Origin of the sequence: Sodalis sp. RH24 (genome assembly GCF_047324145.1) — a bacterium.
GTDB lineage: Bacteria > Pseudomonadota > Gammaproteobacteria > Enterobacterales > Enterobacteriaceae > Acerihabitans.
This window is the reverse complement of the sequence record NZ_CP178729.1, coordinates 4,595,963-4,711,305: the sequence shown is the minus strand read 5'-3', so window position 1 is coordinate 4,711,305 and position 115,343 is coordinate 4,595,963. Positions and strand designations below refer to the sequence as shown.

The window sequence follows — 115,343 nt, the reverse complement described above, 5'->3', positions numbered from 1 at the left end:
GTCCCTGCGGGGCGCGTCGCCGCGACGGGCATCACCGCGGGGCGCGTCACCACGACGGGCGTCACCCCGGGGCGCGTCGCCACGGCGGGCGTCACCGCGGCGGGCATCACCGCGGGGCGCGTCGCCGCGGCGGGCATCGCCCCGGGGCGCATCGCGGCCCGGCTGGGGTGGACGAGAAGGACGACGAGGCTGCTCTTCTTCTTCTTTGCGCACGTACATAACACGGACCTTGCCGTTTTTACCCTTTAATGAATCGCTCATTTGTCTCTCCACCCATATGCTGGGCGCGAAGATTACCTGATCTTGTCTTTTTTAGCTACCGGGTAGAGGTAAAAGCCAGCAACTATCGAAGCCATCGGATAAATCATTTTGTACCTTCACATTTCTTTCACCATACTTCAGAACATCATTTCGATAAAGCGTGGATCTCATCGCCCGGCCGCCCTGTTGCCGGTTTAACCTCCACCCATAAGAGGCAATTGTATGAATACAGTATGTGCATCCTGTCTGGCCACCAACCGGCTGCCGGAACAGAAGGTCAACGACGGCGCGAAATGCGGCCGTTGCGGCGAGGCGCTGCTGGACGGCAAAGTGGTGCATGCCACCACCGACTCCCTCGATAAGCTGCTGCAAGACGATCTGCCGGTGGTGGTCGACTTCTGGGCGCCCTGGTGCGGCCCCTGCGTCGGCTTCGCGCCGATTTTCGAGGCGGTTGCCGCGGAGCGCCGCGGCTCGGTACGTTTCCTGAAGGTGAATACCGAAGCGGAGCCCCAGTTAAGCACCCGTTTCGGCATCCGCAGCATTCCCACCATCATGGTGTTCAGGCACGGTAAAATGGTGGATTCGCTGCACGGCGCTATGCCCAAAGGGCCGTTTGAAGAGTGGCTGGACGAAGGCCTGTCCATTCCGAGCCCGTCTTAAGCGGCCGCCGCCGGGCCACCCGCACATGCTGTGGCGGCGGGTGGCCCGGCGCGCCGCGACACTGCGTTTCCCGACAGCTCCGTCGGTAAATAGTTGTCCGCTTTCCCCGCCCGCTCCGGTAAACTCTCTCTTTTCTTGCGGGCTTCCCATGACAAACAACGCCGTGCTGGCGCTACGCCAATATCGTCTCGATCGCGCCACCCGGCCGTACCGCGCGCGCGGTTGCCGGGTCGTGCGCTGCGAACACTGCCTGCTGCCGCAGCCCGTTTGCCTGTGCGATCGCATTATCCCCATGACGTCGGTCAGCCGTTTCTGCCTGATCATGTTTGACTCCGAGCCCCTGAAACCCAGCAATACCGGACGCCTGATCGCCGATATCTTGCCGGATACCCAGGCTTTTCTCTGGTCGCGCACCGAGCCGGATACGGCACTGCTATCGGCTATTGCCGACCCCGCCCGCCAGCCTTATGTGGTATTCCCGGCGCACAACGTCGCCCCGGACCGGCGCGTGGTGCCGCAAATCGATGCCTGCGGCAAGCCGCCGTTGTTTATTCTGCTTGACGGCACCTGGTCCGAGGCCGGCAAGATGTTTCGCAAAAGCCCCTATTTGGCGGATTTTCCGATATTATCCCTTAACCTGGCTACCGTCTCCGCCTATCGTCTGCGGGAAGCGCACGGCGAAGGCCACCACTGCACCGCCGAGGTGGCCGCCACCCTGCTGCGCCAGACGGGGGACGCGGCGGCGGCGGATCGCCTGGGCGCGCATTTTGCGCTGTTTCGCAGCCGCTACCTATTGGGTAAATCGCACCATAACACCGCGCAAATATCTTCCGCCATCACAACACCCCGGCCTTAATGCGCTTACACTTGTCGGATGCGGCTGGATAGGAGACCACCGATGAGTCAACGAGGTTTGGAAGCGCTGCTAAGACCAAAATCCATCGCCGTGCTGGGGGCGTCCGACAAACCGGGCCGGGCCGGGAACCTGATGATGCGTAATCTGCTGAACGGCGGGTTCGGCGGCCCGATATTGCCGGTAACGCCGCGCTATCCCGCGGTTTGCGGCGTTTTAAGCTATCCGGACGTGGCGAGCCTGCCCCTGGCGCCGGACCTGGCGATCCTGTGCACCCGCGCCAGCCGCAATCCCGGTTTGCTCGACGACCTCGGCAGGCTGGGTTGCAAAACGGCGATTATCCTCTCCGCGCCACCGGCCCAGTTTACCGAGCTGAAAGCCTGCGCCGCCCGTCACGGCATGCGTCTGCTCGGGCCGAACAGCCTGGGGGTACTGGCGCCGTGGCAAGGATTGAACGCCAGTTTTTCCCCGGTGCCCATCCATAAAGGCAAGCTGGCGTTTATCTCCCAGTCCGCCGCGGTATCCAATACCGTGCTGGACTGGGCGCAGCAGCGCGAAATCGGGTTTTCCTATTTTATCGCGCTCGGCGACAGTATCGATATCGATGTGGACGATGTGCTTGATTTCCTGGCGCGCGACGGCAAAACCAGCGCCATTTTACTGCACCTGGAGCACCTCAGCGACGCCAGGCGTTTTCTGTCGGCCGCCCGGGGCGCCGCGCGCAACAAGCCTATACTGGTCATCAAAAGCGGGCGCAGCCCGCAGGCGCAGCGCCTGTTGAACTATCCCCAGGGAAGGGATGCCGCCTACGACGCCGCAATCCAGCGTGCCGGGCTGCTGCGGGTGCGCGATACCCACGAATTATTTTCAGCGGTGGAAACCCTAAGCCATATGCGCCCGTTGCGCGGTGAACGGCTGATGATCGTCAGCAACGGCATTGCCCCGGCCGCCCTGGCGCTGGATGAGCTGCTCAGCCGTCATGGCAAGCTGGCGACATTGAGCACCGCGACCCGTCAGGCCCTGCAGGCGGTATTGCCGGAGGGCCTGCCCGCCGCCAACCCGCTTGATTTGGCGGACGACGCCACTCCGGCCCGCTATCGCGCCGCCCTGACGGCGCTGCTTGACAGCACCGACTACGACGCGCTGCTGATTATCCACGCGCCCAGCGCCGCCGCCCCCAGCAGCGAGACGGCGCAGCAGGTTATCGAGCTGGCCAAGCTTCACCCCCGCGGCCGGCAGGTCACCCTGCTGACCAACTGGAGCGGCGAATTTTCCTCCCGGGAGGCCAGACGCCTGTTCACGGAGGCGGGGCTACCCACCTATCGCACCCCTGAAGGCGTGGTCACCGCTTTTATGCATATGGCGGAATACCGGCGCAATCAAAAGCAATTGATGGAAACACCGGCCCTGCCGGTCGGCCTGACGGTGGATACCGCCCAGGCGCACGCCCTGATCCGCCAGGCGCTGGAACAGGGCATTACCCGGCTGGCGACCCACGAGGTGCGCCCCATTATCGAGGCTTATGGCTTAACCACCCTGCCCACCTGGATCGCCGGCGACACCGCCGAGGCCGTCGCCGTTGCCGACCGTATTGGTTACCCTGTGGCGCTGAAGCTGCGCTCGCCGGACATCCCCCATAAATCCGAGGTCCAGGGCGTGATGCTGTCGCTGCGCAATGCGCAGGAAGTGGCCCAGGCGGCCAACGCCATGGCGGAACGCGTGGCGCAAACCTTTCCCCAGGCGCGCATCGAGGGCATGTTGGTACAAAGCATGGCCAGCCGGGCCGGCACCCAGGAACTGCGCATCCTGGTCGAACAGGATCCGGTGTTCGGCCCGCTAATCCTGCTGGGTGAAAGCGGGCATGAATGGCGACAGGCCGACCAAACGGCGGTAGCCCTGCCGCCGCTTAATATGACGCTGGCGCAGAATATGGTGCGCCAGGGCCTGAAAAAAGGCGCTATCCGCACCCATAGTCCGCTCTATTCGCTGGATATTGTCGCGTTAAGCCGCCTGTTGGTGCAGGTCTCCAACCTGCTGCTCGACTGCCCGGAAATCGTCCATCTGGATATCCATCCGCTGCTGGCCTGCGGCGGCGATATGACGGTGCTGGACGTCAGCCTTGAACTGGCCGAACGCCCGGGCGACCCCGAGGCGCGCCTGGCGATCCGTCCTTATCCGCAGGCGCTGGAATCGGTGGTCACGCTGAAAAACGGCGAGCAATGCCTGTTCAGGCCCATCCTGCCCGAAGACGAACCGCTGCTAAAGCAGTTTATCGGCGCGGTCACGCCGGAAGATCTTTATTATCGTTACTTCAGTGAGATCACAGAATTTACCCATGAAGATTTGGCTTATATGACCCAAATCGACTACGATCGAGAAATGGCGTTTGTCGCGATCAGACAAAACGACGCGGGAAACACCATTATCGGCGTCACGCGCGTTTTTTCCGACCCGGACAATACCGAGGCCGAATTTTCGGTACTGGTCAGGTCCGATCTCAAAAAAATGGGCTTAGGCCGCCTGCTGCTGCAAAAAATGATTGCCTACGCCCGCGATCACGGGCTCAGACGCTTGAACGCCATCACCATGCCCAGCAACCACGGCATGATTTCACTGGCAAAAAAACTGGGATTTACCGTCGATCTGCAGTTGGAAGACGGCATTGTCGCGCTATCGCTGTCGCTTGCGGGCGAAACCCGGCAACCACCCCCGGTCTAACATCAAGCGCGCATCAACCTGCGGCGAAACATAGCCACAATGGAGAAAAGTAATGTTATTATGGCCGATTCCACACATTTGTGTTTTTGCATATGGTCATTCCACCATACGATGACAAGAGAAGAAGCGCACTGTGATGTTGTCAAACTTTAGACGTACCAAACACCAACAACACCTTGCACAACTGCCCAAAATTCCCCAGACGGTTGCTGACGTACAAACGCTGTACAGTCCTGAAGATTTCCGTATCGCCTTGCTTAACGCCATTGCGGGTGCCAAGAAGCGTATTTATCTGGTGGCGCTGTATCTTGAGCAGGATGAAGGTGGCGAGGCTGTGCTCTCGGCCCTCTACCAGGCCCGCGAGCTGCGGCCGGAGCTTGAGATCTGTGTGCTGGTCGACTGGCATCGCGCGCAGCGTGGGCGCATAGGCGCGGCGGCGGTAAACACCAACGCCGACTGGTATTGCCGCATGGCGCAGGATCATCCCGGCACGTCGGTACCGGTGTACGGCGTACCGGTCAATACCCGCGAAGCCCTGGGCGTATTGCATCTCAAAGGCTTCATTATCGACGATACCGTTATTTACAGCGGCGCCAGCCTGAACGATGTCTACCTGCATCAGTTGGATAAATACCGCTACGATCGTTATCAACTGATCCACAACCCTCAGCTTGCCGAGTGCATGCTGGGTTATATTAAGCGGCACCTGCTGACGGCGCCCGCGGTCAACCGGCTGGATAATCCAAATCGTCCCAAAAGTATTGAAATCAAAAACGATACGCGCATGTTCCGCCAGTCTTTGCGCGATGCCGATTATGCCTGCAACGGCTCGGCCGGCGATGACGAACTGACCATCACGCCCCTGGTGGGATTAGGCAAGCAAAGTCCGCTGAATAAAACCATTCATCACCTGATGTCGTGCGCCGACAGTAAACTGACCCTGTGCACCCCCTATTTTAATATGCCGGCGCTGCTGGTGCGCAATATCATTTCTCTGCTGCGCCAGAACAGGCAGGTGGAAATCATCGTCGGCGATAAAACGGCCAATGATTTTTATATTCCCGAAGATCAGCCGTTTAAGATTATCGGCGCCTTGCCCTATTTATATGAAATCAACCTGCGCCGTTTTCTCGGAAGGTTGCAGCGTTATGTGGACAATGGGCAACTGGTGGTCAGGTTATGGAAAGACGGCGATAATACCTATCACCTCAAAGGCATGTGGGTTGACGACGAATGGCAGTTATTGACCGGCAATAACCTTAATCCCCGCGCCTGGCGCCTGGATCTGGAAAACGCGCTGTTAATCCACGACCCGAAGGGCGAACTGCGTGCGCAGCGCGAGCATGAACTCGAACTTATCCGTACCCATACCATAGTGGTCACGCACTATACCGAGTTGCAAGGTATCGGCGACTATCCGGTCAAAGTACGCAAGCTGATCCGCCGGCTGCGGCGTATCCGTATCGATCGCCTTATCAGCCGTATTTTATAGATTCGCCCTTGGGCACACAGGAATGTCATTCCGGCATCATCGCGGTTTTCCACCGGCGGCCTCCTTGAAAGGACCCGCCGGAGACAACCCGGCGCCGTTGGTTCAGGGATGCCGTAGTGTCCGCCAGGCCGACGGTTTGAACCAGCGGAACGCAACCATGTCAAAAAGCCTCAGGCAGCCATTTCATCACGTCAGTCATCTCGCTTGTCGCACGGTTATTATTCTTCCGCTGATTTTTTGCAGCGCCTGCGCCCATATGGCGCAGGACAACTGGACAGGGCGCGATAAAACAGCGCATTTTATCTCTTCCGCCACACTGGCCTATGCGGGTAGCGCGGTGGCGGAACACCAAAATGCCTCCCCGGCCCGCAGCCGCAATATCGGGTTTGCCTTCGCCCTTTCGCTGGGCGCGCTGAAGGAAACGTTCGACAGCCGCGCCGCCGGCAGCGGCTGGAGCTGGAAGGACTTCGCCTGGGATGTGGCGGGGGCTTCGGCGGGTTATAGTCTGTATTATCTCAATAAATGATTAACTAAAATAACTGTATACTCAATAACCGAGGATATTGCCGTATGCTAACAGGCCAAGACGTTGCATCTGGACCTGTTCCCAGCAATTTTCGTCTGCGCGGACCGCAAATTAAGACTTCTATTATGATAAGTTCATATTTGGATTAATCCGCAGGGAGGCATTGATGTCGCGACATGAAACGCCAGACAATTTACCTGGCGAAAATCATGATAAAATACGTGTCCGGTTGGCCAAGATCACGGATATCGATACTATTTTTGCTATTCGCTTAAGCGTAAGAGAGAACCAGATCTCACGCGCTCGGCTTACGGAAATGGGAATTACTGCTGTTGCCATCAGGGACGCGATTCTTGCCTCCCCCTGCGTCTGGATTGCCGAGATAGGGCAAATTCCTGCTGGTTTTTCTATGGCCTGCACCGCTGAAGCAAGCGTATTTGCCCTGTTCATACGCCCTGAATTTGAAGGGCTTGGACTAGGCCGCGTTCTGCTGGCCAACGCCGAATCCTATCTTTTCAAGCACCATCAAAAAATATGGCTGGTAACAGACGGCAACAGCCGCGCCAGCGGTTTTTATCGCCAGCTCGGGTGGCACCCTAAGGAATACTTAGCGGATGGTGATATTCGATTTGAGAAGTCAGTTTAATGTCTATTATACATTCAAATTACCTCGCCACGGTAAACTAAGCGCTTTCCAGATCACCGTGGGCCGTCGCCTGCGGCTCCGCTCCACCGGCGTTGCCGGTGGTCCGACTCTCGCGCCCGGGTAGCGAACCGCCAGGGTTACGCACATGAAAAAGCCCTCTGTTTTCACAGAGGGCTTCGTCAATGGGATGCCTGGCAGTTGATGCCTGACTGCGTCAGGCACCCTGCGGGCCGCCGCAAGCGGCGTTCAACAGGCTCCGCCTGTTGTCCTACTCTCTTACTCGAGTAGCGAACTGCCAGGGTTACGCACATGAAAAAGCCCTCTGTTTTCACAGAGGGCTTCGTCAATTGGATGCCTGGCAGTTCCCTACTCTCGCATGGGGAGACCCCACACTACCATCGGCGCTACGGCGTTTCACTGCTGAGTTCGGCATGGGGTCAGGTGGGACCACCGCGCTAGTGCCGCCAGGCAAATTCGTTTACCAACCGTCATCCTGCTTCTGATGACCATCGGCCTTTATCCGGAACTTCGCTGAAAATTCTCTCGCCACCCCTGGGGGCGACGCTCTCTTTGCGTCAAACACTTTAGGTGTTGTAAGGTTAAGCCTCACGGGTCATTAGTATCGGTTAGCTCAACGCATCGCTGCGCTTACACACCCGACCTATCAACGTCATCGTCTTTAACGTCCCTTCAGGTGGCTTAAAGCCACAGGGAAGACTCATCTCGAGGCAAGTTTCCCGCTTAGATGCTTTCAGCGGTTATCTCTTCCGCACGTAGCTACCGGGCAATGCCATTGGCATGACAACCCGAACACCAGTGGTGCGTCCACTCCGGTCCTCTCGTACTAGGAGCAGCCCCTCTCAATCTTCCAACGCCCACGGCAGATAGGGACCGAACTGTCTCACGACGTTCTAAACCCAGCTCGCGTACCACTTTAAATGGCGAACAGCCATACCCTTGGGACCTACTTCAGCCCCAGGATGTGATGAGCCGACATCGAGGTGCCAAACACCGCCGTCGATATGAACTCTTGGGCGGTATCAGCCTGTTATCCCCGGAGTACCTTTTATCCGTTGAGCGATGGCCCTTCCATTCAGAACCACCGGATCACTAAGACCTGCTTTCGCACCTGCTCGAGCCGTCACTCTCGCAGTCAAGCTAGCTTATGCCTTTGCACTAACCTCACGATGTCCGACCGTGATTAGCTAACCTTCGTGCTCCTCCGTTACTCTTTAGGAGGAGACCGCCCCAGTCAAACTACCCACCAGACACTGTCCTCGACCCAGATTATGGGCCGGAGTTAGAACATCAAACATTAAAGGGTGGTATTTCAAGGTTGGCTCCATGCAGACTGGCGTCCACACTTCAAAGCCTCCCACCTATCCTACACATCAAGGCTCAATGTTCAGTGTCAAGCTATAGTAAAGGTTCACGGGGTCTTTCCGTCTTGCCGCGGGTACACTGCATCTTCACAGCGAGTTCAATTTCACTGAGTCTCGGGTGGAGACAGCCTGGCCATCATTACGCCATTCGTGCAGGTCGGAACTTACCCGACAAGGAATTTCGCTACCTTAGGACCGTTATAGTTACGGCCGCCGTTTACCGGGGCTTCGATCAAGAGCTTCTCCTTACGGATAACCCCATCAATTAACCTTCCGGCACCGGGCAGGCGTCACACCGTATACGTCCACTTTCGTGTTTGCACAGTGCTGTGTTTTTAATAAACAGTTGCAGCCAGCTGGTATCTGCGACTGGCTTCAGCTCGGGGAGCAAGTCCCTCCACCTAATGCCAGCGTGCCTTCTCCCGAAGTTACGGCACCATTTTGCCTAGTTCCTTCACCCGAGTTCTCTCAAGCGCCTTGGTATTCTCTACCTGACCACCTGTGTCGGTTTGGGGTACGATTCGATGTGACCTGGAGCTTAGAGGCTTTTCCTGGAAGCGTAGCATCAATTCCTTCACCACCGTAGTGGCTCGTTATCACGCCTCAGTGTTGAATAAAAGAGCGGATTTACCTGCTCTTTCCACCTTCACGCTTAAACCGGGACAACCGTCGCCCGGCGAACCTAGCTTTCTCCGTCCCCCCTTCGCAGTCACACCCAGTACAGGAATATTAACCTGTTTCCCATCGACTACGCCTTTCGGCCTCGCCTTAGGGGTCGACTCACCCTGCCCCGATTAACGTTGGACAGGAACCCTTGGTCTTCCGGCGAGCGGGCTTTTCACCCGCTTTATCGTTACTTATGTCAGCATTCGCACTTCTGATACCTCCAGCAGCCCTCACAGGCCACCTTCGCAGGCTTACAGAACGCTCCCCTACCCAACAATACCCGAAGGTATCGCTGCCGCAGCTTCGGTGCATGGTTTAGCCCCGTTACATCTTCCGCGCAGGCCGACTCGACCAGTGAGCTATTACGCTTTCTTTAAATGATGGCTGCTTCTAAGCCAACATCCTGGCTGTCTATGCCTTCCCACATCGTTTCCCACTTAACCATGACTTTGGGACCTTAGCTGGCGGTCTGGGTTGTTTCCCTCTTCACGACGGACGTTAGCACCCGCCGTGTGTCTCCCGTGGTAACATTCTTCGGTATTCGCAGTTTGCATCGGGTTGGTAATCCGGGGTGGACCCCTAGCCGAAACAGTGCTCTACCCCCGAAGATGAATTCACGAGGCGCTACCTAAATAGCTTTCGGGGAGAACCAGCTATCTCCCGGTTTGATTGGCCTTTCACCCCCAGCCACAAGTCATCCGCTAATTTTTCAACATTAGTCGGTTCGGTCCTCCAGTTAGTGTTACCCAACCTTCAACCTGCCCATGGCTAGATCACCGGGTTTCGGGTCTATACCCTGCAACTTAACGCCCAGTTAAGACTCGGTTTCCCTACGGCTCCCCTATTCGGTTAACCTTGCTACAGAATATAAGTCGCTGACCCATTATACAAAAGGTACGCAGTCACCCTGATAAATCAAGGCTCCCACTGCTTGTACGTACACGGTTTCAGGTTCTATTTCACTCCCCTCGCCGGGGTTCTTTTCGCCTTTCCCTCACGGTACTGGTTCACTATCGGTCAGTCAGGAGTATTTAGCCTTGGAGGATGGTCCCCCCATCTTCAGACAGGATATCACGTGTCCCGCCCTACTCATCGAGCTCACAGCACTTGCACCTTCGGATACGGGGCTATCACCCTGTGTTGCCGGACTTTCCAGACCGTTCTCCTGATGCAAATGCTGATGGTGACTCTGGGCTGTTCCCCGTTCGCTCGCCGCTACTAGGGGAATCTCGGTTGATTTCTTTTCCTCGGGGTACTGAGATGTTTCAGTTCCCCCGGTTCGCCTCAATACGCTATGGATTCACGTAATGATAGTGCAACGAATTGCACTGGGTTTCCCCATTCGGACATCGCCGGCTGATAGCGCTTCATATCAGCTCACCGGCGCATTTCGCGGATTAGCACGTCCTTCATCGCCTCTGACTGCCTAGGCATCCACCGTGTACGCTTATTCACTTAACCTCACAACCCTAAAGTGTCTGTGTTGCGACTGGCTGCACACTGCCAGGGCATCGTTGCGCGGTGCTCGCCATGCTCATGGACATTGAGTCCACTCCGCTGGCTGCGCGCCGTGCGCCTTGCCCTGACACTGTTCGCACAGTCTCACCCTGGTGAGAGTAAACCCTCGCCTGGGCTACAGAGATTGCCATCGACACGGCAATCATTAGGTTTGCTTGCTTTGAGAGAATCGCATACTGATTTTGCTCAGCATGTTTTTTTTCAAATTTTCAGCTTGTTCCGGATTGTTAAAGAGCATGTATTTCGCAGCATACTGATACGCGGTTGCGTAACAATGTGCTCTGAAATCATCAGACAATAAAGGCGGGTCTGGTTTGGTTAACAGGTCGTATGAAAAAGAGTTTGGCGTCCCCTAGGGGGTTCGAACCCCTGTTACCGCCGTGAAAGGGCAGTGTCCTAGGCCACTAGACGAAGGGGACAGGAGTGCGTTTGTGAGATAAGTTGTCGTCAATAGGCAACGAATTCTTATGCCACCGTTTTTTATCAACCCTGCCTTAACATTCAGGAAGAGGGCATGACAAAAAACCATACGAGCTGTTTGCTCATTACAGTTATCAGACAATCTGTGTGGACACTACACAATCTAGTATCTATTTCGGTAAGGAGGTGATCCAACCGCAGGTTCCCCTACGGTTACCTTGTTACGACTTCACCCCAGTCATGAATCACAAAGTGGTAAGCGCCCTCCCGAAGGTTAAGCTACCTACTTCTTTTGCAACCCACTCCCATGGTGTGACGGGCGGTGTGTACAAGGCCCGGGAACGTATTCACCGTGGCATTCTGATCCACGATTACTAGCGATTCCGACTTCATGGAGTCGAGTTGCAGACTCCAATCCGGACTACGACGCACTTTGTGAGGTCCGCTTACTCTCGCGAGTTCGCTTCTCTTTGTATGCGCCATTGTAGCACGTGTGTAGCCCTACTCGTAAGGGCCATGATGACTTGACGTCATCCCCACCTTCCTCCGGTTTGTCACCGGCAGTCTCCTTTGAGTTCCCACCATTACGTGCTGGCAACAAAGGATAAGGGTTGCGCTCGTTGCGGGACTTAACCCAACATTTCACAACACGAGCTGACGACAGCCATGCAGCACCTGTCTCAGAGTTCCCGAAGGCACATTCGCATCTCTGCAAACTTCTCTGGATGTCAAGAGTAGGTAAGGTTCTTCGCGTTGCATCGAATTAAACCACATGCTCCACCGCTTGTGCGGGCCCCCGTCAATTCATTTGAGTTTTAACCTTGCGGCCGTACTCCCCAGGCGGTCGATTTAACGCGTTAGCTCCGAAAGCCACGGCTCAAGGCCACAACCTTCAAATCGACATCGTTTACAGCGTGGACTACCAGGGTATCTAATCCTGTTTGCTCCCCACGCTTTCGTACCTGAGCGTCAGTCTTCGTCCAGGGGGCCGCCTTCGCCACCGGTATTCCTCCAGATCTCTACGCATTTCACCGCTACACCTGGAATTCTACCCCCCTCTACGAGACTCTAGCCTGCCAGTTTCAAATGCAGTTCCCGGGTTAAGCCCGGGGATTTCACATCTGACTTAACAGACCGCCTGCGTACGCTTTACGCCCAGTAATTCCGATTAACGCTCGCACCCTCCGTATTACCGCGGCTGCTGGCACGGAGTTAGCCGGTGCTTCTTCTGCGGGTAACGTCAATCAACAAGGTTATTAACCTTGTCGCCTTCCTCCCCGCTGAAAGTGCTTTACAACCCGAAGGCCTTCTTCACACACGCGGCATGGCTGCATCAGGCTTGCGCCCATTGTGCAATATTCCCCACTGCTGCCTCCCGTAGGAGTCTGGACCGTGTCTCAGTTCCAGTGTGGCTGGTCATCCTCTCAGACCAGCTAGGGATCGTCGCCTAGGTGAGCCATTACCTCACCTACTAGCTAATCCCATCTGGGTTCATCCGATGGCGTGAGGCCCGAAGGTCCCCCACTTTGGTCTTGCGACGTTATGCGGTATTAGCTACCGTTTCCAGTAGTTATCCCCCACCATCAGGCAGATCCCCAGACATTACTCACCCGTCCGCCGCTCGCCGGCAAAGTAGCAAGCTACTTCCCGCTGCCGCTCGACTTGCATGTGTTAGGCCTGCCGCCAGCGTTCAATCTGAGCCATGATCAAACTCTTCAATTAAAAGCTTGATGCTCAAAGATTGTCATACTGTTAATCTTATGAATTAACTGTTTGTTCACTCTTCAAGACTTGGTATTTTTGTGTTTCGATACGGTCTTGTGAGTGCCCACACAGATTGTCTGATAAATTGTTAAAGAGCAGTGCGCCGCTGTAATCAGTCTGGCGCGAGGTGGCGTATATTACGCTTTCCTCTTTCAGTGTCAAGCCCGTTCGGCCTGTCTTCTGACTCGTTTCCGGTAGAGTGTGATACTGCTCACGTTACCGGTCGATGGAGGCGCATTATAGGGGGGTACGGAAAAATGGCAAGTAAAAAAAACGTCATTTTAACCGACCGGTTAAAATCTAACCGTTATGCACCTTTTGCATGCTGTTTAATGGCAGCCGGTAGTTGCGCAAGACTGTCTATCACCCAATCCGCCAGGGCCTGGGCCTTTTCGTCCAGCGGCTTGCCGCTGCGCACCAGCACTTTGGCGCCGACGCCCGCGGCTTGCCCCGCCAGCATGTCTTCGGCCTTATCACCTACTATATAGGAGGCCGCCATATCGATATTCAGGAACTGCTGCGCATCGAGCAGCATGCCGGGTTTGGGTTTGCGGCAGTCGCAATCCTGGCGGTATTCCCCTTCCACGCCGTCGGGATGATGCGGGCAGAAATAGATGCCGTCCAATTCCACGTCGCGATCGGCCAGCGACCAATCCATCCACTCGGTTAGGCGCATAAACTGATCTTCGGTAAATTTACCCCGTGCAATACCGGACTGGTTCGTCACCACCACCAGGGCGAATCCCATGGTTTTCAATTCCCGCATGGCATCGATAACACCGTCGATAAATTGAAATTCATCGATCTCATGTACATAACCGTGATCGACATTAATGGTACCATCGCGGTCTAAAAATATAGCTGGGACAGGCTGTGTCACTGATTGGCTCCTGACAACATAAACGGCGCCCAGTATCGCATGTTTTATCGGGCGAAGAGAAACGGAGAAAATGAAACCCAGTTGACTTAGCCGTCTAGACGCCCTAACATCCACGCACGCTGATATCTGCGGATATCGTAAAGGTGCCATTTATTCTCGCAACAGGTAACCAGTAACCCTAAAAAAGCATGATCACACTCTCTCATATTACCAAGCAATATTCGCAGGGCGCCCTGACTATTAATGCCCTGTCGGATGTTTCCCTGCACGTTGCGCCAGGTCAGATTTATGGCGTTATCGGCGCTTCCGGCGCCGGTAAAAGCACGCTTATCCGTTGCGTAAATTTATTGGAACGTCCCACCAGGGGTACGGTGCTGGTCGATGGTAAAGATCTTACCAACCTGCCTGAGCGTCAGCTTATTGCCGCCCGCCGGCAAATCGGCATGATATTTCAGCATTTTAATTTGCTGTCCTCGCGCACCGTGTCCGGCAATATCGCCCTGCCGCTGGAATTGGATAAATTATCCAGGCGCGATATCACCGCGCGGGTCAATGAGCTGCTGACCCTGGTCGGGCTTGAGGATAAGGCCGACGCCTATCCGGCCAACCTGTCCGGCGGCCAGAAACAGCGGGTCGCCATTGCCCGGGCGCTGGCCAGCAACCCCAAGGTGCTGCTGTGCGATGAAGCCACCAGCGCCCTGGATCCGGCCACCACCCGTTCTATTTTGGCTTTGCTGAAGGATATCAATCGCCGCCTCGGCCTGACCATTTTGTTAATTACGCATGAAATGGACGTGGTGAAGCGCATCTGCGATCAGGTGGCGGTAATAAGCCAGGGTGAATTGATCGAACAGGACACCGTGAGCGAAATGTTTTCGCATCCCAAAACGCCGCTGGCCCAGCAATTCATCAAGTCCACCCTGCATCTGGATATACCGGACGACTATCGCGAGCGCATGACCGACGCGCCGTCGGCGGGTAAAATCCCCATTCTGCAGCTGGAGTTTACCGGGCAGTCGGTGGATGCGCCGTTATTATCCGAGGCCGCCCGGCGTTTTAACGTCAACAATAATATAATCAGCGCGCAGATGGATTATGCCGGTGGGGTTAAGTTCGGCATTATGCTGACGGAAATGGCCGGGGATGAACAAAATTCCCGTGACGCCATCGCCTTTTTGCAGCAGCAGCACGTTAAAGTAGAGGTACTGGGTTATGTCTGAAGCCATGGTGGCGTTATTCGCCAAGGGAATCTGGGAAACACTGATGATGACATTTGTCTCCGGTTTCCTGGGGTTCGTCGTGGGACTGCCCATCGGCGTATTGCTGTATATCAGCCGGCCCGGGCAGATTATCGAAAACGGCAAGGTCTATCGCACAACCTCGGCGCTGGTGAATATCTTTCGCTCCATTCCTTTTATTATCCTGCTGGTGTGGATGATCCCCTTTACCCGCATGATTGTCGGCACGTCAATCGGCCTGCAGGCGGCGATTGTCCCATTGACCGTCGGCGCCGCTCCGTTTATCGCCCGCATGGTGGAGAACGCCCTGCTGGAGATCCCGGCCGGCCTGATTGAAGCCTCGCGCGCCATGGGCGCCACGCCGCTGCAGATTATCCGCAAGGTTCTGTTGCCGGAAGCGCTGCCTGGCCTGGTGAACGCCGCCACCATCACGCTTATCACCCTGGTGGGCTATTCCGCCATGGGGGGGGCGGTGGGCGCCGGCGGCCTGGGTCAAATCGGTATCCAGTACGGGTATATCGGTTATAACGCGACCATCATGAATATTGTCTTGGCGTTATTAGTTATCCTGGTGTTTTTAATACAAATCGGCGGCGATAGAATCGTCAAAGCCGTTACCCATAAATAGTCAATAATGAAACTGCCATTCCGGCGTTTCATTGCGGCAACTTTATCCACAAGAGGAAAGGGATATGTTTTCTAAAATAAAAACTCTGGCTACCGTCAGCGCGTTGATCGGTTCCCTGGCATTGGCAGGCTGCGGGCAGGAAGAAAAAGATCCAAACCATATCAAGGTCGGCGTGATTGTCGGCGCGGAACAGCAGGTTGCCGAAGTGGCGCAAAAAGTGGCGAAGGAAAAATATGGTCTGGATGTCGAGCTGGTCACCTTCAACGATTACGTGCTGCCTAACGAAGCGTTGAGCAAAGGCGATATCGACGCCAATGCCTTCCAGCACAAACCTTATCTTGATCAGCAAATCAAGGATCGCGGTTATAAGCTAACGCCCGTGGGCAATACCTTTGTGTATCCGATTGCCGGTTATTCAAAACAAATCAAATCCCTGGATGAACTGAAGCCAGGCTCACAGGTAGCCCTGCCCAATGACCCGACCAATCTGGGCCGTTCCTTGCTGCTGCTGCAGAAAGTGGGCCTGATCACCCTTAAGGACGGCGTCGGCCTGCAGCCAACCGCGCTGGATGTGGTCGGCAACCCGAAAAACCTGAAACTGGTTGAACTGGAAGCGCCGCAATTGCCGCGCTCCCTGGACGATCAGCAAATTGCCCTGGCGATTATCAACACCACCTATGCCAGCCAGATTGGCTTGACCCCGGCGAAAGACGGCCTGTTCGTGGAAGATAAGGAATCTCCCTACGTCAATCTGATCGTGGCCCGCGAAGATAATAAAAATGCCGAAAATGTAAAAAAATTCGTGCAGGCATATGAATCCGATGAAGTTAACGATGCCGCCAATAAAGTCTTCAATGGCGGCGCCGTTAAAGGCTGGTAATCTTTATACATTGATAACGTGCGTTTTTGACCAGACGGGCTACGGCCCGTCTTGTTATTTATGCCGTAGATTGATTCAATAGCGCCGTTGAAATAAAAATAATCAGAGGAAAATGTATGCGTGCTTTACCTGGATGTATTTTGGTGCTCTCGTTGACGGGGTGTGCATGGGTCCATACGCCCCCTTCGTCCACGACGACCCAGGCCGCACCCGTCTCTCCGTTCAAGAGCGCGCCGCCCGCCCACAAGGCCCCCGCGCGCCCGCAGCCGGCCAAACTGTATAAATCCGCCGAAGAGCTGGTCGGTAAACCGTTCCGCGATCTGGGCGAAGTGTATGGCTCCACCTGCCAGGTGAGCTTGCAGGATCCACCGCCAAGCCTGCCCGCGGCGCGCAAGGAAATGCAGATGCGCGCGGCGTATATGAAGGGCAACGCGGTATTGCTGCACCAGTGTGAAACGGTGCGGGCGGTGGCGGGATGCTATCAGCAGGCCGTTTGCCAGGGCACGGCGTTGAAAGTTTCGCAATGAGCGCCTACCCCCTGCGGCAAATCGGCGTAATCCATTCGCCCTATAAAGAAAAATTTGCCGTTCCCCGCCAGCCGGGACTGGTGCCGGACGGTACCGGCGAACTGCGGCTGCTGGCGCCCTATAACCAGCCGGACGCCGTGCGCGGGCTGGAGGCGTTCAGCCATATCTGGCTGCTGTTTATCTTTCACCAAACGATGGAACAGGGCTGGCATCCTACGGTGCGCCCCCCGCGCTTGGGCGGCAATAGCCGTATCGGCGTGTTTGCCACTCGTTCAACGTTTCGCCCCAACCCCATAGGTATGTCCCTGGTGGCGCTGCGCGGTATCCGCCTTCAGGGCGCGGAAGTGATACTGGAACTGGGCAGCCTGGATTTGGTGGACGGCACGCCGGTGGTGGACATCAAACCCTATCTGCCCTATGCCGAAAGCATCCCCGCGGCGCGGGCCGGTTTCGCCCTGCATCCTCCCGCGGCTTCGATGGCGGTAACCTTTACCACAGCGGCGGAGCATCGTCTGGCCGCGCTGGCGGGCCGTTATCCCCACTTGCGCCGGTTCCTCACCGATGTGCTGGCGCAGGATCCGCGCCCAGCCTATCGCCGGGATCGCGACGGCGAGCGCACCTACGCGGCGCTATTGCTGACCTTTAATGTCAGCTGGCGTGTCTTGGGCGAGGTGACCGAAGTGCTGTCGATCGAGGATTATCCCGGCGCCGCGGCAGGCGAGAGCCGGTAATCAGCGGCCGTCGCCGGCGAACGCATACCGGCCGCGGACAGGTTTTTGCGATTTTTCCATTTGCTCTCTTTTGGCCGCCCGCCTGCACTGGTAAACTGATTCACTTTTGATACTTTGCTGCCGATAAGCAGCCTGTGGCATTAAGCCGTTCTTGTGGAACCCAACTATCATGCGTACTACTCAATATCTGCTCTCCACCCTTAAGGAGACCCCCGCCGACGCCGAGGTTATCAGCCATCAGCTGATGCTACGCGCCGGGATGATCCGCAAGCTGGCATCCGGCCTGTATACCTGGCTGCCCACCGGCCTGCGGGTACTGCGAAAAGTCGAAGCCATCGTGCGTGAAGAGATGAACAACGCCGGCGCCATTGAGGTTTCCATGCCGGTGGTGCAACCGGCGGATCTATGGCAGGAGAGCGGACGCTGGGAACAGTACGGGCCGGAATTGCTGCGTTTTGTCGATCGCGGGGATCGTCCGTTCGTGCTCGGCCCCACCCATGAGGAAGTGATTACCGATCTGGTGCGCAATGAAATCAGTTCGTACAAACAGCTGCCGCTGAATTTTTTCCAGATCCAGACCAAATTCCGCGACGAAGTACGCCCGCGTTTTGGCGTGATGCGCGCGCGCGAATTTTTGATGAAGGACGCCTACTCGTTCCATACCAGCCAGGAATCCCTGCAGGCGACTTACGACGCCATGTACCAAGCCTACAGCGCCATTTTCAATCGTATCGGCCTGAACTTCCGCGCCGTACAGGCGGATACCGGTTCCATCGGCGGCAACGCCTCCCATGAGTTCCAGGTGCTGGCCGACAGCGGCGAGGACGATATTGTTTTCGCCAGCGGTTCGGACTACGCCGCCAATATCGAACTGGCCGAAGCGGTTGCCCCGTCCCATCCGCGCGCGCAGCCGGCTGAAGAGCTGCGCCTGGTGGACACGCCCAACGCCAAGACCATTAATGAACTGGTGGAACAATTCAACCTGCCGGTGAGCAAAACCGTCAAGACGCTGATCGTTCACGGCGATAACGAGGCGGGCCACGCGCTGGTCGCACTGCTGATACGCGGCGATCATCAGCTTAATGAAATCAAGGCGGAGAAACTGCCGCAGGTGGCAAGCCCTCTTGAGTTCGCCAGCGAAGAAGAAATTCGCGCGGCCGTCGGCGCCGGCCCCGGTTCCCTCGGGCCGGTCAACCTGCCGATTCCGCTGGTGATTGACCGCAGCGTGGCGGCGATGAGCGATTTCAGCGCCGGCGCCAATACCGACGGCAAGCATTATTTCGGCATTAACTGGGAACGGGATCTGCCGCTGGCGGAAACCGCCGATCTGCGCAAAGTCGTGGAAGGCGATGTCAGCCCGGACGGCAAGGGCACGCTGCAGATTAAGCGCGGCATTGAAGTCGGCCATATTTTTCAACTGGGCGCCAAATATTCCCAGGCGATGAATGCCACCGTTCAGGGCGAGGACGGCCGTAACCAAACCTTGACCATGGGCTGCTACGGTATCGGCATTTCCCGGGTGGTCGCGGCGGCGATTGAGCAAAACCACGATGAGCGCGGCATCCTCTGGCCAGAAGCCATTGCTCCGTTCCAGGTCGCCATCCTGCCGATGAACATGCATAAATCCTTCCGGGTCAAGGATGCGGCGGAAGGCATCTATAACGCGTTGCGCGCCAAAGGCATCGACGTATTGCTCGACGATCGCAAGGAGCGCCCGGGCGTCATGTTCGCCGATATGGAGCTGATTGGCATACCGCACACCATTGTTATTGGCGACCGCAATCTCGACAGCGAAGAGATTGAATATAAACACCGCCGGATTGGCGAAAAGCAGATGATGAAAATCAGCGCTATCGTCGACTATCTGGTGGCTGAAATCAGCAACGCCGGCCGTTAAGCCGGTAATCCGCCCACTATCCGGCCGGCAATATGCCGGCCGTTTTTTCCGATCGCCGGATTAAACCCGCCATCTGTTAATCATTGTGAATGAGATTGATCAATATCCAGCTTTTTTGCAGGATGCCCGGGTCACCATAGATAAAGTTGCGGCTGTTCGATTTTACCGGTCTAATATCCAGATGATCCTTGGCGCCAAGCTTAATGGTTTCGGTATATTTATTAACTTCGGTGGCAATAAAAAAAGCGATCTCTCCCTGGTCGGAAAATATTTCGCTTGGAATATTCCTTTGCAACATCACCAGCCTTTCCCTGTTTTCCAGCAGTGTGATGACCACCCTTGGCGTTGACGGCAAAGGGGACATTGTCGAACCGTTATTTTCACCATCATCGGGCCCGCCGGGGCGGTCAACGATTAACGTCTCATTCATTTGCAAAGCGAGCCGCCCTACTTGTTCCACCAACAGGGAATGCCCTAATCCGATATCATCGCGCGTATCGGTACGCCTTCCGCCTGTTTCGCTAAAATGAACATAGTGCGCGGGCTGAATGGGATCAAGCCTGGGTTCGTCGGTGGTCATATCGATTTGCAGGCTGAAATCAGACCTTAACCAGGAATTTAGATAAAAATGAAAATGCGAGAAATCAAATCCCATGCTTAAAATATCCTGATCTCTGACGCCCGCCATAATGGGAAAGAAAGCAGATTTTTCCTTGAAAAAATTAGCCAGTAAAAGTGGCCATAATGTCTTGCGATGGCATTCACTACCCAGGCGGATGAGATATTCTCTCAAATGATCTTTATCGTCCGTTAAAGAGATATAAATATTGCTCTTGCTCAGCAGATTCCTGGAAACAACGATCGAGGGGAGCTGCCGGAAGGTGTCCAGCGACGGCAGGACATCCCGCCAATGCAGCGGATGGCGTAAATCTTGTCCGTCCACGACGAGAGTCCCCGCCGGCATCTCCTTATATTCCCGCGACAAAATATAGGCATCCAGGGCGTTGCTCATAGTCCGGCTGCCATAAAAAATGGTCAGCATGGCGGCGATAAGCGTTTCCTCATCCCCGGTGGGGTTTGCCAGCAAGCTGGCCTGATAAAGGGATTCCGCCGTCATCAGGCCGGGATAATAAGCCATCAGCGTTTGCGCGCCGATTTCTTTCCTGAGAAAATGCAGCACATCAATCACCACCATGCCGAAGGGAATGTTTTCACTAACCGCCCTGCTGTGGCGCTGGAATGGCAAATTTCCAATGAGGCTAAGAGCGTCCTCGATGAAATCATGGATACGCCGGTGCCAGCGCTCGTTATCCCGCCGCCGTTCAATACCGCAGCCACGCTGCGGCTTAAACATAACTCCCGTCCCCCGATTACGCGATTTACTGTCGGTAATCACCCCGCGATAACTTTCTACCGTGGCACCCAGCCTGTCGGCCATAATCTGCGCGGAAGAGCGCCGTCCCCCTAACGCGCCAAAGCACGAGATCAGCTCGATATGGCTAATAGGCTGATCCGGGTGCAGCGAGCGATGTAACCCAAGAATAATATTTGATAGTTCAACGGCGTCGTAATGATTGATGGAAGCCAGGGCGCCATGGGCCTTTATTTCCATTTGCAGGCTATTTAGCCCGTTGCGAACGTAGTCAATACGACCATCAGGCCCTAATAATGCTGAAATCCGGTTTTTTTCTAAATTACCCTCTCCGACCACAACCTTAAAGGATTTTTGATCATTGATCCTTCTGCCGTTAGTGATATCCCCTATCTCTTGCGAAGAAACTATCCTCTGATCACTCCTCAGCATATTATTGATATAATCATTGTTAAGTCCCGCAAAACGATCGTCCCCCAAGCTGACCATCATATGAAAATCTTTATCATCGGTATAAAAAACCAACAACTTTCCGGCAGCCACATTGGCAAGCTGAGCGTTATTGTCAATATACTTATCTATAACCATAAATTTATTGAGCTTTATTATTGATATCCTATTACCATCCATTTTTCCGATCATTAGCCTTGCCAAACGTTCCAGCGCATCAGCTTGCTGAGGTACAAGATGTTTAGCGGCAATTAAAATTTCCAGTGCAAAACGGATACTGGTTTTTTCGTTGGAACTTTTAGCGCTAAGTTCTTTGGCAATATCCATGATACTTTTGCTTGTCGGGCTTGAGTGCGGAAAATCCCCTTTTTCAACCATAAAGCTTTTACATTGGTTATAAGTAACTAACGCATCGTCCTTGAAATGTCCCAATTGCTCAGTAATCAAAATGCATTTTTCATCACTGAGTTCCGCATCCAGCAGGCTATTATTCATCCCGGTAAACCTGCCGTTGCCCACGCTGAGCATCAGATGTGAGATTGAACTGTCTTGAAGATTAGTAAAACGAACCAGTTTTCCCGGTTCAATACGCAGCATGTCGCTATAAGTCCTGATCTGAAAGGGATGTGGTATAATCTCAAGCATCGCTTCTGGGGAGTTTTTTTTATATGCTGCCAATAAATTATCCTTCTGATTAAGCGTGAGCTGTCCGGCTTTTTGCATAACCGATATAATAAATTCATAACTGTTTTTAGACGTTTGATCTTTGATAATGGATTTACGTATTTTTTTTTGCAGCAATAACTGTTGTTCCACGCCATCATAATGCGATAAAAAAGTTGAAAACGTTATCGGCGTAGCCGGCTGCAGCAATTCACTGAAACCCGGCGGCGACAATAATAATTGTTCATTGTCGCGGCTAATCATAAAACTTTCCTGATAATCTTGAGCCAGTTGTTCCGTAGCGAAGTCTTTATAAGTGATCAAAGCGGCGGAACCGGAATTTTTAAAGCTCAGGGTCCATTTATCCTCAGTTAAAATCGCTACATCTTCGATGTCAGGCAGTTTTATAAACCGTAAATTTTCAGCATTAGGCTCAAGTAGATAATCTATATTTTTATATTTAGCGGCCAACAAGTAATGGCGAATAACATCACTATTTATAATTGGGTCGAAAATAAATAGTGCGCGATAACGGACATTATAAAATCCATGATTAATGGCAAAGCGTTCCACTCCTTTTAATGCTTGTTTTAAATTCCCTTCAAATTTGAATCGATTGCAATAACGACGAAACTTTAAGGCTAAATTATCATCATAACTGAAAATTTCCTTGTCTAACGTCGATGTTGATACCACATTATAATCCTCAACATACAAGGTGGCGGACCTGCCATTCTTTAATATCAGTTGCTGGTTATTCATTATGAAGGCGTCGCCGCCAACTTCTTGCCACTGCGAGGCGGAAAGAGAGTGATCCAATTTTTGCAGTCCAAAGCCGGCAAATCTGTCGTTACCTAGACTAAGCAATAATAGCGTCAATTTATTGGTTAAATTATCCACTACCGCAACTTTATAGCCAGGGGGAATGAAACGCAATGACTCCCTTTCGCGTAAAATTATTTTTGGACTAGAACTTTCATCCCAAAAATAAAGTTCATTGGCAAATTGATAGGTTTCATCATCTATCCGGCGACATAGCTGAAACACTTGCAGCATCGCCTTAATGTTGTTATTTCCCAGGATATTTAAACGACCTTTTTCCTCATTTACCAGCGCTTTAACCAACATGACCATACGATCGCGTGTTCCCCCTTTGGTAAAAGTCTCGGCCACCTGTGTGGCGGTGGTGGCGGACTTTAACAATTCACCGATCCTGCCCGCCTGCTCGTGCAGTAATGCGTATCCCTGGCTACCATAGGATTTTATCACGCCATAGATATCCGCCGCGCCGGTTATGCCGGTAATCACTATGCTTAACAAGGCTGATTCCCAGCCCTTCTGGCGCCTTTGCGCGTCCTGTTCGCGGGCGGCGCTTTGCAGTTGCAGAACACTACCGGCACCCGCCAGCATATCGCCCAGTATCATGGCGGCGCAGCCCGCAGGTGAACCGCCGCTGAAAAACAGCGCCAGCAGAGAAATGGCATTGCTTGCAGCCAGTAAACGCTGTTGTGTCACGTCATCAGGGCCGGCGTCGTTTGGATTGGTTGAAACCAGAGCATTATAACTAATATGCTCGTCCAGTTTTTCCATATCCAGATGTCTTAAACGTTCCCAAATATTGACCTGATTGATCAACACGATAGTGGATTCTAAAATACAGGCAGGCTTATTCAACCTTGGTGTCAGACTGGTTGATTCTAGCCATGCTTTATGTTGAATCGAGAGGTGCCCGGCGATAAAGTGCTTTAATGCGGTGGATGCGTCGTCAGGAGTCCAAAGATAAATTCTGCCCGTTGCCAGGGAGATAAATAACCCGCCTGTTGGCTCGGCGATAGCGACAATGCCCGGAACAGTGAACCGGCCTTCAGGGGTAGCCACACTGATCAGCCGCTCGCCTATCAGTCCATCCATCCAGCGATCAATCATATTTCGTAAATCACGATCCGCGTCGCTGGCCATAAATGGGAACAACGCCGCGACCATCCGGTTTTTAGCCATAGTAATATAAGCGGCGCTGATATCCGTACTAGCACCAAAGTATTCAAGCAACCGTTCTAGCTCAGCCGTCAGGGTGATGGCGTCACCATTAATAATAAATTCCAGATAGGAGAGAAAATTTTCCTTATCAGATCCCAAAATGGTAGTTTTAATAATGATATAATCATTATCTTCTTTTGCATTATTACCTATATTTAATATGGCGTTAGAGAATTCCTTTAGCAACAGCTGCCGGACGCTATAGATCCCTTCTTTTATATGCGTTGTCGGCTGCATGCCTTTGCGGTCGTGTTTCATAAAAAGAATAAGCAGGGAGGTTTTTCTGGAAAGTTGATGCGCCGTCAGGGACAGGCCGTATTTTCTCTGTACCAGGTCACTTAACATCATATCAACAAAATTCAGGGTCACGTTATCACGTGCCGCCGGAAACTCTTGGGAAACACCGAATGTATGCAGCCATTGATTACGTTCCAGCATCATGTGGTGTCGGGACATGTTATTTCGGTTGGGATTCGGGTTAACAGGCGCCAAATCGGGTGGAGAAGGATAATGTCCATCTGCTGTCGGTTTATCCATGGCCGCGTTCATCTGAGAATATGTATTTATTTTTTCACGCAACGTCCGCCAATACGCCATGTGCTCTTCCTGGCTTGCACAAGCGGGTGATTGAGCTTCATCAGTTATTTGCCTTCTGCCACGTAAGATTTTATCGCTTATCTGCTCTGCTTTTTTTTTATTTTGCCTTGCGATATTCTTTCCGCGGGAACCACGGAGCGGGTAATAATGGCGGGGTATGGCGATCCATCCCGGGCTGGCTGCGCCTTTAGCGGGACGATAGCCGCGCTATCGTCCCATCCTGGATATATTTTTGATGGCATAAGAGAGAAACCGGGCAGTCTGATCGAGGCGAACGCCTCAAGCAGCGCCGCGGTAAATCGAATCTTTTGCCGGGATAGCGGATGAACGCGTTCAGCGGCATCTCTGACTGCGCAAAGTACTCCTCTCGCCTCCCGTTGTTCCTCAGGCGGTAATTCCTGCAGCCATTTATTGCCGGAGATAGCCTCACTGCCATAGCGCAAATAGTACAGCAACGTGTCATTGATTACTGGGTGCGAAGCCTTTAATATATCTTTATTGCCATGAAATTTATTTTCATCATTCTTAAACTGACGTATTGTGACGCCCTCCCCATGTTGTTCTCTATTTGAAACGTTGGTTAGCCTATGCGCTCCCCAGGTGACTGGCGGCGAATTATTTATTTTCGTTTTATTATTAAAGAAAGAAATAATAGAAAAAGGTTGAGTTGCATTCGCTATTAGCATAGATATTATATCCTTTTTTATTCACGGTGATCAGGTTGATGATTGGGAGAGGCTATAATCAATGGCGAACAGTATCTTTTGCGGCGGCTAAGCGTCAACCGCGGATCAGGTTAATCAATATTTAATCATTACGCTGCGCCGGTGCCGGGGGGATATTAAATAGCGTTTATTACGCGGGCCATTCGCCATGAACCGCGCAACTTCTTCTGGGGATGCATCGTCGACGCCGCTGCGCGGCCCGGGCTTATCGGCGCAGCCAAAGTCCTTAGCCAGCCGCGTTTTTCCAGGTCGCCAGGGTAATTTCCAGCTGAGTTTGCTGATCCGACAGCCACATCAATCCGTCCTGCAGTGTTGCCTGCAAAGACATATTACGCGCCGCCAGCGCGGCCAGCTGCGCCATTTGCGCATCGTCGACAAAATAAACGCTCAGATTGTCGTGCTGGGATAATATTGGCTCGACCTGTCGCCACCAAATCCGCGCCGCGCGCTCGTTATAGGCATAGAGCACCACATTGCGCGCCAGGTGGCAGGCTTTACGCAGCCGTTTTTCCTCCGGCAGCCCCAGCTCAATCCACCACTCCGGTTCACCGTGATCGTTGCGCAGCCATAATGCAGGCTCATCTTCGGCGCTGAGGCCGCGGGTAAACTCCAGGCGATCGTCGGCATGATAAATCCATGCCAGCAGCCGCAGCATCATGCGCTGCGGTGTTTCCGAGGGATGCTGGGCCAGTACCAGATTAACATCGGAAAAATAATTCCGGTCCATATCGGCGATGTTGACCGCCGCTTTATGTACAGTCGCTTTTAACGCCATGGTGATTCCGTAAGATATGCTTTGCCCGGCAGTGTACCTGACATCGCCCGTCGGCCGCCAGAAAAGCGGTAAATGCATAGTGCTGGCTCTATTAATTCCTAAACCATTTATTCCAGGGATAGGGGCGCTCTGTGCTATAGTCTGATAAGGAAATACTGTTGAAAGATGTAGGCGGGATGAGCGGCGGATGAAAATCGCACTTCATCCTCCCTCAGGGAACAGGCGGTATTTACCGCCGTAACAAGTAGGTGAGCTATTATGTCAACGAATGAAGAATATCAACCCATTAATTGTGATGATTACGATAATCTTGAGCTCGCCTGTCAGCGCCACTGGGTCCTCACTCTGACGCTTAAGAATGGAGATACCGTTGCCGGCACGGCGCGCGATATGATCTCAAGAAAACATGTCGAGTATCTGGTTATCGATGACGCTGGCGGCAGCCATGAAATACGGCTGGACCATATTGCCAGTTTCACCCATCCTGAACTCGGTACAGTGGTGGTTAGCGAATAACCCCCTCGCCCCTTCCTTCCTGACGGGCAGTAGGATTGCTACCCGTTAGCGTAACTCTATCGTATCCATTCCACATTCAGGCCTGTTTCCTCCTCCCCGGCCTGTCCTTCGCGAGTAATAAAGATGCCGGGTGCGGTTATCAGCTGCTCATTGTAATACACCAGAGGTGTGCGCTCGCGCTGCCAGGGCGCGATACCCAGCTCCTGCCATAATTTTTTTACCGATCGTCCATGGCGCCGGCCCAGGATATGCTGGGTACCGGTCGCCGAAAACCGCACGCTTACCCGCTCGTCCATCCGCGGCCGGCGCACCGCCCCGCCGCCGGAACCCAGGCGCAGCAGACCGAGATCCTCCGGCAGCGGCAGCGGTTGTCCGGTGTCCTCCCATAATAGCACCCGCCCCCTGAGCGGGGGCCACAGCGGCAGGATAAACAAGCGTTGGCGAAAGCGCCTGATCTGCCGGTCACCCAGCCGCATCATGGGCTCGGCGTCCTGGCGGCTTAACGCAACCTCCTGCCAGATCCTGGCCAGTTGTTCCTGCGCGGGCATGGCCATGCCAAACGACGCCAGCCAGCGGCGCAATACGGCCGCGCGCCGGATAGCGCTCATGCCCATCATCGGCGCCAGTTCGAGTGAGCCGTCATCGCGGGTTAATTGTTGCAGCGTCTCGGCGAGCAGCTCGTCGAGCAGGGTTTCCTGTTCGGCGCAAAGCGTAGCGCTGCGCGCCGCCGCCCGGCTGAAATGGGGCCAGCGCTCCTTAAGCAGAGGGAGAATGCGCAGGCGCAGAAAATTACGATCGAAGCGTTGATCCTGGTTACTCTCATCCTCAATCCAGCGTAAGCGCCGGCTTTCGGCATAGTCGCGCAGCTGCGCCCGGCTGATATCGAGTAAAGGACGCAGCAGCTCGTGCCCGTGGAAAGGCGACGCGGCGGCCATGGCCGACAATCCGGCCGGTCCGCTGCCGCGTTTTAGCGCCAGCAGCAGCGTTTCGCTTTGGTCGTCCTGATGCTGGGCGGTCAGCAATGTCTCTCCGGGCAGCAGCGCCAGGGCCAGCGCCTGGTAACGCGCGGAGCGCGCCGCCGCTTCAATACCGCCGTCGGCGGGATCCACGCTCACCCTGACCTGCTGGAACGGAATCGCCAGATGGCGGCACAGCGCCTGGCAATGCTGCGCCCAATCATCGGCATGGGCGCTCAAGCCATGATGAACATAGACCGCGCGCGGGGCGAGATCGGGCAGTTGCCGCCCGCGCAGGCATGCCAGCGCATCCAACAGCACCGTGGAGTCCAGTCCGCCGCTCAGGGCCACCAGCACCGTTCTGCGCCGCTCAAGCCTGGCGGCGATATGGCGGCAGAGCGCCTCACCGTCATCAGGCTTCATAGAGCTCCAGGGGCAGATCGTCGGGATCGGTGAAAAAGGTAAAGCGCCTGCCGGTAAGGGGATCGATGCGGATCGGCTCGCAGTCGACGCCGTCGATATGAAGCGCGCTGACGGCCGCGGCAATGTCCGCCACGCTGAACGCCATGTGGCGCAAACCGCGGGCCTCCGGGCGGCTGACCCTGGCCGGCGCGTTGGGAAAACTGAACAGCTCGATAATATAGTCGCCATTGAGCGCCAAATCGCCTTTCCAGGAATCGCGTTCGGCGCGATATACCTCGCTTAACAACGTGAACCCCAGGATGTCGCAATAAAATTGCTTACTGCGCGGGTAATCCGACGCGATGATGGCGATATGGTGCACCTGCTGTAGTTTTAGCATCGGCATAGTCCTTTTTATTCCGTTAATGCGCGTTGCCCGGGTTTGCCGCCCGGCGTTCAAAGGCAATTTACCACACTCTCTCCGCCCTCGCCCGCCTGTCATGCGCGCGGCAAGATGCATAAAACGCTCACGCCCGGAGTAATGCCTGGAATTATCCATTTCATTGATTTAGCATCTGATTAAATTATATACACCTTCCATTAAATTGATGCATAGCAACAGGTAACGCCATGAGCAGTTCCTCCCACATCCTTATTAATCGTCCAGCCGACCCCAGCCGGTTCGCTACCGGTCAAGTGGCGGGTATTAGCCCTTGCGAGGCGGTTACCGGAACATTTGCGCATTTGAAAGCGCCGCGTATCAGTCATCCGGTCAATATCATGGGCAGGCCTTCAGCCGCCGGTTTCCCACGCTCCCCGATTGCGGCGCGGCGCAGGCTGGCGCTGGCGGCAGGGCTCGGCGCCGCGGAGAAATTGGGCGACGACGAAGGCGTAAATTATTTTGCCGTCATGCTGGATAATGAAAAAGACGATGATGATACGCCCAGGGAAAATAAGGATTACAAGGCCGTACTGGCGCTGGAAAAAGGGATTATAAAATTGTTAGCCAATTTTATAAAGAAACACAGCGGATGCAGTTCCCGCAAAGCCAGCAGCGAGGCCAAAGCGCTTTTTAATACGTCCAGTAAAGATGTATTGAACAATCTGGATTGGAATACCGTTGAAGACAGTTTTCGTTTTCGCGGTACTCACTTTAACAGTACATTAATACCCGCGGGGCAAATAAAACTGGGTGATCAGGATATTTTTGCCGCGGGCTATGCTAACAAGGGGATCAGCAGTAAATCCAATGAGGAAACCACCCATGCGATGAATATGTGGATCTCGACGTTTTACGCCGGAGACGATAACCGGGATCCGCTGTTTTCCGGCATCCGCCACGGCGTACTGAGTCCCTTCGGCCTGAAAGCGGGCAGCGAGGAACGTCAACAAGGCGCGTTGAATCGGGCCAGGGAAGTGGCCGCCGCCGCGTTGTTCCTGCATCCGGAAAAACTGGCCGCGGCGTTGGCGGGCCAGACGGTAGTATTGCCGCTTACGTCGACGAGCCTGCTGACACCGGTGGATATCGGGCCGTCAACGGAGGAATCACAATTCAGGGATCAGATGGAAGCCTGGGAGAAACTGAGCGCCGGCCCGGTAGAAATACCTATCAGGAACGAGAAAGGCGAAATGGTGCGGGTCACCCTGCGCCTTGACATCGCTGCCTTTAATTTCGGGGTCAATGAGCTGGCGTTAAAACGACTGCATCTGGGACATCACACCGCCGACGCCTATAATCGCTCCGCTCTGATCAAGCTGCTCGGCAAAGATCTTTCCCCCGGCTCGGCGCACGGAGGCTGGGTGGGGCAATATCTCGCTTCCCGGCCGGATAATGCCGACAGGGTTTCTTCGCTAGCCAGCGAACTGAAACAGATTTGGGCCAAGAAGACGTACCGTGCCGATAAAGGCGAGCCGTACAAGGCGGCCGTGCGGGTGGCGTTATTATCCCATGAAATAGGCATTACCCCCTGCTGGAACTGCAAGAGCGGAAAAGACCGCACCGGTATAATGGATGCGGTTATTAAGCATCAGGCTGTAAGTCAATACCTGCGTAAAACCGATGCAGACCGTGTATTGCCTGATGCAGAGAACAAAACGCTGATGCAGAAAGTGATGCTCAACAGCGGAAATATGCAAATCCAGCAGCATAACACTGGCGTTCCCGGCAACAAATGTATGAAGAACAATAAAATACTTAATTTTTTATTCGGCAAATTATCATTGCGCCGCAGCATTGGCGACAAAAAAATAGCCGACCAGGCAGAAGGCTTTTCTAAATACGTATAGGAGAGAGTATGGAAACCTTTTTGCAGGGTTTATACGACCGTTATAATATTATCCCCCATGAAGAAAACATATTATATATTAATGAAGATGTGGTTATTTATTTTGATGAAACAGATAAGGATATCTTCTTGCTTTGTCCTTGTTTTCCCGTGCCGGCGCAGCAGACGCAATTGCTAGAGCTGTTAGCGCTAAATGGCAAAAGCGATATGAGCTTCTGCGCCGCCGATAATCTGATCCTGGCCAGATTAACCCTAAGGCAGCACGATGATTTCGACGACATGATGGAGAGATTCAGTGTATATATTGCGGAAATCACGTGCGCCATTGAACGCGTTGATCAGGGCCCATGGTATCAGGCCGCCGGCCGCTTTGCCTGAAAATGGGCTGACACGACCGCCGCCTTTGCCGGCCCGGGGAATGGCCGCACCGGTTCGCCGCCGGCCGGCCCGGATGCCGCATGCTTATCACCGCGGCCTCAGGCCGGGCTATCGGTTTTCAGCACCCGCACCAGGTAACGACCGTCCTCGGTCAACTGGGCGCCGTGGATATCGGTTTCAAATCCCGGATAATGTATCCCGATGGTGCACAGCATAATCAGGAAATCCAGCACGCCGCGGCTTTGCTCGGTGATCATTTCACCCGGCATCACCACCGGCACTCCCGGCGGATACGGCAACAGCATATTGGCGGAAATACGTCCCAGCAGGTCAGGCAACTCCACCGTCTCCACATTGCCCCGCACCTGTTGCTGGAAAGCGGCATGGGGCGTCATTTTCATCTCGGGCAGCACGTCGAAGGCGCTTAACATCAGATGCGGCAGCCGGTGTTGCCGGATCAAGCGGTGAATGCCCTGGGCCAGATCCTGGATACGCATATTGCGATAGAAATCGGGATCCTCGGCGAACAGATCCGGCAGCATATTCCTCACCCGCAAATTCAGATCATAGGACCGTTTAAATTCCGTCAGCCCGCGCAGCAGGCTCATGGCCTTGGTTTTATCAATGCCGATGCTGAACAGGAACAGCAGGTTGTAGGGGCCGGTTTTTTCCACCACCACGCCGCGCTCGTCGAGGAATTTGGCCACCAGCGCCGCCGGTATGCCTTCCTCGGCCATGTTGCCGAACTCATCCATGCCTGGCGTCAGGATGGTGACCTTGATCGGGTCGAGATACATATGGTCGGCGTCGGCATGGTTAAAACCGTGCCAGGGCGCGCCCGGCTCGATGGGCCAGCACACCGCCTCCTCGATAATCTCCGGTTGCCAGATATCGAAAAACCAGCCCTCGGACTCCTCACGCAGACGCTGCACCTCTTTGCGAAAATGCAGCGCCCGCTCGATGGAGCGCAGGATCAGCCGCCGCCCGGGCTTGCCGCGCACCATGGCCGCCGCGGTCTCAATCGACGCCACGATGCCGTAATTCGGCGACGTCGTGGTATGCATCATATAGGCTTCGTTAAAGGTGCGTTCGTCATAATCACCTTTAATATGAATCAACGAGGCCTGGGAAAACGCCGCCAGCAGTTTATGAGTGGACTGGGTTTCAAAAATCACCTTGCCGGGAATACGGTCGCCGCTCATGCCGCTTTTACCGCGGTAAATCGGATGGAAATTGGTATAAGGCACCCAGGCGGAGTCAAAATGGATCGAGGCCACCTCCAGGGTTTCTTTAATATACTGTGTATTATACAGCAAGCCGTCATAGGTTGAATTGGTGATCACCGCATGCACGGGCCAGGAGGCGTGGGGGGTTTGCGCTACTTTCAGCGCAATGCTTTCCCGGCTGAACTCACGTTTGGGAATGCCGCCCAGGATCCCGTAGGCATTGCGGATAGGACACAGGTAGATCGGCACAATGTCGCTCATCATCAGCAAATGCGTCAGCGACTTGTGGCAGTTGCGATCGATAAGCACCGTGCTGCCCGACGGCGCGGCATACATCCCCACCATTTTATTGGCGGTGGATGTACCGTTGGTCACCATATAGCTTTGCTCCGCGCCGAAGATGCGGGCGATAAACTCTTCCGCCTCCAGGTGCGGGCCGGAGTGATCGAGCAGCGATCCCAGTTCGGTTACCGAGATCGAGACATCCGCCTTCAGGGTGTTGGCGCCGAAAAAATCATAAAACAGGCTGCCCACCGGGCTTTTTTGATAGGCGGTGCCGGCCATGTGTCCGGGGGTGCAAAAAGTATATTTGCCCTCCTTCACATAGTTGAACAGCGCCTTGGTAAAGGGGGGAATAATGGCGTCGATATATTCGTCGGTATACTGACGGATGCGCACGCTGATATCGTCGGCCACGCCCAGGCCGTACTCAAAAAAGTACAGCACCATACGCATTTCGTTCAGGCTGACGTCCAGTGACGAATGGGTGTTGATAAACGCGTAGAGCGGCAGGTATTCGTTCAGTTCATTGATCTCGATGCAGAGATCCATACTGTACTGATCCCAGTCGAAAATCACGCCGCAGATGCGCGGGTTCTGCTCGATAAGCTTGACCAGATCGCCGCTCGAGGTGGGATAGACTAATTGAAAACCCTGCGTTTTCAACGCCTCGTCCAGCTCACGGATGGGTTCATTTTTATAAAATACCCGCTCCGGACTTAGTATTGCAATGATGTTCATTCAGCCGGTCCTTTTAGCCTGGGTCTGTTTTGCCTGAAGATGTCGCTTAAAAAGTTCCCTTGAAAACTTCCCTGGCAATACTACGCCGCCCCATAAGCATAGATGACTTCATTACGCCCATGGCCGCAAATGCCGGCGGCTGCGCGCGGCCCATGAAAAAACACCCCGCGAGCGCACGCTTGCGGGGTGTTTGGCCGTGATCAACCGCGCGGTGCCGGCGGCGCATGCCGGCGCGGCCGGGTGGGTATCAGCAGTAGCCGTAATTCATCAGCCGCTGATAACGGCGGTTCAGCAGCTCTTCTTCGCTCATTCTGTCCAGCTCGTCCAGGTCGGAGAGCAACTGCGCTTTTAATGACGCCGCAATAGCCAGCACATCGCGATGCGCGCCGCCCAGCGGCTCGGGAACTATGCTGTCGATAAGCTCCAGTTCCTTCAGACGCGGCGCGACGATGCCCATCGCCTCGGCGGCAATCGGCGCCTTGTCGGCGCTTTTCCACAGGATGGACGCGCAGCCTTCCGGTGAAATCACCGAGTAGGTGCTGTACTGCAGCATATTGACCTTATCGCCCACGCCGATAGCCAGGGCGCCGCCGGAGCCGCCCTCGCCGATAACGGTGCAGACCACCGGTACCCGCAGCCCCGGCATTTCGCGCAGGTTGTGGGCAATGGCCTCGGACTGGCCACGTTCCTCGGCGCCGACGCCCGGATAGGCGCCTGGGGTATCGATAAAGGTCAGCAGCGGCAGGTTAAAACGATCGGCCATTTCCATCAGCCGCAGGGCCTTGCGATAGCCTTCCGGCGCGGGCATGCCGAAGTTGCGGCGGATTTTTTCTTTGGTTTCCCGGCCCTTTTGATGGCCGATGATCATCACCGGCCGGCCGTCGAGGCGGGCCATGCCGCCGACAATCGCTTTATCGTCGGCATAGGCGCGATCGCCCGCCAGCTCATCGAAGTCGGTGAAAATATGCTGGACGTAATCCAGCGTATAAGGCCTGCGGGGATGTCGGGCCAGTTGGGCTATTTGCCAGGCCCCCAGATCGGAGAAAATTTTACGGGTCAGCTCTACGCTTTTTTCACGCAGCCGCTGCACCTCTTCATCCAGATTAATATCTAATTTTTCGTCTTGACGGCTGACTGCGGTCAGCGAGTCAATTTTCGCTTCCAGCTCTGCAATCGGCTGTTCAAAATCAAGAAAATTCAGACTCATAGTATTCCTATATTAGTCAAATTCCAGTTCTACCTGTTCGTTGCCTACCAGGGTACGCAAATCATTCAGCAACCGGTCGGTCGGCGTGACACGCCATGTCGCGCCAAATCGCAACCTGGCGCGAGCATCTTCGCGTTGATAATAAAGATGCACTGGAATCGTCCCGGATCGGTGTGGTTCCAACGATTGGCGGAGACGGTTTAAAAGCTGGTCATCAATTTGCCTGTCAGTCAGCGAGATAGCAAGACCCCGGGCATATTTTTCACGTGCTTCGCTGATATCCATCAGTTCACGGGCGGTCATTTTAAGACCCCCGTTGAAGTCATCAAAGCTGACCTGTCCAGATGCGATCAGGATACGGTCTTTTTCCAGCAAATGCTGGTATTTTTCCAACGCATCCGTGAACAACATCACGTCAAGGCGACCGGACCTGTCGTCGAGAGTCAAGACCCCGATGCGATTACCCCGTTTGGTCACCATAATGCGGGCGGAAAGCACCAGGCCCACCGCGGTAATTACCTTGCCGCGATCGGTGGGATGCATGTCCTTCAGGCGCAGGCCGCCGGCATAACGTTCGATTTCGCGCAGATAACGCGTAATGGGATGGCCGGTCAGGTACAGTCCCAGGGTTTCGCGCTCGCCGTCCAGCACCACATGTTCCGGCCAGGGCGGCACGGTGCTATAGGAGGCCTCCACCGCCTCGGGCGCGTCGGCCAGCACGCCGAACATATCGCCCTGGCCGATGGCTTCCGCCTTGGCGTGCTGGTCCGCCGCCTTAAGCGCATCGTTAAGGGAATTCATTAACGCGGCGCGGTGCGGCCCAAGGCGGTCGAACGCCCCGGACATAATCAGTTTTTCCAGCATGCGGCGATTAAGCTTTTTGATATCGGTGCGGGCGCAAAGATCAAACAGCTCTTTAAAATGGCCGTCCTGGTTGCGGGCATCGATAATCGCTTCGATCGGTCCCTCGCCCACGCCTTTGATAGCCCCGATGCCGTAAACGATTTCGCCTTCGTCATTGACATGGAAATGATACTGCCCGCTGTTGATATCCGGCGGCAGTACCTTCAGGCCCATGCGCCAGCACTCGTCCACCAGGCCGACCACTTTTTCGGTATTGTCCATATCGGCGGTCATCACCGCCGCCATGAACTCGGCCGGATAGTGCGCCTTCAGCCACAGGGTCTGGTAGGAGACCAGGGCATACGCGGCGGAGTGGGATTTATTAAACCCATAACCGGCGAATTTCTCCACCAGATCGAAGATTTTCATCGACAGTTCGCCGTCGATACCGTTTTTTTCCGCCCCTTCCTTAAAGATGGAGCGCTGTTTTTCCATCTCCTCGAGTTTCTTTTTGCCCATGGCGCGGCGCAACATATCCGCGCCGCCCAGGGTATAGCCCGAAAGCACCTGGGCTATCTGCATCACCTGTTCCTGGTAGAGGATAATGCCGTAGGTCGGCTCCAGTACCGTGCTCAGGGATTCATGCTGCCATTGGATATCCGGATATGAAATAGCCTCGCGCCCGTGTTTACGGTCGATAAAGTTGTCCACCATGCCGGATTGCAGCGGACCGGGACGGAACAGCGCCACCAGGGCGATCATATCCTCGAAGCAGTCGGGCTGCAGGCGCTTGATCAGATCCTTCATGCCGCGGGATTCCAGCTGGAATACCGCGGTGGTTTCCGAACGCTGCAGCATATCGAAGCTTTTTTTATCCTCGAGCGGGATCGACGCGATATCCACCGGCTCCAGGCCGTGCCTGGCGCGCCGGGCGTTAATCATCTCCAGCGCCCAGTTGATGATGGTCAGGGTACGCAGCCCCAGGAAGTCGAACTTCACCAGCCCGGTATATTCCACATCGTTTTTATCGAATTGCGTGACCGGGTGATTGCCCTCGGCGTCGCAGTAGAGCGGGGCGAAGTCGGTTATCCGGGTGGGGGCGATAACCACCCCGCCCGCATGTTTGCCGGCGTTGCGGGTGACGCCTTCCAGCTTGCGCGCCATGTCGATAAGCGCCCGGACTTCTTCATCGGCGTCGTAGATCGCCTGCAGTTGCGGCTCGGCGGCAAAGGCCTTTTCCAGCGTCATGCCCGGGTCGGGCGGCACCAGCTTGGAGATGCGATCGACAAAACCATAAGGATGGCCCAGTACCCGTCCGACGTCGCGGATTACCGCCTTCGCCGCCATGGTTCCGAAGGTGATGATCTGCGATACCGCCTCGCGGCCGTAGGTCTCGGCCACGTGGTCGATAACCAGGTCGCGCTTCTCCATGCAGAAATCCACGTCGAAGTCGGGCATCGAGACGCGCTCCGGGTTGAGGAACCGTTCAAACAGCAGATCGAACGCCAGCGGATCGAGATCGGTGATTTTTAATGAGTAGGCCACCAGCGAACCCGCGCCCGACCCACGCCCGGGCCCCACCGGCACGCCGTTATCCTTCGACCACTGAATAAATTCCATCACGATCAGAAAGTAGCCGGGAAATCCCATCTGGTTGATCACCTTCAGCTCGATTTCCAGGCGCTCGTCATAAGGCGCACGCTTGACGCTGCGTTCCTGCTCGTCCGGGAACAGGAAGGCCAGCCGCTCCTCCAGCCCCTCGCGGGAGCGGGCCACCAGGAAATCCTCGGTGGTCATGTCGCCGGTGGGGAACTGCGGCAGGAAATATTCCCCCAGCCGGATGGTGACGTTGCAGCGCTTGGCAATCTCAACGCTGTTTTGCAGCGCTTCCGGCAAATCGGCGAACAGCTCGCACATTTGTTCTTCGCTGCGCATAAACTGCTGCGGGCTGTAATTGCGCGGCCGTTTCGGATCGTCCAGGGTAAAGCCGTCATGGATCGCCACGCGGATTTCGTGGGCGTCAAAATCGCCTTCGCCGATAAAACGCACATCGTTGGTGGCCACCACCGGCAGCCCGCGCTCGATGGCGATGGCGACCGCGGCATGCAGGTAGCTTTCTTCATCCGCGCGGCCGGTACGGGTCAGTTCAAGATAATAACGATCGGGAAAATACCGTTGATAAAATGCCAGGCATTGGTCAACCTGCGGCATATTGCCGCGCATCAGGAACTTGCCGACGTCGCCTTTGCGACCGCCGGAGAGCAGCAGCAGCCCTTCGTTATGCTTTATCAGCCAGTCCCGATCGATTATCGGACCCGCCGCGCCGTAGCCGCGCTGGTAGGCCTCGGAAATCAGCAGCGTGAGGTGTTGATAACCGACGTTATCGGCCGCCAGAATGGTCAGTTCCGCCATTTCCTCGCCGAGCATATCGCTCTGCACCAGGACATCCGCCCCGACGATAGGCTTGATCCCGGCCCCGTGCGCGCTGCCGTAGAATTTCACCAGGCCGCACAGGTTCATGAAATCGGTAATGGCCAGGGCGGGCATATTCAGCGCCGCCGTTTTTTTAACCAGCGGGCCGATTTTAGCCAACCCGTCGATCATCGAGTAGTCGCTATGAACGCGAAGGTGAATAAAACGTGGTTCGGCCATTATCCTGCTACCAAAAGTTGATTTTTTGTGGTGAAGACCCGAAATCCACCGGGATACCGGCCTTTTAGACCAGCCCCAGTACCCGTTTTACCGGCGCGAAGCTGCGGCGATGATGCACCGTGGCGCCCAGCAGCGCCAGTTTTTCCAAATGGAACGCCGTCGGATAGCCTTTATGCTGCGCAAAACCATATTCGGGAAACTCCAGATCCAGCACCGCCATCTCCCGGTCCCGCGACACTTTTGCCACGATGGAGGCCGCGCTGATTTCCGCCACCCGGCTATCGCCTTTGACCACCGCCAGCGACGGCATGGACAACAGCGGGCAGCGATTGCCGTCTATTAAAACAAAGTCCGGCGGGATATGCAGCCCCTGGACCGCGCGCTGCATCGCCAGCAAGGTGGCATGGAAGATATTCAACCGGTCGATTTCCTCGGCTTCGGCGCGTCCCAGGCACCAGGCCAGGGCCTTATCGGTGATTTCGTCATACAGCGATTCGCGACGTTTGGCGCTGAGTTTTTTGGAATCCGCCAGGCCGGCTATCGGCCGCCGGGGATCGAGGATAACCGCCGCGGTCACCACCGCGCCGACCAGCGGCCCGCGGCCGACTTCGTCAACGCCTGCGATACAGGCGGCCTGCGGATAAACAAACAATTCCATCATGATAGCTACCGTGAACGCGCAGGCTGCGCGATGAGTTGCAGCACCGCCTGGGCGGCCTGCTCGTCGGCGTTACAGCGAATTTGCTGGTGCAAATCGCGAAAAGTCTCTTTAAGCACCTGGCTATCGACACTCTTTTTTAACAAGGGCGCCAGCGCCGAGGCCAGTTTTTCCGGCACGCAGTCTTCCTGCAGCAGTTCCTGCACCAGCTCGCGTCCGGCCAGCAGGTTGGGCAGCGAGACATAGGGCGTCTTCACCAGGCGCCGCGCCAGCCAGTAGGTGAAAGGTTTCATGCGGTAGCCCACCACCATGGGACATTTGGCCAGCATGCATTCAAGGGCGGCGGTGCCGGAGGCCAGCAGGGCCGCGTCGCTGGCCACCATCGCCTCGCGCGCCTGCCCGTCGAGCAGGCGCACCTGAAGATCCGGCGCTACCCGCGCTTTAATGGCGTCAAACTGCGCGCGGCGGCGGGCATTGACCAGCGGCACCAGGATATCGAGACCGGGATATTGGGTGCTTAGCAACTGGGCGGCATGGAGGAAATCGGCGCTGAGCATCTCGACCTCCGCGCCGCGGCTGCCGGGCAGCAGGGCCAGGCAGCGGGCGTCCTGGGCAATGCCCAAATGTTGCCGGGCGGCCGCTTTATCCGGATCGAGGGGCATGGCGTCGGCCAGGGTGTGGCCAATAAACTGGCAGGGAACGTTATACCGGTCGTAAAAGGCTTTCTCAAACGGCAGGAATGCCAGTACGTTGTCGGTGGCCCTGCCGATTTTAAATACCCGTTTCTGGCGCCAGGCCCATACCGACGGACTCACATAATGAATGGTGCGGATACCGCGCCGTTTGAGCCGGCCTTCGAGGGTGATATTAAAATCCGGCGCGTCGATGCCGACAAACACCGCCGGGCGCAGCGCGGTGAAACGCCGGGTCAGGTCGCGGCGGATGTGCAGCAGCCGCGGCAATCGCCCTACCACCTCGACGATGCCCATCACCGCCAGCTCTTCCATCTCATACCACGCTTCGCAGCCTTCGGCCTGCATACGCGGGCCGGCGACGCCGACAAAACGGGCGTCGGGCAGATGCCGGCGCAGCGCGCGGATCAAGCCGGCGCCAAGGACATCCCCCGATGCTTCGCCGGCTACCAAGCCGATTACCACCGCGGAAGCCTGCATGTTCAGCGGATAATACCCCGTTGCGAACGGGCCAGAAAATCGGTAAAGGCGGAAATCACCGGATGCTGGACCGCCATGGCGTCGAGTTCGGGTTTCACTTCATCCAGGGTCTTGCCGCTGCGATAGATAAGCTTATACGCGGCGCGAATGGCGTGTTGGGCTTCCTTATCGAAACCACGGCGCTTAAGCCCCTCGATATTAATGCCGAACGGCGTGGCGTGATTGCCCTGGGCGATGACAAACGGCGGCACATCCTGGGCCACGCCCGAGCAGCCGCCGACCATGACATGGGCGCCGATGCTGCAAAACTGATGCACAGCGGTCAGGCCGCCGATAATGGCGTAATCGCCCACCGTGACATGGCCGCCCAGGGTGGCGTTATTGGCCAGGATACAGCGATCGCCGATAACGCAATCGTGAGCGATATGGGTATTGATCATCAGTAGATTATCGCTGCCGATGCGGGTCACTTCCCCGCCCTGGGCGGTGCCGCGATGCACGGTCACGCTTTCGCGGATGCTGTTGCGATCGCCGATTTCAACACGGGTGGGTTCGCCGGCGTACTTCAGATCCTGGTTCACTTCGCCGATGGAGGCGAACTGGTAGATCAGGTTATCTTCACCGATCTTGGTAATGCCGTTGATGACGATATGGGATTTCAGCACCGTGCGGGCGCCAATCTCGACCTGCGGGCCGATAAAGCAAAACGGCCCGATCTGTACACCGGCATGAATGATGGCGCCGTCTTCAACTATGGCACTGGGATGGATAAAGGCGGATTGATCAATCACGTTTTCAGGACTCCCGACGACGGGCGCACATCATTGACGCTTCGCAAGCGATCTCGCCGTCCACCTTGGCAACCCCCTGGAAACGAGCAACTCCGCGGCGCTCTTTAATGAATTCGACTTCAAGGATCATTTGGTCGCCTGGTTGCACCGGGCGTTTAAAGCGCGCGTGATCCACCGCTGCAAAATAGTATAGCTCACCCGGCTCCAGCTTACCGACGCTCTTAAAAGCCAGGATACCCGTTGCCTGCGCCATCGCTTCCAGGATTAGCACACCGGGGAAGATGGGTTTGCCGGGGAAATGTCCCTGAAAAAACGGCTCGTTAAAAGAAACATTTTTCACCGCACGCAGGAATTTCCCTTTTTCAAAATCCAGCACCCGGTCCACCAGCAAAAAAGGGAAACGGTGCGGCAATAGTTCTAATATCTCTTCTATCTGCAGAGTATGAGCATGAGTGTCATTAGTCAAAATACTCTTCCTGTCTGAAAAAACGATGGCATTAACAACACGGCCTGCAACAATCCCACACAGGACAATTTAGCAGGCCGCAAATAAAAAATGTCTTGCCAGGCTTTAAGTGCCTGAACGCGCATAATTATCACTATCTGGCGAAGGCGATTAGTTTTTTGCCAGGTTTCGCTCGATAGCTTTCAACCGCTTGCTGATCTCGTTGATATTCATTACTAACGCTGCGGTCTTGCGCCACACTTTATTGGGTTGCAGCGGAATACCCGAGGAGTATACGCCAGGTTCAGTGATAGGTCTCATCACCATTCCCATGCCGGTGATGGTCACTTTGTCGCATATTTCCATATGGCCGTTGATGACGCTGGCGCCGCCAATCATGCAATAGCGGCCTATTCGCAGGCTGCCGGCCATAATAACGCCGCCCGCAACCGCGGTATTGTCGCCAATTATGACGTTATGTGCAATCTGGCACTGGTTATCAATGATGACGCCATTGCCGATAATAGTGTTATCCAGCGCGCCGCGATCGATGGTGGTGCAGGCGCCAATTTCAACCCGATCGCCAATTTCAACCGTGCCCAGTTGGGGAATCTTAATCCAGTTGCCGCGATCGTTGGCATAACCGAAACCATCGGCGCCGATAACGGTGCCCGACTGGATCAGGCATTTTTCGCCGATGCGCACTTCATGATAAACGGTGACGTTGGCCCACAGCTGGGTGCCCGCGCCGATGACCGTATTTTTACCGATAAAGCAGCCCGGACCGATAACCACGTTATCGCCCAGGATCACGCCGGATTCAATGACCGCGTTGGCCCCGACGGCCACCTGGCTGCCAAGCTGCGCGTCGGCTGCAATGACCGCGCTGGGGGCGATATCCTGTGCGGCGGCGGGCGTGGTATTTAGCAATTGCGCCATATGCGCATAGGTCAGGTAGGGATTTTTAACCACCAGCGCGGCGCTGTGGCAAAAGGGCAGGTCGGCTTCGGTAAGAACGATCGCGCCGGCCTGGCAGGAAGCAAGTTTTTCACGAAAACGGCTATCAGCCAGAAACGTAATCTGGTCCGCCTTGGCGGAGCCCATGGAAGCAATGCCGGTGATGACAAGAGAGCCATCACCGTGCAATTGTGCATCCAACTGCTGCGCTAAATCAGCAAGTCGAATTGATGGCATGACTTATTTAACCTGTTTTAACACATCAGCCGTAATGTCATTGGCAGAACCGGCATACGCCACGGCGTTGGCATCGATAACGATGTCATAACCTTGTTTGCTGGCGACGGCTTTCACCGCATCCTGAATACGGCTCAGGATTTTATTGCGTTCTTCACCCTGACGGCGACGATTGTCCTGTTCAAAGGCCTGCGCCTTGCCGGAGAAGTCTTCACGTTGCGCCATGACTTCCTTCTCCAGACGGCTGCGATCGGCGGCTTTCATGGTAGAGCCGTCACGTTGCAGGCGCTGCATTTTGGTCTGCAGATCACGTTCCTGCGCTTGCAGGTCGGTTGCCCGGCCCTTGAACTCATTTTCGAGTTGTTTAGCGACAACAGCGCGCTGAGGAGACTGCTGAAAGATATTGGCAATATTGACAACAGCAATTTTATCAGCAGCTTGCACGCTGGCTGAGGCAGCCAATGCTAATCCGAGGCCCGCGGCATACAACCACTTTTTCACTATAAACTCCTTAACACTACATTTAAGTTTGAAAACATTTCAACGCGGCAGGAACTAACACCCAAACCGGCGGCATGGCCGCCGGTCATGTCATTCAGGCTCCGTTCGCTGCCTTGCATGGTGCCTGCGCTGTGAATCGACGCAATGTTACCACGTTTTACCGATATTAAACTGGAACTGCTCCGCCTTATCGCCATCGTACTTCTTGACCGGCTGGGCATAAGAGAATACCAACGGCCCGAGCGGAGACATCCACTGCAGGGCAAAACCGCTGGAAATGCGGATATTACCCGGATTACTGTAGTCAGGTACGTTGTATTGCCGGGTCTGCGCGGTGTTTTCCCACGCGGTGTCCCAGACGGTGCCGCTGTCCACGAACAGCGAGGTACGTACCGAGTTGGCGTATTTCGGGCTGATAAACGGCGTCGGCACGATAAGCTCGGCGCTCAACAGCGCCATGGCGTTGCCGCCCACCGCATCGCTGGATTTATCCAGCGGGCAATCGCCAAGCGACGACTCGCCGCCGCCGCACTTATAATACGCCGCTTTCGGCCCGATGGTATTGGACCGGAAACCACGCACGGTGCTAGAACCGCCGGCGTAGAAGTTATCGTAGAACGGCATTTCCTTGCTGCCGATGCCATCGGCGTAACCCGCGCGCCCACGGCCCATCAGCACCCAGCTGCCGGAGTCGGTCAGCGGCACATAGCTGGTGGTATCGAAAGTCACCTTGTAGTATTCGTTATCCGAACCCGGCACGGTGACCTTGCCGGTCAGGCTGGCGCTGGTACCCGATGTAGGGAAATAGCCCCGATCCAGGTTGCTGTAATTCCAGCCGGTGGTCAGGAAGAAATCATTGGCGCTGAAATCAGCGTCGTTGTCTTTCTTCTCGCCCGCCACGACCTTGGGTTGGAAACCGGTGGATTCCAGGTAACGCCACATGGCAATCTGCGGATACATATTCGACAGATCGTTATGGACATAATCCACGCCCAGGCGCAGCGCACTGGTTTCACTGATCGGGAAACCGAGCGTGGTGCCTAAGCCATAGCTCCTGTTGGTGTAATCCGACAGGTCGGCGTTATCGGCGTCGAAGTTATTGTAGAAAATGCGCCCGCCGAGACTGACGCCGTCCACCGTAAAGTACGGGTCGGTCAGCGAAAGTTCGGCATAGGTCTGGTAATCGTTCTTGGTGCCGCTGAAACCAACGGAATTACCGGTGCCCAGCCAGTTGTCCTGCTGGATGCCGAACTGGAAGCTGACGCCGCTCTCGGTGCCGAAGCCCACGCCGAAGTTGATGCTGCCGGTGTTGCGCTCCTTCACCTTGTACGTCACGTCCACCATATCATCGGTGCCGGGAACACGCTGCGTGTCCACGTCAACCGTTTCAAAGTAGCCCAGGCGGTTCAGGCGCTCCTTGCCCTGATCCACCAAGTTGCTGCCAAGCCAGGCGCCTTCCATCTGGCGCATTTCGCGCCGCAACACCACGTCTTTGGTGATATCGTTGCCTTCGAACTTCACGTGCCTGACGTAAAAACGGTTGCCCGCGTCCACATTGACATGGAGTTTGACGGTTTTGTCGGCGTCGTTGATTTCCGGTTGCGTCACCACGCGCGGATAGGCATAACCATAACGGCCCAGCAGCTGCTTGATGTCGTTTTCCATCTTGGTGACTTTCGCGCCGCTGTACAGCTCGCCCGGCTTAACGCGCGACAGGGCGTCGATCTCGGCGGAGTGGCCGGCCAGGTTGCCGTTGACCACGGTGCCCGACAGGGTGTACTGCGCGCCTTCGGTGATATTCAGGGTGATATAGATACCCTTTTTGTCCGGCGTCAGGCTCACCTGGGTCGAGTCGATATTAAAGCGGGCATAGCCCCGGTCAAGGTAGAAGCTGCGCAGGGTCTCGAGATCGCCCGCCAGTTTCTGCTTCTGGTATTTACGATCGCCGACCACGTTCCACCACGGCACTTCATCGCGCAGCTGGAAGCGCGAAACCAGTTCGTCGGTGGTGAAGGCATGATTGCCGACAATGTTGATTTGCTGGATCTTGGCGGAAACGCCCTCGGTAAAGACCAGTTTTAAATCTACCCGGTTACGCGGCAGCGGCGTGACCACGGCTTTCACCGACGCGCTGTATTTACCGACGCTGTAGTAGAAATCCTCCAGCCCTTTCTCGATGTTGGAAATCGTGGTGCGGTCCAACGCCTCGCCGACGCGCACGCCGGAAGCCTCGAGATTCTGCTTGAGCATATCCTCCTTCACCGCCTTGTTGCCGGAGAAGGTGATACTGGCAATAGTGGGACGTTCCTTGACCTGAACGAGCAGTGTGTCTCCATCACGCAGCACCCGGACATCCTCGAAGTTCCCGGTGGCAAATAAGGCGCGGATAGTATTGCCGATATCTTCATCACTGGCCGTGTCTCCGACACGTACCGGCATACTGAGTAACGCCGCACCGACGGCGACCCGTTGCAGTCCTTCGAAATGAATGTCCTTCACTACGAACCCGTCTGCACCGTATACGGTGGCGCTGCTAAGAAGCAGCGACGCTATGAGCAACTTTTTCATCGCCATCGTGGTTATGCGTTCTTCCTAACATAATCCCCGGCGCTAGAGCCGGGAGAAATCATTGAAAAGAGCAAGGCCCATTAACAGCACCAGCAAAATCGAGCCGATACGATAACTGAAATCCTGCACTCGTTCGGAAACCGGCCCCCCCTTAAGCTTTTCTATCGCCAGGAAGAGCAAGTGACCACCATCTAACACCGGTAACGGGAACAGGTTGATGATACCCAGGTTGACGCTGATAAGCGCCAGGAACATCAGGTAGTAGATCAAACCATATTCCGCTGACATCCCCGCGCCTTGGGCTATTGATATCGGCCCGCTCAGGTTGTTCAGCTTAACATCTCCCGTGACCAGTTTGCCTAGCATACTGACCGTCAATTTCATCAGTTGCCAGGTTTTTTCGCCAGCCTGATAAAACGCGGGAAACAGGCCGTACTGGCGTATCGTTTTGTATTCCTCGGGCAGGGGCGTCACTTTCGGCACCACGCCCGCGAAGCCTTCCACTTCGCCTTTACCTACCGACTTCTCGTCGGGCACCAACGTCACCGGCAGGCTTTCACCCTGTCGGTCGATTTCCAGGGCCAGCGGCTTGCCGGGATTATCCCGCACCCGCATGACGAAATTCTGCCAGCGGCCGATAGGCTGACCATCGACTTTAACGATCCTGTCGCCCGCTTGCAAACCGGCTTTTGCCGCCGCCGATGCATTTTGCACCTCGGCGAGCACCGGTTCTATCTGCGGACCCCGGGGAATAATCCCCAACGCGATGATAGGATCCTGCTTATCCGGTTCAAAATCCCACCCGCGCAGATCGAGTATCTTCCGTTCGATATGGGAAGACCCGAAAGGCGCCACCCCGACGCTGGTCTGGCCGTCGCCAATCTTGCCGATAAGCTCCAGCCGCACCGAATCCCAGTCAGGCGTTTCGATACCGTCAACCGACTTTAGTTCCATGCCGGGCGAAATATCGGCCTGCGCGACGATAGAATTGGGGGTAACCTCACCGATTACCGGACGAAAACTCGGCACGCCGATCAAAAATACCAGCCAGTAGGCAAACACCGCAAAAATAAAGTTGGCGATGGGGCCGGCGCTGATAATGGCGGCGCGCTGCCAAACCTTCTTGTGGTTAAACGCTTCATGCCGGCGTTCGGGGGCGACGGTATCCACCCGTTCGTCCAGCATTTTCACATAGCCCCCCAAGGGGATGGCCGCGATAACATACTCGGTGCCGCGCTTATCCCGATGACGCCACAGCGCGCGGCCGAATCCGATGGAGAATCGCTCCACCGTAACACCGCACCGGCGGGCCACCCAGAAGTGACCGAACTCGTGCACGGTGATCAATATACCCAACGCAACGATAAATGCGGCGAGACTCCAGAGAAAGTGCAACATGATAACTCCTGGCCCCTCGATTAAATAGCTCTAAAAATCAGCAGCATTAAACAGGCGAAAACCGGCACCGCGGCGGTCAGGCTATCGATGCGGTCCAAGATGCCGCCGTGCCCCGGAATCAGGTGCCCGCTGTCCTTGATACCGGCCTCGCGTTTAAACATGCTTTCCGTTAAATCGCCCAGCACCGACGCCAGGGCGGCAATCACCGAGCACAGCAGCAGGCTGAGCGGCAGCGCGTCCAGCGGGGCGTATTTGCCGAACAGCCAGGAAATGACGGCCGAGGTCACCAGCCCGCCCGCCAGGCCTTCCCAGGTCTTGCCGGGAGAGACCTTCGGCGCCAGCTTATGCTTGCCCAGCGCGCGCCCGAAAATATAGGCGCCCGAGTCGGCCCCCCACACCAGCAGCATCACATACAGCAGCCACCAGGCGCCGGTAAAATGATTCACCGCGTAGTGGTACTGGCGCAGGGTGAGCATGCCCCAAAAAAAAGGCATGATGGTCAGGACGCCGAACACGAGCCGCAGCGCGCATGAATGGCGCCAGAACGCGGCGGAGCGCGGATAGAACAGCACCAGCACCAAGGCCGCGGCCCACCACGCCAGAGAGGCTCCCAGCGCGTATTTCACCATGGTGGCGGTGACGAACGGATGGTAATCCGGAATAGTGAACATCATTAACGCCAGCAGCAGCCCGCACAGAATAGCCAGCCAGATGCGCTGGCTTCGGGTCGCCAGGCCGGCAAGCTGCCCCCATTCCCACGCCGCCAGCATGCAGACAACGAGCGTAACCAGCGCAAACCCCAGCGGGGGCAGTAAAAAGATCGCGGCGATAACAACAGGTATCAGAATAAAGGCAGTGATCAAGCGAGACTTCAGCAAAAATCCCCCCTAGGACGCGTTGGCATCATTAGGCGTAGTTCCTCCGAAGCGCCGCTCACGTTGAGCAAAAGCATTCAGCGCACCTTCAAAAACGTCTTCGTCAAAATCCGGCCACAGCACATCGGTAAAATAGAGTTCGGCATAGGCTATCTGCCATAATAAAAAATTACTGATGCGATGTTCTCCGCCGGTGCGAATTACCAAATCCACCGGCGCGAGTTCATTGAGGCAGACATGCCGGCACAGGGCGTCCTCATCTATCTGGTCGGGACGCAATATCCCTTCCTGCACTTCTTCGGCCAGTCGCTTCACGCCCTGAATAATATCCCAACGGCCGCCATAATTCGCGGCAATATTGAGGGTTAAGCCAGTGTTATTTTGCGTCAGGGCCTCTGAGCGGCGGATTCGCTCCTGCAAACGCAGGCCGAAACGGCTAGTATCGCCGATAATACGTAAACGAACGTTATGTTTATGCAGGCTTTTTACTTCGCTGTCCAATGCCCTGACGAATAATTCCATCAATGCGGACACCTCCTGCGTCGGCCGGTTCCAATTTTCGCTGCTGAAGGCATAGAGCGTCAGAGCATCAAAATGATGGCTGACGGCAAAACTGACCGCGCGACGGACTGACTTCACCCCCGCTTTATGCCCGAAGATGCGTAATCTTCCCCGGCTTTTCGCCCAACGTCCGTTGCCATCCATGATGATGGCCACGTGACGGGGAGTGGATGATGACAGAATAGTAGCCTCGTGCTGATTTTCGGACGACATAACGCTTACGTATTTCCTCAATAAGAATACAACCGTCTTTCCGGAACAGTAGGCCCCGAATGCGCAAAAAAGCCGTGTACTCACACGGCTCACTCCGGATTTCTTATGGCCAGCCATCATCCTGGAGACAATTGGCGCTGACTATATCATTTCAGCAGCGGCGGAACAAATCAGGCCGCGACCGACGCAACGACCCGCGCCGGCTGATTTTACTGCATAAAAGCGGCCATTTCGCGCTCCGCCACGCTTCTGGCCTCGGCGTCAATCGCCACGACGTCGTCCACGCTCTCCGGTTCCGGCAATACCATCCGTTCAAGCGTAGCGCGCACCAGGGGGGCGATGGCGGTAAAGCGCACCCGCCCCTGCAAAAACGCCGCCACGGCTATTTCGTTGGCGGCATTCAGCGTCGTGGTGGCCGCCTGGCCGCGTTCGCAGGCGTCTATCGCCAATTGCAGGCACGGGTAGCGCGCTTCATCGGCCCGCTCGAAGGTCAGCCCGCCGATGCGGTAGAAATCGAGCGCCTCGACCCCGGCCGCCACCCGCTCGGGATAGGCCATCGCGTGGGCGATGGGGGTGCGCATATCCGGCGAACCCAACTGCGCCAGCACGCTGCCGTCGCGATAACGCACCATGGAATGAATCACCGACTGCGGATGCACAATCACTTCCATTTGCGCCGCCGAGGCGTTGAATAACCACCGCGCCTCGATATACTCCAGTCCTTTGTTCATCATCGTCGCCGAATCAACGGAGATTTTGCGCCCCATCGACCAATTGGGGTGGGCGCAGGCCTGATCCGGCGTCATGGCGTCCAGTTCAGACAGGGCCGTGGTGCGAAACGGGCCGCCGGAACCGGTGAGGATGATGCTCGACACGCCATGCGCCTCCAGGGAAGCGTACCCTAACTGACGCTGAAATGGTTCGGGTAAACTCTGAAAAATCGCATTATGTTCGCTGTCCACCGGTAATAGTTGCGCTTTGCTCTGGCGAACCTCGTTTATAAACAGCCTGCCGCAGGTCACCAGCGCCTCTTTATTGGCCAGCAGCACGGATTTACCGGCGCGGATTGCCGCCAGGGTCGACGGCAGCCCCGCGGCGCCCACGATGGCGGCCATCACCAGATCGACCCCGTCGAGAGCCGCCAGTTCGCAGGCGGCCCGCGGCCCCGCCATGACCTCGGTGGCGCTCCCCGCCTCATGCAGGAGGCGTTTGAGCTCACGCGCCGACGCCTCGTCGGCCATACAGGCATACGCGGGACGAAAAGCCAGGCATTGTCGGGCCATGACGGCGCTGTTTCGTCCGGCCACCAGGGCGCGCACGGCGAACTTTTCCGGATTTTGCTGAACAACGGCCAGTGTGCTGGTTCCAACCGAACCAGTGGAGCCGAGAATCGTCAAATTTCTCATGAGGTACTCTGGACAACCGCGTGTTAAAAATAAAGAAGGCACAGTAGTCTGGAACGTTGCGCAACATTTGTCTATGACGTTGCCGACAAAAAAAACCGCGGCGGACAAACAATATAATTGATTGGCCGCCGCGGCGTGTTTGACGGGCCGGCGCGCTGCCGGCCCCTGCAGGCCGGCATGACGTCAGCGTAGCGCCGTTAGCTTAGATTTCCATTAACTCGGCTTCTTTGTCGGCCAGGGCGCTGTCGACCTTCTTGATAAAGGCATCGGTCAGCTTCTGGATATCATCCTGCGAACGGCGATCCTCGTCTTCGCTGATTTCTTTATCCTTGAGCATGGCTTTGACTTTATCGTTGGCGTCGCGGCGCACGTTGCGCACCGATACCCTGCCCTGCTCGGCCTCGGCGCGCACGATCTTGATCAGATCACGGCGGCGTTCCTCGGTCAGCGGCGGCAGCGGAACGCGGATCACGGTGCCGGCGGACGAGGGATTCAGGCCCAGGTCGGAGGCCATGATGGCTTTTTCCACCGCGGCGCTCAGGGAGCGATCGAATACGGTAATGGCCAAAGTGCGTGAATCTTCGGCCACCACGTTCGCCAGCTGGCGCAGCGGCGTGGACGTACCGTAATATTCGATCTGAATACCATCAAGCAGGCTCGGAGACGCTCGGCCGGTACGGATTTTGCCGATGTGGTTTTTGAATGCTTCTACGCATTTTTCCATGCGTTGCTCTGCATCTTTGCGGATTTCATTAATCACGTTGCGAACCCTTGGAAACTGGTTATCCGGGCGGGCTTAAGCTTACGTCAAGCCCGTGATAGTCTGACCAGCCGCAGCCAGTCGTGTCTATTATTGCCGTAAAATCGGCATGATACTGTAACCTGGCGAACAAATGCTACTTGGTAATGAGCGTGCCTTCCTTCTCGCCCATCACCACCCGCCGCAGCGCGCCGGGTTTGTTCATATTGAATACCCTGATGGGAATATTATGATCCCGCGCCAGGGTAAACGCCGCCAAATCCATCACTTTCAGCTCCTGCTCCAGGACGTCCTGGTAGCTGAGCTGTTCATACAGTGTAGCATCAGGGTTTTTCACCGGATCGGCGGAAAATACGCCGTCCACCTTGGTGGCTTTCAGCACCACGTCGGCTTCGATCTCAATGCCGCGCAGGCAGGCGGCGGAGTCGGTGGTGAAGAAAGGATTGCCGGTACCGGCGGAGAAGATGACCACGCGGTTGTTGCGCAGCAGGCTGATGGCCTCGGCCCAGCTGTAGTTATCGCACACGCCGTTAAGCGGAATGGCCGACATCAGCCTGGCGTTGACATAGGCGCGATGCAGCGCGTCGCGCATCGCCAGCCCGTTCATTACCGTCGCCAGCATGCCCATATGATCGCCGACCACGCGATTCATCCCCGCCTGGGCCAGTCCCGCGCCGCGAAACAGATTGCCGCCGCCTATCACCACGCCGACCTGGATGCCCAGCTCGACCAGCTCCTTCACTTCCTGGGCCATGCGATCCAGGACGCTAGCGTCGATACCAAAACCTTCTGCGCCTTGCAGGGCTTCACCGCTCAATTTAAGCAGGATACGCTGGTATACGGGTTTTGCATTGGTTGCCATTTGTTCTGTTCCTAAGCAGCGATAACGAGATGGGCGGATCCGACTGCTGGACCGCGCGTTGCAGTTTTTATGCGGCAAAAGTCCCCTGACTTTATTTCAGCTCATAAAAAGGAACCGCCTGATGGCGGTTCCGGAGTTCTAATTTAAGACTGTTTGCTCATGGCGGCAACTTCGGCGGCGAAGTCGACTTCCGCTTTTTCGATGCCTTCACCCACTTCAAAACGGATGAAGTCGGCAACAGTGGCTTTATGCTCTTCGAGCAACTGGCCCACGGTCTTGCTCGGATCCATCACGAAATGCTGGCCGGTCAGGGAGATTTCGCCGGTAAACTTACGCATGCGGCCTTCAACCATTTTCTCGGCGATTTCACGCGGCTTGCCGGACTGCATGGCGATATCCAGCTGGATCTGGTGCTCACGGGCCACCACGTCCGCCGGTACGTCTTCGGCATGGACATATTCAGGCTTGCTGGCGGCGATATGCATGGCAATATGCTTGACCAGTTCTTCGTCGGCGCCGGTAGCGGCCACCATAACGCCGATACGCGCGCCGTGCAGGTAAGAACCCAGCACGTCGCCCGCCAATGCGGCTACGCGGCGGATATTGATGTTTTCGCCGATCTTGGCAACCATCGCGGCGCGCTGATCTTCAAATTTGGCTTTCAGCGTCTCGATATCCGTGATGCGTTCGGCCAGGGCCGCGCTGATCACTTCGTCGCCGAAGGCTTTGAATCCGCCGTCTTTGGCCACGAAATCGGTTTCACAGTTCAGCTCGACGATAACGCCGTATTTGCCGTCGGCGGCGATTTTAGTCAGGATGATGCCTTCGGCGGCAACGCGGCCCGCTTTCTTGGCGGCCTTGGCCTGACCGGATTTACGCATATTGTCGATAGCCAGCTCGATATCGCCTTGAGCTTCAACCAGCGCTTTTTTACATTCCATCATGCCTGCGCCAGTGCGTTCACGCAGTTCTTTCACCAGGGCGGCGGTAATATCAGCCATTATTTTTTCCTCGTTATCCCATGAGGGGGATAGGTAAAAAAGAGGGCCTGAAGCCAGGCCCTCTAACCAACATAGTTAAAACTTGGTTAATAAGGGCTCAATGAAGAGCATGCCTTATTACTCAGTTTCTACAAAGCTTTCTTCGGCCTGTTCAACCAGGTCCTGAGAGCGGCCTTCGCGAACGGCGGTGGCAACGGCGGTCAGGTACAGGTTGATGGCGCGGATGGCGTCATCGTTACCCGGAATGATGAAGTCCACGCCGTCCGGATCGGAGTTGGTATCAACGATAGAGAACACCGGGATGCCCAGGTTGTTCGCTTCTTTGATAGCGATGTGCTCGTGCTCGGCATCGATAACAAACAGCGCGTCAGGCAGGCCGCCCATATCCTTGATCCCGCCCAGGCTGTTTTCCAGCTTGGCCAGTTCGCGAGTGCGCATCAGCGCCTCTTTTTTGGTCAGCTTTTCGAACGTGCCGTCCTGGGACTGGGTTTCCAGATCCTTCAAACGCTTGATGGACTGACGAACCGTTTTCCAGTTGGTCAACATCCCGCCTAACCAGCGATGATTCACGAAGAACTGATCGCAGCTGTTGGCAGCTTCTTTTACCGCTTCACTTGCCGCGCGCTTGGTGCCGACAAACAGAATTTTACCCTTGCGGGAGGCAATTTTGTTCAATTCGGCCAGGGCGTCGTTGAACATCGGTACCGTCTGCTCAAGGTTGATGATGTGTACTTTATTACGCGCACCGAAGATGAAAGGCTTCATTTTCGGATTCCAGTAACGGGTCTGGTGACCGAAATGTACACCCGCTTTGAGCATGTCACGCATGGAAACAGTAGCCATGATTAAACCTCTTGTTAAAGTTTGGGGTTATGCCTCCACGTGTCCCATACGACCGACCCCGCCTTACTGGCCAAGGCACCCCGGCGCATGTGCCGACACGTGTGTGTAATTACACAATTGAGTTTAGTTGATCTGAACGGCGCATAGGACCAAAATACTCTACGCCGATCGTCGGCGCGCTTTATACCATAATCCGCGCCCGGACTCCACTCTTTGTTCAGTCACGGCACCGGCACCAAATGATAATTTGGCAGTCTTATGGCTGGACTGGTAACATTATCCTCTACTTAAGCTTAATCATAATTTGTCGACTTTCACGCCGACTGTGGATCTATTCATGGCCATTCCAATTAAAAATTCCGATGATATCGCCAAAATGCGCGTTGCCGGCCGGCTTGCCGCTGAAGTGCTGGAAATAATCGAGCCCTATGTTGTCCCGGGCGTCAGCACCGGCGAGCTCGATCGCCTGTGCCATGAGCATATCACCGTTCATCAGCACGCCATTTCCGCCAGCCTCGGCTATCACGGTTACCCGAAGTCGGTCTGCATTTCGGTTAACGAAGTCGTGTGCCACGGCATTCCCTCGGATGAAAAAATACTTAAGGACGGCGATATCATCAATATCGACGTGACGGTCATTAAAGATGGCTTCCACGGCGACACATCGAAAATGTTTATCGTCGGCAAGCCGACCATCCTCGGCGAGCGCCTGTGCCGCATCACCAAGGAGAGCCTGTACCTGGCCATCAATATGGTGAAGCCCGGCATTCGCCTGCGCACGCTGGGCAAGGCCATCCAGCAGTTTGTCGAGGCGGAAAATTTTTCCGTGGTGCGCGAATATTGCGGGCACGGCATCGGCGAGGGTTTTCACGAAGAGCCGCAGGTCCTGCACTACGATGCCGATGACGGCGGCGTGATACTGCAGCCGGGCATGGCGTTTACCATCGAACCCATGGTCAACGCCGGCGACTACCGCATCCGCACCATGAAGGACGGCTGGACGGTAAAGACCAAGGATCGCAGCTTGTCGGCGCAATACGAACATACTATTGTGGTCACCGATAGCGGTTGTGAAATCATGACCCTGCGCAGCGACGATACGCTGCCGACGGTCATTACGCACGCGGCCTGATTGTTAACCGCGCGGCGCCCGCCCGCCGGCGGCGTCCCGCGCGCCATGTCTTCTCCTCCCGCGGGTAGTCCGGGGCCGATGTGCCCCGCCCCGGACCTACCGGCTTTACCATGGGTCTCCTATGCCGGATAAAATCCTGCTGTACGCCGACAAGCCCGCCGCCACCGCCGTCCTGCCGGCCAAGCCCGCCTCGCCGCTGACCTGGCCGGACGACGCCTTGAACCGCACTTTTCTCAAAAGCCGGCTGGATGATTTCCAGACCTGGCTGGCCGAGGCGTTTAACGCCGGGGTGTCGGCGGAGACGCTGATCGACGCGCGGGCGCTGTATATCGATCAGCTGCTGCGCCAGCTGTGGCGGTTGTACGGCTTCGGCGCGGCGCCGGAAACGGCGCTGGTGGCGGTAGGCGGCTATGGCCGCGCGGAGCTGCATCCCTTATCGGATATCGACGTGCTGGTGCTGAGCCAGGATCCGCTTTCGGCCACGCAGGCCCATGCCGTCAGCGAGTTGCTGACGCTGCTGTGGGATTTAAAACTGGAAGTCGGCCATAGCGTGCGCACCCTGGAGCAATGCCTGCAGGAAGGGCTGGCGGACCTGACCGTCGCCACCAATTTGATCGAGTCGCGGCTGATCTGCGGCGATGTGGCGTTATTCCTGAAATTGCAAAAGAGCATTTTCAGCGAGGAATTCTGGCCTTCCCGTGAATTTTTCCCGGCCAAGCTGGCGGAGCAGGAAGAGCGGCACCAGCGCTACCACGGCACCAGCTATAACCTGGAGCCGGATATCAAAAGCAGCCCGGGCGGCCTGCGGGATATCCATACCCTGCTTTGGGTGGCCCATCGTCATTTCGGCGCCACGTCGCTGGATGAAATGGTCGGCTTCGGTTTTCTTACCCAGGCCGAGCGCGATGAACTTATCGAATGCCAGAGTTTTCTCTGGCGCATCCGTTTCGCGCTGCACCTGGTGCTGAACCGGTACGATAACCGGCTGCTGTTCGACCGCCAGCAAAGCGTGGCGCAAATCCTGCACTACGGCGGCGAGGGCAATCTGCCGGTCGAACGGATGATGAAGGATTTTTTCCGCGTCACCCGCCGCATCGGCGAGCTGAACCAGATGCTGCTGCAGCTGTTCGACGAGGCCATCCTGGCCCTGGGGCCGGACGATAAACCCCAGCCGCTGGACGCCGACTTCCAGCTGCGCGGCAGCCTTATCGACCTGCGCGACGAAACGCTGTTCGCGCGCGAGCCGGAAGCCATACTGCGCATGTTCTACCAGATGGTGGTGCACCAGAAGATCACCGGCATCTATTCCGCCACGCTGCGCCAGCTGCGCTACGCCCGCCGTCATCTGGCCGAACCCTTGTGCAACAACCCCAAGGCGCGGCAGTTGTTCCTGGCCATCCTGCGCCATCCCGGCGCGGTGCGGCACGCCTTGCTGCCCATGCACCGTCATAGCGTGCTTTGGGCTTATATGCCGCAGTGGAGCAATATCGTCGGGCAGATGCAGTTCGACCTGTTCCATGCCTATACGGTGGATGAGCACACCATCCGCGTCTTGATGAAGCTTGAAAGTTTCGCCGACGAAAAAGTGCGTCCGCAGCATCCGTTATGCGTCGAGCTGTTCCCGCGCCTGGCGCACCAGCATCTGCTGCTGCTGGCGGCGCTGTTCCATGATATCGCCAAGGGGCGCGGCGGCGATCATTCCCAGTTGGGGGCGAAAGACGCGCTGGAATTTGCCGAGCTGCACGGCCTGCACGCCCGCGAAGCCCAACTGGTCTCCTGGCTGGTGCGTTATCATCTGGTCATGTCGGTCACGGCGCAACGGCGGGATATCCAGGATCCGGACGTACTGCGGGAATTCGCCGCCGAGGTGCAAACCGAAAACCGGCTGCATTACCTGCTGTGCCTGACGGTGGCGGATATCTGCGCCACCAATGAAACCCTCTGGAACAGCTGGAAGCAGAGCCTGCTGCGCGAGCTGTTTTTCGCCACCGAAAAACTCCTGCGCCGCGGTATGCAAAGCGCGCCGGATATGCGCGCCCGGATCCGCCACCACCGGATGCAGGCGCTGTCGCTGCTGCGAATGGAGAACATCGACGAAGAAGCGCTGCACGCCATTTGGAGCCGTTGCCGCGCGGATTATTTTCTGCGCCACTCGCCGAATCAGCTGGCGTGGCACGCCCGCCATCTGCTGCGCCACCGGTCCAATGAGCCGCTGGTACTGATAAGCCCGCAGGCCACCCGCGGCGGCACCGAAATTTTCATCTGGAACCAGGACCGTCCCTATTTGTTCGCCGCCGTGACCGGCGAGCTGGACCGGCGCAACCTGAGCGTGCATGACGCGCAGATCTTTACCAACCGCGACGGCATGGCCATGGATACCTTTGTGGTATTGGAGCCGGACGGCAGCCCCCTGGCGCCGGATCGCCATCAGGTTATCGGCCAGGCGCTGCTGCAAACGCTGCAGCCGGGCAAGTATCAGCATCCGCGCGTGCGCCGTCCTTCGCCGAAGCTGCGGCATTTTAATGTCGCCACCTCGGTGGTGTTCCTGCCGACCCATTCCGACAGGCGCAGCTATCTGGAACTGACGGCATTGGATCAGCCGGGCCTGCTGGCCCGCGTCAGCGAGGTGTTCGTCGATATGGGCGTGTCGCTGCACGGCGCCAGGATTTCCACCATCGGCGAACGGGTTGAGGACTTATTTATCCTGGCGGGCAGCGATCGGCGCGCATTAAGTCCGGAAATACAGCAGGAACTGGAACGGCGCTTGACAGAGGCGCTCAATCCAAACGATAAAATATGATACAACGGGTGCGTGCGCGGACGGCAGGTCCGCTGCGCCCATTTATCCATTTGACAAGAGACGGGACTGAGACAGGATGCAGCAATTACAACAGATCATTGAAAACGCCTTCGAGCGCCGCGCGGACATTACGCCGGCCACGGCCGACAGCGTCACCATCGACGCCGTCCAGCGCGTTATCAGCCAATTGGACAGCGGCGCACTGCGCGTGGCGGAAAAAATCAACGGCGAATGGATCACTCATCAATGGCTGAAAAAAGCGGTATTGCTGTCTTTTCGCATCAGCGATAACCAGGTTATGGAAGGGGCGGAAACGCGCTACTTCGATAAAGTGCCGATGAAATTCGCCCAATACGACGCCGCCCGTTTCCAGCGCGAAGGTTTTCGCGTCGTGCCCCCCGCCAGCGTGCGCCAGGGCGCGTTTATCGCCCGCAATACCGTGCTGATGCCTTCGTATGTGAATATCGGCGCCTACGTGGATGAAGGCACCATGGTGGATACCTGGGCGACGGTGGGGTCGTGCGCGCAGATTGGCAAGAACGTTCATCTCTCGGGTGGCGTCGGTATCGGCGGCGTGCTGGAGCCGCTACAGGCCAATCCCACTATTATCGAGGATAACTGTTTTATCGGCGCCCGTTCGGAAGTGGTGGAAGGCGTGATAGTCGAGGAGGGTTCGGTGATCTCCATGGGCGTGTTTATCGGCCAGAGCACCAAGATTTATGACCGTGAGACCGGCGAGGTGCACTATGGTCGCGTGCCGGCCGGTTCGGTGGTGGTTTCCGGCAATTTGCCCTCAAAGGACGGGAGTTATAGTTTGTATTGCGCGGTTATCGTCAAGAAAGTCGACGCCAAGACCCGCGGCAAGGTCGGTATCAATGAGCTGTTGCGTACGATAGACTAATATCTTTAGTGGCGAAAGCGTTAACCGCCCGGATATCTGGCTGCAATCTTAGCCGTTAATCACATTTTATGGCGCCCGCGGGCGTCATAATCATCCCGGAACCCCGGCATTACATACCAGAGGTAGCGCTATGTACGATAATCTTAAAAGCCTTGGCGTTAATCATCCGGACGATATCGACAGATACAGCCTGCGTCAGGAAGCCAATAACGATATTTTGAAAATTTATTTTCGGCGGGATAAAGGCGAATTTTTTGCCAAGAGCGTTAAATTTAAATATCCGCGCCAGCGTAAAACCGTGGTTTCCGATAACGTCGCCGAGGGCTATCGCGAAATTAACGAAATCAGCCCTAACCTGCGTTATGTGATTGACGAGCTGGATCAGCTTTGTCTGCGCGATCAGACCGAGGTGGATTTGAAACATAAGATTTTGGAAGATCTGCGCCATCTGGACAGCGTGGTGTCCAATAAGATCGCCGAGATCGAGGCCGATCTGGAAAAGCTGACCCGCAATAAGCCATAATCCCGCCGGCACGTCCGCCCTTCAACACGTTTGTGTTGAGTTCGGCGTTGGCGGGCCTAGCATGCCATGGGGCCTCGGTCGGGCGGGAAAAGCACGCCCGATTCGACCCCATTGGCACGCTCTCCCTTGAACACGTCTGCGTTAAGTTCGGCGTTGGCGGGCATACCGCGCCATGGGGCCTCGGTCGGGCGGGAACACCACGCCCGATTCGACCCCATCGGCACGCTCTCCCTTGAACACGTTTGCGTTGAGTTCGGCGTTGGCGGGCATACCGTGCCATGGGGCCTCGGTCGGGCGGGAACACCACGCCCGATTCGACCCCATCGGCACGCTCTCCCTTGAACACGTCTGCGTTGAGTTCGGCGTTGGCGGGCATACCGTGCCATGGGGCGCTCGGTCGGGCGGGAACACCACGCCCGATTCGACCCCATCGGCACGCTCTCCCTTGAACACGTCTGCGTTGAGTTCGGCGTTGGCGGGCATACCGTGCCATGGGGCGCTCGGTCGGGCGGGAACACCACGCCCGATTCGACCCCATTGGCACTCCCTCCCTTGAACACGGCTGCGTTGAGATCAGTGTTGGCGGGCCTGGCATGCCATGGGGCGCTCGGTCGGGCGGGAAAAGCACGCCCGATTCGACCCCATTGGCACGCTCTCCCTTGAACATGTCTGCTTTGAGATGGGCGTTGGCGGGCATACCGCGCCATGGGGCCTCGGTCGGGCGGGAAAAGCACGCCCGATTCGACCCCATTGGCACGCTCTCCCTTGAACACGTCTGCGTTGAGTTCGGCGTTGGCGGGTATAGCGCGCCGGGGCTTGACGTTAACTTTTGATCAGTTCGGCCCATTTTTTGACCCAGGGGCCGGAGATCACCTCCGGTTCAGGGTGCGCCAGCGCATCGATTTCCAGCAGCTCCCCCACCCTGACGGCGCCCTGCTCTTGCAACAGCGCGTCAAAGGTATGCCCGGCGCCGCAGAAATTGTCATAGCTGCTGTCGCCCAGGGCAATCAGGCCATAGCGCAGCTCCGGCTGGTAGCCGACATGATCCTTTACCGCCTGGAACAGCGGCGCGATGGAGTCCGGGAAATTTCCCTGCCCGGTGGTGGAGGTCACGATCAGCACATGATGTTGCCGATAATATTGCCAGGACTCCAGCGTGCCCTCGTCAAATAATTTTACCTCGTGGCCCGCCTCGGCCAGGAGGGTTTCCGCTTCTTCGGCGACCAATAAGGCATTACCGTAGACTGTCCCGACAAAAATACCCACTTGGGCCATGCTTTGACTCCCTTTCATTCCGTCAGCGTAGAAGATGCCATATCCTGACCCGATGCCCGGGGAAACTCAACCCTTTCATAGTCAGGGATAATACCGGTCCAGCCGAACCGTACCATCAGATCCTGCCAGGTCTGGTCCCAGCCGGCGTTGATTTTTAACGGTTTCCCGGTGACAGGATGGGTTAACTCCAGGCAGCTGGCGTGCAGCATTAACCGCGCGCAGTCAAAGGTGCGGGCAAATCCGCGATTCTGGCGTAAATCACCGTGGGTGGAATCGCCGATCAAGGGATGGTGCAAATGGGACATATGGCGGCGCAGCTGATGTTTGCGCCCGGTTTGCGGCAGCAGTTCCATCAGGCTGTAGCGGGATGTGGGATAGCGGCCGATAGCCACCGGCATTTCCACCTGCGCCAGCGTCCGGTAATGGCTTATCGCCTGCTGCGGCGCCTTGTCCGGCTGGGCGAATTTGTCAGCTATCTTGTCCAGTTCCTGGGTCAGGGCATAATCGATCACGCCTTCGCCTTCCATATAACCGCGCGCCACCGCATGGTAGGTTTTCCTGATCCCGTGCTGTTCGAACTGTTCGGATAAGCTGCGCGCCACGTCACTGGACAGCGCCAGCAACAGCACGCCGGACGTGGGGCGGTCCAGGCGATGGACGGTAAAGACATGCTGTTCCAGCATGTCGCGCACCGTTTGCATCACCACTATTTTTTCCTTGCGGTCCAGCCAGCTGCGGTGTACCAACCACCCTGCCGGCTTATTGACCGCCACGATATATTCGTCCTGGTAACAGATCTCAATCATGCTGAATTTTCGGCGCCTGCGTAGGGGGATCCTGGGGGGAATCGATATTAAGTAAGTCGTCCAGCCGCTGTAACTGGGTAAGCAATCCGGCGGCGTGCGCAAACGCTTCCTCAAAATAGGGCGTGATGGCGAAGCGCCGCGGTAGTGCCGCCTGCTGATCGAGCAAGGCGTGCATACGCGGCAGCAGGATCCACTGCAGCCACTCTTCGGGGCGCATGGTATCGATACAAAACGGCTCCCGGCTTTCAAACGCCTCGCGCGCCGGCGGCTGCGGCTGCCATATTGACAATGAACGCATCGCCTGCTCAACGGCAAACAGCCGCTGGCGAACCTGTTGGTGGAAATCCATCGTATGCTCCCCGTAAAGGACTGCTGCGCCTGATCTGACAAAGCGGCAAAGCATAGCACTTAACTTTGTCCGGTACTAATTATGACATATAAAGTTAGCCTGATAATTACAGCTGCTGGCACCGGCGACGGCGACCGCGACCGTCTGTAACAATGCGTGGAATAGCCCGAACGCTAAGCGAGGAGATAATCCTGAAAGGCGATACCAGGCGCCATTCAGGATTTTTAAGCATCTTACCCCTCTTAACTTGCGCCCAGCGGGCACGGTTTGATTACCTGCATCCGCTTTTAACCGTCTCGGCTTTGCCCGTATCGCAACCCTATCCTTCTCTATCGGGCTACATATTCATTTGGCAATATTATTGTCAAAATCCAGCTTCATTACATTTTTTGTGCAAAAAATCAATCATTTGCGTATCACCCGTCAGACTGGCGATATACAGAGCCGTTTTCCCGGTTAATTGTGTCGAATCAATTAAAGAGTGATCTTGTTTAACGTAGTTTTCAACCTGATCGAACCGTCCACTTTCCACTGCCAGGAAAAAAGCCGTTTTCAAAGGTAAAGCCGTTTCATCGGTATTGGACTTAATCTTCTCGAACAATTTAACAACGATACTACCCAAATCATTACTAGCAGCCATCATTAACGCATTTACGCCTGATGCATCTTCTAAATTGAAATTGATTTTTTTCTCATTTAACAAAAGTTCTATTATCTCGGTTGCTCCCACTTCAATTGCATATAATAACGATGTTTTGCCGGTATCTGTTTGCATATTCAAATTTAGCTTACCGCTATCAATAAACATCTTGAAAATTTTAATGTCATTCGCTTCGATCGCTATGAATTGAGCTGGAAATGAAGGTCTTTCGGCGCCCAAACTTATCATTTCATTCACATCAAAATTGTTTTTTAAAAGAAATTCAATTATATCGTAACGTTTTTGGGTTAGAGCCATCCAAATACCCATTGGAACTCCATCTTGATCTTTTGAATAAAAATCCGGTTTGTAATCAACAATCAACTTCACTAAATCTAAATCGTCCATATAAATTGAATTTACCAAAGCATCCCACCCATCTCTATCCTTAAAATGAACAGAGGCGTTATTCTCAAGTAAAATTTTAGCCATGTCATAATATTTAGCTGCAATGGCAATTAATAAAGCGGTTTTTCCATTTAGATCGGCATGATTGATATTAGCGCCATGGCTGAGTAATAATTTAACCATTTCTAAATTATTGCTGGCGACCGCGAAGGTCAACGGAGCATTTCCCTTCATGTTGACATGCTCGACGTCCGCGCTCGCGCTATGTTCCAGTAAAAGTTTAGCCATATTTATATCTTCGTTCTTTATAGCTATAAACAGCGCAGTTTCCCCATTATGCTTCTGAGGCATGAGTTTGGCGCCATATTTCAGTAAAACCTGCGCCACTTCGAGGCGCTTCTTATTAACGGACGCAATTAAGGCTTGATCGAGGGCAAGAACTTCATTACCTTGATCGAGATTATTTGCCAATAAAAATTCAATTATCTCAACAGAGATATTATTTTCCAGAGCGTAAAACAAGGTTGTCTTACCATGAAGATCTTTGTAATTTATGTTATAAGTTTTCTTATTATTAGTTATTAATTTCTTAACCATCTCGGTATCATTATATGTCAAGGCATACATCACGAATTTGTTCATTGACTCGGCATAATCTTTTTCATTAAAAATATTATTATTTATACAAAACAATAAAGCCTTGTAACGTTTTTCGTTATCAATATTATTGGAAAAATCCTTAATATCTATTAACCATTCGGTGTCAAAAAAATAAGAAACTTTTTCCGTTAATGTATTATCAATAGCGAAATACAAAAGTTCAGAACTTTGGTTGCCACTTATTTTATTTTGTTGTAATAATTCAAGAGTAACAAGGCTACGAATATCTGAATTTTTATCTAAAAACCAAAATATATTGGCCGCTGACATTAAACTGAAGTCGGGAGTGCTAATTTCATTTTTTAATGTAGCTTGTCCAGAATCCACAAGCGCCGTGGCCAAGGCAATATAAATACCTTCAGCATTCGGCAACAAGTGATATTGGCCGGCTATATCACCTTCCTCTACAATCGCCCAATCATTTATTTTAAGGGAAATAACCTCTGGGCTGCCAAAGATGGCGCGATATCCTTCTACAGTCAAATAACATTGAGTACCGTCGATAACATGGTTAGCTTTTTTATTACTAATATTTACAAGCTGCTCATAAATACAATCACCATATTTTTTTATTAGCGCGGGCACCTGACAGTTATTATTAATCTCTATCAATAAACGTGGAAATAGTTCACTGATTTCTTCTTTCATATGCACGCCATGGAAAGGATCGCTGTCAGAGCTTGCCAAATTCCAGTTATGTTCTTTGTTTAGCATCAATTTATAAGCATTGACATAATGTATTTCCATAGCTACGGATATAGATTGGTGATTATTACTCACAAACCAGGAAATCACATCATTCGCTATCGTGTTTTTTTCATTTTCAAGTTTTTCAACCAACCCTGCACTTTTGATTAGATTAATTTTATGGCACGTCTGTTGGATTCTAATCAGTGAACCGGAAACACAATATTCAAGATCGCTGAGCGTATTTCTAACTTCATCTACTATCGTCTCGCATATTGGTTTCTTAAGGGATTTTAATTGCAGAAGCCAATTACTAAGCTCATGATATATATTATATTTAATCGAGGGATGTATCTCACTTGGGTCTGCCAATTTTTGAATGAATATATTTATAGACTTGCTTAAATGCTTATCAAATCCCATTATATCAATTATATCATCGAAATCATTCTTCACTTGAAGAATATATTTTGTTAAAAACATTTTTTCAAAAGACTCAATTTCCCCATGGACCTCTTTTGTATAAATAATTCTTATTTCTTTCTTGAGAAAATGATTATTATTTTTACCTTCTTCCATCAGTGAAGAAAGGGTATGATTTAAATTTTGTTGTACATTATTTATGGGCATAATCAGTTCTCATTATTATAAGATGAGCGAATCAGGTTGCCAGCGTACTGTTTTTTCTAGAAAAAACACAATTATAATAGCGGGCTTTATAAACAAAACATTCACTTGTTGATGTTTGGTTGATGCCGGCGGGTAAATTCAAATAAATAGATATCTAATAGATTTAATTATATTTAATTTCTTTTAACCGGCAGGAAAATCCAGGGGGGCAACGCACGGCAAAATACTTTGCGTAATAGGCGGCGCGCCATCGAGTAGGCGGCGGGATTGCTCCTACCGTCCTCTCACGGCACCGTACTCACGGTTCCGTATACGGCGCTTCATTTACAGCGCTGGAACTCACTATACAACTCCAGCAGTGTTCATAGTCCTAAGCGCTCGAACACTTTCTTCGCTAACGCGTGGTTCATATGACTGGCCCCCGCGTTCTACCAGAGACCCCGTCGGATCGTCGCCGATATTCACGCCCTTTCTTCACCTAGGCCTATTTTCATCAGCATCCTTGCCCGCTTGCTCGTCCTTTTCAAGTGCCGCCACAGCAGTAACGCAGTTTACGGCGAACCCAGCCATCCATTTCGTCCAGTATCCCTTTGACTTTGGTCAGCCGGCAGTAACTTATCCACCTTCGTAGCACCGGCGCAAGCCCGCCGATCACCGTTTTCAGCGCTTTTGAACAGTCGCCTGTCGTCAGGCTGCGGATTTTATCCTTCAGCCTTGCCACGCTGCTCGCGGCTATCTTCAGTTTTACCCGTTTGTGCCACGTCAGGCTATATCCCTGGAACTTGCGCTCTCAGGGCCCGGCCATCGCGCTTTTGTTTGGAATTACCGACAGATGGAGATGCTTTTACAGGTACCGGCTTATCGAGTTCATCGCCTTTTCCCCGCTTTGCGAGTGCTCACGTATTATTACAGTCATCTGCGTAACGGCGGAACCGGCGCCCCCTGCGCTCCAGCTCAAGGTCAAGGTCGGTCAATCGCAGGTTGCAGAGTAACGGCGATAACGGACTGCGCTGCGACATTCCCTCCCGTCGCTTTGTCGCCACCTTACCATTGACCAGGTCCGCTTCCAGGTACCGCCTGATGGGCTTGAGCAATCTGGCATCTTTGATTTTGCGGCTTCGTCTCGACATCATGATATTGTGGTTAACCCGGTCAAAGAATTTTTCCAGATCCCTATCCACCACGCAGCGCCGACCACTTCGCACTTAGGCCTGTGCTTGACGCACTGCCTGCCATGCGTTGAGTCCCGGCCTAAAGCCGTAGCTAAACTCGGAAAACGTAGGCTCATAGTAAGGGGTAAGGTGCTATTGGATGGCCTGCTGGATCAATCGGTCCACGGCCGTGGGGATACCCAGGACTCTGACTACGCCATTAGGTTTGGGGAGCTCGACCCGACGTATCGCCCGCGGTATAAAGCTACCGTCCAGCGGGGCCGCTTTGACCGTCGGCCAAAGCCGTTTCAGCCAGTCTTTGAGTTCCCCGAGGCCCAGGGTATTTACACCCGGCGCGCATTTGTTCTCAATCACCCGCTGACGGGCCAGCACCCGGTTGCTGCGGGTTATCACCGCTTCGATTGACAACGGTTGTTCCGCTTTCGTTTGCTCAGGTTGCGCCGTGCGCATTTCAGCATCCGCGTCAGACTCTTGCAAATACTATGCGCTTCCTCCTGTCCGGGCCGCGGTATTCTGCGCTTGTGCCTCATCAATACGCATCGAAATAACCTGTCCTGATCACGGTTGTAAATGTTCAGCCCTTCACCATGCCGGTTTTGCACCGCTACTACGGGCCTCGGCTGACTTCTGTACGTTCATTCCGTCGCCTCTCAGCGCTCGGTAGTACCATGGCAAACGTATAGCTCTCCCCGGATGATGCGCGTGACCTCCCTGCTTATACCTCTCCACTGTATGTCACAGCGTTCTGTGCAAGTATTAGGGCTTTGATGATATTTGCCTCCTTATCCCGCTGTCTCGCCTAAACCGATCCCTGTTCGTTAGGCCAGCATGTTGCCTTCAGCTGCCTTCAGATCCCACCTCGCGGTGGGCACCCTTGCCGTTCAGCTAGCACGTCCCCCTCGCCGGGTGTGCAGAGGGCTTTCACCGCCAAGTCGCCCCTTAACCACCACGGTCAAGGGACAGCGCCTGTCAAGACGCTACGCGCCATGCCCGGCGCGCCAAAGAAAAGGGGGTACTGTATCGCTACAGTACCCCCGGTTCGTTTATAGCAATCCCGCTATTGTTGTGCTCCCTGCCTTCATCCATGATAAGCGTTATATTCACGATAACTTGGCAACACTCCTTGTCGGCAATCTCCATCCGTGAAAGCCGCCTACGTTCTCCAACGTATTTCCTGCAGGCATTCCCGCCCCGCCGGTACTCCCTGACCCGCGCACATTCTCCATCCTGGAGGTGTCCCGCTCATCATCCTGAATCGTCCGGGCCTCTTCATGAAGCCATCCCTGTTGCAGCCCGTCCTGGGCCCTTCCCTAATAGGCTGGCCCAATACCAACGGCGTTTGCCGCGTCCTGAACCGAATGGTAAGATCGCTTAATCGAACCGCTTATACAAGACGATCACTGTTAATAGCGAACATTGTTTACCACCGCACTGTTAATTCTGCTAATTAATTTATTGATTAATAGCGTTTAATTCCGCTTTCCAGTGATTAAAAAAACCTGAATTAATAGCTTTGTCTTACATGAAATGTAAGAGATCTCTCACATGCATTGTTGCAAAACCCGCTCGGTTTTTCATGTAACACAGGGATCGAGGCGGGATAAAAAGTCCTGCAGCGTCGGCGCCAGCACCGTATTTTTTTTCCGGCCGACTTCTTCGAGCAGGACTTCGCCGGTCAGGTTGGATAAAGACACCAGGCTGAGCTCGGAGTCGGTGGTGGCGATAAATACGCTGGGAGGGAGCTTAAGCCGCTTTTGCATCAGCAGGTGGCCGATGAGGTTTTCCTGGATGCGCACCCCGTCCGCCGCGCTCCAGACTTGCAGCAGCTCCAGGGGTTGGCCCTGGAAAGAGGCGGCCATATCGCCGGCAAGCTGGGTGCAATAAAAATCCCAGGCCGCCGGACGCAGCTGCATGTCCATCGCCCGCTCGACGCCGGCGAGGGTCAGCGCCTCTTCCGGCTGGCGCGGTTGCCAGACTACCCGGCCGTCGTCCTCACTTACCACGCAGGGAGAAGGAACGCCATACAGCGCCTGGCTGGCGGGCCCATGGCCGGTGAGAGACTGCCAGTGGCGCAGATAACGGCGGGTGAAATCCTGTAATGACTGTGACACTTGGTAATCCATATTCTCTCTCATCTTACGACTCTCTACGTTACACTAAGCGCATTGCACTACGGAACATGCCGGATACTCTATTATGTCCTTGAATGAAGAACGCCACACCCTGGATCATTTGACGCTGGGTAAACCCACCGCCTATCGCGACCGGTACGACGCCACGCTGCTGCAGGCGGTGCCGCGCGCGCTCAATCGCGAGCCGCTGGGCATCGACGCGCGGGCGCTACCGTTTCACGGCGCCGATATCTGGACGCTTTATGAACTGTCGTGGCTCAACGATAAGGGCCTGCCCCAGGTCGCAATGGGTGAAGTCATCCTGAACGCGCAAAGCCTTAACCTGATTGAATCCAAAAGCTTTAAGCTCTATCTTAACAGTTTCAATCAAACCCGGTTTGCCGACTGGGCCACGGTGCGGGAAATATTAACCCGCGATCTCGCCCGGTGCGCCGTGGGCGAAGTGGGCGTTACGCTGTTCAGGCTCGGCGAGCTGACAAATCAGCCGGTTGCCGATTTTACCGGCGAGTGCATCGACGAGCAGGACATCGCCATCGATGACTACGCCTTCAACGCCGATTGGCTGAAGAATGCCGCCGCGGGCGCCCAGCCGGTCAGCGAAACCCTGGTCAGCCACGTGCTGAAATCCAACTGCCTGATTACCCACCAGCCCGACTGGGGGTCCGTCCAAATCAGCTACCGGGGCCCGCGTATCGATCGCGAAGCCCTGCTGCGTTATCTGGTATCGTTTCGCCAGCATAATGAATTTCACGAGCAATGCGTGGAGCGGATTTATACCGATCTGATGCGTTTTTGCCGGCCGGAGCGCTTAGCGGTGTACGCGCGTTATACCCGGCGCGGCGGCCTGGACATCAATCCCTGGCGGAGCAATACGGATTTTGTCCCGTCAAAAAGCCGCCTGGCGCGGCAATAATGCGCGCAGGCGCGCAACTCAGAGGCATTTTGGCGCGGACCGTTGGTAAAACCGCGCCGATATTATTATGGTTAACCTGACTAGAAAACAGCGAACGCGCCGCCATCGTGCGCTCCGGCGGCCGCGTCGACTGTCTGTTTGCATTTTGTGCCGAGTCGCACACAAGGAGTTATATTGATTACGCATATCAGCCCCCTTGGCTCAATGGATTTATTGTCACAACTCGAAGTCGATATGCTCAAGCGTACCGCCAGCAGCGATCTTTACCGCTTATTCCGCAACTGTTCGCTGGCGGTGCTCAATTCCGGCAGCCAGACCGACAGCAGCAAGGAATTGCTGGCCCGCTATCAGGATTTCGATATCAACGTGCTGCGCCGCGAGCGCGGCGTCAAGCTCGAGCTGGTCAACCCGCCCGAGGAAGCCTTTGTCGACGGCCGGATTATCCGCTCGCTGCAGGCGAACCTGTTCGCGGTGCTGCGCGATATCCTGTTCGTCAACGGCCAGATTGTCAGCGCCGGCCATCATCAGCACCTGGACATGGCCAACTCCGTCCATATCACCAACCTGGTGTTTTCCATCATGCGCAACGCCCGCGGCCTGCACGTGGGCGAGGCGCCGAACATGATCGTCTGCTGGGGCGGGCATTCCATCAATGAAACCGAATATCTTTATGCGCGCAATGTCGGCAGCCAACTGGGCCTGCGCGAGCTGAATATCTGCACCGGCTGCGGTCCGGGCGCCATGGAGGCGCCCATGAAAGGCGCGGCCGTGGGCCATGCCCAGCAGCGCTACAAGGAAGGGCGTTTTATCGGCATGACCGAACCCTCTATTATCGCCGCCGAGCCGCCTAACCCGCTGGTCAACGAGCTGATTATCATGCCGGATATCGAAAAACGCCTCGAAGCCTTCGTGCGTATCGGCCATGGGATCATTATCTTCCCCGGCGGCGTGGGCACTGCCGAAGAGCTGCTTTACCTGCTCGGCATCATGATGAACCCGGAGAATAAACACCAGGTGCTGCCGCTGATCCTGACCGGTCCCGGCATCAGCGCCGATTATTTCCGGGTCCTGGACGAGTTTATTGTCAGCACCCTGGGCGAGCAGGCCCGCCGGTATTACACCATCATTATCGACGATGCCGCCGAAGTGGCCCGGCGCATGAAAAAAGCGATGCCGGAAGTGAAGGAAAACCGTCGCAACACCGGCGACGCCTACAGCTTTAACTGGTCGCTGCGCATCGCGGCGGACCTGCAGCATCCGTTCGACCCGACCCATGAAAATATGGCCAACCTGAACCTGCATCGCGACCAGCCGGCCGAACAGCTGGCCTCCGCGCTGCGCCGGGCCTTTTCGGGCATCGTGTCCGGCAACGTCAAGGAAACCGGCATCCGCCTGATTGAGCAGTACGGTCCCTATAAGCTGCATGGCGACCCGGCCATCATGAAACGCATGGACGCCCTGTTGCAGGGTTTTGTCGCCCAGCACCGGATGAAGCTGCCCGGCAGCGCTTATATCCCCTGCTACGAGATTTGTATTTAATCCCGCGCCTCGCGGCCCGGCAGGGCGGCACCACGGCTTACCGGCCCGGCTTGCCGCCGCGCCGGTAAATGATCAGGACGGTATGCCATGTCGGTTCACTTATTGATTGTCGATGCGTTAAACCTGATACGCCGCATCCACGCGGTGCAGGGAGCGTCCTGCGCGGCCTCCTGCCTGCATGCGCTGCAGCAGTTAATCCTGCACAGCGCGCCGACTCACGCGGTGGCGGTATTCGACGATGAGGAACGTCATGAGAGCTGGCGGCACCAGCGGTTGCCAGGCTATAAGGGCGGCCGCTCGCCGATGCCTGAGGATTTGCGGCTCCTGCTGCCGGACATCAAACAGTCTTTTGCCCGAACGGGCGTATCCAGCTGGCAGGCGGCGGGCTATGAAGCGGATGATATTGCCGCGACGCTGGCATGCAAAGTGGCCGCGGCGGGCCACCGCGTGACGCTGGTTTCCACCGACAAGGGATATTGCCAACTGCTGTCGCCGTCGATTCAAATCCGTGATTATTTCCAGAAACGCTGGCTGGATATGCCGTTCGTCACCCATACCTTTGGCGTACAGCCGCGGCAGCTTACCGATTACTGGGGCCTGGCCGGCATCAGCGGCAGCAAAATCCCGGGCGTCACCGGCATCGGTCCCAAAACCGCCGCCCTGCTAATCGGCCAGGCCGGATCCTTAGCCGCGCTGTATCAGCAATTGGATCAACTGGGCGGCAAGTGGCGCGCCAGGCTCGAACAGCAGCGGGAAATAGCCTTTACCTGCCAACAGGTGGCGACGCTTGATACCGGCATCCATCTGGATGGCAATCTGCAGCAATTAAGATTGGGTACAAGGCCGTTATAACCGACGCCGCCTGGGTTTAATCCACCACCCTCGCCTGCGTTGGGAAGACCGGGGCCGGCCTGACGACGCCATGGTGAGCGAGAATAATGATTAACTTGACCCCGGGCTTCAGCGTTCGTCCCGCCGTCCCGGCACCGCGCTCCAGAACCGGCGGATATGCACCGTCACCTCTTCGCGATCGTGGTAAAGCTGCTTGGCGTGGACCTCGGAATGAATATCATTTTCCTTCAGGGCCGCGCGCAGCAGCGCCAGGTTCTGGCTCACTTCCTCGTAGCGCTTTTTCATCGGCAGCTTAAGATTGATGATAGCCTCGCGGCACCACCCCTTGACCAACCAATCGGCGGCCAACTGCGCCACCCGCGCCGGTTTTTCCACCATATCGCAGACCAGCCAGTACACATTATTGCGCGGCGGCTCGAACCTGAATCCATCCTCGCGGTGGTGGATGACCTGCCCGGTCGCCATCAGGCTCTCGGCCATGTCGCCGTTATCCACCGCATGCACCATCATGCTGCGCTGGACCAGCTGATAGGTCCAGCCGCCGGGGCAGGCGCCCAGATCCACCGCGTACATGCCGCTGCCCAGCCGTTCATCCCATTCATCACGTGGAATAAAAACATGAAATGCCTCTTCCAGCTTCAGCGTGGAACGGCTCGGCGCCTCGGACGGGAATTTCAGGCGTGGGATGCCCATATAAAACGGCGAGTTGTTATTGCTATAGGAATACCCGACATAACAGCAGCCCGGGGCAATAAAAAACACGTGGATCACCGGACGGAACGGCTCTTCCCGCACGGCCAGTATTTTCTGCGCGCGCAGGACCCCGCGCAGCGGCACGGTAAATTTGCGGCAGAACTTCATCAGTTCCTTGCTTTCATTGGTATCCGGCACTTCCACCCGCAAATCGCCGGCGCCCTTCACCGCGCCGGTCAGCATGCCGACTATCGGCGTGATGCGGTCGTCCACCGGCAAATCGCGCAGCAGTTCCCCGGTGAGCAGCATTTGCCGGGCAAAGATCAACTCGCGAAACGGCAGCTCGCGGATCAGCCGGTCTGCTTCTTCATGCTGATAGCATTCAAAGATCACGTAGCCGCTGTTGTCCTTAACCCGCGCAAAACCATAGATTTCCAGGGCGCCGGCTTTTTCGGTAATCTCCGAGGCGCACTCTTTTTCAAATCCGGGTCGGCAATATAAAATAACTTTATTCACGGCGATCGGCCTTTTTCTTCAGACGCAGCGCGCCAATTAACATTAACGTCCAACCCGCCACAAAGCAGGCCCCGCCTATCGGCGTAACATAAACCCACAGACGCAGATGCGACAGCGACAGGCAATAGAGGCTGCCGCTAAACAGGACAATACCGATGGCCAGCAGCGCACCGCTCCAGTAAAACCACACACTGGCGTTACGCTGCATGGCAACCCCCAGCGCCATCACGGCCAGGGTGTGAAATCCTTGATACTCCAGGCCGGTTTTCAGCCAGGCCAATTCCAGCTCGCCCAGCGTCTGGCTAAGGATATGGGCGCCGAAAGCGCCAAGGGCGACATAGATTAGACCACTGACGGCGGCAAATACCAACATAGCGCGACTACGCATCGTATTAATCCTGATTAGGGTGTTATTTTTGTGATATTTATTCGGATTCAACCGTATGACCGTTATTATAACGGAAACGGAATTTTTCCTGTTCGCTCGCCGCGCGCCCGATGATCCATTGGCGAAAGGCGGCTATTTTACCCACTTCCGCCTGGCTGTCATGACAAACCAGATAAAAAGCGTTTTTACTGACCAATACGTCGTTAAACGGACAGGTCAGCCTGCCCGCCTCGATTTCCGTCTGCGCCATGACATTATTGGCCAGCGCCACCCCCTGACCATGGATGGCGGCCTGCAGTACCATGGCGCTGTGACTGAAAATCGGCCCCTGCTGCACGTTAAGATGAGTCAGTCCCAACTGACGGGTATAGGCCTGCCAGTCCCGGCGCGACGCATCATGCAGCAGGGTATGATAGGCTAAATCCCCGGGCGTTTTCAGCGGGTGCGCCCCACTCAGCAGGGCGGGCGCACAGACCGGCAGCAAATATTCGGCATACAGTTTTTCCACCCGCAGCCCGGGCCAGTTGCCGCGGCCGTAAAAGATGCCGACGTCTACGTCATCGGCCAGTTTGTCCTCTTCGCGATCCACCGCCTGGATCAGGACATCAATCCCCGGCCAGGCGCTATTGAAGCTGGATAAACGCGGCACCAGCCACTGAATGGCGAAACTGGGCAACAGGCTGACCGTTAACGCGCCTTTGGCGCTGCGCGATTGCAGCCGGCGCGTGGCGTCGATGAGCGCCGAGAAAATTTCCTTGATATCCAGGTAGTAGCTTTGTCCTTCCTCGGTGAGCAACAGCGATCGGTTACGGCGGCGAAACAGCTTCAACCCAAGGAAATCTTCCAGGGACTTGATCTGGTGACTGACGGCCGCCTGGGTGACGAACAGCTCCTCGGCCGCTTTGGTAAAGCTTAAATGACGGGCGGCGGCATCAAATACCCGCAAGGCATTTAGCGGCGGTAAGCGTTTAGACATGGGCGAGACGCTTTTCTGCGCCGGTGGCAAGTAAGATGGGCACGAAGAATTGACCTATTAGTTTTTTTTATCCGAGACATTATAATTTGTCCGTTGTGGATGCACCAGCAAATACCTATAGTATCGCTCTACCACGCGGGCCGGAACGAAAGGTAAGTCTGGATTTTGCCATTCAGGCGAGCTTTTGGCCTGCGGTGTGGTGTTGTGTTTGCCCTTTTTGGTCTGTCTTTCGGGCCTGTGGTATTTACGGTAACCGGTCTTATCGTGCCAGGTGACTATTTTTTATTCTTTTCAGCCTTACTGAACATTTTTCTGTCTGTCCAATACGTGAAATATGTAGCACCGCCTGAGGCGGTGCTTTTTTATGCCTGATAACCGGCAATCATGAAGTGCGGCAGGGTTTGGTATTGTCCGGCTTGGCAAAAACGGGCGCTTATTGCGCCTTCATCATTTCTTTGACATCGGAACTGTTGATTTGCTGCTCGGTGCCGTTGGCGTCTTGATAACCGATCATGCCAGTTTCATCATCAACCTTTGGTTTGCCGGACGTCACGATGGTGCGCCCGTCGTTGGTGTGCATAACATAGTTGCTTGAACATGCGCTTAGCGTCAGGGCAAACAAAAAAGCGGATAGCATTGCGGCTGTTTTCTTCATCGTTATCTCCTTGCAATCTCATTTTAAAAATAAAAAATCACCACTTAATTCTGTTATTAAGCTTCCAGGCAGGCAGGTATTTTGCTTACCTGATAATAATCAGCATAACAAGCATTGTTCATTTTTCCATAAAACCGGATTAAATCCTGTCACTTATCCCCTCCAGACGGCGATAATAGGATAAGTCTGTAGTTCTGCTTTGCCGAAACAAGGTGTATGAGGTAACCATGACCGAATTTGATTTTGCCGCCTTTCGCCGTCATTTCCCCGCGCTGGATAATGACGCGGTGTATCTGGACAGCGCCGCCACCGCCCTGAAGCCCGACGCGGTCATTGATGCCACCGACGCCTTTTATCGCCATGGCACCGGCAATGTCCATCGCAGCCAGTATCCCGGCGCCGTTTCGCTCACCGCCCGTTATGAGCAGGCGCGCCTCAAGGCCGCCGCCTGGATCGGCGCTCCGGCCGCCGGCATTATCTGGACCCGGGGCGCCACCGAGGCGATTAACCTGGTGGCGCAAAGTTATGCCCGGCCGCGCCTGCGGGCGGGTGACGAAATCCTGGTCAGCGAGGCCGAGCATCACGCCAATCTCATCCCCTGGCTGATGGTGGCGCAGCAGACCGGCGCGCGGGTGGTTCGATGGCCCCTGGGACGCGATTGGCTGCCGGACCCGGCGCAACTCGCCGGGCTGCTGAACGGCAAAACCCGTATCCTGGCCGTGACCCAGATGTCGAACGTCACCGGCGCCTGCCCGGATCTGGCGGGCATCACCGCCCTGGTCCGCCGCTACCCGCAGGCGGCGATCGTGCTTGACGGCGCGCAGGGCGCGGTGCACCGTCCCCCCGACGTGCGGGACGCCGATATCGATTTCTACGTTTTTTCCGGCCATAAACTGTATGGCCCGACCGGCATCGGCGTGCTGTATGGCAAAACGGCGCTGCTGGAGGACATGCCGCCCTGGCAAGGGGGCGGCAAGATGCTGACCGCGGCGGGTTTCGACGGTTTTATTCCGCAGGCGGCGCCGCTGCGTTTTGAAGCGGGCACGCCCAATATCGCCGGCGTGCTTGGACTGGGCGCCGCGCTCGACTGGCTGCGCACGCAGGATCTGGCGGCCGCGGAGGAATACAGCGCCGGGCTGGCCGGCCTCGCCGCGCAACGTCTGTCCGCCCTGCCGGGTTTTCGCGCGTTCCGCGCACCGGGTTCCAGTGTGTTATCCTTTGTGTTTGCCGGTCTTCACCATCAGGATATCGCCATGATCCTGGCGCAGGACGGCATTGCCTTGCGCGCCGGGCAGCATTGCGCCCAGCCGCTGATGGCGGCGCTGGGCGTATCCGGCACCCTGCGCGCCTCTTTTGCGCCCTATAATACCCGCCATGACGTCGACCGGCTGGTCGCGTCGGTGGAAAAAGCCGTCTCCCTGCTGAGGGATTGATTCTGATGGGGATAACGTCATGACAGAACATCAAGCGGGCAGCCATCCTTTCGGCGGCGAGATCGCTATGCGGGAATTGACGCAACGCTTTGCCGGCTGCCGGACCTGGGAAGATCGCCTGCGGCAGATTATCCTGCTGGCCAAGGCGCTGCCGCCGCTGCCGGATACGCTGAAAACGCCGGCAACGATACTGACGGGCTGCGAAAACCGCGTCTGGCTCGGCCATCAGCGGCTGCGCGACGGTACGCTGCATTTTTATGCCGACAGCGACGGGCGCATCGTCAAGGGTCTGCTGGCCGTGGTGCTGGCCGGCAGCGAAGGCCAAACGCCGGAACAACTGTCCCACCGGGATCCCCTGGCGCCGTTTGACGACCTGGGGCTGCGCGCCGAGCTGAGCGTCAGCCGCGCCGGCGGGCTGGCGGCTATCGCCGGGCGGATCAACGCCATTGCCGAGAGCTATATTAAACGCTGACGCCCCGCGCCGCCCGGGCCAGCATTTTTTTTAGCGCATGGGATACGGCGATAAACCCGAAGCTGGCGGTGACCATGGTCGCCGCGCCAAAGCCGGAGGCGCAATCCATGCGCTTGGGCCCAACGGCGGTGGCAGGCGACGCGCACACCGAGCCATCCGGCTGCGGATAGACCAGATGCTCGGTGGAGTAGACACAGTCTATGCCCAATTTGCCTTTACTGTTTTTTACCACGTTGAAATCATGCTTGAGCCGCTCGCGCAGTTTTGCCGCCAGCGGATCCTGGATGGTTTTCGCCAGATCGGCCACCGCGATGCGGGTGGGATCGATTTGCCCGCCCGCCCCGCCCACGGTGACCACCGGAATTTTATAACGACGGCAGTATGAGAGCAGCGCCGCTTTCGGCCGCACGCTGTCAATAGCATCGATAACATAGTCGAAGCCGCGATCGAGCAGGGCCGCGACGTTGTCGGCGGTAATAAAATCATCCACGCAGGTCACCACGCATTCCGGATTGATCGAGGCGATGCGCGCGGCCATGACCTCGGTTTTCGGCTGTCCCACCTGCTCGCGCAGCGCATGGATCTGGCGGTTGGTATTGGTGACGCACACATCATCCATATCGATAAGCGTAATGGCGCCGACGCCGGTGCGCGCCAACGCCTCCGCCGCCCATGAACCCACGCCGCCGATGCCTATCACGCAGACATGGGCGCGGAAGAACACGTCCAGCGCCTGCCGGCCATACAGGCGGGCGGTGCCGCCGAACCGCTGCAGATACGCGTCTGACTGGTACGCGTGTGAAGGGTGCCCGTTCATCTTGCTAACCTTATTGGCGGTGCCAATAGCATCTAATTATCGTAGGTAACCTGTACCTGGCCGGTGCTGGCCCGGGTTGTCAAGCCCTGGCTCTCGCCCGTGAATAACGGGGCGCTGTCCTGCGACCCTTTCAATACCCATACCCGGCCGTAGTGGTTGTAATAACCCGCCGCGTGGCCGGCCTCGGCGCCGATGCCCTGGTAGATATCAAAATGCTGTCCTTTTATGGCGCCGCCCACATCCAGGGCCACCATCAGGCGCATCTCATATTTACCGGTAAATTTGCCGGCGTTGTCCAGCAGGGGTACCTCCGCCAGCAGCGTGGTGCCGGCCGGGATCAGCGAGCGATCCGACGCCACCGAGGCCTTGGCCACCAGCGGCACGGCGCTGGCGCCTTTTACCGGCGCGAAGGGAACCGGCCTGAAGAACACATAGGACGGATTCTCTTCCAGCAGTTGCCGCACCTCGGTCTCGCTGTGGCGCGAGGCCCACTGGCGAATCGCCTGCATCGACATATCCTCGCGCGCCACTTCGCCGCGATCGATCAATATCTTACCGATGCTGCGGTAGGCGTGTCCGTTTTTACCGCCATAGCCAAAAAAGGTGAGCGGCCGGCCGTCGCCGTAATCCACATAGCCGCTGCCCTGCACTTCCATCATAAAATTATCCATCAGCGAATTACTGTAGGCGATGGCCAGATTACGGCCGTCAAGCGCGCCCGCGTAGATGGCGGCGCGGTCGGGCAGGCGGTTCCTGCCCTTGGGCGGCATGCGGTACAGCGGATACTGAAATTCGCCCTGGGGCGTATAGCGGGCCTGAATCACCGGCGTGTAATAGCCGGTGAACTGTACATTGCCATAATTATCCACCCCTTCCATCTGGTAGGCCTTGACGCCGAACTGGCTGAGCTGGCGGGTATCCGCGCCCGCCATGGCCCAGCGCTTGACGGCGTCGAAATTGGCGCTGTTGCGGCTATACAGGCCCGCGGCGGCGTATTGCGTTTCAGCCACCTGATCGGCGTAGTCCTTGGCATTAACCGGTCGCCCCTTGGCATTGGGTTCATTGACCAGCCCGAACGGCTGGGTAAGAAGACCATCTTTATACTGTTGTCCACGATCGGTGGGGCGCGACGAACAGCCGGCCAGAATGGCGAAAATCAGGCCAATGAAAAGATAGTGTGCCCATTGTTTGTTCATAACGTTCTCATGCCGGTTCCATTTGCCTATGTATCAACGGCGAACGATAGCAAAGGCGGTTCAATAGATAAATGCATTATTGCAAAAACAACCGTCTGTTTTGCTTATAAAACAGGCAAAAAAGCGCCTCTTTAAACAAAAATCATTATAGCAGGCGATTAATCGCAAAAAGGGGTTGCATCAAAGGCTGTCCGGAGTATAGTGCGCTTCCACGGACGCGGGGTGGAGCAGCCTGGTAGCTCGTCGGGCTCATAACCCGAAGGTCGTCGGTTCAAATCCGGCCCCCGCAACCAATTAAGCAGTAAAAGTCATACGTTAAGAAAAGAATTAAAAAAAAGAGTAAAAGAAGCAAGCATCTGACTGCTCACAGATGTAGTATATCGGACGCGGGGTGGAGCAGCCTGGTAGCTCGTCGGGCTCATAACCCGAAGGTCGTCGGTTCAAATCCGGCCCCCGCAACCACTTCTTGAAAAATGACAGGCTAAAGCGCTTAACCCACTCTCTAAGGTGGGTTTTTTGTTGTCTGCATTACGCAAAACGCGCCGCCTCACCGGCCCGAGATCACCCCACCCGCCGCAAAATACGCCTTGATGCCCGCCAGGATGGCGTGCGCCACCTGCTGCTGGAAATGCGTGGTGCGCAGGCGCCGCTCCTCTTCCACATTGCTGATAAACGCGGTCTCCACCAGGATGGAGGGAATATCGGGCGCCTTGAGCACCGCAAAACCCGCCTGATCCACGCTGCGTTTATGCAGGTGCGCGATTTTCCCCAGATGATGCAACACCGCCTTGCCGAATTTCAGGCTGTCGTTGATGGTGGCGGTCTGCACCAAATCAAACAAGGTATGATCCAGATAGCGGTCGCCGCTTTTGCCTACCCCGCCGATATCGTCCGCGGCGTTCTGGGTTTGCGCCAGGAAACGCGCGGCGGCGCTGGTGGCCCCTTTGGTGGACAGCGCAAACACCGACGCGCCGCGTGCCGCGCGGTTGGTAAACGCGTCGGCATGAATGGAGACGAACAGATCCGCGCGCTGTTTGCGCGCTTTCGCCACCCTGACCTTCAGCGGAATAAAGACATCCTCATTGCGCGTCATATAGACTTTCATATTGGGCTCACGGTCAATCAAGGCGCGCAGGTGGCGGGCAATCTTGAGCACCACATCCTTTTCGCGGGTGCGGAACTTGCCGATGGCGCCAGGATCCTCACCGCCATGGCCGGGGTCGAGCATGATGACAACCGGCCGGTCGCGCCCGGCTTTGCCGGCGCGCGGCGCCTGGGATTCGGGCGGCAGGCTGCGCGCCAGATCGCCCTGATTGTAGTCCTCCAGCAGCGCCAGCAGCGGATCGTCCTGCAGCGCGGAACGGCTGCCGGCCCGGGGATAGAGATCCATGATGAGACGATGTTTGAACCCGGCCACCGGCGGCAGGGCCAGGAAGCGCGCCTGGACCGGCTGCTTCAGTTCGATCACCATCCTGGCGGTGCGATCGTCAAACTGGCCGGCCCGTATCCGGCTGATGTAGGGGTCCGCTTCCCTGACCAATTGACCGGCGCCCTTCAGCACCGAATTAAGCTGGGCATCCTGGATATCCACCACCAGCCGGTCGGGATTGCCAAGGACAAACTGGCGATAGCGCAAGGGGGACTGGGATTCAAGCGTAATGCGGGTATAACTGGCTGCGGGCCAGATGCGTACGGCCACTACCAGCGGCGCCGCCATTCCGATGCGACTGAGCGTTAACAGCCAGGTGGCGGCGGTTGCCTGCAGCAGCCGCCTGCGCCCCTTATTATGATGTGAATCCGGCATATCGCCCCAGGATAAAAGCTAATATAATGAAAAAGCAGTCATTTTTTCGAATGGCAAAAACTTTAGCGAATCCGCCGGTATCTGTCATCCTTAAAAGGCTCTATGCTTAGTGCTTCGGGGTTTATTTTCGATTCTTTACAAACAAGAATGGGGAAAAATGCTGCTTGCCAATACCCTATTTATAGAATAAAAATACACAAAATCAGAATAATCATTCACAGAGGATTTGCCGTGAAGGAACGTAGTACTGAACTGGTCCAAGGCTTTCGTCACTCAGTTCCCTATATCAATGCCCATCGGGGCAAGACGTTTGTCGTCATGTTAGGCGGCGAAGCCATCGAACATGAAAACTTCGCCAACATCGTTAATGATATCGGCCTCCTTCACAGCCTGGGCATCCGCCTGGTGCTGGTCTACGGCGCACGGCCGCAAATCGACGCCAATCTGTCGGTGCACCACCTGGAACCTATTTACCACAAGCACACCCGCGTCACCGACGCGCCGACCCTTGAACTGGTCAAGCAGGCGGCCGGCCTGCTGCAGCTGGATATTACCGCGCGGCTGTCCATGAGCCTGAACAATACGCCGCTGCAGGGGGCGCATATTAATGTGGTCAGCGGCAATTTTATCATTGCCCAGCCGCTCGGGGTGGACGACGGGGTGGACTACTGCCACAGCGGCCGCATCCGCCGTATCGACGACGAGGCGATACATCGCCAGTTGGACAGCGGCGCTATCGTGCTGCTCGGGCCGGTGGCGGTATCGGTAACCGGCGAGAGCTTTAACCTGACCTCGGAAGAAGTGGCCACCCAGCTGGCTATCAAACTGAAAGCGGAAAAGATTATCGGCTTTTGTTCTTCGCAAGGGGTGTGTGACGATAAGGGCGAGATAATATCCGAACTGTTTCCCAATGAGGCCCAGCTGCGTATCGACGCGCTGGAAAAAAAAGGCGATTACCATTCCGGCACGGTGCGCTTTTTGCGCGGTGCGGTGAAAGCCTGCCGCAGCGGCGTGCGCCGTTGCCATCTGATCAGCTATCAGGATGACGGCGCGCTGGTGCAGGAACTGTTCTCCCGCGAAGGCATCGGCACCCAGATCGTGATGGAAAGCGCGGAACAGGTGCGGCGCGCGACCATTAATGATATCGGCGGCATCCTGGAATTGATACGCCCGCTGGAGCAGCAGGGCATCCTGGTGCGCCGGTCCCGCGAACAGCTGGAAATGGAAATCGATAAATTCACTATTATCGAACGGGACAACCTGACCATTGCCTGCGCCGCCCTTTACCCCTTTCCGGAAGAACAGCTGGGGGAGATGGCCTGCGTGGCCGTGCATCCCGATTACCGCAGTTCGTCGCGCGGCGAAATGCTGTTGCAGCGCATTACGCAGCAGGCGCGCCAGATGGGGCTGAAAAAGCTGTTTGTGCTGACGACGCGCAGCATTCACTGGTTCCAGGAGCGCGGTTTTACCCCGGCGGAAGTGGAAGTGCTGCCGCAGCAGAAGCAGGCGCTGTATAACTACCATCGCCGTTCAAAAATCCTGGTGGCGGACCTCACCGGCCAGTAACCGGGCTGCGCCGGCGAGCATTCCCGGGACGCCCGCCGGCTACCGCGTGCGCCGGCAAGCCTGCCGGCGGCCTACCCCTTTAACAGCAATTCCCGCAGGCCGCTGCGCCGCTCGGTCGGCGTGGCGATGGCCTGGCTTATCACCTCGTCGTTGGCATAGACCGACAGCCGCTCGCGGGCGCGGGTAATGGCCGTATAGACCAGCTCGCGGGTTAGCACTGGCAGAAACTGGTTGGGCAGCACCAGCGCCGTATGGATAAACTCCGACCCCTGGGATTTATGCACCGTCATGGCAAAAGCGGTTTCATGATCGGGCAGACGGCTTAGCGGCACCGCCTTGATGGTGCCGTCAGGCAGCGGGAAGCAGACCCGCAGCGCCGATTGCGCATCCGGCAGCATAATACCGATATCGCCGTTATACAGTCCAAGGGACGGCGCATTGCGGGTGATCATCAGCGGCCGTCCCGCATACCCCCTGCCGGCGGCATCCGCCTGGCGCTTAATCAACCCCGCCTGGGCCAGCGCCTGTTCAATCCGCGCGTTAAGGCCGGCGACGCCGAAGGGCCCTTCGCGCAGCGCGCACAGCAGGCGGTAGCGGTCAAATGCCGCTAACACCGCGCCCGCCCCGGCGCCGTCCCGCACCAGCCGCAGGTAATCACGATAGCCCGCGACGCACCCGTCGAGCAGGCGCAGATAGTCTTCGCCGTCGCGTATCGGCGCGTAGGCCACGTCCTCATCACGCCCGGCTTTCAGCAACGCCAGCGCCCCCCGGCCATCGCCGTTGTTAACGGTATTGGCCAGACGGCCGATGCCGGATCCCGCGTCAAAGCGGTAGCTTTTACGCAGCAGGCACAGGCTGTCCCCCGTCTGGTGTCCCGCCACGGGCGTGCCCGCCGGCACCTCGCAGCCGGTAAGCCGCCGCAGCTGCGCATTACGCCCGGGACTATAGCCGTTCTCCGCCAGAAAGCAGATGTCGCCCAGCACCGCCCCCGCTTCCACCGACGCCAGTTGGCAACGATCGCCTAAAAAAACCACCCGCGCCTGCGGCGGCAGCGCGGCGATCAGGCTGGCCATCATCGGCAGATCGACCATCGAGGCTTCGTCGACAATCAGGATATCCACATGCAGCGGATTATCCTGATGGTAACGCATGCGCTGGCTGTTGGGCTGCGCGCCCAGCAGCCGGTGCAGCGTCACGGCTTCCGCGGGGAACAGCCGCCGCTGCCGTTCGTCAAGGCCGAGCGCCGCCAGCGCCGCGCCAAGGGACTCGCTCAGGCGCGCCGCCGCTTTTCCGGTGGGCGCCGCCAGCTGGATACGCAGACGGGCATCGCCGCCCAGCACCACCATGGCGGCCAGCATTTTCGCCACCGTCGAGGTTTTACCGGTGCCCGGGCCGCCGGAAATCAGCGCCACCGGATGGGTGATAGCCACCGCCGCCGCCACTTTCTGCCAGTCCACCGCATCGGCGCCGGCCGGGAAAAACCGATCCAGCACCCGCCTGATAAGCGCTTCATCCCCAGCGGGCATGGGCCGGATGGCGTTAAAAAAATGCGCGACCCGCCGTTCATTTTGCCACATGCGCTGCAAATACAACCGGCCCTGATCTAATACCAGGGGGGTGGGCCTGGAACCGTCGCTGACCGCCGGCGACGTGTTCAGCAAACGCGGCCACTCGTCCGGCGAGGGCTTGCCGGCAAGGCGCCAGGCATGCTCGGCCAGTTGCGGATGCCGGCCGTTGAACAGGCCGCCGGGCTGCAATAGCGTCAACGGCAGGCAAACATGTCCTGCGCCGGCGTCGGCGCTCAGGCAAGCGCAAGCCAGCAGCAGGGCCGGCTCATCCGCGCTCGCCAGCATGCGGGCAAACTGGATATCCAGCGGCCGCCAAAGCCGCAGTAATTGCGCCTGCTCGATCACAACGTCCATTAAATCGCCTTATCCTCGCTGGTGGCCGCCGCGCCCTGGCTGAATAATGTATCCAGCCCGTCAATCAGGGCCGGTTCAGGGCGGCAGTAAAATATGCCGTTGCCGGGATTATCGGCCGCGACGCCGCGCAGGAACAGATAAAAGACTCCGCCAAAATGGCGGCGATAATCATAATCCGCCAGGCGATGGCGCAGGTAACGGTGCAACGCCAGGGTATAAAGCTGGTATTGCAGATCGTAGCGATGCTCCGCCATGGCCTGCGCCATCGCCTCGGGCGTATAGGCGGCATCGTCTTCGCCCAGCCAGTTGGATTTGTAGTCCAGCAGGTAATAACGGTCCTGCCAGCAAAAAACCAGGTCGATAAACCCCTTCAGCATTCCCCGCACCTGGGGAAAATCCAGCGGCGGGCAGCGCGCGGACAACGGATCGTAGCGTTTGCACAGCATATCCAGCGCGCCGGCGGTAACCGTGGCGTCGATCGGCAGATAGAACTGCAGCTCCGCCTGTTTCCGCCCCGGCGCCAGTCGGGAGAGCGTAATGCCGGAGGCGCCGAGCGGCGCGTTTAATACCCGGTCCATCCACTGCCCGATAACCGGTCGCCAAATGTCGCTGATGCCGTTTTGCGCCAGTTGTCCGCTGAGCCAATCCTCATCAAGCGGCCGGGTAAAATCGAGCGATTCAAACAGGGCGTGCAGGAAGGTGCCGGGGGAGGCGCCGCGCGCAAAGGTATGGGGCGACAGCTCGGGTTCGGCGTCCTGACGGCGTTCGCCCACCGCGTCGACGTCCAGCCGGGGCAGCAGTTCCATCAGCCCCGGTCCGCCGCCGTGCTGTTGCAGGCCGGAATAGCTGGTGACGCGCCAATTGTCCTGCGCGCGCGGCTGAAAGCGCCGGGCGGCGAGGATATGCCGCGCCGTCACGGCCGGTTGCCAGGGGTGCCCCTGCGGCTGGGTAATCACGTCCAGGGCGATATCCGCTGCGCACAGTTGCTCAAGCCGCGCCCGCAGGACGGCGCCGTCGCCGGGCTCGCCCTGCTGTATCAGGTAGCCCAACGCGCTTTGATGCACATCGGTATCGCCGTTTTTGGCACGGGTGCCGCGAAACAGCGGCGCGATACCGATGCAACATTGATAAATGGAACGGGTCAGCGCCACGTACAGCAGGCGCAGGTCTTCCGCCAACCGCTCTTCCTCCGCGAGCGCGAGGCTCTCCTCGGAGGCCGCCAGATCCAGCCAGGCCTGGAAATCACTGCGGTCATGGAACAAGGGGCGCTTTTGCAGCCGGAAATCGGCGACAAACGGCAGGAATACCAGGGGAAATTCCAATCCCTTGGACTTATGCACCGTGGTGATCTTCACCAGATGGCGGTCGCTTTCCAGCCTCAGCTGCTGGTTATCGGCCTGGGTGTTGGGCTGTTCAATCTGCAACGCCAGCCAGCGCACCAGCGCGTGTTCGTTATCCAGCTGCGCCGAGGCTTCCTGCAGCAGTTCGGCCAGATGCAGCAGATCGGTCAGCCTGCGTTCGCCATTAACGCTGGCCAGTAGGTTCTCCGCTATCTGATGGGCAATCATCACCTGGCGCAGCATCGGCAGCACGCCGCGTTGCCGCCACAGCTGGCGATACCCGGCGAACTCATCCACCAGCGCGTCCCAGGCCTGGCCGTTGTGGTTGACGGCATCGATATCCTGGGCGTCTAGCCCCATCAGGCTGGTGGCCAGGGCGCAGCGCAGGGCGTTATCCTGGCCCGGGATCAGGATTGCCTGCAACAACCACAGCAGCTCGCGCGCCTCCGGCGTTTCATACACGCTGTCACGATTGGACAGGTAAACCGCGGGGATCGACAATGCGCTTAACGCGTCGCGCACCAGGGAGGCTTCATTACGGTTACGCACCAGCACCGTCATGTCCGAGGCCTGCAGCGCCTCGCGTCCCTTGCGGCCGTTAAGCCAGGCGCGCCCGTCCCGGCCGGCGGTCAGCAGGTCGCTGATGGCGGCGGCGCACTGGCGCGCCATTAAATGTTGGTACTCACTTACACCGGTTCCGTCCCCCGCCAGCAGCCAGACCCGCAGCGCCGGCTGCGGCGCCTGGTCGACCATCAGCGACAGCGCGTCGTTTTCCGGGGCGGCGGCGACCGGCAAAAAGGGAATTTGCGCAAAAATAAAGGGGTTTGCGAGCGATTGGAACAGGCGGTTCACCGCGCCGATCATGGGCGGCGAGGAGCGCCAGTTGGTGCCGAGAGTATAGTGGGCGCTAACTTCGCTGCGGGCACGCATATAGGTAAAAATATCCGCGCCGCGAAAAGCATAAATCGCCTGTTTGGGATCGCCAATCAATACCAGGCCGCAGGCCGGCTGCCCGCCATAGAGGCGGCGGAAAATGCGGTATTGCTGGGGGTCGGTATCCTGGAATTCGTCAATCATCGCCACCGGATAGCGCGCGCGCACCGACTGCGCCAGGGCGTCGCCACCCTCGCCCCGCAGCGCCTCGTCAAAACGGCTGAGCAGATCGTCGAAGCCCAGTTCACCGCGCCGGCGCTTTTCGAGTTGCAGCGCGAGGCGCATTTCATCCAGCGCCAGCACAAAAATCAGCTCGCGCAGCGTCAACGCCTCCTGGAAAAACCGGTCGATTTCGTCGAACAGGACATGTTCGGGCGGCCTGCCCTTGGTGGTTTTGGCGCGCAGTACCGATTGGCGGAAGCGTTCAAGCTCTTTTGGCACCGCATAATCATCGGTTGGCGCGGCGGCCCAGGCTGACATTTTATCCAGCCATACAGGCAGGTTCTTGCTACTGTATGAGCGCTTATCGACGCCTGAGTCGCCCACCAGGGCCGGCAACAAACCGGCGGCTTGGCGCCATGACCGCTTAAGGGCGTCGATGCGGGCGATAATGCGCTCATGCCGCGCCAGGATGGACTCGGTTTTATCCGGCGGATTGCGCACCACCGGCGCCTCGCCCTGCATATAAGGCAGCAATTCCGCCAACAGTTTTTCCGGACCGTCCCATTCCTGGTGTATGGCCCGGGCGATGGCGTAAGGCAGCGGGTAGCAATGGCGGCGCCAAAAGTCGGCGCAGACCTGGCGTCTGAGCGCCGATTCGTCTTCCACCAGGGTTTGCTGGAACAACATACCCGACTCAACGGTATTCTGGCCGAGCATGCGCTGGCAAAAGCCATGAATGGTATAAATCGCCGCTTCATCCATCTGCCGTTCGGCCGCCAGCAGTAAACGGGCGGCATGCTCCGTATCGGCGACCTGGGCCAGAAGTTCCTGAAACAGGTCGTCCTTGCCGGGTTCACGCAGGGAAGGACCCCGCACGCAGGCCAGCCGCAGGCGGTGGATATTCTCCCGGATGCGTCCCCGCAGTTCCTCGGTGGCCGCCTCGGTAAAGGTCACCACCAGGATTTCTTCCACGCTGAGCGGGCGCTGATAAGCCGCCTGCTGGCCCAGCCCCAGCAGCAGGCGGAGATAAAGCGCCGCCAGCGTGTAGGTTTTCCCGGTACCCGCCGACGCCTCGATAAGGCTTGCGCCCTGCAACGGCAACGTCAGCGGATTAAGTATCTGCGCGGTCAAGGATGCTGTTTTCCTCTATTGATGAGCAAGTACGGGTAACGTCCTTTGCAGCGCCGAGGCGTTGGGATAAAGCTGCCAGCCCGCGGGCGCGGCATATTCCGCCGGAGCGTGGCCGTCGCCGCTGCCGCCAATCTGGGATAATAGCGCCAGCCCGGTCGGCGCAATCACCGCCTGATGGAAAAAATCAGCCAGCTGCGCGAGCGTCAGCTGCCGCAGCGCCGCCACTACTTTAGCACGGGTATCGAAAGACAGGTTATCGCGCTCGATGTCATCGGTATATTGTCCCACTTCTTCGGCCAGCGTCTGCGGCTGCTGTAGCAATTGGCTGATAATGCCTTGCTTATACTGCTCGAAATCCGCGGGCGCCATAGCGCGCAGCCGCCGTTCCGCCTCGGGGAAAAACGCCTGGTAGCGCTGGTAAAGGTATGCGGGCTGCCGGGTGCCGCTTTGCAGCACAAAACCGATCCCGCCCTGGTCGCCGACAAATACCGGCACCATAAAAATCGCATATCCCAACTGTTCCTGGGTGCGCAACTGCTGGTAGAACCAGGACTCCACGATTTGCGCCAGCATATAGCTATTGGCCATGCCCTGTATCCGGTCATAGCCGGCGGGGACATACGCCGCGGACAGCGCCGCATCCGAACTGCCGCCCTGTTTTTGCATCACGGCCAGCTGCGGCCGGGTAATCTGCACTTTGTCGGCGCGCCGCCACTGCGTGCCCGTCCAACCTATCTGTTTCTTCAGCTGTGCCGACAGTTCGGTGGCCTGCTGCGGCGTCATATTGCCCACCACCAGCATATCCAGCGCGGTGGGCTTGAACAGGGTTTCGCGGTAATCAATCACATCCTGTACCGTCATGCCGTCAATCAGGGCGCGCCGCTCATCCCGTTCCACATACGGCAGGGCCGACAACACTTTGACCGGGATCATCGCCTGCGCGTACGGCTTCTCTTTTTCCGTGCCGTCCAGCTGCTGGCGATACCAGCTTTTGGCCTGTAACAGCTGATCAACCGTCGGCGTAAAGGTGGCGTAACGCTCCACCAGGCTTAATACCAGTTGCGACAGGCGCTGGGTATACCCCGAGGCTTTAATGGTCAACCCGTCGTTTTCATAGGTGGAAAAGCTGATGCCGCCCACATAGGCCTGATTGCTGAGCTCGGCCAGATCCTGGCTGGCGATATAGTCGTTCAGGGAATAAAGCACCTGATTGCGGGCGGAAGCCATGACGGCGGGATTACGGAAATTGAGGGTGATATCCGCCCGCGGCACGTCGGCGAAATACCGGCTGGGCATATAACGCAGCCGCAGTCCCGGTTCGTCGATCAGCAGTTGCGGATAGGCCGGCGCCGCGGTGGCTTTGATTAATGAAAAATCGCTGGCGATATAGGGATTGAGCGCCGGCAGCGACAGCTGGATATGAGGCTGGGTCTGGCGCCATAACGTCAGCCGTTGCGCCGGGATTTTATCCACCTGGTAAGGCGCGTTGACAAAATAAGCGCTTTTGTTATGCGGCTCGTCCGGACTGATAAACCAGATGCGGGCCTTGTCCGGCGTCATGCCGTCCAGGCGCGCGGCGATGGCCTTGGGATCGTAGCGGTCCGCCACATAGGCGGAATCGAGCACGTGCTGTACCGGCACCCGCAGCATGGAGTCCACCAGCCATTCGATATAATCCATATTGCGGGTAATCACCGGGTAGCGGAAATCCTGTTCCAGCACATGGGCGATCTCATCGAAATATTGCCTCTGTATCCCTTGTTCGCGCAGGGTCTTCAGGTAACTGAAGATTGCCGCCACCACTTCATCCCGTTGCCTGAGCCCTTTATCGCTCAGGGACGTGGCGATGGCGAACACCCCGCCGTTGCGATCGACCATGGGATCGGCGCCCGCGTCTATGGCATCCGCCAGTCCCTGTTTCTGCAACCAGTCAGCCAGGGTGTTCGGACTGCGGTTGCCAATCAGGTAACTGATATAAGTATCGGTTTTACTGCGAAAAGCCTGGCTGTTATTGGTGATGGGAAACTCGATGCGCAGCATTTTCTGCGGCTGCACCGGCTGGTAGTGGATCAGGACGCCGGTTTGCTTTTTTGTCACCGCCGGTGCGGTAATCTTGGGCACCGTGGCGTGGCGGTTGGCCACGCGTCCGTAGGTGGCGGCCGCGATCCGCGCCAATTCGGGCAACGGCTGGTTGCCGTAGATCACCGCCACCATCAGGTTGGCGGAGTAATAACGATGATAAAACGCCTTCAGCGCCTGGTGCAGGTTGCTGCCCGGCTTATCGCGTAGGGTGTCGAGGTTGCCGCCGGAAAAACGCGAGCCGGGATGGGCGGGATTCATGGTTTCGGCGCGGATTTGCGCCATGCGTAAGCCGTCATTGGCGCGGGCCATGGTGAGTTCGGCATCGACCGCATGACGTTCTTTGTCGGCATTGCCGGGATCGAGCAACGGCTCGGCGATGGCGTCCGCCAGGCGATCGATGGCTGGCTCCAGGGCGTTATTTTCCACCTCGAGGTAAAATGCGGTGCGGTAGGAGGCGGTGCTGGCGTTATGATCGCCGCCGTGCTTTTTCAGGAATTCCGCCAGGTTTTCCGGCTGTGGGTATTTTTTCGACCCCATCAGGATCATATGTTCAAGATAGTGGGCCAGGCCCAACTGGTCATCCGGGTTCTCAAGCGATCCCACCGGCACCGCGAGGGCGGACAGCGACTTCACCGCCTGCTTATCGCTGACCAGCAATACCGTCATGCCGTTGGCCAGCCTGACGGCCTGGTACTGGCGTATGTCCTTGCTGCTCTTGCGGATGGTCTCCTTTATCGGCTGCCAGCCGGCGATATCCGCTACGGCAGGCGCAATGCCCAAACAACACAACACAGCACAACTGAACAATCCCACAACCAATCTACGCATTCCACTCTCCAACAACCCTGAAGGGCCGGCCATGGCCTCTTCGCTTATTTCGCGATGTATTTACCGACTATCGCCGGTGTTGTTAGCTTAACGTGCTTTTTTTCCCCCGTCGTGCCTTTTCGGCTTCCGCCAGATTGAGGCTGAACGGCGCCAGCAGGTAAGTTTGCGCCGCCTGGATAATCGCCTCGACATGCGGCGCGTTGAGTTGCCGCATCAGCCGCTGCAGGTAGGGGTCTTGTCCCTCGCCGGGCGTGTAGCCGTCCCCTTGCCAGGCCTGCATCAGCTTATCGCGCGCCTGGAGCTGGCAGGATTCCCCCCAATCAATGGCGCCCGTACCGTGGTCGTAGCTTTGTGCCAGCCATGCGCCGCCGGCGCGGTGTAATAATAGCAGCGGCGTGCTCATGCCCTGGCCATACCCCGTCACCAGCGTCAGTAAAAACGCTTTCGCCTGCTCCGGCGCCAACGCGGCAAAACGCCACTGGCCCTTGGTGCCGTACATGCGGCTCTCCCCGCCGCCGCCCATGGCGCACCATGCCAGATGCTCCAGCCACAGCGCCATGCCGTCTTTCATCGATAAAACGCCCGGACGCCAGCGCAGCAAGCCGTCGCTCTGCGTCTGGGGCAGCCAGCCGCTCAGTTCGGCGTCGCCCAGCATCAGGCTTATCTCGATGCTTTGCGCCCCATCACGGCGTTGTTCGCGCACCGTTTCAGCCAGCAGGGCCATTTCATCGCGCTGTTTGGCCCAATACAGTTCGCCGAATGCGCCGTAGGGCAGGTATCCGGCCGCCCTGAAGGTACGGTAAAGCCGGTCGGGATCTTCCCCGGCGATAAGCGTATTAAGCAGTTGGTCGTTAAGCTGGTAGCGGTCCAGGCCTTCGACGACAAACGGCTCGTCGGCGGACAGCTCGGTTTCTTCCAGGCGGAAATAGACGCCCAGACGCTGCTGGAAATAGGCGCGCACCGGGTGGCCGTAAAACCGTTTCAGCACATCAAACGCCAGCAGGGTAACCGGCTGCGGGTCCAGCGGACGGGTAAACTCGGGATGGGGCTTGCCGCCCGCGCTGGCGGCGGGCAGCCACTCCGCGGCAAAACTTTGCTGTTCGGTATCCTTGATAAAATTCTCGGCGGCAAACGGCATGCGGCTGTGCCACTGGCACAGATGCGCGCTGACCCGGGCGGCGCTGGTGTCCACATCCACCGCCTCATCCCCCGGCAGGTAAAAACTCTGCGCGACATACTCGATCAATTCGCTGACCAGCACCGACGGATAGCGTTGACTGTTATCCTGGATCGAACGGCCGATAAAACTGATGTAAAAACGCTGCTGGGCCGACAGCAATGCTTCCAGGAACAGGTAGCGGTCATCGTCGCGGCGGCTGCGGTCGCCCCGTCTCGCCTGGCCGGCCATTAAATCGAACCCCAGCGGCGGCAGCGAACGCGGATAGACGCCGTCGTTCATGCCCAGCAGGCACACAACCTTGAAAGGGATGGATCGCATGGGCATCAGCGTGCAAAAATTAATCGTGCCCGCCAGGAAGCGCTGGCTGACGCGCTGCTGATCCAGCCGGGCGGATAATTCGTCGCGCAGCAGCGTGATCGACAAGGGTTCGTCATAGGCAGCCTGCAGGCCGAATTGCAGGATCTCCTGCCATTGGGTTTCCAGCAGGGCCAGCGCGGCTTCGGTCTCGCTGTCCGGCAGGAAAAAGTCCGCCGCCAGTTCCCGGCAACAGGGCAGCCATCCGGCCAGGTCGCGCGGTTCCCGCAGGATGTCCCGCCAGCGCCTGAGCTGCGCCAGCAATTCCGCCAGATGGCCCACCAGTTCCGCAATCAGCCCGCTTGATTCGTCGTAAGGCAGAATACCTCGCCAGTCCCCGCTATGGCTGTCCATGGCGTACCCCAGCAGCATGCGCGTCAGCCCGAATTGCCAGGTATGCTGGCCGGTGGCGGGCAGCATCAGCTCGCGGATATTATCGTCGTCCAGGCCCCAGCGGATGCCCGACTCGGCGACCCATTGCCGCAGCAACTTCTGCCCGTCCTCGTTAATCGAAAAACGCGCCGCCACCGCCGGCACCTCAAGCAGCGCCAGCACCTGTTCGGCGGCGAAGCGGCTTTGCGGCAGCTCCAGCAAGGACAAAAACGCCGGCAGCGCCGGATGGATATGGCGCGCGCGCCGGTCGGAAATGGCAAACGGCAGATAGCGCCCGCTGCCGGCATGACCGAATACCGCCTGGATCGCGGGCGTATAACGATCGATATCCGCCACCATGACGATAATGTCGCGGGGCGACAGGCTGGGATCGTCGCCGATCATCGCCAGCAGCCGATCGTGCAGCACTTCCACCTCGCGCTGCGGACTGTGGCAGACATGCAGGCTGAGGGAACGATCGGAGGGCTGCAGCAGCCGTTTTGTCCGGCTGTTCTCCAGCGTCTCGCGGGTCATGCCGACCACGGCATGATCTTCCAGTTCCAGTATGTCGCGCTGCAGGGTGGATAGCAGGCCGTCGTCCGGCGGGTCGACAAAGGCGTCTACTTCCTGGACGCCCTCCAGTTGGGCCAGCAGATACAGGTTATCGCGGCCCAGTTTACCCCAGGAAGCCAGCAGAGGATTGCCGACCTGCTGTTCTCCCGCGTCGTTGAACAGCGCCCCGGCCTCCGCCGGCCGGCGGAAAAGGCCCTGTTCCCGTGGCTCCCGGTAATGGGTGCGTTTGCGGTTTTGCAACTTGGCCAGGAAGGCGTAATCGCGGATATCGCCCCAATAATAGCGGCAAGGGTTGGTGAAAAGCAGATGAATGTCGATATGGCGCCCCAGCGCCTGCAACGCCTGTAGATAGGTGGGGGGCAAGGCGGAAATGCCGCAGATAAATACGCGTTCGGGCAGGCCCGGCGGACATTCGGCCGCCTCTTCCAGCGTCTGGATAAACCGCGTGTAGAGGTTGGCGCGATGCCAGGGAGATTGCCCGGCCCGGTCGGTGAACGCCACCAGTTCCCGCCACAGGGGGGCTTGCCAGGACTGGGCATCGCCCAGGTCCGGCACCGGCTCTGCGCGCTGCCAGCGCTCCAGCCAGTCCGGCCTGAAGACCAGGTATTGATCGAAAAGATCCGCGATACGGGCGGCAAACTGGAAACATTTACGCCGGTCGCCGTCATCCTTAAGGTACTGGCAGATCACCTCGAACCCGGGCTGCTGGCACAGCTTTGGCAGCAATGCCATCAGTTTCCAGGTCATGGCATCCTTGGAGAACGCGCTCTCCTGCGGGATATCCGGCAATACGCGGGTGAACATTTGCCAGATAAAGCTTGCCGGCAAGGGAAATTCGATATTGGCGGAAATGCCGAACCGCGCCGCCAGCGCCATCTGCATCCATTGGGCCATGCCGGAGCTTTGCACCAGGATCACCTCCGGCTGGAACGGATCGCGCAGCGGACGCCCCTCGATCAGCGCGGCGGCCAGCGCTTTAAGCAAATCCAGCTGGTTTGAATGGTACACCGTAAACATGCCGCCCCCTTTCGCCTGACCCAACGGGTGTTACTCATGCCGACACTCTAGCGGTATTCGCGCTGAAAACAAGCGTTGATCACCCGCCATCGACGGTATCACCCCCACGTCGCTTCGCATCCACGGGCAAACAAAACCATTCGCACAGCGTTGCCCGTTGCCCGCGCGCGGTTGCGACCCCGGCACTGACCCGCGTACAGCCGCAGGCTTGGCAGGCGATATCCTTCCAACGCCTGGTGGCTGAGCGTCAACGCCTGGCGGTACTGGCGCACATCCTCCTGCCGGTTCGCCAGCCGCTGCAGATAGTGCAGCATAAACAGCGCCACCAGCGAAAACAACAGTACCGCCATTAATGCTTCCGGCATGCCGTGCCCCCGCTGATGATAGCTTTTCATTACACCTCGCAAAGGATTCAGCCCGGGTGGTAGTCCAGCCAGCCCGCGGGCAGCGGCGTCAGACGCCATGATGTTGCGCCGTCCCCCAACTGCCCCGCAGGGCGCATCGCCACCACGCGGTACAGATACACCGGTTCGGCTACACCATCGCCGTGGCCGCGCAGTATCCATCTGCCGCCCGCCCCCGCCAGCAGGCAGGCCTGGAAATTTCCGCCCGGCGGCCGCAGGCATTGCCCGTCCTCCCCCCGCCAGCACTGGCCGGTTCCCCACGACAGCGCGGATTCGGCCTGATGAAAAGCGCTCAGGTAATGCTGTTCATCGGCAATCAACGCCAGGGAAGCATCCATAAAACGCTGCCACGCCGCCAGAGCCGCCATGCCGGTAAACAATACGGCCAGCAGCGCCGCCAGGGAACCGCCGCCCCGCTGCGATTGAGTATTCATCCATTACGCCCGACAACGATCCGGCTGGTCCGATACCCGCCGCCGGGACGATCGCTTTGCACGCCATGCAGCGTGATCCGCCATGCATGGGCCGCCACCGGTTCAAACCTGAGCCGTGTTATCCGCACCTGCCGGGGATCGTGCATATTGGCCCAGCCCGCCTCGTCGCAATGCCTGACGCCGCGCTGGGTTTCCAAGGCGCCGCGATGCAAACGGTAGCCGAAGGTATCGTTGACGACGCGGCCTCCCGCCGTTCTGGCCCCGGTCGGATAAAAGGCGTAACTGACGATCAGGCAGGAATTTTCACGCTCGCCGCGTCGCTGCCCCAGCACGACGCCGGACCGTGCGCAGGGCGGCCGGCAATGACCGGCGCGGCGCAAATCTTTTTCCATGGCCAGCAGGCTGTAATCAATCTGCCGAACCAGCCTGGCCTGTTGCATGCCGCCGTGGCTGAGGCGATGCAATAGCGGCAACAGCCGCAGGCCGGCCAGCAGCAGCAGGGACACCACCGCCAGGGCGCCCAGGGTTTCCGCCAGGCCCGCCCCCCGCTGCGCCCGGTTTAGCACGGCCCGATCCCCGCCCAGCGGCCGTGCTCGCTGCACACCCTGACCCGCCCCTTGCCAGACAGGATAACCCTGATCCTGCCCGCCGGGTTGCTGAGCGTCAGGTGGGCCGGCGTGGCGGTATTGCGCAGTCCCGCCAGGGTAAGGTAGCCGGGCGTGGAAATTTCCAGCCGGATACTCCCGGCGGACGCCTGCCGCCGCAAGGTCATTGCCGGCGCCGGCATAGGGCGCGCCTGCGCGTCCCCACGCGCCTCCAGCGACCAGTCCAGGCCGGTTCGCACCCTGATGCGATAATGATGATTGCCCCAGGCGGCCCGGCACTGTAAACGCTGCATGAAATCCGCTATCTGGCGCGCCGCGTGTTCGAGCTGGGATTTATGCTGGTAATGCCGCCAGACAAACGTGCCCGACAGCGCCAGCATCGCCGTCAAGGCCAGCACCAGCATCATTTCAATCAGGGTATAGCCCCGCTGTGACAGGTTGGGAATTTTCATGCACCGCAGGATAGCGGCTATCCATCCCGCCGCGCTACCGGGTAAGACGCAAAGTGCGACGGGCTGTCGCAGGGATTTAGGGGAGAGGTGCAAACAGACAAAATATTGCGGGGAGCATAACAAAACTATGGCGCCCCACGGCGCGGCAGGCCCGTTAACCTCCCTTGCAAAGCAGACGTGTTAACGGGCGCGCAATATCAGATTGCCACGGGCGCCTTGATTGGCGGATACGGGTCGTAACCCTGGATATCAAAATCCTCAAAACGGTAGTCGAACAGCGACGCGGGCTTACGCTTGATCACCAGGCGCGGCAGTTCACGCGGCGCGCGCGTCAGCTGCAGGTCGGCCTGCTCCAGATGATTGCTGTAAAGATGGGTATCGCCGCCGGTCCAGACAAAATCCCCCACCCGCAGGTCGCACTGCTGCGCCACCATATGCACCAGCAGCGCGTAGCTGGCGATATTAAACGGCAGGCCGAGGAAAATATCGCATGAGCGCTGGTAAAGCTGGCAGGACAGCGTACCGTCCGCGACATAAAACTGGAACAAGGCATGGCAAGGCGCCAGCGCCATCTGATCCAGCTCGCCCACATTCCAGGCGGAAACGATAATGCGCCGTGAGTCGGGGTCCTGGCGCAACTGCTCGATCACCCGGCTCAGCTGATCGATCCGGCGGCCGTCCGCCGCGCCCCAGGCGCGCCATTGCTTACCGTACACCGGGCCAAGATTGCCGTCCTTATCCGCCCACTCGTCCCAAATAGACACGTTGTGCTCGTGCAGATAATCCACCTGGGTATCGCCGTTGAGAAACCACAGCAGCTCATAAATGATCGAGCGCAGGTGGCAGCGTTTGGTGGTGACCAGCGGAAAACCCTGCTGCAGGTTAAAGCGCATCTGATGGCCGAAAATCGATAAGGTGCCGGTGCCGGTGCGATCGGCTTTCGGCGTGCCTTGATGCCGAACCAGGCGCATCAGTTCCAAATACTGTTTCATGTGACCTCAGGACAGTTGTTGCTGGGGGCGGCGGCGGTAGGCCCAGATAAACATAATCAGACCGGCGATAATCATCGGCAACGACAGGATTTGCCCCATGCTGATGGCATCGTCGAATAATCCGAGCTGCGCGTCGGGCTGGCGGAAAAACTCCACGATAATGCGAAACGCGCCGTACCCCATCAGAAACAGGCCGGAGACGCTGCCCAGCGGGCGCGGCTTGCGGATAAACACATTCAGGATGATAAACAGCACCACGCCTTCAAGCAGCAGCTCATAAATTTGCGAGGGATGGCGGGGCAATACGCCATACTGGTTAAACAGCGCCTGCCATTGCGGATGCGAAGGCAGCAGGGCCAGATCCTCGGCGCGCGAGCTGGGAAACAGCATCGCCCACGGGGTATCCGTCGTTACGCGCCCCCAAAGTTCGCCGTTGATAAAATTGCCCAGCCGGCCGGCGCCCAGGCCGAAGGGGATCATCGGGGCGATAAAATCCGCCACCTGGAAGAAATGGCGTTTGGTGCGGTGGGCAAACCACAGCATCACGATAATAACGCCCATCAGGCCGCCATGGAACGACATGCCGCCGTCCCATACCTTAAACAGATAAAGCGGATTCTCGAGGAACTGCGGCAGGTTATAGAACAGCACATAGCCGATGCGTCCGCCCAGGAACACGCCCAGGAACCCGGCATACAGCAGATTCTCCACTTCATCCTTGGTCCAGCCGCTGCCGGGCCGGTTGGCGCGGCGCACCGCCAGCCACATGGCAAAGACGAAACCGACCAGGTACATCAGGCCGTACCAATGGAGCGACACCGGTCCCACGGAAAAAATCACCGGGTCAAACTGCGGGAAGGCCAGATAATTCATTGTCATTCATCACCACGATTTAAGTCATTTTCACCGCGTCGGTGCGACGGGGCGGCAGGCCGTTCGGTCACGAAAAAGCGTTGCGTCGCCGTGCGCCTGGTTCGTCCGATGGCGGCATATCATAGCATAGCGGCCTAATGTTCGCGGCGGGGCGACGGAAAATTTACGCGTTTTTAATATCGGGTTGCGCCGCCGGCCGTCCTACCTGCCGCCGCGGATAAGACCGCCCAGCCCGCGGCGCTCCAGAAACGCCGCCACCTGATGACGCACATCGATGGCATTTTGCGCGGTGAGCACCCGTTCCACCAGGGTAACGGCGTCGCCGAGCTCCACATTACGCAGCAGGTATTTGATGCGGGCGACGCTGCGTCCATTCATGCTGAGGGTGCGATAACCCATGCCGGCCAGCAGCAGCGCGCCCATGGGGTCGCCGGCCATTTCGCCGCACAGGCTGCAATCGAGCCCCAGCAGGCGGCACTCGGCGACGATTTTCACCAATACCTGCAGCATGGCCGGATGCAGGCTGTCGTACATGGCCGCCACCCGGGTATTGTTGCGATCCACCGCCAGCAGGTACTGGGTCAGGTCATTACTGCCCACCGAGACAAAATCCACCCGGTTGATCAACAGCGGCAGCATAAACACCATGGCGGGCACTTCAATCATCACCCCGATGCGCAGCGGCGGCAGCGCGTACCCCAGCATGTCCTCCACCTCGCGCCCGGCGCGGTCGATGAGGCGCCGCGCCTCGTCGATTTCGTCGACGCTTGTGATCATCGGCAGCAGGATACTGAGATTACCGGTAGCCGCGTTGGCCCGCAGCATGGCGCGCACCTGGATGAGGAAAATTTCCGGTTGATCGAGCGTGATGCGGATACCGCGCCAGCCCAGGCAGGGGTTTTCCTCATTAAGCGGCGCCATATAGGGCAGTTGCTTATCCGAGCCGACATCCAGCGTGCGCAGCGTCACCGGCTTGGCCGGGAACAGCTGCAACATGCCCTGGTATTGCGCGACCTGTTCATCCTCGGACGGAAATCCGCTTTGCAGCATAAACGGAATTTCGGTGCGGTAGAGGCCGACGCCGTCCACGCGATTGCCCAGACGCTGTTCATGTCCGGCGCTCAGGCCGGCGTTAAGCATCACCTGGATGCGCTCGCCGCTTTTCATGGTCGCCGGCTGTTCCACATCGTCTTCCGCCAGGCGGCTGAGCTGTTTTTCCTCGCTGATTAAACGCTGGTACTCTTGCACCAGCACCGGTTCGGGATCCACCAGCAGCTCGCCGCGATAACCGTCCACCACCAACAGCCGCTGGTTTAGCAGCGCCGGCTGGATATCGGCGCCCATAACGGTTGGGATGCCCATGGCCCGCACCAGGATGGCGGCATGGGAATTGGCGGCGCCGTCCCTGACCACCACGCCCACCATTTTGTCCTGCGGCATCTCGGCCAGCAGTGTGGCGCTCAGCTCATCGGCCACCAGGATAAAACGCGACGGCCAGGGCGTCTCGCCCTGGATGTTATCGCCCAGATGAAACAGCAGGCGTTGCCCGAGGGCGCGTAAATCGCCGGCGCGCTCGCGCATATAGCTGTCATTCAACTGCGCGAACTGCTCGGCGAACAGCTCGATAACTTGTTTTACCGCCCATTCGGCCATGGCGCCGGCATCGATTCGCGCAAACAGCTCACGCTTTAAGCGCGCGTCGTTAAGCAAATGGGAGTAAAGATCGAAAATCGCCGCGCTGTCTTTTTGCGCATTGGCGGTGAAACGCTTGCTAAAACGGCGGAACTCCGCCGCCGCTTCGCCGAGGGCGAGCGTCAGGCGCTCGCGCTCGCGCGCGCTGTCCAGCGACGAAGCTTGAAAAACCTGATCGAGCGAAGGCTGGCTGTTGTCCACCCACCCCTGGGCTATCGCCACGCCGGGGGCGGCGGCCAGCGCGCGGATGCGCGTCTGGCGGTATTGGCCGAACAGCGCGTTGAGCTGGGATTGCGACAAAATACCGGCCATTTGCGTGGCCAGCGTCACCATAAAGGATTCTTCGCTTTCGTCGAACTGCCGATGTTCGCGCTGCTGCACCACCAATACGCCCAGCAGCTGGCGGCGGTGGATAATCGGCACGCCGAGGAAGGAGCGGAAACGCTCTTCTTTTACCGCCGGAATGTACTGGAAGCTGGGATGGTTATGGGCATCGGCCAGGTTGATGGGCTCCGCCAGGCGGCCCACCAGCCCGACGATCCCCTGGTCGAAAGCCAGCGTGATGGTGCGCCCGCGCGGTTTTTGCAAACCACGCGTGGCCATCAGGTAGTAGCAGCGGCGATCGTTATCGGCCAGATAAACCGAACAGACTTCGGTATCCATCGCCAGACAGGTCTCATTGACCAGAATTTCCAGCGTATCCGACAGGCGCGGCGCGGCAGCGACCTTTTCAACGATTTCCCGCAAGCGCGTGAGCATATTCTGCGTGGCTTAACCCCTCTTCCGTCTGTAGCCTGGGAGAGTCCGTTGCACAGCGCTTTCCTGCAACGGCATGACAATAGTAGAAAACTCTTTCATTACCCGGCGGTAAACGTCCCGCTTAAAAGAAACCACCTGGCGCACCGGGTACCAGAAACTGACCCAGCGCCAGCCGTCGAACTCAGGGGTGCCCCCGCGCTGCATATTGATATCGGCGTCCGGGCACATGAGCTGCAGCAGGAACCATTTTTGCTTCTGGCCGATACAAACCGGCTTGGTGTCCCAGCGTACCAGACGCTTCGGCAGCTTGTAACGCAACCAGTTACGGGTGGAGGCCAGTATGCGCACATCCTTACGGCTCAGCCCGACCTCTTCGTACAGTTCACGGTACATGGCCTGTTCCGCGGTTTCGCCGGGATTAATGCCGCCCTGGGGAAACTGCCATGAGTGCTGCCCATATCTCCTGGCCCATACCACCTGCCCATCACGATTACAGATCACAATACCAACATTCGGGCGGTAGCCATCATCATCGATCACCGGACTACCTCGATTACATAAAATGCAAGATAGCCTGATTGTTTCACACTCGCTCAATACGGTAAACCACTGCTTTTAAGGAATGTCCGACTTCCTGGACGTCGAATGGCGTCCGGATGCGGCATGGTTATCAACAGCCGGGGATAACTGCCGGTGCTTTTATTCACTTTTTCTGTGGATAGGTATGTGCAGAACACTGGGTTAAAGAGGGAAAACTTTTCGCCGCGCGCCGGCTTTGCAAAACGCGCCGCGGGAAAACACAATGATTTTCAATCGCCTGTTGCCGGATCCCGCAGTGGGAACGATCGTGCGGGATCCGCCTGTCCACCGGTTGCGCGCGATGAGGTTAAAAAACAGACGATGATGATTTTATCCACAAATTATGCTGTAAAGCGCGGCGATATATGTACAAACCTGTAAAAAACAGGGGCGTCAAGGCTGTAAATAGTGACAGTAGTGCCAGTTTATCAGGTTTATCCCATACTTCTGTGGATAACATGGTGTAAGATCCTGTTCATTGTCGCCCGCTTCAGGTGTACAACCTCGGGCGCGCCGGCGGCAAAACGCGATCGGCGCTTAAAAAAGAGTGTGAAATCATGCTATTATTTATGGCTGATGATTAAATGCCGATCCTGGGTCGGACGGCCCCGGCGGCCGATTAGTTTTTATACAGCACGCGGATAACTGTTTATGACCCTTCCCCTCATCGCCACACCGATCCTCCCGCCGGGGGACGAAATAGAGCTATTGGCGCGCGCCAGCGCCCTGGCGGGCTATAATCTGGGTGAACTGGCGGCGCACGCGGGCCTGGTGCTGCCGGCCAACCTGAAACGTGATAAAGGCTGGATCGGCGTCTTGCTGGAACGTTACCTGGGCGCCAGCGCGGGCAGTAAACCCGAGCAGGATTTTGCCGCCATCGGGGTGGAACTGAAAACCATACCGGTCGACAGCCGCGGCCGCCCCCTGGAAACCACCTTTGTCTGTGTCGCGCCGCTGACCGGCAACAGCGGCGTCACCTGGGCGTCCAGCCATGTCAGGTATAAGCTGGCCAGGGTACTGTGGATACCGGTGGAAGGCGAACGCGCGATCCCGCTCACCCGGCGCCGTATCGGCACGCCGCTGCTGTGGAGTCCCAGCGCCGAGGAAGAATCGCTGTTGCAAAACGACTGGGAGGAATTAATGGATTTAATCGTACTCGGGCGCGTGGAACATATCACCGCGCGCCACGGCGAGGTGCTGCAGTTGAGGCCCAAGGCCGCCAATAGCCGGGCGCTGACCAGGGCCATCGGCGAATTCGGCCAGCCGATCATGACGTTACCGCGCGGGTTTTACCTGAAAAAGACCTTCACCGGGCCAATGCTGGCACGGCATTTCCTGATGTAAATGCATTTTACCTTGCCTGCTGCCCTTTGGACCTGTTTATAATATTCGTTTAAGCTTCGTTTACATTTAGGTAATGGATCACAATGTTTGATTGGATCGTGGATCCCGATGCGTGGCTGGCGCTGGGAACACTGACTGTTCTGGAAATCGTCCTTGGTATTGATAATATCATTTTTCTCTCCCTGGTCGTCGCCAAGCTGCCCGCGAGACAGCAAGCCAAAGCCCGCCGTCTGGGCCTGTTCGGCGCCATGGTCATGCGGCTTTGCCTGCTGGCGTCCATTTCGTGGGTGATTCGCCTTACTTACCCGTTGTTTACCGTTTTCGCGACCGAGGTATCGATTCGCGACCTGATATTGCTGCTGGGAGGATTGTTCCTTATCTGGAAATCCTGCCGGGAGATCCACCAGGCGCTGGAAGGGGGCGAAGCCGATCAAAGCACCAATGTCAGTTCGTTTCTCGGCGCCATCACGCAAATCATGCTGCTGGATATTATCTTCAGCCTGGATTCGGTGATCACCGCCGTCGGCCTGTCCAATCACCTGTTTATCATGATGGCGGCGGTGGTGATCGCGGTGGGCGTGATGATGTTCGCCGCGCGGCCGATAGGAGAGTTCGTCGCCCGCCATCCCTCGGTCAAGATGCTGGCGCTGGCGTTCCTGATTTTAATCGGCTTTACCCTGATCCTCGAAAGCGTTGATATTCATGTACCTAAAGGCTACATTTATTTTGCGATGTTTTTCTCTATGGGCGTCGAGGCGCTGAACCTTCTCAGGAATAAGAAAGTCAGCCACGCCCGTCGTAATTGATCCAATGCTTAACATGGACATAACATGAATAAAAAAGTGGCAATCGTATCGGCGGTGTTATTCACCGTCATGCTATCGGGCTGCGCCAGTGATTATGTGATGGCGACCAAGGACGGCCGGATGATTTTGACCCAGGGCAAACCTAAACTGGATAAGTCCACCGGCCTGATTCGCTATACCGACGAGCAGGGCAATGATATGCAGATTAACGGTGATGAGGTATCGCAGATGATCGCGCGCTGAGCGTTCGGCGCCCTTGTCGGTTAAACATCCCCGCCCGCCCATTTTGCGCTTTTCCCCGCGCCCTGGCTTGGTTATAGTCTGATCGGGCGGCGCCTGTTGACGCCTGATCTTTTCAGACATTAAGGAACAAGCCTCAATGCATTATCACCGTATTCCCCATAGTTCACTAGAAGTCAGCGTTCTGGGATTGGGCACCATGACCTTTGGCGAGCAAAATACGCAGGCCGATGCCCATGCGCAGCTGGATCATGCCGTTGCCGCCGGGGTGAATCTGATCGACACGGCTGAAATGTATCCGGTGCCGCCGCGCCCCGAAACCCAGGGACTGACCGAAACCTATATCGGCAATTGGCTTAAGCAACGGGGCGGACGGGAAAAAATCATCCTGGCCAGCAAGGTCGCCGGCCCCACGCGCGGCAATGATGCCGGCATCCGGCCCCAGCAGATACTGGATCGCAAGAATATCCGCATGGCGCTGGACGCCAGCCTGCAGCGGCTGGGCACCGATTATCTCGATCTCTACCAGGTGCACTGGCCGCAGCGCGCCACTAACTGCTTCGGCAAACTGAATTACCAGTACACCGACGAAAAACTGGCGGTAACCATACTCGAAACGCTGGAAGCGCTGGCCGAGCAGGTACGGGCGGGGAAAATCCGCTATCTCGGCATCTCCAACGAGACACCCTGGGGCGCCATGCGTTATCTGCAGTTGGCGGAAAAGCACGATCTGCCGCGCATCGTCACGGTGCAGAATCCCTACAGCCTGTTGAACCGCAGTTTTGAAGTGGGCATGGCGGAAATCAGCCAGTTTGAAGGGCTGGAGCTGCTGGCCTATTCCAGCCTGGCCTTCGGCACGCTGACCGGTAAATACCTCAATGGCGCCAAACCGGCGGGCGCGCGCAATACGCTGTTCAGCCGCTTTACCCGCTACAGCGCGCCCCATACCCAGCAGGCGATTGCCGAATATGTGGCGCTGGCGCAGCGCTACGGCATTGACCCCGCGCAGATGGCGCTGGCGTTTGTGCGCCGGCAACCGTTTGTGGCGTCTACCCTGCTGGGCGCCACTTCCCTGGAACAGTTACAGACCAATCTCGATAGCCTGGAACTGACGTTAAACGACGAGATTATCGCCGAACTGGAAAACATCCATCAGCGCTTTACCATCCCGGCGCCTTAACCCGCACGGAGCGGCGCTATCGGTCGCTCCGCGTGTCGCCACGGCTTCAGCCGGCGGTTTTGCCGGCGCGGGTGGTCAGCCACAGCAAGGCAATCGCCAGCGCGAATACGACGCCGAAGCCCACCCCGATAATCACGGCCGGCACGCCAAGCCTGACCACCAGCGAATACAGCCCCAGCATCAGCAGCATGGCGATATTCTCGCCGAAATTCTGCACCGCGATGGCATTGCCCGCGCCTACGCTCTCCTTGCCGCGCTGTTGCAGCAGCGCATTTAACGGCACGATAAAAAAGCCGCCCAGGATACCGATCAGCGCCAGCAGCAGATACGACGGCAACAAATGATGTTGCAGGCAAAGCGCCACCACCACCACGCCCATCAGGATGCCCGCCGGCATGCAGCGCCGTACCGTCTCAAGCGTGACCAGCCTGGCCGCGGCGCCGGCGCCGAACACGATGCCCACCGCCACCATGGCGTTGAGGGTGGTCGGCGTGGCGTTATCGTTAATGCCCAGCGCCACCGGCACCCAGAGCACCAGCAGGAAACGCAGGGTCACCCCGGCGCCCCAGAACAGGCTGGTGCCGATCAGGGAAAAGCGGGTGTAGCCGTCGCGCCAGAGCAGGCGGCAGGCGGTGCCGAAATGGCCCGCCATGCGCGCCGGATGCCAGGAGCTGTCCTTGCGCGCCGCGGGCAGGCGCGGGATAAACAGATTGGCCGCCACCGCCACGCCATAGGTCAGGGCGCAGACCGCCAGCGCCGTGATCAGATGCCAGTCGGCCAGTACCCCGCCGGCCACGGAACCGGTCAGGATGGCGGCAATGGTCGAGGCTTCGATCAGGCCGTTGGCCTTGACCAATTGCCCGCCCTGGGTCAATTCGCCCAGAATGCCGTATTTGGCCGGCGAGTAGGCCGCCGCGCCAATCCCCACCAGGCAATAACCGATAAACGGATTAAAACCGAAACAGATAAGCAGCGCGCCGGCAAGCTTCAGGGAATTAGCCGCCATCATCACCCGGCCCTTGGCGAAATTGTCGGCGAACTGGCCGACAAAGGGCGCCAGCACGATATAGGCGGCGACAAACAACATTTGCAGCACCGGCTGGCTCCACGCCGGATATTGCTGTTCCTTGATCAATGCAATGGTGGCGAACAGCAGCGCATTATCGCCAAACGCGGAAAAAAACTGCGCGGACATGACCGCCAGCATCGGTCGGGATAATACGCCCGCCGGAGTGGTTACAGATGGGTTCATCCCTGTGGCTCCGTGGCTTCCGCCATTTTTTTCAAGGCTACATAATCGGGCTTGCCGCTGCCGAGCAACGGCAGCGCGTCGAGGTGGCGGATATCCCGCGGCACGTAGATTTCGGCAATACCGTCCTGCCGGGCCTGCTGGAACAGCTTCTCCCGCGTCAGCGCGGCATCGGTGGTAAACAGCACCAGGCCCTCGCCCTTGGCTTTATCGTTTTTGGCGGATGCGCCGTGCCGTGCGTCCGGCGATACCTTCAGGGCCAGTTGCTCGACGCTTTCCAGGGACACCATTTCGCCGGCCAGCTTGGCAAAGCGTTTTACCCGGCCCTGGATGGCGCAAAATCCCTGGGCGTCCAGGGTGACGATATCGCCGGTGTCGTACCAGCCCTCTTCGCGCACCCCCTGTTCGTTGTCGGCCGCCGGCGTTTCCAGGATGCCGGGATGTTCCACCCGCAGGTAGCCGCGCATGATATTGGGCCCGCGCAGCTGCAGCCGCCCGCCTTGTTCAATGCCCGGCACCGCGATGATCCGCGCCTGCATGCCCGGCAGGATCTGGCCGACGGTATGAGGCTTCGCCGCCAGCGGAACATTGATCGCCACCACCGGCGCGCATTCCGTGACGCCATACCCCTCCAGAATGCGGATGCCGAACTTTTCCTGCCACAGCAAGCGGGTGTTTTCGGACAATTTTTCCGCCCCGGCGACCACATAACGCACCCGGGCAAAATCATACTGGTGGGCCAGACGGCCGTACTGCGCCAGGAAGGTGGAGGTGCCGAACAGCACGGTACAGTTCTGGTCGTAAACCAGCTCGGGAATAATACGATAATGCAGCGGGCTCGGATAAAGCAGCACCCGCGCCCCGGTGAGCAGCGGGGTCAGCAAACCGACGGTGAGGCCGAACGCATGGAACAGCGGCAGCGCCGACATAAATTTGTCACGCGGGGTGAAATCGGCCACCGTGCGGATTTGCTCGATATTGGCCAGGATGCCGTCATGGGAATGGACCACGCCTTTCGGCGTGCCTTCCGAGCCGGAGGTAAACAGCACCAGCGCGCTGTCGCCGGGCTGTTGCGCCACCTCGGCCCGGTCCGGGAACAGTAAATGCCCAAGGATCCACAGCTTATCCCGCAGCGTCACCTGATCTTTTAGATCCTCCAGATAGACCCAGCGCGCCCCGGTGACCTGTTCCGGCAGGCCGGCCAGCTTGGCTTTGTCCAGGAACTGGCGGGAAGTGACGATAGTATTGATGGTGGCGGCTTTAAGCGCGTTGTTGATGCCGCTGGCGCCGGAGGTATAGTTCAGCAACGCGGGAATGCGTCCGCGCAAACCGGCGCCGAGGATAACGGCGGCGGTAATGGTGGCGTTGGGCAGCAGCAGGCCGACATGCTCGCCGCGGGCGGTAAAACGTTCGAGAATCCGGCTGACGCCGAAGATTTTTTTCAATAATCCGCGATAGCTGTCCGGACTGAAGGCGATATCCTCGATGCAGGGCTTGCCGACGCCATAGCGCCGGGCCGCCGCCAGCAGCGCCTGATACAACGTCTGCCGGGGCCGGGAGGCCATGCGCGCCTCCATCATGATGCGATGCAGGTTCTCGCCGGCCAGCCGGCGGCGATCGCGCGCCCTGGGCGCCGCGGGCATCGGCAGGGACACCGGGGCCTGCAGATGAAGGGTGATTTTGGGAAACCAGTGGCGCTTGATGATGCCGCCCATGCGGCTGAACGGCGTCAGTTCCGGCCCATCCAGCCAGACCGGCACCACCGTTGCGCCCGAACGGGACGCAACGAACGCCGCCCCATCGTAGATTTTCATCAGCGACCCGGTGACCGAAATGCGCCCCTCGGGGAAGACCACAATCGGCCGGCCGCTGCCGACATACTTGATAAGCTGTTTAATGCTGAGCGGCTTGGTGGGGTCGAGCGGCAGGATATCCACATAACGTTTTACCACGCGCATATACCATACGTCGGTAATCGTGGAATAAATGGCGAATACCGGTTTTACCGGCAAAAACAGCGCCAGCAGAATACCGTCCATAAACGAGACATGATTCGGGGTAATCATGATCTTCGGCTGCTGCAATACCCGCGTATCGCCAACCAGTTCCACCCGATAAAGCAGCCGGAACAGCCGGCGCAACACAGAAAAAAGCATACCATCTCCTTATTGGTTTGCGGACCTGAAATCCGCCAGCGGCCGCTTTTGCCTGCCTTCGGCGCTAAAATTATCGCTATCCAGCCAGGCGCGCAACGCCCGGCCGACGGCCGGCCATTCGCTGTCGATAATGGAATACCAACAGGTATCGCGATTGTGTCCTTTGGCCACCACCGCCTGGCGGAAGGTGCCCTCGTATTGAAACCCCAGCCGGCGGGCCGCCTGGTTGGAAGGCTGGTTCAGGCTATGGCATTTCCATTCGCAGCGCCGGTAACCCAGGGTGTCAAAGCTATAGCTTAGCAGCAGGCTGATGGCTTCGGTGCCGCAGGGCGATCGTTTCATCAGCGGCGACCAGTTAACCCAGCCGATTTCCAGCACGCCGTTGGCCGGGTCGATGCGCATCAGCGCCACCGAGCCCGCCGCCAGCCCGGTGGCCTGGTCGATGACCGCGTAAAACAGCGGATCGCCGCTGGCCGCATTGGCGGCGATCAGGGCATCGCACGCGGCGGGGGTCGCCGGCCGGCGGCGGGAAAAGTAGGTCCAGTCGCGTTCGTCGGCGATACTGTGCCAGGCGCTGAACAGCGCCGGGCTATGGGTTAACGCCAGCGGCTCCAGGCGGCAAAAACGCCCGGCCAGGGTAATTTTTTGCGGCAGCGGACGGGACTGCCAGTCCGCAAGCCGGGCGCCGATAGGCTGGCCGTATTCATTTACCAACGTTGCCTGTTGCATAATGTGGTCCTTTTGCCTGGTAACCGGTGAAGAGAAAAAAAAGCGGCGCACAAAAGGTATTACAACCTAAAAGCGGTCATACATAAAGTCCGGGATAACAATAGCGTGCGGCGGGAACTGAAAAGCGCGGGCAAAAAAAAACCTACGCATCCGCGTAGGTTGGTGCAACTGAAATGGTTTCAACATACAGAGTATGCTGATTTCTCACCAATCAATACCTCTGGGAGTACCTACTCTATAGTCCGTCACCCGATTACACTACCGCATAATCGCAAGATTACCGCTCGAAATGAAACCAACTGTAAAATTTACCCCATCATTGATTCCATTCGGCCAGGTTATCGCCCGGACCGTCTAAAACAATGCGGTCACGGCCGGCGGCGGCGACGGCGTTCAGCCTTACCGCCTGCGCACTTCCACCAGGCAACCCATGGCGTTGGGGCCCTGGGTCAGCGGCGAGGTGCCGATATCCAGCGTCAGCGCATTGGGATTGCCGGACTGTTCAATACCGGCCTCATCGCCATGCCGTCCCGGCGAAAACCAGGAGCCGGTGGCCATGAGGATAACGCCGGGCGCCACCCCGTCATTATGCCTGGCGCCCGCCAGGATCCGGCCGCGCTGGTTATACACCTCCACTATTTCGCCGTCCTGGATGCCGCGGCGGCGGGCATCGTCGGGATGAATATGGAGCGTCTCCTTGCCGGCGGTTTTATTTCCCTGGGCCAGGGGCGCGGGATCAAGCTGGCTATGCAGCCGATCTTTAGGCTGCAGGCTAATCAAATGCAGCGGATAGGTTGCGGCCAGCGCGCTGCCCAGCCATTCCGCCGGCGGCTGCCATTGCGGATGCGGGGCGAAATCGGCATAACCAAAACCGGCGATGGCGGCGCTGAACAGCTCGATGCGCCCGCTCGGCGTTTTCAGCGGATGCGCGAGCGGGTCGCGGCGAAAATCCCCCAGCAGGATAAAATCCTGCGCGGGCGCGGGCACCTTGATATGGCCTTCCCGCCAGAATTGCGCGAACGCCGGCCACGCATGGCCGGCGCGGGCGTGGGATTCGGCGCTTTGGCGGTAGAGATGCTCTATCCAGTCCTGTTCGTCCCGTCCGCCGGTAAATGCCGCGCGATAGCCCAGGCGATCGGCCAGATCGGCGAAGATATCCATATCGTTACGCGCCTGATGCCGCGGCTCCACGGCCTTATGCATCGCCAGCACGTAACTGTCGCGCGAAGACCCGCCGATATCGTTGCGCTCAAGGGAGGTGGTCGCCGGCAGGACGATATCGGCAAGCTTCGCCGCCGGCGTCCACCAGATATCCTGCACCACCACGGTATCGGGTTTGCTCCAGCCCGCCAGCAGGCGGTTAAGCTGCTGATGGTGATGGAAGGGATTGCCGCCCGCCCAGTGGATCATATGGATATCCGGATAGCGCCGGTCCTCGCCCTGAAAGGTGTAATGTCCGCCGGGATTGAGCAGCATATCGGCGATGCGCGCCACGGGAATGGTCAGGCCGGCGGCGGCGTTCGGCCCCAGCGGCAGGGTCGGCGCCTGGGCGTCCAGGCGCGGATTGCCCACGCCGTTCATCGAACCGTGGCCGAAGGCAAAACCGCCCCCCGGCAGGCCAACCTGGCCCAGCATGGCGGACAGGGCAATCACCATCCAATAGGGTTGTTCGCCCCGGTGCGCCCGCTGGACGGCGTAAGAACAGGTCATAAAACTGCGCACGCCGATAAGCTGGCGCGCCAGGCGTGCAATGCGCGCCTCGGGTATGCCGGTAATGGCGCTGGCCCAGGCCGGCGTTTTGCCGATGCCGTCATCCTGCCCGCGCAGATAGCCGGCCAGCTGTTGATATCCGACGCAATAGCGGGCCAGAAAGGCGTCATCCTGCGCGCCGAGGCGCTGGATTTCATAGGCCAGCGCCAGCATCAGCGCCACGTCGGTGTTCGGCCGGATGGGGATCCACTCCGCCTGGAGGAACGCCGGGCAATCATCACGGGTCGGACTGATATTGATAACCGGCGTGCCTTTAGCCGCCAGTTGCTTAAGCCAGGGTTTCAGCGTGTGCTCGGCCGCGCCGCCCGACGAAACCTGGGCATTCTTCAGCGCCAGGCCGCCAAAGGCGATAAACAGCTGGCAGTGCGCAATCACGCTGGGCCACGCGGTGACGCGCCCGGTTAACGGACTGAAGGTGCCGATGACATGCGGCAGGAAAAACTGCGCGGCGCCCCAGCTGTAGTTGCCCGCCTGGTCTACCGCCCCGCCGCCGGCAAAATAAAATCGCCTGACCAGCGAGCGGGCATGATGGACCCGGCCGGCGGAAGACCAGCCGTAGGAGCCGGTAAAAATGCCGGACGCGCCGTAGCGATCGCGCACCCGCCGGTTCTCATCGGCAATCAGGTCCAGCGCCACATCCCAGCTGACATCGACAAAGGCTTCCCGGCCGCGCAGCGCGCCGTCGCTGCGCTCCCTTTTTTGCAGCCAGGAGCGGCGCACCGCCGGCTGGCGGATCCGCTGGTCCGAGTACAGCATCGGCGCGATGGAGTCCAGCAGCGGCGACGGGTCCGGATCGCCGGCGAAGGGCTCGCAGCCGATTAACCTGCCGTCCTCGACCACTGCGGTAAACGCCCCCCAATGGGCCAGATGGGGGAAACGTGAAATAGCCATGCTATTGGTGTCTTGTTCAGGAATTGAAACATAAAACTAACATTAATCGCCCCCCCGCCACAAAGCAGAAAATCAGTCGCGGCGATAATTTTCATTTATCCCGCAGCGATCACCAAAGCTGTGCGCCAACGCCTTGCATCGGCGGGCTTTTTCCGTAAAACTTAATAATGTAAACGATTACCCTATTGAGAGCTTGTAAGCGATATGGCCACCATAAAGGATGTAGCTAAACTGGCGGGTGTATCAGTCGCCACAGTCTCGCGCGTTATCAATAATTCACCGAAGGCCAGCGACAATTCCCGCCAGGCGGTGCTTGGCGCCATGGAAGAGCTGCAATATCATCCCAACGCCAATGCCCGGGCGCTGGCGCAGCAATCCACCGAAACGGTGGGGCTTATCGTCTCGGACGTATCCGATCCGTTTTTCGGCGCCATGGTCAAGGCGGTGGAGCAGGTAGCCTATCGCACCGGTAACTTTCTGCTGATTGGCAACGGCTACCATATCCTGGAGCAGGAACGGCAGGCCATCGAGCAGTTGATCCGCCACCGCTGCGCCGCGCTGGTGGTTCATGCGCAGATGATCCCCGAAGAGGAGCTTAACGCCCTGATGGCGCATATTCCGGGCATGGTGCTGATTAACCGCATTCTGCCGGCCTATGCCAGCCGCTGCGTGGCCCTCGACGACCGTTATGGCGCCTGGCTGGCCACCCGCCACCTGATTCAGCAGGGCCACCGGCGCATTGCGTTTATCTGTTCAAGCCATCCCATTTCCGACAGCACCGATCGATTGCAGGGCTATCTGGATGCGCTGAAGGATCATGATATCGAGGTGGATGAGAAGCTTATCGCCTACGGCGAACCCGACGAGGTGGGCGGCGAGCAGGCCATTACCAGCCTGCTGGGGCGCGGGCGTAATTTTACCGCCATCGCCTGTTACAACGATTCCATGGCCGCCGGCGCGCTGGCGGTCCTCAGCGATAATGGTATCGACGTGCCGGAGCAAATCTCGCTGGTCGGCTTTGACGATGTGCTGATTTCACGTTACCTGCGACCGCGCCTGACCACTATCCGCTATCCGGTGGTGGCGATGGCCACCCAGGCGGCGCAGCTGGCGCTGGCGCTGGCGAACGGGGACCCGCTGCCGGAGGTGACCAATACCTTCAGCCCGACCCTGGTAAGGCGTCACTCGGTCGCGCCGCCGCCTTAAGTGGCGACCGCGGATTTACCGGGCGTCCGCGCGCAGCTGATAGAGATGCACCGGCATATCGGGATATTCGATCCCGTCGCCGATATAGTCCCAGCCGTGGCGTTCATAATAGCCGGTAAAGGTGGCATACAAATACAGGGAACCGAAACCGGCCCGGCGGCTGAAATCCTGCACAAACGCCTGCAGCTGCCGTCCCAGGCCCCGCCCCCGGTATGCTTCATCGACATACAGCGCCGCCAGCCAGGGGGTGAGGTCCTGGCGGCTCAACAGATCGCTGCGCCACAGGCCCACGGTGCCCACCGGGCGGCCGTCGTCAAGGGCGATAAAGGTGATCGGCAGGCCGTCCCGGCGCATGCCATTGTCGACGATGGCGGCATAGAACCCCCGGCCGGCGCCGTGGCCGAAAGCGCGCCATAGCCAGTCGGTCACCTGTTCTTTATGCCGGGCATGGTCCGCCAGCGGGGCAATCACCACCGGCATCAGACCAGTTTTCCCTGGAAAATGGGCACCGATTCAAACAAAAAGCCGTCGAATTCCGGCGCATCGGCATCGGAAATTTCCATCAGGGTGTTTTTGACGCTTTCCATATGCTGCCACATGCACTGGTAGGAGGCCATCACGTCGCGCCGGCGCAGGGCCACCAGAATATTCTGATGATCCGCCAGCCAGCGCAGCCGCAGGGAACGCGTATCTATATGGCTGTAGAGCTGCTGCCACAACGCGCTGGATTCCTGCCGCAGCCAGATGGATTTTACCGTTTCCAGCAGCATCTGGTTTTGCGTGGCGCCGGCAATCAGCTCGTGAAACAGCTTATCGTTGTTCTCGCTGCGCTCGTTGGTAATAATGTCGCGCTGCTCCTGCTCCAGCGTCCGGCGCAGGTTTTCAATGTCCATTTTGGTGGCCATTTTGGCGGCGAACGCGGCGATATTGCTCTCCAGAAGCTGGCGGGCCTGCAGCAGTTCAAACGGCCCCACCTCGCTTTCAAGGTAATGGGTTCCCTCGGTATCCCCGCCCGGAATGCGTATCACATATACGCCGGAACCCTGGCGGATATCCACTACCCCCTCCAGCTCCAGCATCAGGAGGGCCTCGCGGATAATGGTGCGGCTGACGCCGTAGGTTTCCGCAATATTACGCTCCGGGGGCAAACGCGTACCGATCGGGTAATGACCTGACTGGATCTTCTGCCGCAGATCCCGGCCAATTTCCTGATACTGTTTTTTTTCCTGCAACATCACACCTTCTTCCCCTCGCCCGTTAACGCGTAGCCTGAAACACGATATGCCCGCGACAGGACGGCAGGCTTGCTTCCTGCCGTTTGCCGGCGCGCGGGCTAGTGTAACAAACCCAGGGCCTGATCGAGTACTTTCGCGCCGTTTAAAGTGCCATAGGCCACCGAATCGATTACCGCGATGGGGATCTGGTATTCATCGGTCAGCTTTTTGTTTTCCGCCAGTTTAAAGCGCACCTGCGGCCCCAGCAACACGACCAGGATATCGTTGCCGAACGTTTGCAGCTCATCGCGCAGGTTTTGTTCGGGGATGGCGTAAATCTTGTATTCCAGGGAGCGGCTGGCCGCTTCCTTTTCCATTTTGGTCACCACCAGCGAGGTGGACATGCCCGCGGAACAGGCCAGGACGATACGTTTCATAGGTATTCCTCTTATTTATCTTCGTCATCGAGCGTTAACGCCAGGGTACGGGTAGCGCTTAAGCGGGCGAACCAGGCGGCGGATTTTTTCGGCTGCCGGCGCAACTGTTGCTGCAGGTCGATTTCAATCAGACCATAGCGGTTTTTAAACGCGTTCATCGGCGAAACATTATCGGTAAACGCCCAGAGCATATAACCCAGGCAGCGCGCGCCCTCCTCCCGGGCTTTTAACGCCCAGTACAGATGTTCGGCGATAAAGTCGATGCGGTAATCATCCTGGATCACGCCGGCGGGGTCTTTAAAGCGTTCCTCATGTTCAACGCCCATGCCGTTTTCGGCGATAAACCAGGGCATATCCGGATAATCGCGGTTCATCCGCTGCGCCATGTCATAGACAATCCGGGGATGGATTTCCCAGCCGCGCGAGGGATTCATCCGCCGTCCCGGCAGCTCGAACGGCTCATAATAATATGCCGGATGGAACGGGGTATTGTCATTCCACTGGCGGCTGGGGGCCTTGACCCGATGGGGATAATAAAGATTAATCCCCACCTCATGCACCGGATAACGGCGGATAATATCCAGTTCCTGCGCGTCGTACTGCCACTCGACCCCATGGCGGCGCAGCAGTTCCATTAACTCCGGTGGATAGACGCCCAGCAGCAGCGGATCGAGGAATACCCGGTTATAAAACAGATCGTAGAGATGCGCCGCCCGCTGGTCATGGGGAGCGCTGGAACGGGCATAGGTCACCTCCGGATTAAGGATAACCCCGAGCGATCCGCCGCCGCGCCGGTAGCCTTGTTCTTCAAACAACTGTACCAGCCGGGCGGTGGCGAGGATTTTATGATGGTTCCACTGCATCCATTTATGGGTATTCTGTTCATAGGGATAACGCAGGGCATCCAGGTAAACCCGGGTCTGCACCACGATCGGCTCGTTAAAGGAAAACCAGCGCTTCACCTTGCCGGCATAACGCGCGAACACTTTTTCCGCGTAACGGACAAACAGTTCCACCACCCGCTTCGACTGCCAGCCGCCATGGCGTTCCAGCAGGCAGGCAGGCAGCTCGTAATGCTCCAGGCAGATCATCGGCTCAATACCCTGCCTGATCATCTCATCAAGAAAATTATCGATATAGGCCGCATAGTCTTCATCGACAATCACCTGCTCGTGATCCACCAGGAAACGCGACCAGTTGATCGAGGTGCGGTAATGCGTCAGCCCGGCCTGCTTCATCAGCGCCACGTCTTCGGCGTAGCGATGGATAAAATCGGTGGACACCGCCGGGCCATAGCCGTTATGCCAGACGTGGCGGTCCTGCTGGTACCACAGGTCGAGATAAGAATCCTGGCCCGGCTTCTTGCCGCTCCAGCCCTCGGTTTGCCAGGCGGACGCCGCGGCGCCCAGGATAAAATCCGCCGGGATGGCGATGCTAACCTTGCTCATGTCCGTCCTCACGATGACTTAAGGGTTTGCGCGCGGGATGATTCGCTCATTTCCGCCGCCAGCTGCGCCTGGTCCGCGCGGCGCGACGCCACATGGACAAAAGGCAGATAGATCAGGAACGACACCACGATGCAGCACAGCTGCGTAATCACCGCGCCCATCGATCCGGCGGTGGACAGCCAGGCGTTAATCAGCGGCGGCGTGGTCCAGGGCACCATCACCACCGCCTTGTCGGCAAAACCCAGGCTGGTGGCGAAATAGCCGATGGTGCCGGTGACCAGCGGCGTAATAATAAAAGGAATGGCCAGGATCGGATTAAGCATGATCGGCATGCCGAAGATCACCGGTTCATTAATATTAAACACCGAGGGACCAAGGGATAATTTAGCGATTTCTTTCATCTCCTTGCGCTTGGATGTAAACAATACCGCCATTAATAATCCGATGGTCAGGCCGGAACCGCCGATGCTCATATACACATCCCAAAACGGCATGGTAATGATATTGGGAATATCCTTGCCCTGTTCAAACGCGGTCATATTGACGGTAATGGCGCCGAGCAATAAAGGTTCGCGAATCGGCTTAATCATTTGGTTGCCGTGAATGCCGATGACCCAGAACATCTGGGCGACGAACATCAGCACCAGGATGCCCGGCAGGCTTTGCACCACCGATTCCAGCGGCTGCTGTACCACCTTATATACCGCATCGTACAGATACATGCCGGTCACGCGCTGGAAGACGAACCCAAAGGTCGCCAGCAGCAGCACGGTAATAATGGCCGGGATCAGGGCGGTAAAAGACGCGGACACATTGGGCGGCACGGTATCCGGCATCTTAATGCGGAATTTATCCACCTTTTCCAGGCGCGAATAAACCTCCACCGATAAAATCGCCATAAACATGCCGAGGAACAGGCTCTTGGTATCCGAAAACTGCCGCGCCAGCACGTCCTTGACCACCATCATCTGGTCGCCGACCATTAACTGCAGCGTGGTCGGCGTGACGGCGATAA

At 57.3% G+C, this 115,343-nt stretch carries 91 protein-coding genes, 3 tRNA genes and 3 rRNA genes (2 of these 97 running past the window's edge); 32 read left to right on the top strand and 65 right to left on the bottom strand.

The window, feature by feature from the left end; genetic code table 11:
- A protein-coding gene (locus ACL2XG_RS21355) for a tRNA/rRNA methyltransferase (RefSeq protein ID WP_413721317.1) crosses the window boundary here: on the bottom strand, window positions 1-261 show its start. It extends 855 nt beyond the left edge of the window; only the first 261 of its 1,116 coding nucleotides appear in the window; the start codon lies at window positions 259-261; the stop codon falls past the left edge of the window.
- Window positions 262-483: 222 nt separating this feature from the next.
- On the opposite strand from ACL2XG_RS21355, the gene trxC reads away from it, so the two are divergent.
- The 6 genes from trxC to ACL2XG_RS21325 all read left to right on the top strand — a co-directional run bounded on the left by trxC (window position 484) and on the right by ACL2XG_RS21325 (window position 7,156).
- Complete coding sequence (gene trxC, locus ACL2XG_RS21350; protein WP_410013750.1) at window positions 484-921, top strand: thioredoxin TrxC; 438 nt, start codon at window positions 484-486, stop codon at window positions 919-921.
- A gap of 148 nt (window positions 922-1,069) precedes the next feature.
- Window positions 1,070-1,777, top strand: a complete 708-nt coding sequence (locus tag ACL2XG_RS21345) for a tRNA-uridine aminocarboxypropyltransferase (protein ID WP_410013749.1) — start codon at window positions 1,070-1,072, stop codon at window positions 1,775-1,777.
- Between the two features lie 42 nt (window positions 1,778-1,819).
- On the top strand, window positions 1,820-4,492 hold the full coding sequence (locus ACL2XG_RS21340; RefSeq protein WP_410013748.1) for a bifunctional acetate--CoA ligase family protein/GNAT family N-acetyltransferase: 2,673 nt from the start codon (window positions 1,820-1,822) through the stop codon (window positions 4,490-4,492).
- A 136-nt stretch (window positions 4,493-4,628) separates the two neighbouring features.
- Window positions 4,629-5,984 (top strand): CDP-diacylglycerol--serine O-phosphatidyltransferase, encoded by a 1,356-nt coding sequence (gene pssA, locus ACL2XG_RS21335; RefSeq protein ID WP_410013747.1) that lies wholly within the window; start codon window positions 4,629-4,631, stop codon window positions 5,982-5,984.
- A 157-nt stretch (window positions 5,985-6,141) separates the two neighbouring features.
- Window positions 6,142-6,510, top strand: a complete 369-nt coding sequence (locus ACL2XG_RS21330) for a YfiM family lipoprotein (protein ID WP_413721318.1) — start codon at window positions 6,142-6,144, stop codon at window positions 6,508-6,510.
- Between the two features lie 166 nt (window positions 6,511-6,676).
- Window positions 6,677-7,156: an N-acetyltransferase family protein gene (locus ACL2XG_RS21325; protein WP_413721319.1), complete on the top strand. Its 480-nt coding sequence runs from the start codon at window positions 6,677-6,679 to the stop codon at window positions 7,154-7,156.
- Between the two features lie 353 nt (window positions 7,157-7,509).
- Here the strand turns inward: ACL2XG_RS21325 and rrf are convergent.
- The 5 genes from rrf to gmhB form a co-directional block, all read right to left on the bottom strand.
- A 5S ribosomal RNA gene (gene rrf, locus ACL2XG_RS21320) occupies window positions 7,510-7,625 on the bottom strand.
- Between the two features lie 126 nt (window positions 7,626-7,751).
- A 23S ribosomal RNA gene (locus tag ACL2XG_RS21315) occupies window positions 7,752-10,665 on the bottom strand.
- Window positions 10,666-11,065: 400 nt separating this feature from the next.
- Window positions 11,066-11,141: transfer RNA gene (locus ACL2XG_RS21310), tRNA-Glu, on the bottom strand.
- A gap of 180 nt (window positions 11,142-11,321) precedes the next feature.
- Window positions 11,322-12,864: ribosomal RNA gene (locus tag ACL2XG_RS21305) — 16S ribosomal RNA — on the bottom strand.
- Together the 16S, 23S and 5S rRNA genes with 1 tRNA gene alongside form the textbook arrangement of a ribosomal RNA operon.
- A 349-nt stretch (window positions 12,865-13,213) precedes the next feature.
- On the bottom strand, window positions 13,214-13,786 hold the full coding sequence (gmhB, locus tag ACL2XG_RS21300; protein WP_410013744.1) for a D-glycero-beta-D-manno-heptose 1,7-bisphosphate 7-phosphatase: 573 nt from the start codon (window positions 13,784-13,786) through the stop codon (window positions 13,214-13,216).
- Between the two features lie 188 nt (window positions 13,787-13,974).
- Here gmhB and metN point away from each other — a divergent pair, with 188 nt between their 5' ends.
- The 6 genes from metN to proS all read left to right on the top strand — a co-directional run bounded on the left by metN (window position 13,975) and on the right by proS (window position 19,687).
- Window positions 13,975-15,006, top strand: coding sequence for a methionine ABC transporter ATP-binding protein MetN (gene metN, locus ACL2XG_RS21295; protein WP_410013743.1), 1,032 nt, complete (start codon window positions 13,975-13,977; stop codon window positions 15,004-15,006).
- Window positions 14,999-15,652: a methionine ABC transporter permease MetI gene (locus ACL2XG_RS21290; RefSeq protein WP_410013742.1), complete on the top strand. Its 654-nt coding sequence runs from the start codon at window positions 14,999-15,001 to the stop codon at window positions 15,650-15,652. Before metN ends, ACL2XG_RS21290 begins: the two co-directional genes overlap by 8 nt.
- Before the next feature lie 64 nt (window positions 15,653-15,716).
- Window positions 15,717-16,532, top strand: coding sequence for a MetQ/NlpA family lipoprotein (locus ACL2XG_RS21285; protein WP_410013741.1), 816 nt, complete (start codon window positions 15,717-15,719; stop codon window positions 16,530-16,532).
- A gap of 116 nt (window positions 16,533-16,648) precedes the next feature.
- Window positions 16,649-17,059 carry an Rcs stress response system protein RcsF gene (gene rcsF / locus ACL2XG_RS21280; protein ID WP_410013740.1) on the top strand — a complete coding sequence of 137 codons (411 nt, stop codon included), beginning with the start codon at window positions 16,649-16,651 and terminating at the stop codon, window positions 17,057-17,059.
- Entirely contained in the window at window positions 17,056-17,790 is a 735-nt protein-coding gene (gene tsaA, locus ACL2XG_RS21275) for a tRNA (N6-threonylcarbamoyladenosine(37)-N6)-methyltransferase TrmO (protein WP_413721320.1), read from the top strand. Before rcsF ends, tsaA begins: the two co-directional genes overlap by 4 nt.
- Window positions 17,791-17,959: 169 nt before the next feature.
- Window positions 17,960-19,687 (top strand): proline--tRNA ligase, encoded by a 1,728-nt coding sequence (proS, locus tag ACL2XG_RS21270; protein ID WP_413721321.1) that lies wholly within the window; start codon window positions 17,960-17,962, stop codon window positions 19,685-19,687.
- A gap of 76 nt (window positions 19,688-19,763) precedes the next feature.
- Here proS and ACL2XG_RS21265 read toward each other — a convergent pair whose 3' ends face one another.
- The 3 genes from ACL2XG_RS21265 to ACL2XG_RS21255 form a co-directional block, all read right to left on the bottom strand.
- The gene (locus ACL2XG_RS21265; protein ID WP_413721322.1) at window positions 19,764-24,806 is read right to left on the bottom strand and encodes a hypothetical protein; all 5,043 of its coding nucleotides are present in this window, start codon (window positions 24,804-24,806) and stop codon (window positions 19,764-19,766) included.
- Window positions 24,807-24,883: 77 nt separating this feature from the next.
- A complete protein-coding gene (locus ACL2XG_RS21260; protein ID WP_413721323.1) occupies window positions 24,884-25,492 on the bottom strand; it encodes a hypothetical protein in 609 nt (202 codons plus the stop codon).
- Between the two features lie 265 nt (window positions 25,493-25,757).
- Window positions 25,758-26,306: a YaeQ family protein gene (locus ACL2XG_RS21255; RefSeq protein WP_413721324.1), complete on the bottom strand. Its 549-nt coding sequence runs from the start codon at window positions 26,304-26,306 to the stop codon at window positions 25,758-25,760.
- A 258-nt stretch (window positions 26,307-26,564) separates the two neighbouring features.
- On the opposite strand from ACL2XG_RS21255, the gene rof reads away from it, so the two are divergent.
- Window positions 26,565-26,822 (top strand): Rho-binding antiterminator, encoded by a 258-nt coding sequence (gene rof, locus ACL2XG_RS21250; protein WP_410013735.1) that lies wholly within the window; start codon window positions 26,565-26,567, stop codon window positions 26,820-26,822.
- Between the two features lie 56 nt (window positions 26,823-26,878).
- Here the strand turns inward: rof and tilS are convergent, their stop codons facing one another.
- Together tilS and ACL2XG_RS21240 are read right to left on the bottom strand one after the other, a co-directional pair.
- Complete coding sequence (gene tilS / locus ACL2XG_RS21245) at window positions 26,879-28,201, bottom strand: tRNA lysidine(34) synthetase TilS (protein ID WP_413721325.1); 1,323 nt, start codon at window positions 28,199-28,201, stop codon at window positions 26,879-26,881.
- On the bottom strand, window positions 28,191-28,580 hold the full coding sequence (locus ACL2XG_RS21240) for a VOC family protein (RefSeq protein WP_413721326.1): 390 nt from the start codon (window positions 28,578-28,580) through the stop codon (window positions 28,191-28,193). Before ACL2XG_RS21240 ends, tilS begins: the two co-directional genes overlap by 11 nt.
- A gap of 380 nt (window positions 28,581-28,960) precedes the next feature.
- Between ACL2XG_RS21240 and ACL2XG_RS21235 the strand changes: the two genes are divergently transcribed.
- Together ACL2XG_RS21235 and ACL2XG_RS21230 are read left to right on the top strand one after the other, a co-directional pair.
- On the top strand, window positions 28,961-30,466 hold the full coding sequence (locus tag ACL2XG_RS21235; protein ID WP_413723566.1) for an inositol phosphate phosphatase SopB: 1,506 nt from the start codon (window positions 28,961-28,963) through the stop codon (window positions 30,464-30,466).
- 8 nt (window positions 30,467-30,474) lie between these two features.
- On the top strand, window positions 30,475-30,843 hold the full coding sequence (locus ACL2XG_RS21230; protein WP_413721328.1) for a hypothetical protein: 369 nt from the start codon (window positions 30,475-30,477) through the stop codon (window positions 30,841-30,843).
- 98 nt (window positions 30,844-30,941) lie between these two features.
- Here the strand turns inward: ACL2XG_RS21230 and ACL2XG_RS21225 are convergent, their stop codons facing one another.
- The 18 genes from ACL2XG_RS21225 to rpsB form a co-directional block, all read right to left on the bottom strand.
- Window positions 30,942-33,089: a lysine decarboxylase LdcC gene (locus ACL2XG_RS21225; RefSeq protein ID WP_410013730.1), complete on the bottom strand. Its 2,148-nt coding sequence runs from the start codon at window positions 33,087-33,089 to the stop codon at window positions 30,942-30,944.
- Window positions 33,090-33,336: 247 nt separating this feature from the next.
- The gene (gene accA, locus ACL2XG_RS21220) at window positions 33,337-34,296 is read right to left on the bottom strand and encodes an acetyl-CoA carboxylase carboxyl transferase subunit alpha (protein WP_410013729.1); all 960 of its coding nucleotides are present in this window, start codon (window positions 34,294-34,296) and stop codon (window positions 33,337-33,339) included.
- 12 nt (window positions 34,297-34,308) lie between these two features.
- Window positions 34,309-37,791: a DNA polymerase III subunit alpha gene (gene dnaE / locus ACL2XG_RS21215; RefSeq protein WP_413721329.1), complete on the bottom strand. Its 3,483-nt coding sequence runs from the start codon at window positions 37,789-37,791 to the stop codon at window positions 34,309-34,311.
- Window positions 37,792-37,855: 64 nt separating this feature from the next.
- Window positions 37,856-38,452, bottom strand: coding sequence for a ribonuclease HII (rnhB, locus tag ACL2XG_RS21210; RefSeq protein ID WP_410013727.1), 597 nt, complete (start codon window positions 38,450-38,452; stop codon window positions 37,856-37,858).
- A gap of 5 nt (window positions 38,453-38,457) precedes the next feature.
- On the bottom strand, window positions 38,458-39,621 hold the full coding sequence (gene lpxB, locus ACL2XG_RS21205) for a lipid-A-disaccharide synthase (RefSeq protein WP_413721330.1): 1,164 nt from the start codon (window positions 39,619-39,621) through the stop codon (window positions 38,458-38,460).
- A 2-nt stretch (window positions 39,622-39,623) separates the two neighbouring features.
- A complete protein-coding gene (gene lpxA, locus ACL2XG_RS21200; protein WP_413721331.1) occupies window positions 39,624-40,412 on the bottom strand; it encodes an acyl-ACP--UDP-N-acetylglucosamine O-acyltransferase in 789 nt (262 codons plus the stop codon).
- A 4-nt stretch (window positions 40,413-40,416) separates the two neighbouring features.
- Window positions 40,417-40,878 (bottom strand): 3-hydroxyacyl-ACP dehydratase FabZ, encoded by a 462-nt coding sequence (gene fabZ, locus ACL2XG_RS21195; RefSeq protein ID WP_331119968.1) that lies wholly within the window; start codon window positions 40,876-40,878, stop codon window positions 40,417-40,419.
- Window positions 40,879-41,028: 150 nt separating this feature from the next.
- A complete protein-coding gene (gene lpxD / locus ACL2XG_RS21190; RefSeq protein WP_410013724.1) occupies window positions 41,029-42,051 on the bottom strand; it encodes a UDP-3-O-(3-hydroxymyristoyl)glucosamine N-acyltransferase in 1,023 nt (340 codons plus the stop codon).
- A 3-nt stretch (window positions 42,052-42,054) separates the two neighbouring features.
- On the bottom strand, window positions 42,055-42,552 hold the full coding sequence (skp, locus tag ACL2XG_RS21185; RefSeq protein WP_410013723.1) for a molecular chaperone Skp: 498 nt from the start codon (window positions 42,550-42,552) through the stop codon (window positions 42,055-42,057).
- A gap of 147 nt (window positions 42,553-42,699) precedes the next feature.
- Window positions 42,700-45,126: an outer membrane protein assembly factor BamA gene (bamA, locus tag ACL2XG_RS21180; protein ID WP_410013722.1), complete on the bottom strand. Its 2,427-nt coding sequence runs from the start codon at window positions 45,124-45,126 to the stop codon at window positions 42,700-42,702.
- A 36-nt stretch (window positions 45,127-45,162) separates the two neighbouring features.
- Window positions 45,163-46,518, bottom strand: a complete 1,356-nt coding sequence (gene rseP / locus ACL2XG_RS21175) for a sigma E protease regulator RseP (RefSeq protein ID WP_410013721.1) — start codon at window positions 46,516-46,518, stop codon at window positions 45,163-45,165.
- Window positions 46,519-46,538: 20 nt separating this feature from the next.
- Window positions 46,539-47,396, bottom strand: coding sequence for a phosphatidate cytidylyltransferase (cdsA, locus tag ACL2XG_RS21170; protein WP_410013720.1), 858 nt, complete (start codon window positions 47,394-47,396; stop codon window positions 46,539-46,541).
- Window positions 47,397-47,405: 9 nt separating this feature from the next.
- Window positions 47,406-48,167: a (2E,6E)-farnesyl-diphosphate-specific ditrans,polycis-undecaprenyl-diphosphate synthase gene (gene ispU / locus ACL2XG_RS21165; RefSeq protein ID WP_410013719.1), complete on the bottom strand. Its 762-nt coding sequence runs from the start codon at window positions 48,165-48,167 to the stop codon at window positions 47,406-47,408.
- 209 nt (window positions 48,168-48,376) lie between these two features.
- Window positions 48,377-49,573, bottom strand: coding sequence for a 1-deoxy-D-xylulose-5-phosphate reductoisomerase (ispC, locus tag ACL2XG_RS21160; RefSeq protein ID WP_410013718.1), 1,197 nt, complete (start codon window positions 49,571-49,573; stop codon window positions 48,377-48,379).
- Between the two features lie 202 nt (window positions 49,574-49,775).
- A complete protein-coding gene (frr, locus tag ACL2XG_RS21155) occupies window positions 49,776-50,333 on the bottom strand; it encodes a ribosome recycling factor (protein WP_410013717.1) in 558 nt (185 codons plus the stop codon).
- Window positions 50,334-50,469: 136 nt separating this feature from the next.
- Window positions 50,470-51,195 (bottom strand): UMP kinase, encoded by a 726-nt coding sequence (gene pyrH, locus ACL2XG_RS21150; RefSeq protein ID WP_410013716.1) that lies wholly within the window; start codon window positions 51,193-51,195, stop codon window positions 50,470-50,472.
- A 143-nt stretch (window positions 51,196-51,338) separates the two neighbouring features.
- A complete protein-coding gene (gene tsf, locus ACL2XG_RS21145; protein WP_410013715.1) occupies window positions 51,339-52,196 on the bottom strand; it encodes a translation elongation factor Ts in 858 nt (285 codons plus the stop codon).
- Window positions 52,197-52,313: 117 nt separating this feature from the next.
- Entirely contained in the window at window positions 52,314-53,039 is a 726-nt protein-coding gene (rpsB, locus tag ACL2XG_RS21140) for a 30S ribosomal protein S2 (protein ID WP_410013714.1), read from the bottom strand.
- 337 nt (window positions 53,040-53,376) lie between these two features.
- Here rpsB and map point away from each other — a divergent pair, with 337 nt between their 5' ends.
- The 4 genes from map to ACL2XG_RS21120 all read left to right on the top strand — a co-directional run bounded on the left by map (window position 53,377) and on the right by ACL2XG_RS21120 (window position 58,395).
- Complete coding sequence (map, locus tag ACL2XG_RS21135; protein WP_410013713.1) at window positions 53,377-54,171, top strand: type I methionyl aminopeptidase; 795 nt, start codon at window positions 53,377-53,379, stop codon at window positions 54,169-54,171.
- Between the two features lie 121 nt (window positions 54,172-54,292).
- On the top strand, window positions 54,293-56,971 hold the full coding sequence (glnD, locus tag ACL2XG_RS21130; protein WP_410013712.1) for a bifunctional uridylyltransferase/uridylyl-removing protein GlnD: 2,679 nt from the start codon (window positions 54,293-54,295) through the stop codon (window positions 56,969-56,971).
- A gap of 76 nt (window positions 56,972-57,047) precedes the next feature.
- A complete protein-coding gene (dapD, locus tag ACL2XG_RS21125; protein WP_410013711.1) occupies window positions 57,048-57,872 on the top strand; it encodes a 2,3,4,5-tetrahydropyridine-2,6-dicarboxylate N-succinyltransferase in 825 nt (274 codons plus the stop codon).
- A 130-nt stretch (window positions 57,873-58,002) separates the two neighbouring features.
- On the top strand, window positions 58,003-58,395 hold the full coding sequence (locus ACL2XG_RS21120; protein ID WP_410013710.1) for a DUF3461 family protein: 393 nt from the start codon (window positions 58,003-58,005) through the stop codon (window positions 58,393-58,395).
- A gap of 822 nt (window positions 58,396-59,217) precedes the next feature.
- Here the strand turns inward: ACL2XG_RS21120 and ACL2XG_RS21115 are convergent.
- The 8 genes from ACL2XG_RS21115 to syd form a co-directional block, all read right to left on the bottom strand.
- Window positions 59,218-59,670: a flavodoxin gene (locus ACL2XG_RS21115; protein WP_410013709.1), complete on the bottom strand. Its 453-nt coding sequence runs from the start codon at window positions 59,668-59,670 to the stop codon at window positions 59,218-59,220.
- 14 nt (window positions 59,671-59,684) lie between these two features.
- Window positions 59,685-60,476 carry a tRNA pseudouridine(65) synthase TruC gene (gene truC / locus ACL2XG_RS21110; protein WP_413721332.1) on the bottom strand — a complete coding sequence of 264 codons (792 nt, stop codon included), beginning with the start codon at window positions 60,474-60,476 and terminating at the stop codon, window positions 59,685-59,687.
- A complete protein-coding gene (locus tag ACL2XG_RS21105) occupies window positions 60,469-60,825 on the bottom strand; it encodes a YqcC family protein (RefSeq protein WP_410013707.1) in 357 nt (118 codons plus the stop codon). Before ACL2XG_RS21105 ends, truC begins: the two co-directional genes overlap by 8 nt.
- A 364-nt stretch (window positions 60,826-61,189) precedes the next feature.
- Window positions 61,190-63,850 (bottom strand): ankyrin repeat domain-containing protein, encoded by a 2,661-nt coding sequence (locus ACL2XG_RS21100; protein WP_413721333.1) that lies wholly within the window; start codon window positions 63,848-63,850, stop codon window positions 61,190-61,192.
- Between the two features lie 523 nt (window positions 63,851-64,373).
- The gene (locus ACL2XG_RS21095) at window positions 64,374-64,571 is read right to left on the bottom strand and encodes a group II intron maturase-specific domain-containing protein (RefSeq protein ID WP_410013705.1); all 198 of its coding nucleotides are present in this window, start codon (window positions 64,569-64,571) and stop codon (window positions 64,374-64,376) included.
- Between the two features lie 175 nt (window positions 64,572-64,746).
- The gene (locus tag ACL2XG_RS21090; RefSeq protein WP_410016737.1) at window positions 64,747-65,031 is read right to left on the bottom strand and encodes a reverse transcriptase domain-containing protein; all 285 of its coding nucleotides are present in this window, start codon (window positions 65,029-65,031) and stop codon (window positions 64,747-64,749) included.
- 123 nt (window positions 65,032-65,154) lie between these two features.
- Window positions 65,155-65,499 (bottom strand): hypothetical protein, encoded by a 345-nt coding sequence (locus ACL2XG_RS21085; protein ID WP_413721335.1) that lies wholly within the window; start codon window positions 65,497-65,499, stop codon window positions 65,155-65,157.
- Between the two features lie 1,097 nt (window positions 65,500-66,596).
- The gene (gene syd / locus ACL2XG_RS21080; RefSeq protein ID WP_410013703.1) at window positions 66,597-67,145 is read right to left on the bottom strand and encodes a SecY-interacting protein; all 549 of its coding nucleotides are present in this window, start codon (window positions 67,143-67,145) and stop codon (window positions 66,597-66,599) included.
- A gap of 73 nt (window positions 67,146-67,218) precedes the next feature.
- Here syd and queF point away from each other — a divergent pair, with 73 nt between their 5' ends.
- From queF to xni, 3 genes are all read left to right on the top strand, one after another.
- Window positions 67,219-68,067, top strand: coding sequence for an NADPH-dependent 7-cyano-7-deazaguanine reductase QueF (gene queF / locus ACL2XG_RS21075; RefSeq protein ID WP_410013702.1), 849 nt, complete (start codon window positions 67,219-67,221; stop codon window positions 68,065-68,067).
- Between the two features lie 174 nt (window positions 68,068-68,241).
- Window positions 68,242-69,606, top strand: a complete 1,365-nt coding sequence (gene ppnN, locus ACL2XG_RS21070; RefSeq protein WP_413721336.1) for a nucleotide 5'-monophosphate nucleosidase PpnN — start codon at window positions 68,242-68,244, stop codon at window positions 69,604-69,606.
- Window positions 69,607-69,693: 87 nt separating this feature from the next.
- Window positions 69,694-70,458, top strand: a complete 765-nt coding sequence (gene xni / locus ACL2XG_RS21065; RefSeq protein WP_413721337.1) for a flap endonuclease Xni — start codon at window positions 69,694-69,696, stop codon at window positions 70,456-70,458.
- Between the two features lie 108 nt (window positions 70,459-70,566).
- On the opposite strand, the gene rlmM is transcribed toward xni, so the two are convergent.
- The 4 genes from rlmM to ACL2XG_RS21045 form a co-directional block, all read right to left on the bottom strand.
- On the bottom strand, window positions 70,567-71,667 hold the full coding sequence (gene rlmM / locus ACL2XG_RS21060) for a 23S rRNA (cytidine(2498)-2'-O)-methyltransferase RlmM (protein WP_410013699.1): 1,101 nt from the start codon (window positions 71,665-71,667) through the stop codon (window positions 70,567-70,569).
- Entirely contained in the window at window positions 71,660-72,055 is a 396-nt protein-coding gene (locus ACL2XG_RS21055; protein WP_410013698.1) for a DUF423 domain-containing protein, read from the bottom strand. The genes rlmM and ACL2XG_RS21055 overlap by 8 nt, the downstream gene beginning before the upstream one ends.
- A gap of 37 nt (window positions 72,056-72,092) precedes the next feature.
- Window positions 72,093-73,031, bottom strand: a complete 939-nt coding sequence (locus ACL2XG_RS21050; RefSeq protein ID WP_410013697.1) for a transcriptional regulator GcvA — start codon at window positions 73,029-73,031, stop codon at window positions 72,093-72,095.
- Between the two features lie 433 nt (window positions 73,032-73,464).
- On the bottom strand, window positions 73,465-73,686 hold the full coding sequence (locus ACL2XG_RS21045) for a YgdI/YgdR family lipoprotein (RefSeq protein WP_410013696.1): 222 nt from the start codon (window positions 73,684-73,686) through the stop codon (window positions 73,465-73,467).
- 227 nt (window positions 73,687-73,913) lie between these two features.
- Between ACL2XG_RS21045 and csdA the strand changes: the two genes are divergently transcribed.
- Together csdA and csdE are read left to right on the top strand one after the other, a co-directional pair.
- Window positions 73,914-75,119, top strand: coding sequence for a cysteine desulfurase CsdA (gene csdA, locus ACL2XG_RS21040; RefSeq protein ID WP_410013695.1), 1,206 nt, complete (start codon window positions 73,914-73,916; stop codon window positions 75,117-75,119).
- A gap of 19 nt (window positions 75,120-75,138) precedes the next feature.
- Window positions 75,139-75,591 carry a cysteine desulfurase sulfur acceptor subunit CsdE gene (gene csdE, locus ACL2XG_RS21035; RefSeq protein ID WP_410013694.1) on the top strand — a complete coding sequence of 151 codons (453 nt, stop codon included), beginning with the start codon at window positions 75,139-75,141 and terminating at the stop codon, window positions 75,589-75,591.
- Here csdE and tcdA read toward each other — a convergent pair.
- Window positions 75,581-76,408, bottom strand: a complete 828-nt coding sequence (gene tcdA / locus ACL2XG_RS21030) for a tRNA cyclic N6-threonylcarbamoyladenosine(37) synthase TcdA (protein WP_410013693.1) — start codon at window positions 76,406-76,408, stop codon at window positions 75,581-75,583. The two genes, csdE and tcdA, sit on opposite strands and share 11 nt — an antisense overlap.
- A 32-nt stretch (window positions 76,409-76,440) precedes the next feature.
- Complete coding sequence (gene mltA, locus ACL2XG_RS21025) at window positions 76,441-77,604, bottom strand: murein transglycosylase A (RefSeq protein WP_410013692.1); 1,164 nt, start codon at window positions 77,602-77,604, stop codon at window positions 76,441-76,443.
- Window positions 77,605-77,820: 216 nt separating this feature from the next.
- Between mltA and ACL2XG_RS21020 the strand changes: the two genes are divergently transcribed.
- Together ACL2XG_RS21020 and ACL2XG_RS21015 are read left to right on the top strand one after the other, a co-directional pair.
- Window positions 77,821-77,897, top strand: a tRNA-Met gene (locus tag ACL2XG_RS21020).
- Between the two features lie 92 nt (window positions 77,898-77,989).
- A tRNA-Met gene (locus ACL2XG_RS21015) sits at window positions 77,990-78,066 on the top strand.
- A gap of 85 nt (window positions 78,067-78,151) precedes the next feature.
- Here the strand turns inward: ACL2XG_RS21015 and amiC are convergent.
- The gene (gene amiC / locus ACL2XG_RS21010) at window positions 78,152-79,408 is read right to left on the bottom strand and encodes an N-acetylmuramoyl-L-alanine amidase AmiC (protein WP_410013691.1); all 1,257 of its coding nucleotides are present in this window, start codon (window positions 79,406-79,408) and stop codon (window positions 78,152-78,154) included.
- Between the two features lie 231 nt (window positions 79,409-79,639).
- Here amiC and argA point away from each other — a divergent pair, with 231 nt between their 5' ends.
- Complete coding sequence (argA, locus tag ACL2XG_RS21005; RefSeq protein WP_410013690.1) at window positions 79,640-80,974, top strand: amino-acid N-acetyltransferase; 1,335 nt, start codon at window positions 79,640-79,642, stop codon at window positions 80,972-80,974.
- 71 nt (window positions 80,975-81,045) lie between these two features.
- On the opposite strand, the gene recD is transcribed toward argA, so the two are convergent.
- The 12 genes from recD to rppH form a co-directional block, all read right to left on the bottom strand.
- Entirely contained in the window at window positions 81,046-82,896 is a 1,851-nt protein-coding gene (gene recD / locus ACL2XG_RS21000) for an exodeoxyribonuclease V subunit alpha (protein WP_413721338.1), read from the bottom strand.
- Window positions 82,896-86,462 (bottom strand): exodeoxyribonuclease V subunit beta, encoded by a 3,567-nt coding sequence (recB, locus tag ACL2XG_RS20995; protein WP_413721339.1) that lies wholly within the window; start codon window positions 86,460-86,462, stop codon window positions 82,896-82,898. The genes recD and recB overlap by 1 nt, the downstream gene beginning before the upstream one ends.
- 15 nt (window positions 86,463-86,477) lie before the next feature.
- Window positions 86,478-89,372: a pitrilysin gene (ptrA, locus tag ACL2XG_RS20990; protein WP_413721340.1), complete on the bottom strand. Its 2,895-nt coding sequence runs from the start codon at window positions 89,370-89,372 to the stop codon at window positions 86,478-86,480.
- An 82-nt stretch (window positions 89,373-89,454) separates the two neighbouring features.
- The gene (recC, locus tag ACL2XG_RS20985; RefSeq protein WP_413721341.1) at window positions 89,455-92,868 is read right to left on the bottom strand and encodes an exodeoxyribonuclease V subunit gamma; all 3,414 of its coding nucleotides are present in this window, start codon (window positions 92,866-92,868) and stop codon (window positions 89,455-89,457) included.
- 98 nt (window positions 92,869-92,966) lie between these two features.
- Window positions 92,967-93,263 carry a type IV pilus modification PilV family protein gene (locus ACL2XG_RS20980; RefSeq protein ID WP_413721342.1) on the bottom strand — a complete coding sequence of 99 codons (297 nt, stop codon included), beginning with the start codon at window positions 93,261-93,263 and terminating at the stop codon, window positions 92,967-92,969.
- 17 nt (window positions 93,264-93,280) lie between these two features.
- Window positions 93,281-93,706 (bottom strand): DUF2509 family protein, encoded by a 426-nt coding sequence (locus ACL2XG_RS20975; protein WP_413721343.1) that lies wholly within the window; start codon window positions 93,704-93,706, stop codon window positions 93,281-93,283.
- Window positions 93,703-94,308: a prepilin peptidase-dependent protein gene (locus tag ACL2XG_RS20970; RefSeq protein ID WP_413723565.1), complete on the bottom strand. Its 606-nt coding sequence runs from the start codon at window positions 94,306-94,308 to the stop codon at window positions 93,703-93,705. The genes ACL2XG_RS20975 and ACL2XG_RS20970 overlap by 4 nt, the downstream gene beginning before the upstream one ends.
- A complete protein-coding gene (locus ACL2XG_RS20965) occupies window positions 94,266-94,763 on the bottom strand; it encodes a prepilin-type N-terminal cleavage/methylation domain-containing protein (RefSeq protein ID WP_410013682.1) in 498 nt (165 codons plus the stop codon). The genes ACL2XG_RS20970 and ACL2XG_RS20965 overlap by 43 nt, the downstream gene beginning before the upstream one ends.
- Before the next feature lie 197 nt (window positions 94,764-94,960).
- Complete coding sequence (gene thyA / locus ACL2XG_RS20960) at window positions 94,961-95,755, bottom strand: thymidylate synthase (RefSeq protein ID WP_410013681.1); 795 nt, start codon at window positions 95,753-95,755, stop codon at window positions 94,961-94,963.
- Between the two features lie 6 nt (window positions 95,756-95,761).
- On the bottom strand, window positions 95,762-96,634 hold the full coding sequence (lgt, locus tag ACL2XG_RS20955) for a prolipoprotein diacylglyceryl transferase (protein WP_410013680.1): 873 nt from the start codon (window positions 96,632-96,634) through the stop codon (window positions 95,762-95,764).
- A gap of 195 nt (window positions 96,635-96,829) precedes the next feature.
- A complete protein-coding gene (ptsP, locus tag ACL2XG_RS20950) occupies window positions 96,830-99,079 on the bottom strand; it encodes a phosphoenolpyruvate--protein phosphotransferase (protein WP_410013679.1) in 2,250 nt (749 codons plus the stop codon).
- Window positions 99,080-99,091: 12 nt separating this feature from the next.
- A complete protein-coding gene (gene rppH, locus ACL2XG_RS20945; protein WP_410013678.1) occupies window positions 99,092-99,619 on the bottom strand; it encodes an RNA pyrophosphohydrolase in 528 nt (175 codons plus the stop codon).
- Window positions 99,620-100,309: 690 nt separating this feature from the next.
- Between rppH and mutH the strand changes: the two genes are divergently transcribed.
- From mutH to ACL2XG_RS20925, 4 genes are all read left to right on the top strand, one after another.
- Window positions 100,310-101,002: a DNA mismatch repair endonuclease MutH gene (mutH, locus tag ACL2XG_RS20940; RefSeq protein ID WP_413721345.1), complete on the top strand. Its 693-nt coding sequence runs from the start codon at window positions 100,310-100,312 to the stop codon at window positions 101,000-101,002.
- A gap of 83 nt (window positions 101,003-101,085) precedes the next feature.
- Window positions 101,086-101,808 carry a TerC family protein gene (locus tag ACL2XG_RS20935; protein WP_410013676.1) on the top strand — a complete coding sequence of 241 codons (723 nt, stop codon included), beginning with the start codon at window positions 101,086-101,088 and terminating at the stop codon, window positions 101,806-101,808.
- 24 nt (window positions 101,809-101,832) lie between these two features.
- On the top strand, window positions 101,833-102,051 hold the full coding sequence (locus ACL2XG_RS20930; RefSeq protein ID WP_413721346.1) for a YgdI/YgdR family lipoprotein: 219 nt from the start codon (window positions 101,833-101,835) through the stop codon (window positions 102,049-102,051).
- Between the two features lie 136 nt (window positions 102,052-102,187).
- Window positions 102,188-103,228 carry an NADP(H)-dependent aldo-keto reductase gene (locus tag ACL2XG_RS20925; protein WP_413721347.1) on the top strand — a complete coding sequence of 347 codons (1,041 nt, stop codon included), beginning with the start codon at window positions 102,188-102,190 and terminating at the stop codon, window positions 103,226-103,228.
- A 46-nt stretch (window positions 103,229-103,274) separates the two neighbouring features.
- Here the strand turns inward: ACL2XG_RS20925 and lplT are convergent, their stop codons facing one another.
- From lplT to ACL2XG_RS20905, 4 genes are all read right to left on the bottom strand, one after another.
- Window positions 103,275-104,480: a lysophospholipid transporter LplT gene (gene lplT / locus ACL2XG_RS20920; RefSeq protein WP_410013673.1), complete on the bottom strand. Its 1,206-nt coding sequence runs from the start codon at window positions 104,478-104,480 to the stop codon at window positions 103,275-103,277.
- A complete protein-coding gene (gene aas / locus ACL2XG_RS20915) occupies window positions 104,477-106,633 on the bottom strand; it encodes a bifunctional acyl-ACP--phospholipid O-acyltransferase/long-chain-fatty-acid--ACP ligase (RefSeq protein ID WP_413721348.1) in 2,157 nt (718 codons plus the stop codon). Before aas ends, lplT begins: the two co-directional genes overlap by 4 nt.
- 9 nt (window positions 106,634-106,642) lie before the next feature.
- Window positions 106,643-107,362, bottom strand: a complete 720-nt coding sequence (locus tag ACL2XG_RS20910) for a GNAT family N-acetyltransferase (RefSeq protein WP_410013671.1) — start codon at window positions 107,360-107,362, stop codon at window positions 106,643-106,645.
- Window positions 107,363-107,761: 399 nt separating this feature from the next.
- Complete coding sequence (locus tag ACL2XG_RS20905; RefSeq protein ID WP_413721349.1) at window positions 107,762-110,023, bottom strand: molybdopterin-dependent oxidoreductase; 2,262 nt, start codon at window positions 110,021-110,023, stop codon at window positions 107,762-107,764.
- Window positions 110,024-110,227: 204 nt separating this feature from the next.
- On the opposite strand from ACL2XG_RS20905, the gene galR reads away from it, so the two are divergent.
- Window positions 110,228-111,229 (top strand): HTH-type transcriptional regulator GalR, encoded by a 1,002-nt coding sequence (gene galR / locus ACL2XG_RS20900; RefSeq protein WP_410013669.1) that lies wholly within the window; start codon window positions 110,228-110,230, stop codon window positions 111,227-111,229.
- A gap of 15 nt (window positions 111,230-111,244) precedes the next feature.
- Here the strand turns inward: galR and ACL2XG_RS20895 are convergent, their stop codons facing one another.
- The 5 genes from ACL2XG_RS20895 to ACL2XG_RS20875 form a co-directional block, all read right to left on the bottom strand.
- A complete protein-coding gene (locus tag ACL2XG_RS20895; protein ID WP_413721350.1) occupies window positions 111,245-111,709 on the bottom strand; it encodes a GNAT family N-acetyltransferase in 465 nt (154 codons plus the stop codon).
- Window positions 111,709-112,464: a GntR family transcriptional regulator gene (locus ACL2XG_RS20890; RefSeq protein ID WP_410013667.1), complete on the bottom strand. Its 756-nt coding sequence runs from the start codon at window positions 112,462-112,464 to the stop codon at window positions 111,709-111,711. The genes ACL2XG_RS20895 and ACL2XG_RS20890 overlap by 1 nt, the downstream gene beginning before the upstream one ends.
- A gap of 98 nt (window positions 112,465-112,562) precedes the next feature.
- Window positions 112,563-112,880: a PTS sugar transporter subunit IIB gene (locus ACL2XG_RS20885; RefSeq protein ID WP_413721351.1), complete on the bottom strand. Its 318-nt coding sequence runs from the start codon at window positions 112,878-112,880 to the stop codon at window positions 112,563-112,565.
- Window positions 112,881-112,891: 11 nt separating this feature from the next.
- Entirely contained in the window at window positions 112,892-114,328 is a 1,437-nt protein-coding gene (locus tag ACL2XG_RS20880; protein WP_413721352.1) for a glycoside hydrolase family 1 protein, read from the bottom strand.
- Window positions 114,329-114,336: 8 nt separating this feature from the next.
- Window positions 114,337-115,343, bottom strand: the 3' portion of a protein-coding gene (locus ACL2XG_RS20875) for a PTS sugar transporter subunit IIC (RefSeq protein WP_413721353.1). The gene runs 346 nt beyond the window's last position; 1,007 of the gene's 1,353 nt are visible here — the last part of the coding sequence; its start codon lies off the right edge, out of view — the gene reads right to left on this strand; it ends in the stop codon at window positions 114,337-114,339.

What these genes read in the sequence shown, in the direction of transcription:
- glnD (WP_410013712.1), top strand. Translation starts at nt 54,293, where the DNA reads ATGCCGGATAAAATCCTGCTGTACGCCGACAAGCCCGCCGCCACCGCC.
- ACL2XG_RS20905 (WP_413721349.1), bottom strand. Translation starts at nt 110,023, where the DNA reads ATGGCTATTTCACGTTTCCCCCATCTGGCCCATTGGGGGGCGTTTACC.
- rpsB (WP_410013714.1), bottom strand. Translation starts at nt 53,039, where the DNA reads ATGGCTACTGTTTCCATGCGTGACATGCTCAAAGCGGGTGTACATTTC.
- ACL2XG_RS21235 (WP_413723566.1), top strand. Translation starts at nt 28,961, where the DNA reads ATGGGCAGGCCTTCAGCCGCCGGTTTCCCACGCTCCCCGATTGCGGCG.
- tcdA (WP_410013693.1), bottom strand. Translation starts at nt 76,408, where the DNA reads ATGAACGGGCACCCTTCACACGCGTACCAGTCAGACGCGTATCTGCAG.
- tilS (WP_413721325.1), bottom strand. Translation starts at nt 28,201, where the DNA reads ATGAAGCCTGATGACGGTGAGGCGCTCTGCCGCCATATCGCCGCCAGG.
- ACL2XG_RS20975 (WP_413721343.1), bottom strand. Translation starts at nt 93,706, where the DNA reads ATGAATACTCAATCGCAGCGGGGCGGCGGTTCCCTGGCGGCGCTGCTG.
- ACL2XG_RS20935 (WP_410013676.1), top strand. Translation starts at nt 101,086, where the DNA reads ATGTTTGATTGGATCGTGGATCCCGATGCGTGGCTGGCGCTGGGAACA.
- ACL2XG_RS20885 (WP_413721351.1), bottom strand. Translation starts at nt 112,880, where the DNA reads ATGAAACGTATCGTCCTGGCCTGTTCCGCGGGCATGTCCACCTCGCTG.
- bamA (WP_410013722.1), bottom strand. Translation starts at nt 45,126, where the DNA reads ATGGCGATGAAAAAGTTGCTCATAGCGTCGCTGCTTCTTAGCAGCGCC.
- ACL2XG_RS21260 (WP_413721323.1), bottom strand. Translation starts at nt 25,492, where the DNA reads ATGCTAATAGCGAATGCAACTCAACCTTTTTCTATTATTTCTTTCTTT.
- ACL2XG_RS21225 (WP_410013730.1), bottom strand. Translation starts at nt 33,089, where the DNA reads ATGAACATCATTGCAATACTAAGTCCGGAGCGGGTATTTTATAAAAAT.
- ptsP (WP_410013679.1), bottom strand. Translation starts at nt 99,079, where the DNA reads ATGCTCACGCGCTTGCGGGAAATCGTTGAAAAGGTCGCTGCCGCGCCG.
- ACL2XG_RS20925 (WP_413721347.1), top strand. Translation starts at nt 102,188, where the DNA reads ATGCATTATCACCGTATTCCCCATAGTTCACTAGAAGTCAGCGTTCTG.
- ACL2XG_RS20930 (WP_413721346.1), top strand. Translation starts at nt 101,833, where the DNA reads ATGAATAAAAAAGTGGCAATCGTATCGGCGGTGTTATTCACCGTCATG.
- accA (WP_410013729.1), bottom strand. Translation starts at nt 34,296, where the DNA reads ATGAGTCTGAATTTTCTTGATTTTGAACAGCCGATTGCAGAGCTGGAA.
- xni (WP_413721337.1), top strand. Translation starts at nt 69,694, where the DNA reads ATGTCGGTTCACTTATTGATTGTCGATGCGTTAAACCTGATACGCCGC.
- lpxB (WP_413721330.1), bottom strand. Translation starts at nt 39,621, where the DNA reads ATGCAGGCTTCCGCGGTGGTAATCGGCTTGGTAGCCGGCGAAGCATCG.
- ACL2XG_RS21340 (WP_410013748.1), top strand. Translation starts at nt 1,820, where the DNA reads ATGAGTCAACGAGGTTTGGAAGCGCTGCTAAGACCAAAATCCATCGCC.
- pssA (WP_410013747.1), top strand. Translation starts at nt 4,629, where the DNA reads ATGTTGTCAAACTTTAGACGTACCAAACACCAACAACACCTTGCACAA.
- ACL2XG_RS21045 (WP_410013696.1), bottom strand. Translation starts at nt 73,686, where the DNA reads ATGAAGAAAACAGCCGCAATGCTATCCGCTTTTTTGTTTGCCCTGACG.
- ACL2XG_RS21255 (WP_413721324.1), bottom strand. Translation starts at nt 26,306, where the DNA reads ATGGCGTTAAAAGCGACTGTACATAAAGCGGCGGTCAACATCGCCGAT.
- syd (WP_410013703.1), bottom strand. Translation starts at nt 67,145, where the DNA reads ATGGATTACCAAGTGTCACAGTCATTACAGGATTTCACCCGCCGTTAT.
- lplT (WP_410013673.1), bottom strand. Translation starts at nt 104,480, where the DNA reads ATGAACCCATCTGTAACCACTCCGGCGGGCGTATTATCCCGACCGATG.
- ACL2XG_RS20980 (WP_413721342.1), bottom strand. Translation starts at nt 93,263, where the DNA reads ATGAAAAGCTATCATCAGCGGGGGCACGGCATGCCGGAAGCATTAATG.
- ACL2XG_RS21240 (WP_413721326.1), bottom strand. Translation starts at nt 28,580, where the DNA reads ATGCTAAAACTACAGCAGGTGCACCATATCGCCATCATCGCGTCGGAT.
- ACL2XG_RS20880 (WP_413721352.1), bottom strand. Translation starts at nt 114,328, where the DNA reads ATGAGCAAGGTTAGCATCGCCATCCCGGCGGATTTTATCCTGGGCGCC.
- ACL2XG_RS21330 (WP_413721318.1), top strand. Translation starts at nt 6,142, where the DNA reads ATGTCAAAAAGCCTCAGGCAGCCATTTCATCACGTCAGTCATCTCGCT.
- queF (WP_410013702.1), top strand. Translation starts at nt 67,219, where the DNA reads ATGTCCTTGAATGAAGAACGCCACACCCTGGATCATTTGACGCTGGGT.
- ACL2XG_RS21115 (WP_410013709.1), bottom strand. Translation starts at nt 59,670, where the DNA reads ATGGCCCAAGTGGGTATTTTTGTCGGGACAGTCTACGGTAATGCCTTA.
- metN (WP_410013743.1), top strand. Translation starts at nt 13,975, where the DNA reads ATGATCACACTCTCTCATATTACCAAGCAATATTCGCAGGGCGCCCTG.
- ispU (WP_410013719.1), bottom strand. Translation starts at nt 48,167, where the DNA reads ATGTCGTCCGAAAATCAGCACGAGGCTACTATTCTGTCATCATCCACT.
- dnaE (WP_413721329.1), bottom strand. Translation starts at nt 37,791, where the DNA reads ATGGCCGAACCACGTTTTATTCACCTTCGCGTTCATAGCGACTACTCG.
- galR (WP_410013669.1), top strand. Translation starts at nt 110,228, where the DNA reads ATGGCCACCATAAAGGATGTAGCTAAACTGGCGGGTGTATCAGTCGCC.
- ptrA (WP_413721340.1), bottom strand. Translation starts at nt 89,372, where the DNA reads ATGCGTAGATTGGTTGTGGGATTGTTCAGTTGTGCTGTGTTGTGTTGT.
- ACL2XG_RS21290 (WP_410013742.1), top strand. Translation starts at nt 14,999, where the DNA reads ATGTCTGAAGCCATGGTGGCGTTATTCGCCAAGGGAATCTGGGAAACA.
- csdE (WP_410013694.1), top strand. Translation starts at nt 75,139, where the DNA reads ATGACAGAACATCAAGCGGGCAGCCATCCTTTCGGCGGCGAGATCGCT.
- mutH (WP_413721345.1), top strand. Translation starts at nt 100,310, where the DNA reads ATGACCCTTCCCCTCATCGCCACACCGATCCTCCCGCCGGGGGACGAA.
- rnhB (WP_410013727.1), bottom strand. Translation starts at nt 38,452, where the DNA reads ATGATGGAATTGTTTGTTTATCCGCAGGCCGCCTGTATCGCAGGCGTT.
- ACL2XG_RS21345 (WP_410013749.1), top strand. Translation starts at nt 1,070, where the DNA reads ATGACAAACAACGCCGTGCTGGCGCTACGCCAATATCGTCTCGATCGC.
- ACL2XG_RS20910 (WP_410013671.1), bottom strand. Translation starts at nt 107,362, where the DNA reads ATGCAACAGGCAACGTTGGTAAATGAATACGGCCAGCCTATCGGCGCC.
- ACL2XG_RS21050 (WP_410013697.1), bottom strand. Translation starts at nt 73,031, where the DNA reads ATGTCTAAACGCTTACCGCCGCTAAATGCCTTGCGGGTATTTGATGCC.
- ACL2XG_RS21100 (WP_413721333.1), bottom strand. Translation starts at nt 63,850, where the DNA reads ATGCCCATAAATAATGTACAACAAAATTTAAATCATACCCTTTCTTCA.
- ACL2XG_RS21120 (WP_410013710.1), top strand. Translation starts at nt 58,003, where the DNA reads ATGTACGATAATCTTAAAAGCCTTGGCGTTAATCATCCGGACGATATC.
- ACL2XG_RS20965 (WP_410013682.1), bottom strand. Translation starts at nt 94,763, where the DNA reads ATGAAAATTCCCAACCTGTCACAGCGGGGCTATACCCTGATTGAAATG.
- ispC (WP_410013718.1), bottom strand. Translation starts at nt 49,573, where the DNA reads ATGAGAAATTTGACGATTCTCGGCTCCACTGGTTCGGTTGGAACCAGC.
- tsf (WP_410013715.1), bottom strand. Translation starts at nt 52,196, where the DNA reads ATGGCTGATATTACCGCCGCCCTGGTGAAAGAACTGCGTGAACGCACT.
- ACL2XG_RS21055 (WP_410013698.1), bottom strand. Translation starts at nt 72,055, where the DNA reads ATGCGTAGTCGCGCTATGTTGGTATTTGCCGCCGTCAGTGGTCTAATC.
- ACL2XG_RS21265 (WP_413721322.1), bottom strand. Translation starts at nt 24,806, where the DNA reads ATGGCGTATTGGCGGACGTTGCGTGAAAAAATAAATACATATTCTCAG.
- amiC (WP_410013691.1), bottom strand. Translation starts at nt 79,408, where the DNA reads ATGCCGGATTCACATCATAATAAGGGGCGCAGGCGGCTGCTGCAGGCA.
- pyrH (WP_410013716.1), bottom strand. Translation starts at nt 51,195, where the DNA reads ATGGCAACCAATGCAAAACCCGTATACCAGCGTATCCTGCTTAAATTG.
- rseP (WP_410013721.1), bottom strand. Translation starts at nt 46,518, where the DNA reads ATGTTGCACTTTCTCTGGAGTCTCGCCGCATTTATCGTTGCGTTGGGT.
- thyA (WP_410013681.1), bottom strand. Translation starts at nt 95,755, where the DNA reads ATGAAACAGTATTTGGAACTGATGCGCCTGGTTCGGCATCAAGGCACG.
- trxC (WP_410013750.1), top strand. Translation starts at nt 484, where the DNA reads ATGAATACAGTATGTGCATCCTGTCTGGCCACCAACCGGCTGCCGGAA.
- recD (WP_413721338.1), bottom strand. Translation starts at nt 82,896, where the DNA reads ATGGACGTTGTGATCGAGCAGGCGCAATTACTGCGGCTTTGGCGGCCG.
- ACL2XG_RS20890 (WP_410013667.1), bottom strand. Translation starts at nt 112,464, where the DNA reads ATGTTGCAGGAAAAAAAACAGTATCAGGAAATTGGCCGGGATCTGCGG.
- mltA (WP_410013692.1), bottom strand. Translation starts at nt 77,604, where the DNA reads ATGAACAAACAATGGGCACACTATCTTTTCATTGGCCTGATTTTCGCC.
- dapD (WP_410013711.1), top strand. Translation starts at nt 57,048, where the DNA reads ATGCAGCAATTACAACAGATCATTGAAAACGCCTTCGAGCGCCGCGCG.
- rcsF (WP_410013740.1), top strand. Translation starts at nt 16,649, where the DNA reads ATGCGTGCTTTACCTGGATGTATTTTGGTGCTCTCGTTGACGGGGTGT.
- ACL2XG_RS21285 (WP_410013741.1), top strand. Translation starts at nt 15,717, where the DNA reads ATGTTTTCTAAAATAAAAACTCTGGCTACCGTCAGCGCGTTGATCGGT.
- aas (WP_413721348.1), bottom strand. Translation starts at nt 106,633, where the DNA reads ATGCTTTTTTCTGTGTTGCGCCGGCTGTTCCGGCTGCTTTATCGGGTG.
- lpxD (WP_410013724.1), bottom strand. Translation starts at nt 42,051, where the DNA reads ATGCCATCAATTCGACTTGCTGATTTAGCGCAGCAGTTGGATGCACAA.
- rof (WP_410013735.1), top strand. Translation starts at nt 26,565, where the DNA reads ATGTCAACGAATGAAGAATATCAACCCATTAATTGTGATGATTACGAT.
- ACL2XG_RS21230 (WP_413721328.1), top strand. Translation starts at nt 30,475, where the DNA reads ATGGAAACCTTTTTGCAGGGTTTATACGACCGTTATAATATTATCCCC.
- lgt (WP_410013680.1), bottom strand. Translation starts at nt 96,634, where the DNA reads ATGACAATGAATTATCTGGCCTTCCCGCAGTTTGACCCGGTGATTTTT.
- recC (WP_413721341.1), bottom strand. Translation starts at nt 92,868, where the DNA reads ATGTTTACGGTGTACCATTCAAACCAGCTGGATTTGCTTAAAGCGCTG.
- truC (WP_413721332.1), bottom strand. Translation starts at nt 60,476, where the DNA reads ATGATTGAGATCTGTTACCAGGACGAATATATCGTGGCGGTCAATAAG.
- csdA (WP_410013695.1), top strand. Translation starts at nt 73,914, where the DNA reads ATGACCGAATTTGATTTTGCCGCCTTTCGCCGTCATTTCCCCGCGCTG.
- map (WP_410013713.1), top strand. Translation starts at nt 53,377, where the DNA reads ATGGCCATTCCAATTAAAAATTCCGATGATATCGCCAAAATGCGCGTT.
- proS (WP_413721321.1), top strand. Translation starts at nt 17,960, where the DNA reads ATGCGTACTACTCAATATCTGCTCTCCACCCTTAAGGAGACCCCCGCC.
- ACL2XG_RS20895 (WP_413721350.1), bottom strand. Translation starts at nt 111,709, where the DNA reads ATGCCGGTGGTGATTGCCCCGCTGGCGGACCATGCCCGGCATAAAGAA.
- tsaA (WP_413721320.1), top strand. Translation starts at nt 17,056, where the DNA reads ATGAGCGCCTACCCCCTGCGGCAAATCGGCGTAATCCATTCGCCCTAT.
- ACL2XG_RS21325 (WP_413721319.1), top strand. Translation starts at nt 6,677, where the DNA reads ATGTCGCGACATGAAACGCCAGACAATTTACCTGGCGAAAATCATGAT.
- ACL2XG_RS21105 (WP_410013707.1), bottom strand. Translation starts at nt 60,825, where the DNA reads ATGGATTTCCACCAACAGGTTCGCCAGCGGCTGTTTGCCGTTGAGCAG.